An 88,210-nucleotide genomic window follows, 5' to 3' on the forward strand; every position below is an offset into this window, starting at 1 on the left:
TCAGTGTTTCCGCGCGCATGGCCTGTACCGCAATGCCAAGGCCCAGCAGGCTGGCTCCGACCAGGCCCACGCCCACCCAGGTGCGTGCGCCCAATGCCAAGCGGTGTGTGCCGCCGCCCAGCGTGTCGGACAACACCAGCCGCCTGTCGGTGCATGCCAGCAATCCCAGGCAGACGGTTAACAGAGCCCCAGTGCTTGCCAGTCGCCATGGAAACCCTGCCAGGCTTACAACAGCGAGCGCCAGCAAGCTGGTGAGCGCAATGGCACGCAAAGAGGCGTCCGGTGTGCTCAGGGGCAGGCGCCAGGTGTTGCGCGCTGCCAGCAACAGATAGGCCAACAGCACGGCGAGGACGCCACCACCCACCGGCAAGCCGTACTCGGCCAGCAGTTGCAGGTATTCGTTGTGGGCGTAGTAATCAGGCTCCTCGTTTGCAGACGGCCCTTGGTAGAGCGGGATGTAGACCTCCCATGCGCCAGCTCCCACGCCCAGCCAGGGTTCACCCATGAGCATGCGGGCGGTGCCGTTCCACATCATGCTGCGGTAGGAAAAAGACCCCTCGGCATACACCGTCTTTTCGGCCATGCTGGCTGCGCGCAACCAGCTGCGGGTCAGGGCGGTTTGCCCCAGGCTCTCCGGGTGCTGGGAGCGAAGGCTGCCCAGGGCCAGCACGCCAATCATTCCCATGATCAGCGCTGCGGCCAATGATCTTCTGCTCCATTGCCCCCATGCGAGCTGGTTGCGGTAGCGCCACAGCACCCACACGAGTGCCGGCGTGATGCACAACAAGGCAAGGAGCGCGGATCGGGTGCCTGTGGCCATCAGGGCGACCGCATTGAATGCCACGAGCAGGGCCATGGGTTGGCGCCAAGTGGGCTTGGAGGTTTGCGCCAGCGCCAACACGGAGAATGGAAGCGCGCATACCGCGTACTCGGCGAAGAAGTTCCGGTTGGCGAAGGTGGATGCGGGGGCTGCCGCCTGGGGAAACCACTCCAGATGGCCCCAAAACTGCGCGGCTGCCCAGGCGCTCGCACCCACCGCTCCCCAGTGGATGCCCCAGACCAGGCGCATCCAGTGGTCGGGGTGCGCGGCTTGCACTACCAGCCACATCAGCAAGCCCAACACGGCCCAGCGCGCAGCCTCCACGCCCGCCAGGTAGGTATGTGACCACGCCATGCTGCCCAAGGCATGGGCCATCAGGGCCAGTGGCAGCAGCAAAATACCGTGCCACTGAACCGTCAGGCAGGCCTGTTTGCGCTGCGCCCACCACCACACCCACATACCCGCCAGCGTGCCGGTGCTGACGATGGCGGATTTCAGCGTGTCTTGCAGCACCAGCTCTGTGGGCATGCCCGCTGCGGGTACCAGTGCCAGCATGATGGCCAGCACCCAGCTCACCGTGTGGGAACCCGCTGCAACGGTCTGGGTCTTACCGGAAGCCGTTGGCATGGGCAAGGAAGAATTCGGCACGAAGGTCATGGATTGGTTAAGCTGTGCGGTGGCTGCGTTGGAGCGTGCATTGTCCGCCAAAAAAGTGATTAAATAGGGCCCTTTGCGGCGTGGATATTGCGCGAGCAGCTAGTAAAAACATAGCAAAAAAATGAGATTTCAGCCTCTGCTTCATCCATTGCCCACCGCGTTGGCGGGGGGGGCGAGCGGCCCGCGCCAGAAGGGCTTCACCCTGATCGAGCTGGTCATGGTGATGGTGATGCTGGGGGTGCTGGCGGTGTTCGCGGCGCCACGCGTGTTCAATCGCAATGACTTTGAGGCACGGGGCTTCCACGACCAAGTTTTGTCTACCTTGCGCTTTGCGCAGAAAACGGCCATTGCCCAGCGCCGTACCGTCTGTGTGGCGTTCGCGGCCACCACGGTGACCCTGACGCGCGCTTCTGCAGAAGCCAGCGCTGCGTGTGACACCGCGCCTCCGGTGCCAGTGCCAGGGCCGCTTGGAGAGCTGGTACTGACTGCGCCCGCGAATGTGGCGTTCACAGTGGTGCCCACCGGGTTTTCGTTCGACGGACTGGGCCAGTCGCGCCCGGCCAGCGTGCCTCCCGCCGCGCGCACCATCACGGTGGTGAACGCGGGGCGCACCATCACGGTGGAAGAGGTGACCGGCTATGTGCATGACTAGGCCCCGCCAGCGGGGCTTTACCCTGATCGAGTTGATCATCTTTATTGTGGTGGTCGGTGCAGGCGTGGCCGGCATTTTGTCGGTCATGAACCAGGTGGTGCGCAACAGCGCCGACCCCATGCTCACCAAACAGGCGGCCGCCCTGGCCGACTCGGTGTTGGAAGAGGTGCTGCAAAAGGCCTTTGCCGATCCAGACGGTACCAATGTGGGTGAGACGGGTCGTACCGATTGGGACAATGTGGACGACTTCAACGGGGCGACCCAGGCGGCCTTTGCGCTCCCCGCCAGCCTTGCCGGCTACACACTGACGGTGGCCGTCAGTGACGGCACCGCCGCTTTGGGCGTTGCGGCGCGGCGGGTGGTGGTGACTGTCACCATCACGGCCAAGGGCGAGAGTGTGGTCTTGACGGGCTACCGGGCGATTCTCTGACCATGCGCCACCCTTCCCGTACAACACCCCTGCGCCAGCGTGGCTTCACGCTGGTGGAGTTGGTTATGGTGATTGTGATCATGGGTGTGATCGGCGCGGTGGTGGCCGTGTTCATGCGCAGCCCGATTGATGCCTATTTGGACAGCAACCGCCGAGCGGCGCTGACGGACACGGCCGACACGGCGGTGCGCCGCATCTCGCGGGATGTGCGCAAAGCCTTGCCCAACAGTGTGCGCACCCCCAATCCCCAGTGCCTGGAATTTATTCCCACCCGCACTGGCGGGCGCTACCGAACCGCCGAAACGGTGGCCGGTGACAACACCAGCCTCAACTTTGCGGTAGCCGACACCACGTTCAATATGTTGGGCCAAAACAGCCTGTCCCCCGCAGACCAGCAAATTCAGATCGGGGACACCATTGCCGTCTACAACCTGGGCATTCCAGGGGCCAGCGCCTATTTGGGTAACAACACGGCTGCTGTAAGCAGCGTTACTGATGGAGCGGAGACCACCATTGGTATTGCTGCCAGGCAGTTTCCCCTGGAGTCGGGTGCCCGGCGCTTCCATGTGATTCCTGTGGAAGAACAGGTGGTGGCCTATGTGTGCACGGGCGGCAACCTGCACCGCACGGTAACCACTGGCAGCTTCAACAGTACCTGTCCAGTATCAGGGCCTGTGTTGGCTGCCAATGTGGGGAGCTGCACGTTTGTGTACAACGGCAGTGATTTGCAGCGCAATGGACTCGTGCAGATCCAGCTCGACCTCAACTCCAACAACGAACCCGTGCGTCTGTACCACGAGGTGCATGTGAACAACTCGCCATGACACGCCTTCGTACATTCCAACAAGGGTTTGCCGCTGTGGCCGCCGTGTTTTTGGTGGTCGGGTTGGCGGCTTTGGGCGCTTTTATGCTGTCGTTTTCCAATGCCCAGCAGCTCACCTCGGCACAAGATGTGCAGGGTTCCCGTGCCTACTGGGCGGCGCGTGCAGGGCTGGGGTGGGGGCTTTCCAGCCTGACGGTCAACACTGCTGCTTGTCCATCGCCCAATCCGAGGAGTTTTGTGCTCGATGGCTTTGCCGTCGAGGTCAATTGCACGCTCTCTGTGTACTCGGATGCGGGTGTGAACAACGTGCTTATCTACCGCCTGGTCTCGCGTGCCAGCCTGGGTAATGGTGTTGCCGCAGTAGAGCGCAGTGTGTCGGCGTCTGTGGAGTTTTCACCATGAACATGATGTATTCAATTGCGCGAGCTCTGGTGGTGGGGCTGTTGGCGGCCGCTCCCCAGCTGCATGCGGCCAACTATGTGTTCCCGGGCACCCTGCCCGCAGGGTGCAGCGGTTCTGGCCCTACGTACAGCTGCAGTGCCTTGACGCTGGGCAACAACGACACCATCACCATCAACACGCCCCGCCCAGCAACCATCACCATCAACGGCAATTTTTCCACCAACAACGCCAAGATCAATGCTGCCGGATCGACCGGTAACCTGAGCATCGTGGTCAATGGAACCCTCACGACCGGATACCGTGCGGAAGTGAACGCCAATGTCACGGCAGGGGTGGTCAACGACAGCGGCGGGGAAGTGAAGTTTGGCGGCGACGTGACTGCCAACGCGGGCAACATCCTGCTTGGTTTCAAGACCACGGTGGCAGGCACAGTCACTTCAGGTAGCGGCTCCATCACCATGGGCAACGAAGCGCAAATTGGTGGCTCGGTGGCCAGCACCAGTGGTGCGGTGGTGGTGAAATACCGCTCGGCGGTCACGGGGTCGGTGTCGACCAATGGCACGGTTACCTTGGAAAACGAGACCACGGTGGGGGGCTCGGTGGTGGGGGGCGCGGGCGCCATCAACGTGCAATTCAAGGCAGCCGTGACGGGGTCGGTGGTGAGCACATCGGGCAGCATCACGATGGACAACCAGACCGTAGCCGGTGCCTGCGTGAAGTCATCGGGTTCCGCCTCCATCACGCTCAATTTCCAAGCCAATGTCAACAGTGTGTGCTGTGGTGCCACCTGTGGCAACAGCTGTGTCACCAACAACAGCAGCTTTGCCATGCCGCCGGCCTGCACCTCCCAGATCATCGCGGAATACCGGATGGACGAAGCCTCCTGGAACGGGACTGCTGGTGAGGTCAAAGACAGCAGCGGCAACGGTGCCCATGGCACCGCCAAGATTTCCAATGGTGCTACACCGGTGGCCAGCACCGTGGGGGGGAGTCCGGCCTACATCAACGCCAGCCAGTCCACCTGTCGCTATGGTGAGTTCGACACCACGGCAGGAACGGTGCGAACCTACACCTATGTGGAGCTGCCCTCCATGCCGGTGCTGACCAATGGGTTCAGTGTGACGGCCTGGATACGCTCCACCGATGTGACCGCCAGTGGCCAGCGCATTTTTGTGCGTGACGATAACCAGAATGGCTGGGCGATCAGCCTGGGCGACGGTGGGGCGGGCAAGTTGCGCTTTTTCAACCGCAGCACAGCCAACGCAGGCGCCGTGACCGGTGGTACCAACCCCAGTGCAGGCGCCTTCGCCATCGACACGCCTGCCGTCATCAATGCCAACACCTGGTATTTTGTGGCGGCCACTGTGAATACCGTGAGCAAGACCATCACGGTGTACGTCTACAGCAATACGGGGGCCCAGCTGGCCAAGGCCAGCTCCCTGTATTCGGGCACCTGGTCTGATGGCACGGGCATGGCAGCCATCGGGGGCGAAACGGCAGCATCCAGTGAAGGGCAGACCGCAGCCTTCCACTTCAGGGGCAATGTGGATGAAGTGGCATTTTTTACGGGTGTGCAGACCCAAAGCCAGATTGAAACCCGGCTGACCCAGGTGCGCACCTGCACCGCATCGCAAACTTGCATCGTGGACGATTTTGCCAGCGGGACCCTCAACGGCAGCCTCTGGAATCCGGTGACCATTGGCGGCAACTTTTTGCCGCAGGTGGTGGACGTGTCCGGGCAAAAGCGCCTGCGCCTGACCACGGCGGGAACCAACCAGGCCACGCTTGTGCAGCTCAAAAAGTGGTTTCCGGGCGCAGGCAACAAAATCGTCGTGCAGTTTGACCACTATGCCTATGGCGGTAACGGAGCCGATGGCGTGGGAGTGGTCTTCTCGGATGCCAGCGTGGCGCCTGCGCCGGGCGGCGATGGCGGGTCCTTGGGGTACGCACAGAAAAATGTGTCCAGTGGATATGCGGGTGGCTGGCTGGGCGTAGGGATTGACGAGTACGGCAACTTCCCCAACCCCACAGAAGGCCGTCTTGGCTACCCCGCCGGTTGGACGCCCCCGGCGGGTGCCGCAGTCGCCGCAGGGTTTTATCCAGACAGCGTCGCCGTGCGAGGCAGTGGCTCGGGTACTACCGGGTATCGCTTGCTGGCCAACAGTGGCGCCTTGGCGCCCGAAATTTGGACCAACTCCAACAACTCGGCATCGCTGCAGAAGTACCGCATCACGATTGACAACACCAACAACGTCAATGCCTATGTAACGGTGCAGCGGGATACCACGGGGACCGGCGGTAGTTACACCACCGTCATTCCCACCTTCGATGCGCGTGGCGCCAACAGTCTGCAAGCCGCAGTACCGGCCAACTGGTTGGTGTCATTCACCGGGGGAACGGGTGGCTCCACCAATGTTCACGAGTTGGCCAACATCAGCATTTGTGCCACCTATATGAACGACCCGGGGGGATCTTCGGATGCCAGTGCCTTTGACTGCCTGGAGACAGGAGCCAACGCCACCTGGAGCCCGACCGTCCGCAAGCCGCTCTATACGAAGCGGGCCGGAGAGAACTTCAGCATGGACATTGCTGCCCTCAAGGCCGACGGAACCCTGGAGAGCAATTACGTGGCCGCAGGCGGCAACACCAAGTACGTGCGTGTTGAGTTGTTCAACGATGCTGCGAGCCCTGCGCCCGCGTGTTCGGCGTACAGCGCTCCGGTGGCCAGCCAGACGGTGTCGTTCGCGTCGGGCACTTACTCGGGGTCGGCTGGACGCGCGTTGTCCGGCAACTTCAACCTGGCTGCCACCTATTCCAAGCTGCGCTGCCGTGTGCGCGAGTGCACCGACAGTAGCTGCGGCAGTTTCACCGCGGTGGCGCCTGCCTGTTCTTCGGACCAATTTTCAGTGCGTCCCAGTGCGGTCACCTTGGTCACCTCTGCCACCGCCGCAGCGCCCTCCACCACGGCAACTCCCGCCATCCGCGCGGGTGCGAACTTCACCTTGGCGGCAACGACAACACCGGCGACTTACACCGGAAACCTGGTGCTGGACACCGGAAAGCTCAGCGCCCAAACCACGACCCAGGCCAGCACCCAGGCCAGTGGTGGTGTGGTGGGTACCTTGTCGGCCAGCACTGTGCCGGCCAATGTGACGGCGGGCAGCGCCACGTATTCCGAAGTGGGGTATGTCTATCTGGCTGCCGGGGCTTACCGTGATGATGCTTTGACGGCAGTGGACGCCGCGCAGGGTGATTGTGTGACGGACACCACCAATGGCAAGAACCTCTCGGACTCCCTGGATGGTGGCAAGTACGGGTGTGCCGTGGGCAACACTGCAGCGGTATCGCTGGGGCGCTTTTACCCGGACCACTTCACCATCTCCGCACCCGTTGTGGCACCGTTCTGTTCTGCCACGGCCACCACATTCACCTACTTTGGCCAGGATGGCTTTGGCACCAACTTCACCATGACGGCCCAAAACGTGGGCAATGGCACCACCCAGAACTACCGGGGCGTGTTTGCCAAGTTTGTGACCACGGGGTACGGCAATTACGGGTTTACAGGCTCCACCTTGCCCGCCGGGTCGGCCCTGCAGAGCAGTGCCGCCGCACCCACCGGCACATGGACTGACGGCGTAGCCGCCATCGTGGCGCGGCACCAGGTCAGCCGCCCGACCAGCCCTGCAGCAGACACGCTGCTGACGGTGAATGCCGCCCCCAGCGATGGCGAGGTGTCCGCCAGTGCCGCCACGGCGGTAGGCACCAATGTCCGCCTGCGCTATGGCCGCCTGCGCATGCAGAACGCGTATGGGTCGGAGCTATTGGCGTTGCCGGTGCCGCTGGAGGCGCAGTACTGGAATGGCAACTTTTATGTGGTCAATGCCGATGACAGCTGCACCACCCTGCCCATGGGCAGCATCGTGATGTCAAATTTCACGGGCAATCTGCAGGCCTGTGAGACGCAAATTACACCCACAGGGACGCAGACGCTTGTCAACGGACGCATACCCGGAGGGCTGGTATTGACCCGTCCGGGCAGAGATAACGCAGGAGTCAGCAACTCCGGTAGCGTCGACCTGGCCATCAATGTCACGGCGACCGCTGCAGGCAATACCTGCGTGGGGTCCACGCCCAGCGCAGCCACGGCTGCCAACCGGCCCTGGTTTGGCCCCAATCTGGGCGGCCGTGCCACTTTCGGCATTTACCGCAGTCCGCTGATCTATCTGCGGGAGAACTATTAGGTACCAACGAGAAAACCTCCACTCCTGTGAAATACTGCCTCTAAAGGCTGTCATGATTGCGCAACCAGCTATTAAAATGAGAGCAAGCCGCTCCGCCCCGTCACCCAACATGATCGAAGCAACGCTCCATTGCACCCTGTGTGTTTCCGCCCGGAAGGCCCGCTGACCATGCGCTGGCCCTGGCAACGCAAGTCTTCGGCGGACCTGCTGGTCGTTTCATGGTCCGACCAGACCTTGGCCTATGTGCGGGCGCGCCCGGTCGGCCGTGGCTATGAAGTCACTGGCATGGGTGTGGAGCGCCAAGGGGGCGCCGGCCGCGAGGACTTGCTGCAGCGCTTGCAGGCCTTGGGCCTGAAGGGCCTGCAAGCCCACATCATGCTGCGCCCCGAGCAGTACCAGTTTTTGCAGATCGACGCTCCCGCCGTGCCACCCGAAGAGCTGCGCGCTGCCGCCCGCTACCAGGTGCGGGACTTGGTGAACTCCCATCTGGACGACATCACCCTGGACGTGATGCGGTTAGGCGATGGCCAGGAAAAAGGTCAGGCGCACCTGTTTGTGGTGGCCACCCAAAACACCGTGGTGCGCGACGCCATGGCGCTGGCCGATGCCATGCAGTGGGACGTGAGTGTGATTGACGTCCAGGAGACCGCACAGCGCAACCTGCAAAGCTTGGTGGCGCAGGGTGACGGCAGCACGGAGCGGGCCACTGCGGCGCTGGTGCTGACCGATGGCAAGCAGGCCCTGCTCACCATCAGCGCCAATGAAGAGCTGTATTACACCCGGCGCCTGGAGCTGCCCGACGGTTTCATGGCCATGGCCTGGGGGCAGGGCGGTGTGGCTGCGGCCCCGGAGAGTTACACCCCGGTGAGCGAATACGTGCCCGACTACAGCGTGGGCGGTGTCGCCTATGGCAACGACTATTCCGATGCACGTAGCTCGGCTCCCGGTTTGGGGGTTGGTAACGCGGCCCAGGCCGACCATGAACGGGCCCAGCGCCTGGTGGTGGAAGTGCAGCGTTCGCTGGACTTGTGGGAGCGCTCCTGGACCCAGTTGCACCTGGCTGGGGTCCGTGTGTTTGCAGGCGCCCGCTCCCAAGAATTGGCCGATTGGCTGGGGCGCGAAATCGGGCAAACCGTGGGCGTGCTGGACATTGCCACGCAGTGGACGGGTTTGCCGCCCATGGACACGGAAGATGCCGCGTACTGTCTGCCCTTGGTCGGTGTGCTGTTGCGCACCGAAGTCCGCAATCTGTAGGACCGACCATGCCGCAGCAAATCAACCTTTGTACTCCCCTGTTGTTGGCGCCCAAGCGCTATTTTTCTGCGCAGACCATGGCGCAGGCGCTGGCCGTCTTCGTGGTGTTGGGCGGCGGTCTGTGTGCGGCTTGGGTCTGGAACCTGGGCCGCAGCGCCGCAGAGATGGCGCAGCTCAAGGCGAGCCAGGCCACGGAGCTGGCGAGCCTGCAATCGGCCCTGCTGGCCAATGCCGCCAGTGCGGCTCCGCTGAGCCCGGACTTGCAAGCCCAGGTGCAAAGCCTGCGCAGCCAGGTGCAAGCCCAAGAGAAAGTGCTGCTGGCCTTGCAAGAGGGGCGTATGGTGCCTGGCGCAGCGCACTCAGACCGGTTGGCCTTGGTGTCACGCAGCATCCCCGGGCCGGTGTGGCTGACCGGGGTGGATGCTGATGCAACACGCTTGGAAGTGACGGGCTACACCCTGGAGCCTTCGGCCTTGAATGAATGGGTAAATCGGCTCGCCTTCAGCCCGCTGATGCAGGGCCTGCGCCTGGCCACGGTCAAAGTACAGAGCGCACGCTTGGCCAAGGCGACGGCCGAGGCCACGGCAGCCCCCACCGGGCGCGAGGCCTGGTCATTCACGCTGGTGAGTGCCCAACCACCGGCGCCGGTGGTGTCCGCGGCAGGAGGCACCCCATGAAACATTGGTGGCTCCAGCAAAGTGCACGTATTGATGCCCTGAGCCTGCGGGAGCGGGCGTTTGTGTTTGTGTCGGTGATTGCCTGCTGCCTGGCTCTGGCCGATGTGTTGTGGTTGTCTCCCGCAGCGGGCGCTCACCAGTTGCAAACCCAGCAATACGCTGCCCAGAATGCCGAGTTGCAGCGCCTGCGCACCGAATTGCAGAAGGCGCCCAAGCCCGTGGATGTGAACTTGCCGCTGCGCACCGAGGTGGCCGCCTTGCAGCAAAAGCTGGCGGAGTTGCAGGGTCGCATTGCGGCCGACGCTGACAGCGGCAGCCCGGCCCTGGAGCCGGTGTTGGCGGAGTTTTTGCGCCGCCGCGAGGGCCTGACCTTGTTGTCCACGGCCACGCTGGCCGCTGGCGCTGCCGCAGGCAAGGACAGCGCGGTGCCTGGCATCACCCGCCGCGGGGTCGAACTCAAAGTCTCTGGCCCCTACGGAGAATTGCTCAAATACGTCAAAAGCCTGGAGCAGGCCCTGCCGAATTTGCGATGGGGGCCCATGCAACTGCGCAGTGAAAAACAGCCGCCCGAATTGACCCTGCAGGTGTTTGTGCTGGAGGTGCAACCATGACGTACATGCGTTGCCTTGCACGTGCGGTGGCCGTGGGCACATTGGGGGGGCTGCTTGCCATGGCGGCCCATGCGCAAGAGTTCAGAGACCCGACCACGCCGCCGCCTGAGGCCAGCACCCTGCCCGGAGGCGCTGCGGGTGCTGCGCCTGCGCCCGGGATGGCGGTGGTGGTGCGGGACGGCAAGCCCCACCTGGTGGTGGGCACACGCCTGGTGGCTGTGGGCCACAAGGTGGGAAACGCCAAACTGGAACGCATCACCGAAACCGAGGTGTGGCTGCGGGATGGCAAACAATTGACCAAGGTGCCCCGCTTTGGAGGCATCCAGCGCAGTGTGTCCAAGCCTGCTGTACCTTGTGCGGCGCCGGTCGCCAAAGCCCGTAGCCGATCCCAATCTGTCGTGACCCCCGCAGCTCCCTGCGCAGGAGTGAAACCGTGAAGTCCCGCCCCATGAAAGAATTTGTCGTCCTGTCTTCCACCCCACGCCGACCGGCGCTGGCTGTCTGGTCCTTGCTGGGTGTTGGGGTGCTCAGCGGCTGCGCTGCGCTGGACCGCCCATTGCGCACCCCCGATGTGAGTGCTGCTGTGCGCGCGGAGTTGCCCGCGGCGGCGCCCAGCGCGGTGGTGCCCGCCAAGGTGTCCGATGCGCTGGCTGAACCGGCCCCGCCCCCCGTTGCCTTGCCCCCCGAGCCTCGGCTGGACCTGCTGGTCAACAATGCACAGGCGCGCGAGGTGTTTCTGGCCATCGTGGCAGATACGCGCTACAGCATGCTGATGCATCCCGATGTCGCGGGCACCTTGTCCGTCACCCTGCGGGGCGTGACCGTGGCGGAGGCACTGGAAGCCATCCGCGACGTGTATGGCTACGACTTCAAGATCGATGGCCGCCGCATCACTGTCTACGCACCAACCTTGCAGACCCGTGTGTTCACGGTCAACTACCCCACCTCGCTGCGCTCGGGCAGCAGCGAGTTGCGAGTGTCCTCCGGGGCGGGTCTGCAAAGCACCACCGCAGGCACGTCCTCGACGTCTGCCAATAGCACCGCAACGACCACCCAGCAGCCGGAAAACAGCCGCGTCTCCACCACCTCGCGTTCCGACTTCTGGGGTGAGTTGGCCGCATCGGTGCGCAGCCTGGTGGGCACGGGCGAGGGACGCAATGTGGTGTCCAGTCCGCAAGCCGGCATTTTGGCCGTGCGTGCCATGCCCGAAGAATTGCGACAAGTCGACAAGTTTTTGAAAGCCACCCAGGCCTCGGTGGAGCGCCAGGTCATGCTGGAAGCCAAAGTGGTGGAGGTGGAGCTGCGCGATGGTTACCAAAGCGGCGTCAACTGGGGCGCCATGGGGAGCGATGTGAATGGGCAGGCCGCAGTGGGCGTGATTGGCAGTGGCGTGACCAGCACCAATGCCTTCGTGCAAGGCACCACCACCATCAACGGCGCGGTAGCCTTCCCGGCGGTGGCCAGCGGCGGTGGCCTGTTTGGCTTGGCGCTGGCCACCAGCCAGTTTGGTGCTGTGCTGGGGTTTCTGGAAACCCAGGGCGATGTGCAGACCTTGTCCAGCCCGCGCCTGGCCACGCTGAACAACCAGAAAGCGGTGCTGAAGGTGGGCTCTGACGAGTTTTACGTGACGGGCGTGACCGGTGGTACCTCCACCAGCAGCTCCACCACGACCAGCAGCAACACCACGATGCCTACCGTGACCCTGACACCGTTTTTCTCGGGCATCTCGCTGGACGTGACGCCGCAGATTGACGATGGCGTGAATGTCACCTTGCATGTACACCCCTCGCTCACCACCGTGACCGAGAAGACCAAACAGGTGGACTTGGGCAGTGTGGGCAACTACCGCTTGCCACTGGCGTCCAGCAGCGTGAATGAAACCGACACGCTGGTGCGTATCCAGGACGGCAATATTGTGGCGATTGGCGGGCTGATGCAGCTGGAGTCCAGCCGCAACGCCTCGGGCATTCCGGGCACTACCGGCATGCCGGGGCTGGGGGCCTTGTTTGGCAATCGCGCCACGCAAGGCCGCAAGAAAGAAGTGATCGTGCTGATCAAGCCGACCATCATCCGCTCTGCCGCGGATTGGGAAGCCCAGGGCCGCCGCACACGCGCCGCGCTGGACGACATGGATGCCGCGCGTGCGCGCGTGATCCAGATCGACGGCAACCAAGTCAAGTGATGTACCTGGGGCACTTTTCGCTGCGGGAGGCCCCGTTTTCCATCACGCCGGATACGGATTTCTTCTTCGCCCACGAAGGCGCCCAGGCCTCGTTGAACATGCTGCTGGTGGCCTTGCGCAGTGGCGAGGGTTTTCTCAAGGTGGTGGGTGAGCTGGGCTGTGGCAAGACCGTGTTGTGCCGCCAACTGCTCAAGACCTTGCAGGGCGAGTGTGTCACTGCCTACATCCCCAATCCCGACATGGGACCGGACGATTTGCTGGTGGCCTTGTGCCGAGAGTTGGGGCAGCCTGTCCAATTGCCCGTGTTGCGCCACCAACTGATGGCTACGTTGGCCCAGTGCCTGCTGGCGCATGCCGAGCAAGGCCACCGGGTGGTGGTGTGTATCGACGAGGCGCAAGCCATTCCGGTGCGGACGGTCGAGAGCTTGCGCCTGCTTTCGAACCTGGAAACCGAAAAACGCAAGCTGCTGCAACTGGTGCTGCTGGGGCAGCCAGACCTGGATGACAAACTTGCGCGGCCAGAAATTCGCCAGCTCTTGCAGCGCATCACCTTCAGCGAATACCTGGGCCCCATGCACGCTGCGCGTGTGCAGGGCTACCTGGTGCATCGCTTGCAACGTGCGGCACAGGGGGAGGCTACCGATACCGATGTGTTCACCCCGGCCGCCGCACGCGCCATTGCGCAAGCCAGTGGTGGTGTGCCCCGCCTGATCAATATCCTGGCCCACAAATGCCTCATGCTGGCCTACGGGGAAGACCGGCACCGGGTCACCGCCGCCCATGTGCGCATGGCCGCACGGGACACGCCGGGGGTGGCGCGGCACCCCCCGTGGTGGCGCCGACTGTGGCCGGTGTCGGGCGCGCGGCACCTGCGCAGTACCCAAGGAGAGTGGGAATGAGCGTCATCAACAAAATGCTGCGCGACCTGGACCAGCGCCAATCACCCGCTGCAGGGGCCGCAGACCCGCTGCGCCGCCACACCGCCAGCGTGGCGGCGGTGCCTGCGCGGCGCCCTTCACCCGCCTTGCGCTGGGCCACAGGGCTTCTGCCCCTTGCCGCGCTGGTGGCGGGGGGCTTTGTTTGGTGGAGTTTGCAGCAAGCGCCGCTTGTCCCTGCTCCGCCGTCGCCAGTGCCACAGGTGCCATCCGTGGCAGCTCCTGTTGTGCCGGAGGCTGTGGCCGTAGCTTCCGACCCGGCGCCGGTGGCGGATACCCAGCCCACGTCGGCGCCCGCGGTGGTGGCGACGCCACTGCCCGCCCCGGTGGGGATTGCGTCTTCTGGGCCGGTCCGCTTGGGTTTGCGCATGGATGCAACCTTGTCCAGCTTGGTGGCCCCGCCACCGCCTGCAGTGGAGGCGCTGGCGGCGCCGGCCAAGGCTGTACGTGCCGCTGCCAGTGCGCCTCAGGCCGCACCGACCCCTGCGACCCAGACGCCTGCCAAGCCCCAGCCAGCGGCTGTGGACACCGCACCGGCCGGGCGCCCTCAACAAGCCGGGCGGGAAGCGCTGGCCCAAGCCCAGGCCTTATGGGCCAGCGGGGCGCGGGACACCGCCATCAGCACCCTGCAAGAGGCCGTGGCCACGGCAGAACGCAGCCCGCCGGGAGCGGTCAGCGCAAGCCTGGTGCCGATGGTGCGCGAACTCGCCCGCATGGAACTGGCCGAAGGCCGCCCTGCCGTCGTGTGGGAACTGCTGACCCGCCTGGAGCCCCAGTTGGTCAACCAGCCCGAGCTGTGGGCCTTGCGCGCCAACGCTGCACAGCGTCTGGGGCGTCACCAGGACAGTGTGCAGGCGTACACCACCGCCCTGCAATCGCGCCCCAGCGAGCAGCGCTGGCTGCTGGGGGCCGCCGTGTCTCTGGCTGCGCTGGGCCAGACCGTACCTGCGGCCGAGATGGCGGAAAAAGCCAGAAGCGTGGGACCGGTCAGTCGCGAGGTACTGGCATACTTGCGCCAACAGGGAGTACCGTTGACTGACCGACCGTGAGGTTTGTGATGCACGTTTGCCTGTCTGCCGGAGCCAGGGTGTGGGGGATTTGCAGCCTGGTCTTGGGCTTGGCGCTGTCGGCGCAGGCCCAGCCCGCCAGTGTTGAACTGGTCACGGGCGAGTACCCGCCGTTTTCCAGTGAAGATGCGCCCGCCATGGGCGTGTTGTCCGAGGTGGTGGTCGCCGCCTTCCAGGATCAGGGGGTGAGCACCCAGGTGCGTTTCATGCCTTGGCAGCGCGGTTATATGGAGACCCGCAACGGCCTGCACACGGGTACCTTTCCTTACGTCAAAAACGAAGAGCGTCAGCGCGATTTCTGGTTTTCGCAGCCGCTGTACCCGGATGTGGTGCGCATCTTTGTGCTTGCGGATGCCGACCCGACCTTGGGCTGGGCGGGCCAGTCGGTCTGTGTGCCCCAGGGCTACAACATTGCCCGGGTGGCGCCATTTATCGAAAACCAGCAGGCCCGCATGGAGCGCCCACCGGACATGCTCAATTGCTTCCAGATGCTGCAGCGCGGGCATGTGCGGGCGGTGTGGTGCAGCGAGATGGTGGCGGAGTTTGTGACGCGTGACCTGCGCCGCGAGGGCCTGCGCCTCAAGCCCTTGACGCTGGGGCTGGAGTATCCGGTAGAGCTCTACCTCATCATCTCGCGCCAGCTGCCACAGGCGCAACAGTGGATAGAGCGCTTCAACACCGGCCTGGCCCGGATCCAGAAGAACGGCACCTACGGCAAAATCCTGGTGCGCCACAAAATACAAGCCAAATAAGGCTGTAGGCCCCGTAGATATTGCGTAAGCAGCTACAAAAACAATAGCAAAAAATCAAGAGCCCGTGCGCAGCACCCGCCGGTACTGCATGGCCTCGGCCACATGGGCGAGGGCGGTGGTCTCGGCGCTGGCCAAGTCGGCAATGGTGCGGGCGATTTTCAGCGTGCGGTGGGTGCTGCGGGCCGACCAGCCCAGTTGGGCGGCGGCGGCTTGCAAAAACTTGGCGGCCGCCGCATCGAGTTGGGTGTGGGTGTCAATGGCCTGCCCACTGAGGGCTTGGTTGGGCACGCCCTGGCGCGACAGGGCGCGGCTGCGGGCCGCACTGCAGCGGTTGCGGATGCTCTCGGTTGACTCGCCTGCCGGGCTGCCCAGCAACTCGTGGGCGGGCAGGGCGGGTACCTCGATGTGCAGGTCAATGCGGTCCATCAGCGGTCCACTCAGCTTGGCCTGGTAGCGGTGTACCTGGTCGGGCGTGCAGCGGCAGCTGTGGCTGGGCGAGCCCTGGTAGCCGCAGGGGCAGGGGTTCATGGCAGCAATCAATTGGAAGCGCGCCGGGAACTCTGCCCGCCGTGCGGCCCGGGCGATGGTGATGCTGCCGGTCTCCAGTGGCTCGCGCAGGGCCTCCAGGGCGGCCCTCGGGTATTCGGGCAGTTCGTCCAGAAAAAGGACGCCGTGGTGCGCCAAGGAGATTTCGCCAGGGCGTGGCGGTGAGCCGCCTCCCACCAAAGCCACGGCGCTGGCCGTGTGGTGCGGGCTGCAGGTGGGGCGCTGGCCCCAGCGCTCCATGGCGAAGCGGCCGCACAGGCTGCCAATGGCGGCGCTTTGCAAGGCCTCGTCGGTGTCCATGTCGGGCAGCAGTCCGGCAAAACGGTGTGCCAGCATGGACTTGCCGGAGCCTGGCGGACCCACGAGCAGCAGCGAATGCCCACCTGCGGCGGCAATTTCCAGTGCGCGTTTGGCGCCAGCCTGGCCCTTGACGTCGGCCATGTCGGGGCCGCGTAGCTGCAGGCCAGGGGGCGCACCCAGCACGCGCACCCAGCCATCGGGGTCTTCCGGGGTGGGCGGTGCGTCTTGTGCAGGGGGTGGCGCAAAGTGGCGCACCACATCCAGCAGATGGCGGGCACGCACCACATGGGAGTCTGGCACCAGGGCGGCTTCTTCGGCGCTCTCGGGGGGGAGCACCAAACGGGTGCTGACCTGGGCGGTGCGCAAGGCCAGCGCCATGGCCAGGGCGCCGCGCACCGGCCGCAGCGCGCCCGACAGCGACAACTCACCGGCAAACTCGTACTGGGCCAGCGCGGCGCCATCAATCTGGCCGCTGGCCGCCAGAATACCCAGTGCGATGGGCAGGTCCAGGCGGCCCGAGTCTTTGGGCAGGTCGGCTGGCGCCAAATTGACGGTGATGCGCTTGTTGTGGGGGAATTCGAGGCCGCTGTTCTGGATGGCGCAGCGCACGCGCTCACGGGCTTCTTTCACTTCCACGTCGGCCAGACCGACCAAGCCAAAGCTGGGAAGGCCATTGGCCAGATGCACCTCGACCGTGACTTGTACCGCTTCCAGCCCCAGCAGGGCGCGTCCCTGCACCAAAGACAAGCTCATGGACCCGTACTCCCAAAATGGTGCGCTGCATCGCAGTGCATGCCCAGCGGTTGCACCAATGGCGTGCATGCTGTATTTATATACAGGCATGTTACTCCTGTTGGTGCTGCTTGGGCCGTGGCCTCGCGAAATAGAGGGTTTTTAAACTTGGCATGCCTTCTGCTTTATGGGGTGTATCTCCAGACCCATGGAGAGGCAGACCAGCCAGACCCGGTGTCTGTATTCAACTGTTATCAAGCTGAGGTGAACACATGAAACTCGTAACGGCCATCATCAAACCGTTCAAGCTCGATGAGGTGCGAGAAGCCTTGTCTGGCATTGGTGTGCAAGGCATTACCGTGACCGAAGTCAAAGGCTTTGGTCGTCAAAAAGGCCACACCGAGCTGTACCGCGGTGCAGAGTACGTGGTGGACTTTTTGCCCAAAGTGAAGATTGAAGCGGCGATTGACGACGCTTTGGTGGACCGCGTGATCGAAGCCATCGAAGGTGCAGCCCGCACCGGCAAGATCGGCGACGGCAAGATTTTTGTCTACAACCTGGAACAGGTTGTGCGCATTCGTACCGGCGAAACCGGCAAAGAAGCGCTGTAACCAGAAAGAGAGCTCGAACATGAAAAAACTGCTTGCCTCCCTGGCCTTGGGCCTGAGCCTGCTGGGTGCCGGAACCCTGGCCCTGGCCCAGGACGCCAAACCCGCCGAAGCTCCTGCCGCCGCCGCCCCCGCAACGGCTGCGCCTGCTGAAGCAGCGGCACCCGCCGCAGCCCCGGCACCCGCCGCGGCCGAAGCAGCGCCAGCTGCACCTGCTGCTGCCGCACCCGTTCCCAACAAGGGTGACACCGCCTGGATGACCACGGCCACCGCCCTGGTGATCTTCATGACACTGCCCGGTTTGGCATTGTTCTACGGCGGCCTGGTCCGCAGCAAGAACATGCTGTCCGTGCTGATGCAGGTGTTTGTTGTCAGCGCCCTGATCTATGTGTTGTGGGCCATCTACGGCTACACACTGGCCTTCGGTGGTGACGGTGCATTCATCGGTACCCTGGACAAGCTGTTCCTGAAAGGCATTACGCCCGAATCGGTGGCTGCGACCTTCAGCAAGGGTGTTGTGATCCCCGAGCTCAGCTTCGTCGCCTTCCAGGCCACGTTTGCGGCCATCACTTGTGCCCTGATCGTCGGTGCATTCGCAGAGCGCATCAAGTTCTCCGCCGTGCTGGCTTTCAGCGTGTTGTGGTTCACCTTCAGCTACCTGCCCATGGCACACATGGTCTGGTACTGGGCCGGCCCTGATGCCATCTCTGACGCAGCTTCGCTGGAAAAAGTGGTGGGTGCAGCCGGTTACCTGTGGGCCAAGGGCGCACTGGACTTCGCTGGCGGTACCGTGGTGCACATCAACGCTGCGGTTGCCGGCTTGGTCGGTGCCTACGTGGTCGGCAAGCGTATCGGTTACGGCAAGGAAGCCATGGCCCCTCACAGCCTGACTTTGACCATGGTCGGTGCTGCCATGCTGTGGTTTGGCTGGTTCGGTTTCAACGCCGGCTCCAACCTGGAAGCCAACGGCCTGACCGCCCTGGCCTTCATCAACACCCTGTTGGCCACCGCTGCTGCCACCCTGGCCTGGATTACCGGTGAAGCCCTGACCCGTGGCAAAGCCTCCATGCTGGGTGCCGCCTCCGGCGCCGTGGCTGGTTTGGTTGCCATCACGCCCGCTTGCGGTTTTGTGGGCCCCATGGGTGCCATCATCATCGGCCTGGTTGGCGGCTTCGCTTGCCTGTGGGGTGTGAACGGTCTGAAGCGCCTGCTGGGTGCCGATGACTCCCTGGACGTGTTCGGTGTGCATGGTGTGGGCGGTATCGTGGGTGCCATCTTGACTGGCGTGTTCGCTTCCCCTTCTTTGGGTGGCACCGGCGTGTACGACTACGTGACCAATGCAGTGGCTGAGGGTTATTCCATCGGCACCCAAGTCTGGATCCAGACCCAAGGCGTGCTGGTCACCATCGTGTGGTCTGCTGTGGTGTCCTTCATCGCCTTCAAGCTGGTGGACCTGGTGATTGGTCTGCGCGTCAGCGAAGAAGACGAACGCGAAGGTCTGGACATTTCCAGCCACGGCGAGACAGCCTACAACCGCTAATCCCCAGGATTCGGTTACGAACCAGTTTCAATTCTTCTTGAGACATCGGCCCGGTCGGACTTTGGTCCTGCCGGGCCTTTTTTTCGCCGGGCTGCGGTGCACAATGCCGCCATGACTTCCACACTCACCTTGCGCAACGGCGATTTGCTGTGCGACCTCAAACCTGAATTGGGCGGCAGCATTGCCGGTCTGTGGCTGGGGACCGAACCGGTGCTGAGCTCCCTGCCTGGCGCGCAGATGCAGACGGTGCGCCAGTCCGGCAGCTACCCGCTGGTACCGTTTTCCAACCGCATTGGCCAGGCCCAGCTGCAATGGGCGGGTACCAGCCATCCCCTGGTCCGCAACTTCGACCCCGAACCCCACGCCATCCACGGGGTGGGTTGGCAGCGTCCTTGGGCGGTGCTGGAGTCCAGTGACCAGTTTGCGCTGCTGGCCTTGGAGCACAAGGCCGATGCGTCCTGGCCCTTTGACTTCGATTGTTCGCAGGCCTTCAAGCTGGAGGCCGGTGCGCTGGAGATGTCGCTGTCCATCACCAACCAGTCGCCCGTGGCCGCGCCGGTGGGCTTGGGTTGGCACCCTTTCTTCCCCAAACGCCCGGGCACCGAGGTGCAGTTCACAGCCACCGGCCGCTGGGAGATGGGCACTGACAAACTGCCCACGCACCGGGTGGCGCATCCCGGGCTGAACCAAAGCGTGGAATCGCTCACCGTGGACCATTGTTTTGATGGTTGGGGGGGCGTGCTCACCCTGCGGGATGCCGTGATGCGTGTGCGCGTCTCGTCCGCACTGAGCCGCCTGGTGGTCTATACCCATCCGGAGCGCGACAACATCGCCGTGGAGCCGGTGAGCCATGTGAACAATGCACTCAACCTCATGGCACAGACCGGCGCACGCGCCGAGGACCTGGGCGTGGTCATCCTGCAGGCGGGACAGACGTACTCCTGCGAGATGCGTATTGAGGTGGAGCGTGTGGCATGAGCTGGCAAACCCTGAGCCCAGACCTTTTTGAACTCGGCGAGTCGCCGTTCTGGCACCCGCAAGAGCAGCAGCTGTATTGGGTGGACATCCCGGGCAAAGCCCTGTTGCGTGCCAATGTCTACATGGGCACGGTGCAGCGCTGGGACATGCCCACCGAGCCCGGCTGCATCGCACCCGCTGCGTCGGGTGGCCTGGTGGTGGCGTTGCGCCATGGGGTGTTCCGCGCCCGCGCGTGGGGTGGGGCGCTGGAGCCCGTCACTACCTTGCCGTATGACACGGCCACCGTCCGCGCCAACGATGGCAAGTGTGATGCCCTGGGCCGCTTCTGGGTTGGCACCATCGACGAACCCAAGGCCAACCGTGCGGCGGCCTTGTTCAGCATCGACTGCCGCCGAGGCACCCCTGAGGTGCTGCAGCATGCCGGTGGCGCGTTGACCGGCAATGGCCTCGCCTGGAGCCCGGACAACCGCACCCTCTATTGGTCCGACACCCCCAACCATGTGGTCCACGCCTGGGACTACGACCTGCAGACCAACACCCTGGATGGACAGCGCAGCTTCCAGCAGTGCGCGCCCAAGCCCGCGGGCTGGACCTTTGAGACCACCAGTTACGCCGGTCGCCCCGATGGCGCGGCGGTGGACGTGGAGGGCAACTACTACGCCGCCATGTTCGAAGGCCGGCGCATCTGCAAGTTCGCCCCCGACGGCACACTGCTGGCCGAGATCCCGGTGCCGGCCCAGTGCCCCACCATGCCCTGCTTTGGGGGAGAAGACCTCAAGACTTTGTACGTCACCACGGCCCGCCATGGCCGCAGTGCGGCCGAGCTGGCGCAGATGCCGCTGTCGGGCGCGGTGTTCTCCATGCGGGTGGACGTGCCGGGACTGCCGGTGAACTTCTTCATCGACTGAACGTCCACACCCGCCCCGGTTCCGCGCCGCCAATTTTTTGGTGGCGCGGACGCCAAAAAATTCACGCCTCGCTGGCAGTGGCCGCCTTACCATCGGCGCCATGCATGCCAGCCCCCCTCTCCAACGCCTGCTGGACCAAGTCCGCACCGCCGTAGCCGAACGCACCCCACTGCAGATCCGCGGCGGTGGCAGCAAGGATTTTGTCGGCACCATCCAACCCGCGCAGTTGCTCGACACACGCAGCCATACGGGCATTCTGGACTACGCGCCCAGTGAACTCGTGGTCACCGTGGCGGCGGGCACGCCGCTGGCCGCGTTGGAAGCCGCGTTGGCAGAGAAGGGCCAGTGCCTGCCCTTTGAGCCGCCCCATTTCGCCTGGTCTGCCGGGGCGGGCGCACCCTCGGTTGCCACGGTCGGGGGCATGGTCGCCAGCGGTCTGGCGGGGCCGGCCCGGGCCACGGTGGGTAGCGTGCGCGACTATGTGTTGGGCTTGGAATTGATCAACGGCCAGGGGGAACACCTGACCTTTGGTGGCCAAGTCATGAAAAACGTGGCCGGGTATGACGTCTCGCGCCTCATGGCGGGTGCCATGGGCACGCTGGGCGTCATCACCCAGGTGTCACTCAAGGTCTTGCCCGTGGCCCCGGCTGAAGCCACGCTGGTGTTTGCCCTGGACCAGGCCACCGCGCTGGAGCACCTGCACCGCTGGGGGGGCGAACCACTGCCATTGAACGCCAGCTGCTGGGTGCACGACGACACGGCTCCTGGCGGCGGGCGCGACCTGCTGTTTGTACGCCTGCGCGGTGCTGTGGCGGCAGTAGAAGCCGCCTGCCGCAAGATGCTGACCGAACTGCCCGGCGAGCGCATGGACAACGCCCAGGCGGGGCCGGACTGGGCGCTATGCCGCGACCAGCGCCTGCCCTTTTTTGCCGATGCACGCGCGCCCGAACTGGCGCTGTGGCGCCTGTCGGTGGCGCCCACCGCGCCGGCGTTGGACCTGCCCTGGCCGCAGCTGGTGGAGTGGCAAGGCGGCCTGCGTTGGTGTTGGGCGCCTCAGCAAGCCGGTGCGCAGTTGCAGACGGCCGCCCGTGCTGCGGGCGGAAATGCTACTGTTTTTGTAGCTGCTCGCGCAGATTCCATAAGGGCTGGATGCCAATTTGATGCCAAAAATGCAGCCAAGGATGCCATCAGCCAGCGGCTCAAAGTGGCGTTCGACCCCTTGGGCCTCTTCAACCCGGGGCGCCTGTGCGCCGACCTCTGAGCGCTGACCATGCAAACCCAACTCGCCCCTGAATACCAGAACACGGCCGACGGCCAGGCCGCCGAGGCCATCCTGCGCAAGTGCGTGCACTGCGGCTTCTGCACCGCCACCTGCCCTACCTACCAGCTGCTGGGCGACGAGCTGGACGGCCCGCGCGGCCGCATCTACCTGATGAAACAGGTGCTGGAAGGCCAGACGCCGACCCGCGCCACCCAGATGCACCTGGACCGCTGCCTGACCTGCCGTAACTGCGAAAGCACTTGCCCCAGCGGGGTGGACTACGGCCACCTGGTGGACATTGGCCGCAAGCTGGTGGACGCCAAGGTGCCCCGCCCCCTGGGCGAGCGGGCCGTGCGCTGGGCACTGAAAGAAGGCTTGCCTTCGCCGCTGTTTGCGCCGGCCATGAAGCTGGGGCAATGGGTGCGCCCGTTGCTGCCGCCAAGTCTGCAAAACAAGGTGCCCGCCCCGCAGGACGCCGGTGCCTGGCCCACGCGCCAGCATGCGCGCAAGGTGCTGATGCTGGAAGGCTGTGTGCAGCCCGCCATGGCGCCCAACATCAACAGCGCCACCGCCCGCGTGCTGGACGCTGCGGGTGTGCAGGTCCAGGTGGCCCGCAAGGCCGGCTGTTGTGGCGCCGTCAAGTTCCACCTCAATGACCAGGAGGGCGGCAAGGCGGAGATGCGCGCCAACATCGACGCCTGGTGGCCCTATGTCGAGCAGGGCGCCGACGCGCTGGTGATGAACGCTTCGGGCTGCGGGGTGACTGTGAAGGAATACGGCCACATCCTGCGCGACGACCCGCAGTACGCGGCCAAGGCGGCGCACATCAGCGGACTCACGCGTGACCTCAGCGAGTTGTTGCCGGAATTGCTCCCCGCCTTGAAAGCCCGGTTGGGTGAGGGCACCCATCGACAAGCCGCGCTGGTGTTCCACCCGCCCTGTACCCTGCAACACGGCCAAAAACTCAAAGGCGGCGTGGAGACGCATCTGGCGGCGCTGGGCTTTGTGGTGCGCCTGGCCAGCAACGAATCCCATCTGTGCTGTGGCTCGGCCGGTACCTACTCCGTGTTGAACCCGGAGATCTCTTACCAGTTGCGGGATCGCAAGCTGGGGGGCTTGGCGCCCGTGGAGAACGAAGTCATCATCAGCGCCAACATCGGGTGCATCACCCATTTGCAAAGTGGCACCGCAACACCGGTGCGGCATTGGGTGGAGGTGCTGGACACGGCTTTGACTGCCACACCGCCCGCGTTCGCCGCATAATCTTGGCAGGTGCCCGTCCATGCAGGGCGCTGGTTCCATATGTTTGATCCAGGGGGCCCCATGAACCCGTCCGACCACATCGATGACCCGCGCCGCCAGTGGCTGGTCCAGGCGCTGGCCGCCGGACTGTTTGGCCCGGCCATGGGCCTGGCGCAGGCGCAAAGCCTGTTCGGCAACCGCCCCAGCAAATTGCCGCCCGGCCAGTCCATCTACAGCCTGAGCGGCAATGTGCGCGTCAACGACCAGCCCGCCACCCTCAATACCCCCATCAAGCCTGGCGACACGCTGCAGACCGCCAAGGACAGCCAGGTCATCTTTGTGGTCAACACCCACTCCATGATTCTGCGGGGCGACAGCAAGCTGGTGATTGAAGCACCCGCGAACTCACCGGCCGATATGTCGATCACCGGCCTCCTCATTGGCGGGCTGCGCATGGTCACCGGCAAGCTCTTGTCGGTGTCACGCAATTCGCCCATGCGCGTCACCACGGCCACCTCCACCATCGGCATCCGGGGCACGGGGTTCTATGTGGAGTCCGACCCCGAGCAGACTTACTTCTGCACTTGTTATGGTGCCACGGAGGTGCAGGCCAATAACGACCCGGACAGCCGGGAGCAGGTGGTGGCCTCCCACCACGACCGGCCGCTCTACATCGTCAAGGACGGTGGCAAGGGCAAGAACATCCGCAATGCCCCGTTCTTGAATCACACCGACCAGGAGCTGGCGCTGATTGAAACCCTGGTGGGACGCAAGACACCGTTTGTGTTTTCGACCGACGCCTACAGCGGCCCCAGGCGCGGGTACTGAAACGCAGGGTGCCTGCCCTATTCAGGCGCGCCGTTCAAAATCCAGTTCAGGAAGGTGTCGTAGTGGACGCGGTTAACGTGGCCGGGCGCAGCACTGGTGTCAAAGCCCGTCAGCAGGCCGCCGTTGTGGTGGTTGCCTGAAGGTTTGCGCAGCAGGGGGCTGGCCACAATATCCGTGAAGTTGATGCGCCCGCGCAGCTCGGTATAGAACCAATGGTTGTCGGTCGCGTCGGTGTCGTTATCGGCATCCCGGTCAAAGTCGTTGTACCAAATGGGTGGCACTCCAGCGGTTCCCGCACTGGTGGTGTGGCATCCGGTGCAGGTGCCAGCACCCTGCAGAATGGTTTTGATGTCACTGAACCGCAGCGCAGACGGCGTATAGGCAAGTCCGGTATCCACCACGATCACGAGTTTGACTTCGGCACTTTGGGTGCTTCCTTTGCTGGTGCGCAACATCACCCAGTAGGTGCCGTTGCCCAGTGCGGTGAAGGTGGGGGTGGCGGTGTTGGCGTTGGACAAGCTGGCACCCACGGTGGGCGAGCTGGGCGAAATGCTCCACTGGTAGCTGTCGGAGTACAGGCTCATGGCTGCCGAGAGGGTGGTGCTCAAGGCCTTGACCACCCGGTCTGGCCCCGGATCGGCCACCGGCGCACCGGCTTGGGTGGTGGTGTTGGCGTAGCCTTTGCCCGCCAGGTAGGTACCCATGGGGCTGTAGGTGCTGCTGCTGGCCCAGTAGTTGTCGTAAATCAGCTTGGCCAGTGGCATGTTGCCACGGTCCAGCACATGGGCCTTGATGCGCGCCGAGTAGCCGTCAAACTTGGCGAAGCTGGCAAAGTCGATATCCGACTGGTTGCCATTGCCCCGCAGGAGGTGGCAGACCCGGCAGGCCTGGGCCTGGGTGTTGAGGTACAGCGCCGACTGCCCGGCCCAGCCAGCGGGCACATAGGTGTCGGTGGCCGCGGTGTTGGCCTGGGGCAGGCCGACGCCGCCGTACAGGTCTTTCAGATGTTCGGCCACGGTGCCCTGGTACTCATTGCCAATGGCGGTGCGGCGGCAGGCATCCTCACCCCCGGCCGCAACCGGAATAGGCAGGGAGCACAGCACCATCTTGTTGATGGTCTTGATCTTGGCCTCCTGCATCAGGCGTGTGAAGCCGGGCAGGCTGGAAAAGTCGAAGGAGGCGGGTTCCATCGGGTGCAACTGGGCTGCAATGTCCCCCCGCACACCGCCCTGGTTGGGGGCGACTGCATCCACCGCCGATTTCACGTTCATCAGCCGCGGGAACAGGGGCTTGCCCGCTACCGCCGGTGTCAAGGGGTCGCCCCGTCCGCCATGGCAGGAGGCGCAAACCGTGGGCATGGCCTTGGCACCACGACCGTCCAGATTGCCCATCATCAGGCGCGCACCGGTGATCGGGTCGTAGGTATAGAACTTGACGAAGCTGATGGTGCCGCCCGGACCGGGACTGAACTCAATCGCATTGGTGCCCAGATGCCATTTGGCCTCCGGCATGATGGCCGCCTCCAGATTCAGTGAGCTGTAGGCGCCATAGGCGCCCACCATGTAGTTCTCCACCACAAAGGCCAGGGTGCCGTCAGGATTTTGGCGCGCCGTCATCTTGCGGCCATAGCCCAGGTCGCGCTGGTCGCCCACGATCACGGTTTCTTCGCCCAGCGTACCGGCCGCGGTGCCAAACAGATTTTTGGCTTTGAACTTGGCCAGGGTGTCGCGTTCGTTGCTGGGGTCTATGGCTTCGTAATAGGCCGTGGCGTAGGCCAGCGACGCCACCTGCAGCGTGCCATCGTCCTGCTTTTGCGGATTCGGGAACAGGAGAAAACTGTCTGGGCCACTGGTGGGGCTGGTGGTGCGCGGGGCGTTGGGGTCCACGTCGTTCCCACCGCCGGTGCCTCCGCATGCCGCCAGCATCCAGGGCAGCATCAGGCACAGGGCGCGAGAGATACCTGCATGCGTGAACATGTGCGCCTCCACTCAGAAGCGGAACAGGTAACTCGCCAGCAGCTGGTTGCTGATGTAGCTGCGCGGTGAGGTGGCCCAGGTGGGCCGCAATTCTGGCGTGGATTCCACCCGCCGCCAGGCAATGTCAATGGCACCGCCAGACCCCAGCGAGTGGTTGTAGCCCACGGTGGTCAGCCAGGTGCTGCCATTGATCTTGTAACTGAAGAACTGCCCGCCGCTGAAGGCGTTGTCCAGCACGAACACCTTGGAGATGGTGACATTCTCCAGCGAGGCGCGGCCGGTGGACACCACGTCCCCCACGCGGTATTCGGTGCTCAGGTACAGGGCCTTGCGGGCGCTCAGTGCGTAGTCCAGGCTCATGCGCGCGGAAGTGTCCAGGGTCGTGAACACTTTGCTGGAGCTGTAACGCTGGTTGCTGGCCAGAGCGGCAAACAGGCTGATGCGGTCTGTCATCGGCTGGGTGTACGACAAGCCCAGGCTGTAGCGGTAGCCGTCACGCACATCCGACTCGTAGTCTTCGACCTTGAGTTTGGCAAACACCCCCAGTGTGGGCGCGGAAAATTCGGAGGATTCGCGGTACTGCAGTTCGGCTTCCAGCGCTGCATCGAGGTGGCTCAGGCCGGGGTAGGTCTGGAAGCGCTCGCCCCCCAGCACGCCGGCCAGCACCAACCGGCTCTGGGTCCCAAGTGGCTGCGTTTTGCTTTTGCTGATGTTGATGCTGTAGGCGGTGTCGCTGAGGCGGTCGTTGCCTTCCTTGGCCCGCGTGACGTTGTCGTCCAACGTGAGCCCGGCATCCAGCAGCAGGCCAAAGCCGTTGTTATCGTCCGCCAGCGCGGGCAGCGAAGTGCCCAGGCACAGGACCAGCGCCATGCACGAAGACCGCCAGATCGCAGGGGTGTCGCAATGCAACGCCGATGTACAAGCCATGCTGGCCATCCCTCGCAAGAGCCACGATGGTCACGAGTCTAAAGCAAGCCAAGCCGCTTGGATACTGCGCCGCTCAGGCGGCCAGCGCGGCCTCAATGTCCTGTGCCAGGCTGGCCGGCGTGTCGGTCGGGGCGTAGCGCTTGAGCACCTGACCGTCCTTGCCAATCAGGAATTTGGTGAAATTCCACTTGATGGCCTTGGTGCCCAGAAAACCCGGCGCCTCTTTCACCAGCCAGTGGTAGAGCGGGTGGGCGTCGGCGCCGTTGACATCGATCTTGGCCATCATGGGGAAGCTCACACCGTAGTTGAGCTGGCAGAACTCGGAGATTTCGTCGTTGCTGCCCTTGTCCTGGGCGCCAAACTGGTTGCAGGGGAAGCCCAGCACCACCAGGCCCTTGCCGCCATAGGCCTTGTGCAGTTCCTCCAAACCCGCAAACTGCGGCGTGAAGCCACAGGCGCTGGCGGTGTTGACGATCAAGAGGGGCTTGCCCTGGTACTGTTTCAAGGGCACCGGCTGGCCGTTGATCTGCAGGGCGTCAAAATCGTACACAGAGGACATGATTCAGGGCTTTCTGGAGTGGGGAATAATCCACGATAGCAGTTTGTGAAAACACTTGTCCCTGCTGGATTTTGCTGAGAAGATTCTGGGCATCAAGGAGATGCGGTGAACAAAGCCCCCTGGTACCAGCCCTACGCGGACTGGTTGCGGCTGACCAAACAAAAATACGACCTGGTGCAGGGCGAGGGCACCATGGAGTCGCTGCGCCGCTTTCGCTGGGTGGCCTGCCTCATGGTGCCGCTGCACATTGCCATGGCCTTCTTGCTGGATGCGTACCAGGCGCCCACCGACCACCCCGGGCTGCAGGACTGGGCCGACATTGTGGAGCGGGCCCACTGGGTGGCGGCGGCCTTGGTGACACTGGGGGGCGTGGCCGCCCACTACTTTCTGCGCCAGGCGCGCGCGTCGGCTGCCGCCATCTCGCTGCAAATCCTGGTGGCCATTGGCTATTTCTACCTGGGCGCTTACCTCAGCATCGCCGATCTGGTGGCCAACGCGGGGGCGGGCCTGTCCAGCTTCATGCTGACTTGCATCATGTTCGGCGTGCTGTCGCTGATGCGGCCCGCCATCTCGGTGCCCTTGTTTCTGGGGACCTACCTGGTGTTTGCCTACCTGCTGCGCCAGGCACCCATTGCGCCTGCGTACAACAACAGCCTGAGCATCGTCGCCTTCTTCTGTCCTCTGTTGGCCCTGGTGGCCTCGCTGATGGTCTGGAACCAGTTTGCCAAGGCGGTGATGCTGCGCCGCCAGCTCAGCCGCAGCAACCAGGCCCTGGTGGCCCAGCAGCGCGAGCTGGCCTTTCTGGCCGACCATGACACCCTGACCGGTTTGTTCAACCGACGGGAATTCATGCGCCAGGCACAGCAGGCGCTCAACCGGGCGGTGCGTGCAGGCGTGCCCACGCATTGCGTGATGGTGGACCTGGACTACTTCAAGAAGGTCAATGATGTGCACGGCCACCCGGTGGGCGATGCCATGCTGCAGCATGTGGCGGCCGTGTTGCGGCGCGGCGTGCGCAGCACCGACATGGTGGCGCGGTTGGGAGGCGAGGAGTTCATCGTTTTGTTGCCCGATACCGACCGCCAGGGGGCCAATGACGTGGCCGAAAAACTGCGCCTGCTGGTGCGCTCCTCCCCGCTGGTCTACCTGGGGGTGGAGCTGCCGGTCACGGCCAGCTTTGGTGTGAGTGGCACCGGGCGGGGGCAAAAAGCGGTGGTTGAGAGCATCTATGCCGCGGCGGACCGGGCGCTGTATGTGGCCAAGCAGTTGGGGCGTGACCGGGTGCAATACGCGGCGCCCGAGCCCTCGGAGCTGGCAGCGCCGCCCGTTTAACCGTGCAGGTTGTCGTTGCGGGCGATGTCCAGCAGGTGCTGGACCACGGCTGCATGTTCGCGGCAGTTGCGCGCATGCCAGCGTTTGATCAGCCACATGCAGCCCGCCACCACCACGCCAAACACGCTGATGGCGCCAAAGGCAGACAGGCCCATGCCGGTGGACAGGCTGTAGAACGCGCCCAGACCCAGGATGCAGGCCTGTTCGTTGAAGTTCTGCACGGCAATGGAGCGCCCTGCACCCATCAGGTTGTGGCCCCGGTGCTGCAGCAGCGCATTCATGGGCACCACCAAAAAGCCGCCCAGGCCACCCAGCAAAATCAGGAAGGGTGCCGCTACCCAGACATTGGTGATGAAGTTCAGCAAGATCACCAGCAGGCCCATGGCAATGCCCAGCGGGATGACGTTGACCGCGTGCTCCAGCCGCATGCGCAGCGAGGCCGCCACCGCGCCCACCGCTGTACCAATGGCCACCACCCCCACTAGGGCCGAGGCTTGCGTCACGCTGTAGCCCAGCGCCGCCGAGGCCCAGGCCAGCACGATGTAGCGCAGGTTGCCGCTCACGCCCCAAAACAGGGTGGTGGTGCTCAGGGAAATCTGGCCCAGGCGGTCTTTCCACAGCTTGGTGTTGCAGTTCCAGAAGTCGGGCAGCAAACTCAGCAGGTTTTTGGGCATGGCGCGCATGGAGACGCCGGTGTCCGGTATGCGGGTGTTGAACCAGGCCGCCGCCAGGTAGACAAAGATCAGGATGCCAATCGCGGCTTCGGGGGCCGTGTCGATGCTGGTGGTGATCAAGGGAAAGTCAAACGCCAGCAGGGCCTGCGAGATCATGGGGCTGACCAACTGGCCGCCCAGCAGCACGCCCAGGATGATGGAGGCAATCGTCAAGCCCTCGATCCAGCCATTGGCCTTGACCAACTGGCTGGCCGGCAGCAGCTCGGTCAGGATGCCGTATTTGGCCGGCGAGTAGGCCGCCGCACCCAGGCCCACAATGGCATACGACATCAAGGGATGGGTGCCAAACAGCATCAGCAGGCAGCCCACGATCTTGATGCCATTGCTGATCAGCATGACCCGGCCCTTGGGCATGGCGTCGGCAAAAGCGCCTACAAACGGGGCCAACACCACATAAAACAGCGCAAACATGGGTACTAGCGCAGCTTGTTGCCATTCGGGGGCACCGCTGCTCCGCAGCAACTGCACGGCGCCCACAAACAAGGCATTGTCGGCCAGCGAGCTGAAAAACTGCGCTGACATGATGGTGTAAAAACCGCGTTTCATGGGTGGGGGATAAGGCACATTAGCGTGACTAATGCGCTAGGTATTGTTGTAGGTCTCCAAACGTGCTGCGGTTATAGCATGCCGCTGAATGTCAAAATCTTTGTAGAACCACGCCCCATTCGACCCCATGCCCCGTCCCATCCAAGCCACCATCCACCCCCAAGCCCTGCGCCACAACCTGGAGGTGGCGCGTCGCGCGGCACCCGATGCGCGGGTCTGGGCGGTCGTCAAGGCCAACGCCTACGGCCACGGTATCGAGCGCGCGTTTGACGGCCTGCGCGGCGCTGACGGCATTGCCCTGCTGGACCTGGACGAGGCCCAGCGCGTGCGTAGCCTGGGCTGGCGTGGCCCCATCCTCCTGTTGGAGGGCGTGTTCGAGCAGCGCGATCTGGAGTTGTGTTCGCGCTTGGGCCTGTGGCACACGGTGCACTGCGAAGAGCAGATCAATATGCTGGCCATCCACAAAACCAACGAGCCGCACCGCGTTTTCCTCAAGGTCAACTCCGGCATGAACCGCCTGGGCTTCCAGCCGGAGCAGGTGCGCTCGGCCTGGACGCGGCTCAACGCGTTGCCGCAGGTGGACGAGATTTCGCTGATGACCCACTTCAGCGACGCCGATGGTGCCAAGGGCATTGACGCGCAAATGGCCGCCTTCAAGGCCGCCACCGACGACCTGCCCGGTGAACGCACGGTCAGCAACAGCGCGGCCACGTTGCGCCATTCGGGTCCCGGCCTGGTGTCGGACTGGGTGCGCCCAGGCATTGCCGTGTATGGCAGCGCGCCCGACTACCCCGAACACACCGCCGCCCACTGGGGGCTGCAGCCGACCATGACGCTTGCTGCAAAAATCATAGCTGTCCGCGAACTATCCACGGGCGATACAGTCGGTTATGGCTCTACATTTGTGGCCGACCGGCCAATGCGCATTGGTGTGGTGGCCTGTGGGTATGCCGACGGCTACCCGCGCCTGTGCCCCACCGGCACCCCGGTGCTGGTGGACGGCGTGCGCACGCGCACCGTGGGCCGCGTGAGCATGGACATGGTGACCGTGGACCTGGAGCCGGTGCCCCAGGCCGCCATGGGCAGCGAAGTGACGCTGTGGGGCCGGGCTGCCAATGGTGCGGTGTTGCCCATTGACGAGGTGGCCGCCAGCGCCGGCACCGTGGGCTACGAGCTGATGTGTGCGCTGGCCCTGCGCGTGCCCGTGGTCGTGGCCGACTGAAGCGCCGGCCTTGAGGTACGTGCCCATTCCGGTGGCCCTGCTCGCAGTGGGGCGGCCCATCCCGGTCAATATCTGGAGCGAAGCGGGCCAGCTGTTGCTGCGCAAGGGCCAGCCGGTGCTATCCGAGCAGCACCGCGACAAGCTCCACGCCTTCAACGCCTCGGCCACGCCCGACGATGCGCTGGCCTGGCAGCGCGCCTATGAACGCATGGTGCACGAGATGCTGCGCGACGGCGTGGACCTGATGACGATCGCCCAGGCCGGCATGCCCAGCGAAATCCGGATGGCCGATTACGTGGTGGGCGCCCAGCTCAGTGGCGGCTGGCTGGACCTGCAAGAGGTCTTGCGCGGCATCCTGTACCAGGGCGGCTTGGCCATCAACCCCCTGGGCCGACTCGACGGCATTGCGCGCAAGTTGCTCAAGCTGCTGGAGGAGGATGCCGACGACAGCCTGTTTTGCCTGTTCCAGGCGCTGGCCGATGACAGCCTGGGCTACTGCGCCACCCACGCCTTGTTGTGTGGGGTGGTCAGTGCGCTCACCGCACAAAAATTGGGGCTGGACCCGCATGCCCGGCGCTGCCTGGTGGACGCCGCCCTGACCATGAACATTGCCATGGCGCGTGACCAGGACAGCCTGGCGCGCCAAACGGAACCCCTGACCGAATGGCAGCGCACCCTGATCCGCGAACACCCGGAGCGCAGCGCCGCCATCCTGCAGGCCTTTGGGATGGACGACCCAGACACCCTGGACCTGGTGCGCTGGCACCATGCGCCCGACACCACCGGGGCCTTGCCGCGCAATCTGCGTTCGCGCAAGATCCTGAGCACCGCTGACGCCTTTGTGGCCAAGATGGCGGCGCGCAAGACCCGCTCGCCGCTCTCTCCGCTGGGCGCGGCCAAGTCCATCTATGTAGGCGCTGAAGGCGACGCGGCTGCCGTGGGTGCCGCCATGGCCACCGCGGTGGGCTTTTACCCGCCCGGCACCTACCTGTTGTTGGCCAACGGCGACACCGCAGTGGCGGTGCAGCGCGGTGCCAAGGCGACGACGCCGTGGGTGGTCGGTGTGATGGACAAAAACAGCATGCCCATCACCCGCTACCAGCCGATAGAAGCCGCAGGCACAGAGGCCACCATCGTGGCGCCGGTGAATTTTGAAACCGTCAAAATTGCCATCAGTGGGGAGCGGGTGCGCCGCGCCCGCGACCGCATCCCCAAGCCCTGAGCCTCAGGCCGCCAAGGGGCGGCGCTGCCAGGCCTTGAGCGCCTCAAACCACAGCACACACAGCAGGCCCAGGCCCCCCGCGAGCGCCAGCCCGGCGCCAGGCAACGGCGCAAACGCAAACAAGCGCTGCAACCAAGGCAGGTACACCGCTGCCAGGGTGAGCAGCAGCGCCAGGCCGCACACCACCCACAGCGTGCGGTTGGGGGTGCCCACCGAGCGCCACAGCGGCAGGTGGCTGCGGTTGCAAAAAATCAGGCCCAGATTGCCCAGCACCAGCGTGACGAATGCCAAGGCCCTCCCGCCGTCTTCTCCCCATTGGCCCATGGCCCACCCCTGCGCCGCCATCACCACCGCCAGTGCACCCGCGCCCTGCAGCAGGGCCATGCCCAGGGTGCGCCGGCCCAGCAAGGGTGCTTGCACATCGCGCGGGGGCTGGCGCATGCCATCGGCCTCGGCCGGCTCGTTTTCAAACACCATGGAGCAGGCCGGGTCGATCACCAGCTCCAGAAACGCAATGTGCAGCGGAAACAGCACCGTGGGCCAACCCAGCAGCACCGGCAGCAGGGCCATGCCGGCAATCGGCACATGCACCGCCAGGATGTACGACATGGACTTGCGCACATTGTCAAAAATGCGCCGCCCCAGCCGGATGGCCCCCACGATGGAGGCAAAGTTGTCGTCCAGCAGCACCAGCGCGGCGGACTCGCGCGCCACATCGGTGCCGCGCCCGCCCATGGCAATGCCCACGTGGGCTGCTTTCAGCGCCGGAGCGTCGTTCACGCCGTCACCCGTCATGGCCACCACCTGGCCATCGGCCTGCAGAGCTTGCACGATGCGCAGCTTTTGCGCCGGGGCCACGCGGGCACACACGGCCACCTCGCGCATGCGGCTGCGCAGCGCGGCATCGTCCAGCGTGGCAATCTCGTCACCGCTCAGCACCCCGGCCGTATCGCTCTGGGCCAGCCCGGCGGTGCGGGCAATGGCGTGGGCGGTGGCGGGGTAGTCGCCGGTGATCATCACCACCCGAATGCCGGCCGTGCGGCACTGGGCCACCGCCTCGGGAATGCCGGGGCGCAGCGGATCTTGCAAACCCAGCAGCCCGACAAACTGGAAGGTGAAGTCGTGTTCCTGCGCCGGCCAGTTGGTGCCCTCAAACTGGCCTTGCGCCACGCCCAGCACGCGCAGGCCCTGTCCGGCCATGGCATCCACGGCGGCGGCAATGCGCAGGCGTTCGGCCTCGGGCAGATGGCACAGGTCCACCACGGCTTCGGGCGCGCCTTTGGCCGCCACGATGCGGGTGTGGTCCTGGGTGAGCGTCGTCCACACATGGGACATGGCGCGCAGCTGTGGCGTCAGGCCGTACTCGCGCACCAGCGTCCAGTCGCGGTGCAGGTGTTCGGTGCCCTGCAAAAAGTGTGCGCCCAGCCGGTGAAAGGCCAGCTCCATCGGGTCGTACGGGTCTTGCACGCTGGCCAGAATGGCGAATTCGGCCACGGTGTGGAAGGCCTCTGGCAGGTCGGATTGCGCGCTGTAGTCCACCACCAGCGTGGCATCGGCCTGCGCGCCGCCATAGGCGTAGAGCTGGGCCACGGTCATGCGGTTTTCGGTCAATGTGCCAGTTTTGTCCACACACAGCACCGAGGTCGCGCCCAGCGTCTCGATGGCGGCGATGCGCCGGGTCAGCACCTGCAGTTGGGACAGGCGCCACGCGCCCAAGGCTGGCAGCACGGTCAGCACCACGGTGAACTCTTGCGGCAGCAGCGCCATGGCCAGGGCAATGCCGGCCAGCACGGCACCCATCCAGTCGCCGCGCATCAGGCCGTAGGCCAGCACCAGGCACACGCTGGCGGTGAGCGCCACCACGGCCAGTGTGCGCACCAGCCGCGCCGTCTGCGCGCGCAGCGGCGAGGCCTCGGCCTGCAGGCCTTGCAAGGCGCTGCCAATGCGGCCCATGGCGGTGCGCTCGCCGGTGGCCAGCACACGCGCCATGCCATGCCCTTTGACCACCAGCGTGCCGCAGTACAAAAACGGCGTCTGGTTGCCGCCAGCCTGGGGCGGCAGTTCGGTGAGCGCATCGCTGTCAGTCGGGGCGGCTACTTTGTCCACCGGGGTGGATTCCCCGGTCAGCAGGGATTCATCGGCCATCAGCTCGCTGCCGTCCAGCAGCACGGCGTCGGCGGCAATGCGGTCGCCCTCGGCCACCACCAGGATGTCGCCCACCACCACGTCCTGCCCGGCTATGCGCCGCGGCTGGCCGTCGCGCAGCACCAGCGCGCGCGGGCTGGAGAGTTGGCGCAGGGCCTGCATGGCGCGTTCGGTCTTGCCCTCCTGGTACAGCGTGAGCCCCAACACGACGGTCACCAGCCCCATCAAAATGCCGCCCTCCTGCCAGTCGCCCAACACGCCGTACAACACGGCGGCGGCCAGCAGCAGCATGAACATGGGCTCCTTCAGTGTGTCCTGCACGATGGCCGCCAGCCGGCGTGGCTGCTCACCGGGCAGCACGTTGGGGCCATCGGCCTGCAGGCGCTGCGCCGCCTCGGCCTGGCGCAGGCCCGTCGTCGGGGTTTGGGGTGAAATTGGCATCTGGCCCTTATGGAGTATGCGCAAGCAGCTCCTGAAACCATAGCAAATTGAGCGCTGGGAGGCAACTGCACGGCCCGCGGTGGATGGTGCGCCCACCGGCCGTGGCCGTGGGTGCGCCAGCGTACGGTCTGCCGCGGGGGCGGCACCTGATGTGGCGCAAACCGGGTGAAAAGTCGCCCGGCCACTGGGTGCGGTGGCTTGGTATCTGTAAATACGTACAGTATTATTCGGCCATGGCCAAAGACAAAACCGTTTACACCTGCAACGAATGCGGCGGCACCAGCCCCAAATGGCTGGGCAAATGCCCGCACTGCCAGGCCTGGAACACGCTGATCGAATCCGTGGCCAGCAGCGACGGCCCGGCCAAAAACCGCTTTGCCTCGCTGGCCAAGACCGCCGAGGTGGCGGTGCTGTCCGACATTGAAGCCTCGGATGTGGAGCGCACGCCCACCGGCCACGAGGAGCTGGACCGCGTGTTGGGCGGCGGCATGGTGGAGGGCGGTGTGGTGCTGATTGGCGGCGACCCTGGTATTGGCAAATCCACGCTGTTGCTGCAGGCGCTGGATTCGTTGCAGCGCTCGGGCAAAAACACGCTCTACGTGACCGGTGAAGAGAGTGGGGCGCAAGTGGCTTTGCGCTCGCGCCGCTTGGGGCTGGACCACAGCCAGGTGAAGGTGCTGGCCGAAATCCAGCTGGAAAAAATCCTCGCCACCCTGGAGGCCAACCGCCCGGACGTGGCGGTGATCGACTCCATCCAGACGGTGTATTCCGAACAGCTCACCAGCGCGCCGGGCTCGGTGGCCCAGGTGCGCGAATGCGCGGCCCACCTGACCCGCGCGGCCAAGGCCAGCGGCACGGCCATTGTGCTGGTCGGCCACGTCACCAAAGAGGGCGCCTTGGCCGGGCCGCGTGTGCTGGAGCACATGGTGGACACGGTGCTGTACTTCGAAGGCGACACGCACAGCCAATTCCGCTTGGTGCGCGCCATCAAGAACCGCTTTGGCGCGGTCAACGAGATTGGCGTCTTCGCCATGACCGAAAAAGGCCTCAAGGGCGTGAGCAACCCCAGCGCCATCTTTTTGAGCCAGCACGCCGAGCCCGTGCCCGGCAGTTGCGTGATGGTGACGCTGGAAGGCACGCGCCCGCTGCTGGTCGAAATTCAGGCGCTGGTGGACAGCGGAGGGCCGTCGCCGCGCCGCCTCAGCGTGGGCCTGGACAAAGATCGCCTGGCCATGTTGCTGGCCGTGTTGCACCGCCACGCCGGCGTGGCGTGCATGGACCAGGATGTGTTCATCAACGCCGTGGGCGGTGTGCGTATTGGCGAACCGGCGGCTGACCTGGCGGTGATGCTCTCCATCACCTCGTCCTTGCGCGGCAAGCCGCTGCCCAAGGGCTTCATCGCGTTTGGTGAAGTGGGCTTGGCCGGTGAGGTGCGCCCCGCACCACGCGGGCAGGAGCGACTGAAGGAAGCCGCCAAGCTGGGCTTCACCATGGCCGTGGTGCCCAAGGCCAATGCGCCCAAAAAGCCCATCGACGGCATGACCATCCATGCCGTGGACCGGGTGGAAGAAGCCATGAACGTCGTGCGCGGTTTGGGTTAGCGCAAACACCGCATCAACCGCGCGACCTACACTGCGGGCATGCGCTGGCTCACCAAACTTCCTGGGTCCATCCGCTCTGCCAGCGGGCTGGAGTGGGCCTTGTGGCGCAAGCTGCCCGCCATCTGGGCGGTCGGCACCGTTCTGCCACTGGGGGCGCTGGGCGCTTACCACTGGCTGGCCGATACCTCCACCCCCGCGGCCGAGCGTGCCGTGTTGCTGGCGGACTATGTGGTGGTGGGGCTGGTGGTGTTCCACTGGACGGCCATCCTCACCATCGCCATTGGCTGTGTGGTGGTCATGCTGATGAAAGGCCCCGCCTATGTGGCCGATGGTCTGGCGGTGAGCCACAGCGACCAGCCCCGCGCTGACGCTGAAGTCTGACTGCGGCGGTCCACTGCTGCGTATCCCGTTTCGCCTGTTGGCGCCCCTGCGTTGCCTTAAGACCCCGTTAATGTGTGCTTCCTATCATGCAAGGCATGGAGGTTTTGATGCACCGTTTTCGCCGTACCTTGCTGCCCGTCTGGGCAGCCGCCTTGTGCTCCACCGCGCTGTGGGCCGGCACCCCTGCTGAACAATTGAACGCCCTGGCCGCCCAGGCGGGGCGCAGTCCCAACCCGGCCCAAGGCCAACAGTTTTTCAACGCCACCCACGGCCGCGAGTGGAGCTGCGCGTCCTGCCACAACGCCTTGCCCACCGGCGACGGCAAACACGCCAGTACGGGCAAAGCCATCACGGCGCTGGCGCCGGCGTTCAACCCCGAGCGGTTTACCGACCCCGCCAAGAGCGAGAAGTGGTTCCGTCGCAACTGCAAAGACGTGCTGGCCCGCGAGTGCACTGCCGCCGAGAAGGCCGATGTGCTGGCCTGGCTGGTCAGCCTCAAGCGCTGATGGCCCACGGCATGCCAATCCAAAGGAAATTTATGCAAAACAGGCCTCTAGCCCCCGTGCAATATGCGCGAACAGCTCCTAAATGGATAGCAATTTTGGCCTTGGCAGGCCTGTCGGTGGGCTGCGCGTGGGCCGACTCCAAAGGCCCCATGGTGCCGCCCCTGCCCAAGTACCAGGCCGAATGTGCGGCCTGCCACATCGCCTACCCGGCGGGCATGCTGCCTGCTGCATCCTGGAAACGGGTCATGGGTTCGCTGGACACACACTACGGCACCGACGCGTCGCTGGACGAAGCCAGCGTGCGCGAGATCAGCCAGTGGCTGCAGGTGAATGCCGGTACCTACAAGCGGGTGCGCGAAGAGCCGCCGCAGGACCGCATCAGCACCTCGGCCTGGTTTGTGCGCAAGCACGACGAGCTGGACCCCGCCATCTGGAAACAGGCCGCGGTCAAGAGCGCGGCCAACTGCATCGCCTGCCACACGCGGGCTGACAAAGGCAGCTTCAGTGAACGCGAAATCACCTTCCCCAAAGGCCTGGATGCGCGCTTTCGCCGCAACTGGTCTGACTGACCTTCCACCCCCTTGCCCTGTTTGACGAGGCCCACCATGACCACCACGACCTTCCCCTCCACCGCCGCACCCGCAAAACCTGCGCGTCGCCGTGTGGTGGACGCGCCCACCCGCGTCTTTCACTGGCTGTTTGCCCTGAGCTTTCTGGGCGCTTACCTCACCGCCGACGGCGAGCGCTTTCGCCTGCTGCACGTCACGCTGGGCTACACCATGGCGGGCCTGCTGGTCTTTCGCGTGCTCTACGGCCTGCTGGGGCCACGCCAAGCGGGCCTGGCCTTGCTGTGGCGCAAACTCGGCGGGCTCTGGCCCTGGGCGCAATCGCTCAAGGCCGCCGTGAACACCACTGCGGAAATGGACGCAAGCCCGGCGGTGAACTGGCGCCAGGGGCAAAACCTGTTCATGGCACTGGCCATCGTGGCCTTGCTGCTGCTGGTGCTGCCGCTCACGCTGTCGGGTTACGCCACCTACCACGAGTGGGGCGACTTCTTGGGCGGCGACTGGATCGAAGAAGTCCATGAGTTCTTTGGCAACACCGTGCTGGCCGTGGTGCTGGCGCATATCGCGGCCATCGTGGGCCTGAGTGTGTTGCGCCGCAAAAATCTCGCGGCACAGATGGTGACCGGCCGTGCCGATGGACCGGGCCCGGACCTGGCCAAGCGCAACCACGGCGGTTTGGCGGCCTTGCTGCTGTGTGCCGTGTTGGCCTACTGGACCTGGGAGTGGCAGCAGTCGCCCCAAGGATTGATCTCGGCGCAGGCCATCAGTGCCGTGCTGAGTGGGCAAGGGGATGACGAGGACGACTGAGCAGTCGCTGCACAATAGTCTGACCAGTACCCACGGAGTCCATTGAATGCGCGTGTTGCTTGCCGAAGACGATGCCATGCTGGGCGACGGCCTGCGGGCCGGCCTGCGCCAGCTGGGTTTTCAGGTGGACTGGGTGCGCGATGGCCTGGCGGCCGAGCGTGAGTTGTCGGGCGGTGAATACACCGCCGCCGTGCTGGACCTGGGGTTGCCGGGCAAGGACGGTCTGGATGTGCTGCAGGCGTTGCGCGGCGCTGGTGTGGCCACCCCGGTGCTGGTGCTCACGGCACGTGATGCCGTGCCCGACCGCATCCGCGGGCTGGACCTGGGGGCCGATGACTATGTGCTCAAGCCGGTGGATTTGCATGAACTGGCGGCGCGCCTGCGCTCGCTGGTGCGGCGCTCCCACGGTGCCGCGCAAGAGGTGTTGCAGATGGGTGCCCTGGCACTGGAGCCCGGCACCCGCCGGGTGCTCTGGCAAGGTGCCGAGGTGAGCCTGTCCACCCGCGAGTTTGACCTCTTGCATGCCCTCATGCGCAGTGCCGGGCGGGTGCTCTCGCGCGAGCAGCTGGAGCAGCAGATGTACAGCTGGGGCCACGAGGTGGAGAGCAATGCCATTGAGGTGCACATCCACCACCTGCGGCGCAAGCTGCAGGCCGATGCCATTCAGACCGTGCGGGGCGTGGGCTACCGCGTGAATCCGCAGCCGGGCGCCTGACCATGGGTGCCGGCCGCTCCTTGCAACTGCGCCTGCTGGTGCTGTTGTCGGTTTCCCTGACGCTGGTGTGGTTGGCCGTGGCCGTGTGGACCTGGGTGGACGCCCGCCACGAGGTGGACGAGCTCATGGACAGCCACCTGGTCCAGGCTGCCGCCCTCTTGGCGGTGCAGCCGCTGGACCTGGAGGACGACGCCGTGGCCGATGTCCCGGCCTTGCACAAGTACAGCGCGCGCGTGGCATTTCAGGTCTTCCACGAAGGCAGCTTGGTCATGCGCTCGGCCAATGTGGGGGCCGAGCCCCTGAGCGATGAACGCCACGGTTTCGACACCGTGCGCTACGGCGGTGAAAAGTGGCGTGTGTTTGCCACGCGTGGCACCGAGGGTGATGTGCAGGTCTACGTGGGCGAGCAAGTGGACTCGCGCAACGACATTGGCTGGGCCATGCTGCGCGGCATGCTGCTGCCCATGGCGCTGGCCTTGCCCGTGCTGGCGGCCTTGTTGTGGGGGGCGGTGTACCGGGCGCTGGTGCCGCTGCGCACGCTGGGCCACACCTTGGGCCAGCGTGCGCCCGATGCCCTCAACCCGGTGGTGGTGCCCGATGTGCCTTCTGAGATGCAACCGCTGGTGGCCGAACTCAATGGCCTGCTGGCCCGCATTGAGCGCATGGTGCAAAGCGAACGGCGCTTTACTGCCGACGCCGCGCACGAGCTGCGCACCCCCATTGCCGCTATCCGGGCCCAGGCCCAGGTGGCCTTGGGTGCCGGGGACGATGTGGCCCAGCGCGACCAGGCCCTGCAGACCACCCTAGCGGGGTGTGACCGGGCCGCGCATTTGGTGGACCAGCTGCTCGCGCTGGCCCGGCTGGAGGCTGGCGCGACGGCACCGACCCAAGAATCTTGTGATTTGGGCGCCTTGGCCCAGCGGGTGGCCGCAGACCTGGCCCCTGCGGCCTTGGCCCGGGGGCAGGACCTGGAGCTCGAGGCGCAGGGAGCGGAGGCCAGTGTCTGCGCCCCGGCGGCCTGGCTGACCATGCTGCTGCGCAATTTGGTCGACAACGCCCTGCGCTACAGCCCGGATGGTGCGCGCGTGCTGCTGCGCGTGGCCGGCACTTCCGAGGGGCAGGTGGTGCTGGAGGTGCATGACAGCGGCCCCGGCATGGCCAGCGCCGACCTGCAGCGCCTGGGCGAGCGGTTTTTCCGGGTGCTGGGGCACACGCAGTCTGGCAGCGGCCTGGGCTGGTCCATCGTGCGGCGGATTGCGGACGTCACCGGGGCACAGGTGACGGTGCAGTCCTCGGCGCTGCTGGGTGGGCTGCTCGTCCAGGTGGCATGGCCCGGCCTGCGAAAATAGGCGGATGCAATTACAAAAAATCGTGGTGCCCGTTGCGGCATTGGTGGTCGCGGTAGCCGGTTACCGGGCGTATGGTTGGGCGGGTCTGGCCTTGGTGGCGGGTGGTTTGGTGATGTGGCAGCTGCTGCACTTCACGCGCATGTTGCAAATCCTCAAGCGCGCGGCCAACCGCCCGATCGGCCATGTGGACAGTGCGGTCATGCTGCACGCCAAGCTGGCTGCGGGCCAGCCGCTGCTGCACGTGGTGGCGCTGACGCGTTCGCTGGGTTTGCTGGAGTCGCCCAAGGACACCCAGCCCGAGCGTTTTCGCTGGACCGACGCGTCGCAGTCCAGCGTGTTGTGTGTGTTTCTGGGTGGCAAGCTGCAGAGCTGGGAGCTGACGCGACCAGCCCCTGAAGCCACCGCTGCGCAGGCCGACGGCCCGGCGCCAGCCCCGTAAAATCAGTGTTTCGCATTCTTTGCAGCCACCCCTTACAAGGACACCCTGATGAGCGTACTTCCTCCCTCCATGTCTGACCGCGACGGAAAAATCTGGATGGATGGCCAGATGGTGGACTGGCGCGACGCCAAGATCCATGTGCTGAGCCACACGCTGCACTACGGCTGCGGCGCCTTTGAAGGCGTGCGCGCCTACAACACCGTCAACGGCCCCGCCATCTTCCGCCTGCAGGAGCACACCGAACGCCTGTTCAACAGCGCCAAGATCCTGCGCATGAAGATCCCCTTCACGCAGGAGCAGGTCAACGACGCCCAGTGCGCCGTGATCCGCGAAAACAAGTTGGAGTCGGGCTACCTGCGCCCGCTGACCTGGATCGGTGACAAGAAGCTGGGCGTCTCGCCCAAGGGCAACACCATCCACCTGATGGTGGCTGCATGGCCCTGGGGCGCATATCTGGGCGAAGAAGGCATGAAGCGCGGCATCCGCGTCAAGACCAGCAGCTACACCCGCCACCACGTCAACATCACCATGACGCAGGCCAAGGCGGTGAGCAACTACACCAACTCCATCCTCGCCAATATGGAAGCCACCGACGACGGCTACGACGAAGCCCTGCTGCTGGACAGCTCCGGTTTTGTCTCCGAAGGTGCGGGCGAGAACATCTTTGTGGTCAAGAACGGCGTGATCTACACGCCCGACCTGTCGGCGGGTGCCCTGAACGGCATCACCCGCAACACCGTGTTCCACATTGCCAAGGACCTGGGCCTGGAGATTGTGCAAAAGCGCATCACGCGTGACGAGGTCTACATCGCCGATGAAGCCTTCTTCACCGGCACGGCGGCCGAAGTGACCCCCATCCGCGAACTCGATCGCATTGAACTGGGCAAGGCGGACTATGTAGGCTCGCGTGGCCCGATCACCGAAAAAATCCAATCCGCGTTCTTTGACATCGTCAATGGCCGCAACCCGAAATACGCCCACTGGCTCACGAAAGTCTGAGACTTTGCGGGTCAGACCACCCGCGCCTGCGGTGTGCGCTGACCCCAACTAGATAGGAAAACCATGACTACGATCGAACTCCTGGCAAAAGACCTGAACCACCAAGGCGGCGTGTTTTGCCCCAGCCCGGTGGCGGGCATGCAAACCTGGAACACCCACCCCAAGGTGTACCTGGATGTGGGCCGCACCGGTGAAGCCAAGTGCCCCTATTGCGGCACCGTCTACAAACTGAAAGACGGCGAGCACTTCGCGGGTGGACATTAAGTCCCTGGTTATTGCGCCCCAATGGATTGGGGACGCGGTGATGACCGAGCCGCTGATGCGCCGCTTGGCGGCGCGGGGGGAGCGCTTGACGGTCGGGGCCTTGCCCTGGGTGGCGCCGGTGTACCGCGCCATGCCCCAGGTGGCCGAGGTGGTTGACTTTCCGTTTGCGCATGGCGGCCTGCAATGGGCGGCGCGCCGTGCCATGGCCAAGACGCTGCGCGGGCGCTTCGATACCGCCTATGTCTGCCCCAACTCCCTCAAAAGTGCCTTGGTTCCCTGGTGGGCCGGCATTGCCACACGCGTGGGGTATGTGGGTGAGAGCCGCTGGGGCCTGCTGAACCAGCGCCTGCCCAACCCGCCCGAGGGCGAGCGCCCGCCCATGGTGGCGTTTTACTCCGCACTCAGCGGTGAAAGCGGGCTGGATACCGACCGGCCCCAGTTGCAACTGGCCGCTGGCGCCGCCGAGCACGCGCTGGCCGCACAGGGGCTGCCTGCCCAAGGCTTTTATGTGCTGGCGCCCGGCGCCGAGTACGGCCCGGCCAAACGCTGGCCGGCGGCCCACTTTGCCGCACTCGCCCGCCAACTGGCGCTGCCGGTGTTGCTCTTGGGGTCGGGCAAAGACGCCGCGGTGTGCGCCGAGATTGCCAGTGCGGTGAACGCCAATCAGCCCGGCCACTGCGTGGACCTGGCCGGCAAAACCTCGCTGGACCAGGCGATTGCGCTGATCGCCTCGGCCAAGGCCATGGTCAGCAACGATTCCGGGCTCATGCATGTGGCCGCCGCCTTTGGCGTGCCGCAGGTGGCGGTGTTTGGCTCGTCCAGCCCGCTGCACACACCGCCGCTGAGTGATCGGGCCACGGTGCTCTGGCTCAAGAACGACCCGAGCTACCAGCCGCCGCTGGACTGCGCCCCCTGCTTCGCCCGTGTGTGCCCGCTGGGCCACACGCGCTGCCTGAACGACATTGCACCGGCCAGAGTGCTATCGGTTTTGTAGCTATTTGCGCAATATTTACGGGCGCTAGATGCCAATTTGATTTATAAATTGGGCAGAAAAAAAAGCCACCCGAAGGTGGCTTTGTAAAGTCCCCGAAGGGACGTCGTTGGAACCTGTTGAAGGAAACCTATTGGCTGGTTTCGCTTCGATCCTTGTGAACTGTGACAGCAGCTGGGATGAATTTTCTGCCTTGCCCGGCAAAAGCGGTATCCCCCATTCGGGTGAATTTGCAGTCTTTTTTGCAAAAAAATCGCAGTTTTTGACCTGTGCCGACGGTTTTGGGCCACCAAGTCACCGCCGTCGGTCCTGTCACCCCCTGATAGTCCCGTCCGCCCGGTGCCGGCTGGCTTCAATGCGCCGTGCATTGGGTTCATCGGTCTGGGCCATCCACTGCAGCGCCTGTTCGCGCGTACGGCCAAACTGCATGTGGCGCGCCAGCAGGCGTTCTTGGCGCACAAGCGGGTCTATGTCCAGGTACCACACCTCATCCAGCAGCGCACGCACGCCAGCCCAGCCATCGTCCTCGAGCAGCAGGTAGTTGCCCTCGGTAATGACCAGGGGAGCGTCGTGCGCAATGGGAATGGCGCCCGCAATCGGCTCTTCCAGGGCGCGGTTGAAGTCGGGCGCGTACACCGTTTCACCGGCCGTTTGTTGACGAATACGCTGCAAGAGGGCGATGAAGCCCGCGCTGTCAAAGGTGTCGGGCGCCCCTTTGCGCTGGGCACGGCCCAGGCGTTCCAGCTCGGCCTGGGCCAGATGAAAACCGTCCATGGGCAGGTACTGGCTCTGGCCAGCGTACTGCGCCTGCAGCGCCTGGGCCAAGGTGGACTTGCCGGCCCCCGGCGGCGCCACGATCCCCAGCACCTTGCGCTGCCCAGTGGCGAGCAGGGCGGCTATGCGCTGCTGCGTATCGGAGGGGGATAAAAAAAGTACCGATGGCTTAGGGTTTTCCATAATTAAAGTAACTTGATTTAAATAAATGAATGGAACTATAGTCCAGCCACGCCGTGAGAGAGCGTAATTCCCGGGGGCCTGTTCCCCTGACCATCCGCCAAAAAAAGGTCGCACAGACCGAGGAGATCCCTGATGAAGAAGTCCACCCCCCTGATCCTGTCCGCACTGGCCTTGGCCGCTTCCAGCGCATTCGCTGCCGGTGAGCCTGTGATCGGCCTGATCACCAAAACCGAAACCAACCCCTTCTTCGTGAAGATGAAGGAAGGCGCCGAAGCCGAAGCCAAGAAACTGGGCGCCAAGCTGATGAGCGCCTCGGGCAAGAAGGATGGCGACACCGCCTCCCAAATCGCCGCGATTGAAAACATGACCGCCCGCGGTGCGAAGACCATCCTGATCACCTCGTCTGGCGACGCGATCCTGCCCGCCGTGAAGAAGGCGCAGGAAAAAGGCGTGCAAGTGATTGCGCTGGACAGCCCGTTTGAAGGTGCTGACGCGCTGTTTGCCACCGACAACTACAAGGCCGGTGAGTTGATTGGCCAGTACGCCAAGTCCGCCCTGGGTGGCAAGCCCGCCAAGATCGCCATGCTGGACCTGTTTCCCGGCCACCCTGTGGGCGCGCAACGCCACAACGGTTTCATGAAGGGTTTCGGCCTGCAGGCCAATGACGCCAAGTCCAACGAACTGTCCAAGACCGCCGAGACCGTCTGTGCGGCCGACACCGATGGCAACCAGGCCAAGGGCCAGACCGCCATGGAAAACTGCCTGCAGAAGGACCCCGCCATCAATGTGGTCTACACCATCAACGAACCCGCAGCGGCCGGTGCGTACAACGCCCTCAAGAAAGCCGGTAAAGAGAAGGGCGTGCTGATCGTGTCCGTGGACGGCGGCTGCGCCGGTGTGGCCGACGTGGGCAAGGGCGTGATTGCCGCCACGTCCCAGCAATACCCCCTGAAGATGGCCGCCATGGGCGTGGCCGCTGGTGTGGACTACGCCAAGGGCGGCAAAAAAGCGTCGGGCTACGTGGACACGGGTGTGACCCTGATTGCCGGCAAAGCCGTTGCGGGTGTCGACAGCAAAGACGTCAAGACCGGCACCGACCTGTGCTGGGGCAAGAAGTAAGCTGACACGGGCTCGCGCCCTGTGAGTGCCCAGGGCTCGGCGGCTGTTCCCCACAGTGCCGGGCCCTTGTTCCCTCTCTTCATTGCGCCGATGCGCGCCAACTGGTAAGCCCCTATGGCAACGAATTCTTCCAAACCCATTCCTTGGGCCCTGCTGGGGCCCTGGCTGGCCCTGCTGGCGGCCTGCGTGTTTTTCGCCACGCAATCCGACCGCTTTCTGACGGGCGAAAACCTCTCGCTGGTGCTGCAGCAGGTCATGGTGGTGGGCCTGCTGGCCATCGGCCAGACCCTGATCATCCTGACCGCCGGTATCGACCTGTCGTGTGGCATGGTGATGGCGCTGGGCGGCATCGTGATGACCAAGTTCACCATGGACCTTGGCATGCATCCCGCCCTGGCGGTGTTGTGCGGTATTGGTGTGACGGCGGCCTTCGGACTGCTCAACGGCCTGCTGGTCACACGCGTCAAGCTGCCATCTTTCATCGTGACGCTGGGCACCATGAACATTGCGTTTGCAATCACCCAGATTTACTCCGAAGCCCAAACGGTGGGCAACTTGCCCGACAGCATGACGGTGCTGGGCAACACCTTCTCCCTGGGCGGCACCTCGGTGGCCTGGGGTACCGTGGTCATGCTGGGCATGTACCTGCTGGCCTGGCATCTGCTGCGTGACACCGCAGCCGGGCGCCATGTCTACGCCGTGGGCAACAACCCTGAAGCCGTGCGCCTGAGTGGCATTTCGGTCGAGCGTGTGCTCTTGGGCGTGTATGTGCTGGCCGGGGTGCTCTACGGCATCGCTGCCTTGTTGTCGGTGGCGCGCACGGGTGTGGGCGACCCCCAGGCCGGGCAAACCGAAAACCTGGACGCCATCACGGCGGTGGTGTTGGGCGGCACCTCGCTGTTCGGCGGGCGCGGCATCATTCTGGGTTCGCTGGTCGGCGCGGTCATTGTGGGGGTGTTCCGCAACGGCCTCACGCTGATGGATGTGGCCTCGGTCTACCAGACCCTGATCACTGGCATTCTGGTCATCCTGGCGGTGGCCGCAGACCAACTCTCGCGCAAGGGAGCCCGCTGATGTCTACGCCCCCAATTGTTCTCAAGGCCTCGGGCCTGGTCAAACGTTATGGCGGTGTGACCGCTCTGGATGGTGTCGATTTCGAATTGCGCGCCGGTGAAATCCTGGCGGTGATTGGCGACAACGGTGCTGGCAAGTCCAGCCTGATCAAGGCCCTGTCGGGTGCCGTGGTGCCCGACGAAGGCACGATGGAGCTGGATGGTCAGACGGTGCACTTCCGTTCGCCGATCGATGCCCGCCGCCACGGCATCGAAACCGTGTACCAGGACCTGGCCGTGGCGCCCGCCATGTCGATTGCCGAGAACCTGTTTCTGGGTCGCGAGCTGCGACGCTCGGGTCTTCTGGGCAGCGTGTTCCGTTCGCTCGACAAAAAACGCATGCTGGATGAAGCCATCTCGCGCATGAACGACCTCAAGGTCGGCATCCGTTCCATGACGCAGGCGGTGGAGACGCTGTCGGGCGGCCAGCGCCAGTGTGTGGCGGTGGCGCGGGCGGCCGCCTTTGCGCAACACGTGGTCATCATGGATGAACCCACCGCTGCGCTGGGCGTGAAGGAAGGCAATATGGTGCTGGAACTGATCCGCCGCGTGCGCGACAAGGGCCTGCCGGTGATCCTCATCAGCCACAACATGCCGCATGTGTTTGAGATTGCGGACCGCATCCACATCCAGCGTCTGGGCAAGCGGGCCTGCGTGGTCAACCCCAAGGCGATCAGCATGAGCGACACCGTGGCGGTGATGACAGGGGCCAAAGCGGTGGAAGACCTGCCGGCATCGGCACTGGCCTGAGCCGGCGCGGCGCGCCAAAAAGTTTTGGCGGGTGGGGCGCTTCATGGGTCAAAATCGCCTCACCATGAACTTTGCTGACAATGCACCTGTCTCACGCCCCGACACGGCGGGGGCCGCCTCGCCACCGGTCTTGCGGCCCCGCGGTTCCAACCATGTGGGCATGCGCCAGTTCAACGAGCGGGTGGTCTTGCACGCCATCCGCCTCAATGGCAGCCTGCCCAAGGCCGACTTGGCGCGCCTCACCGGCCTGACCGCCCAGACCATCGGCCTGATCACCACGCGCCTGGAAGACGATGGCCTGCTGATCAAGCAGGAGCGCGTGCGCGGCCGGATTGGCCAGCCCTCGGTGCCCATGGCGCTGAACCCGGATGGGGCCTTTGCCCTGGGCATCAAGATTGGCCGGCGCAGCGCGGACTGGTTGCTGGTGGACTTTACGGGGGCGGTGCGGGTGCGTGAAACCCTGGCCTATGACTTTCCCGATGCCGAGACCTTGTTGCCGGTGGTGCAAAGCCGCATGCGCGCCATCCAGGACGGCCTGGGTGCTCTGGCCCCGCGTTTGGTGGGAGTCGGTGTTGCGGCACCGTTTAATCTGGGCGGCTGGCACAAGATGCTGGGCCTGTCCGAGGCGGTGTCGGACCAATGGAACCATATCGACTTGTGCGCACAGGTGCAGGCCATGACAGAGGCCCCCGTGAGTTTTGCCAAGGACACGTCGGCTGCCTGTGTGGCCGAACTGGTGGCGGGCCGCGGGCGCGATCTCAAGAGTTTTTTGTATTTGTTTGTGGACACCTTTGTGGGCGGGGGGCTGGTACTCAACTCCCACTTGCATGGCGGGATCCATGGCAACGCGGGCGCCGTGGCCTCGCTGCCGCTGCAGGTGGCCACGCCCGGCAGCATGCCCGAACAGCTGATTGCCCATGCCTCGCTGTGGGAGCTGGAGCAGCATTACCAGGCCGCGGGCCTGGATCCCAGTGCAGCCTATGACGACCGCGCCATGTTCGCGCCCTTTGTGGTTCACACCGATGCCTGGATTCGCAGTGCTGCCTTGGGCTTGGCCCAGTGTGTGGTGAGTGGCACCGCATTTCTGGACATTGATGCGGTGGTGATCGACGGCTCGTTTTCGCGCAGCATGCTGCAACGCCTGATCGAGGAAACCGGCCAGGCCCTGCGCCGCTACAACTGGGAAGGCCTGTGGCCTGCCACCGTGATCGCGGGCAGCATGGGCTCGGACGCACGGGCTTTGGGCGGCGCCCTGTTGCCGCTGCACGAGAACTTTGCCCCGGATCGCGACCTGTTCCTGAAAGCCGCGTCCTGAGTCGCTGCGATTAGCGGTCGCCGGTAGCTGCCTGCAGCGGCAGACGAATCTCAAAACAAGCACCACCATCGGGCCGGTTGCGGCAGGTGACCGTGCCGCCATGGCGCTGGGTGATGGACTTGACCAGCGCCAGGCCCAAGCCCACGCCGCCCTCACGCTCGGAGGCACCGGGCAGGCGGTAAAACGGTTCAAAAATCCGGTCTTGCAAAGCCTCGGGCACGCCGGGGCCGCGGTCACACACTTGCAGGGTGGCGTGGGTGCTGTCTTGGGCCAGCACCAGCGTGACATCGCCCGCGCCATAACGGCGTGCGTTTTCCAGCAGGTTGCGCACGGCGCGGCGCAGCAGCTTGGTGATGCCAGGCACCGCCAGGGTGGCGGTGGCGGTGTCCAGCAGCGCCTGCGTGCGTGCACACTCCTCGGCTGCCAGGCCGACCAGGTCCACCGATTCGATGGTGCCCATGTCTGCCTCTTTGGCGTCCAGCCGGCTGGCCAACAAAATCTCTTCAATCAACTGGTCCAGCTCGCTGATGTTGCGTGCGATCTCGGCCTTGAATGTGGGGCTGGGGTTGCTGCCCATCAGCTCCATGCCCATGCGGATGCGCGCCAATGGCGAACGCAGCTCGTGTGAGGCGTTGGCCAGCAGGGACTTTTGGGATGCCAGCAAGGCCTCGTGCGACTGCACCAGGCTTTGCACCTGTTGGGCTGCATGGTTGAAGCGGGTGGCCAAGAAGCCAACCTCGTCATCACCCCCCAACGGAACGCGGGCGCTCAGGTCGCCGTCACCCCAGCGCTCCACGCCTTGGCGCAGGGTTTCCAGTCGCCGTGTCAGGCGGCGAACAATCGGGTACGTGCCCAGCGCCACGGCAATCCCCACCAAGCCCAGCGTCCAGAAGAAGCCAAACGGGGCTCGCAGGCTGGATGCCGGGGGGCGTGGCAGGTGCATGTGGACGGTTTGGCCATCCTGCATGCGCACCAGGAATTCGGGGCCGCGGCCGAAGCGGCCGGGCAGGTCGTCATCAGGCGGTGCGTCCAGCTCGGGCGGTGGTGGCGGTGGGCCCCCCGCGCTGCCAAGGGCTTCCTTGTCCAGTGGCTCACCGCGTTGCAGGGGGCGGCGCAGGCGTGCGTGGCCGCTGCCAATCACCTCGCCGGCTTCGTTGCGCACCACCACTTCGCGCAATGGCGGCTCGGTCGTCAGGCGCCAGGCCCAACCCACCAGCAGGGTGAGCACGGCCACGGCCAGTACCACGGCCAGCCAGATACGCACATACAGTTGCTTGAAAAACATGGAAGGGAAAACCAAGCTTAGTCTTGCTGCCGCGCAAACACATAACCCACGCCACGCACCGTGAGGATACGTTTGGGGTCTTTGGCGTCGGCTTCGATGGCGGCACGGATGCGGCCCATGTGCACGTCGATGGAGCGGTCAAAGGCTTCGAGTTCGCGGCCGCGCACGGCTTCCATGATCTGGTCGCGCGTGAGCACGCGCCCGGCGCGCTCGGCCAGTGCCACCAGCAGGTCAAACTGGTAGGACGTGAGCTCGCATGGTGCGCCCGAGACGGTCACGGTGCGTGCGTCGCGGTCAATTTCCAGGCTACCAAAGCGCAGCGACTTGCCGCTGGGGGCGGTGGTTTCTGTCTTGCGGCGCAGGATGGCCCGGATGCGGGCAAGCAGTTCGCGCGGCTCAAAGGGTTTGGGCAGGTAGTCGTCAGCGCCCAGCTCCAGGCCGATGATGCGGTCCATCGCGTCGCCTTTGGCCGTGAGCATGAGGACCGGCACGCTGGAGGCCGGGGCAGGCAGCGCGCGGATGCGGCGGCACACCTCCAGGCCGTCGATGTCGGGCAGCATCAGGTCCAGGATGACCAGCTCCGGCACCGCCCCGGCGGGGGGCTGGGTCAGGTGGCCCAGGCCGCTGAGGCCGTCGCCGCAGTGGCTGACAGCAAATCCCGATTGCTCCAGGTACTCGGCCACCATGGTGGCGAGGCGGGCGTCGTCTTCGATCATGAGCAGGTGTTGGCGCATGGCCGCAGTCTATCGCCAGGCCCCCCTTGCCGTATACCGGCGGTTTGTCGGGTGGGTAAAGTTAGGTAAATGACGCTATCAAATTGATAGCTATCCGCGTACTATCAATGGGGGCTAGGAGGTGTTTTGATGCGTGAAGCCAACCATACCAACAGCAAGACCGGTGCACCCAGGCACGCAGTGGCCGTGAAGAAGCTGGGGTAGCCGAAGGAGTCGACAAACTGCCCCGAGAAGCCCGCCAGAAACTTGGGCAGCAAGAGCATCATCGAGCTGAACAGCGCGTACTGGGTGGCCGAGTACTGGACATTGGTGAGTGACGACAGGTAGGCGATGAAGGCCGCGCTGGCAATGCCGCTGGAGAGGTTGTCGGCCGAAATGACCAGCACCAGCGCGCTCAGGTCGTGGCCGCGTGTGCCCAGCCAAGCAAACAGCAGGTTGCTGGCCGCACTGAGCACGGCACCCAGCATCAGCACCCGCATCACCCCCAGTCGCAGGGCCAGCACGCCGCCCACGAAGGCGCCCAGCAGTGTCATTGCCACCCCAAACCCCTTGCTGATGGCGGCGACTTCGTCCTTGCTAAAGCCCATGTCCACATAGAAGGGATTGGCCATGATGCCCATCACCACGTCGCTGATGCGGTAAGTGGCAATCAGCCCCAGGATGAGCGCTGCGTGCCAGCGGTAGCGGCCCACGAAGTCGGCAAAAGGCGCAATGAGCGCACCGTGCAGCCATTCGGCGGCATTGCGGGCCGGGGGCAGCGCCTGGCGTGCGGGTTCCCGCGAGAGCAGCACGGTCAGTACGCCGGGCAGCATGCTGGCGGCCATCACCAGGTAGGCGGTGCGCCAGGCGCCATATTGGTACAAGGCTGCGTTGGGCACTTCGGCGCGTGCGGCAATCCACAAGGCCCCAGCTCCGGCCCAGATCATGGCCAGGCGGTAGCCCGCCTGGTAGGTGGCGGCCAATGCGGCCTGGTGTTCGGTGTCAGCGGACTCGATGCGGAAGGCGTCCAGTGCAATGTCTTGCGTGGCAGAACCAAAGGCCACCGCTACTGCGCACCAGACCATGGGTGCAAGCGCCAGCGTGGGGTCGGTCAGCGCCATCATCACCAGCGCGGCCATGATCACCGCTTGCGACAGCAGCAGCCAGCTGCGCCGCCGGCCCAGCAAGCGGGTGAGCACGGGGATTGGCAGGCGGTCCACCAGCGGCGACCAGACCCATTTGAAACCATAGGCCAGGCCCACCCAGCTCAGAAACCCGATGGTGGTGCGGTCCACCCCGGCCTCGCGCAGCCAGAAGCTCAGTGTGCCAAATACCAGCAGCAGCGGCAGCCCCGCCGAGAAGCCCAGCGCCAGCATGCGCAGCGAGGCGGGTTCGGCATAGACCTTGAGCGTGGCAAGCCAGCCCATCGGTGCGGGGGGAGGTGGGGAGGAGTGGGGCGCTGTCATGCGGGGAATAATAGCGGCCATGACCTTGCGCATTTCTCACCATCTCTCCGGGCCTGTGCTGGGCCTGGTCCTGTCATTGGGCGTCCTCTGTACCGCGGGGGCACAGACGCGCGAAGGTGTGAATGTGGGTGGCAATTCAGCCTTCAGCAAACTGGTACCTGCCGAACAGGTGGAACAAGCCGCCGCCCAGCAGTACGGGCAGATGCTGGCCAAGGCACAGGACCAGAACGCCCTGGCGGGGCCGAATGACCCGCAGGTACGGCGCCTGCGCGCGATAGCCCACAAGATCATTCCGTTTGCCAACGACTGGAATGACCGCGCCAAGAGCTGGAAGTGGGAGGTCAACCTGATGGGTGCCAACCAGATCAATGCCTTCTGCATGCCCGGCGGAAAAATTGCGTTTTATACCGGCATCCTCGACACCCTCAAGCTCACGGACGACGAGGTGGCCATGGTCATGGGGCACGAAATTGCCCACGCCTTGCGTGAGCATGCGCGTGAGCGCATGGGCAAAAACGCCGCGACCGGCCTTGGCGCCAACCTCTTGAGCCAGGTGCTCGGCCTGGGCGATATTGGCCAGACAGTGACCCAGTACGGTGCCCAGCTATTGACCCTGAAGTTTGGCCGGGAGGACGAGTCCGAGGCCGATCTGGTCGGCATGGAGCTGGCCGCCCGTGCGGGTTACAACCCACGCGCAGCGGTCAGCCTGTGGCAAAAAATGGGCACCGCCAACAAGGGCGCACCGCCCGAATGGTTGTCCACCCATCCATCGGGCAATGCCCGCATTGCGCAGATTGAGGCCAATTTGCCCCAGGTGATGCCGTTGTACGTGCGGACCCGCAAGGCCAAGCCCTAAACGCCAGCGCGGCCCTGGCCCCGTTTTACAGCGTGAGGTCGTAGTCCAGGGTGATGGGCGCGTGGTCCGAAAACTTCTCGGCCTTGTAGATCTGGTGGCCCCGGGCCAACGCGGCCAGCGCGGGCGTCGCCAGGTGGTAGTCCAGGCGCCAGCCCACGTTCTTGGCATAGGCCTGGCCTCGGTTGCTCCACCAGGTGTAGCAATCGTCGGTGGCGGTAGGCTCCAACTGGCGGTACACGTCCACCAGGCCGCCGTCGGTGAGCAGGGTGCTCATCCAGGCCCGCTCTTCCGGCAGGAAGCCGGAGTTCTTTTTGTTGCCTTTCCAGTTCTTCAGATCGATCTCCTGGTGCGCGATGTTGATGTCGCCGCAGAGGATGAATTCGCGCTCCTGGCGCAGGGCCTGCAGGTGGGGGTAAAACTCGGCCAAGAAACGGAACTTGGCCTGCTGCCGGTCTTCGCCGGAAGACCCGCTGGGGAAGTAGGCACTGATGAGCGAGAACTTGCGCTGGGGGGTGTCAAAGCGCAGTTCCACATAGCGGCCCTCGGCATCAAATTCGGGGGAGCCGTAGCCGATACGCACATCGCTGGGGGCATGACGGGTGTAGACCGCTACGCCCGAGTAGCCCTTTTTCTCGGCAAAGTGGAAGTGCCCCTGCAGGCCACTGAGTTGCTCGAATTTGCCCGCTACATCGGCCGCCTGGGCCTTGACTTCTTGTACACAAATACAATCGGGCCGCGTTGTGGCAAGCCAGGCCTCCAGCCCTTTGCTGGTCGCGGAGCGAATGCCGTTGAGATTGAGACTGCTTAATTTGAACAAGGAAACCCCCATGTCGGACCGTGACCCATTGGCCCTGGAATTCGTGCAATTTGCTGTGGAGTGTGGGGTGCTGCGCTTTGGCGAGTTCAAAACCAAAGCCGGGCGCATGAGCCCCTACTTTTTCAACGCGGGCCTGTTTGACGACGGGGCCAAGCTGGGGCGTTTGGCCGAATTCTATGCCCAGCGCCTGCTGGCCAGCGGCATCGAATTCGACATGGTGTTTGGTCCCGCCTACAAGGGCATTCCCTTGGGGGCGGCGGTGGCCATTGAGCTGGCGCGCCGGGGACGCAACGTGCCTTTTGCCTACAACCGCAAGGAGGCCAAAGACCATGGCGAAGGTGGCACCCTGGTGGGGGCGCCCCTGAAAGGCCGGGTGCTGGTGATTGACGATGTGATGTCGGCCGGCACGGCGGCGCGTGAGTCGATTGCCATCATCCAGGCTGCAGGCGCCACGCCGCATGCGGTGTGTATTGCCCTGGACCGCCAGGAAAAAGCCACCGAGAACGGCCAGGATGTGCCTTACAGCGCCGTGCAATACGTACGTAACCAGTTGGGGTTGCAGGTCTGTGCAATTGCGAAGCTGGGCGATTTGATGCAGTATCTGGCGGCGCGCCAGGCATCCGGTTCGGATGCCGACCACCAACGCGTGTTGGCTTACCGCCAGCGATACGGTGTGGATGAAGGAGACGCATGAGGATTTATTGCCGTTTGGCCCTTGGGGCCATCACCGTCGCTGCCAGCGGGATGGTGTGGGCCCAGGCCCAGCCTTTGCCAGGGGGGGTGTACACCTGCGTCGATGCCAAAGGCCGCAAGCTCACGGCGGACCGCCCGATTGTGGATTGCATAGACCGCGAACAGAAGGTCTTGAATCCCAGTGGCACGGTGCGCGCCAAAGTGGGCCCTTCGCTCACAGCCCAGGAGAAGCTGGACCTGGAGCAAAAGGAAAAACGCGAGGCGGAGGAGCGTGGCCGGCTCGCCGAAGAAAAACGCCGCGACCGTGCGCTGCTGACCCGCTATCCGAGCAAGGGGGTGCATGACCAGGAGCGTACAGAGGCGCTGGCCCAGATCGAGGCAGTTGCCAAAGCCGCCACCACGCGCCTGAACGAACTCGTGCGCCAGCGGGTGGCGATTGACGAAGAAATGGAGTTCTACAAAAAGGACCCGAACAAAGCGCCTGCCTATGTGCGCCGCCAACAGGAAGAAAACGCCCAGAGCCAGAGCGTACAAAAACGGTTTATTGCCGAACAGGATGCAGAGGCTCGCCGCCTGAATGCACGGTTTGATGACGAGCTGGTGCGATTGCGCCAGCTCTGGGCGCTGACGGCACCCGCCAGCAAGTAAAAAAGGCCTCGCAAGAGGCCTTTTTTGTGGGTGGTGCGGTTTACGCCAGCTTGCTGCGCAGCAGCTCGTTGACCTGCTGGGGGTTGGCCTTGCCCTGGCTGGCCTTCATGATCTGACCGACCAGCGCATTCAGCGCCTTGTCGTTGCCGGCCTTGAACTCGGCCACGTTTTTGGCGTTCTTGTCGATCACCTGCAACACGATGGCTTCCAGCGCGCCGGTATCGTTCATCTGCTTCAGTCCCTTGGACTCGATGACGGCATCCACCTCGGTTGCACCGTCCCACAGTGCGTCGAACACCTGTTTGGCGGCACTGTTGGAGATGGTGCTGTCGCTGATGCGCGTGATCAGTTGGCCCAGCGTCTGAGCGGATACGGGGGACTGTTCAATGGACAGGTCTTGGGCATTGAGGCGGCGTGCCAACTCGCCTGTGACCCAGTTGCTGGCCAGCTTGGCCTGGCCGCTGGCTTTGGCGGCAGCTTCAAAGTAGCCGGCGAGCGCCAAGCTTTGCGTGAGCTGGGTCGCATCGTACTCGCTCAAACCATAGCTGGCCTGGAAGCGCGCCGCCATATTGCGTGGCAATTCGGCCATTTTGCCGCGTACTTCCTGCACCCACTGCTCCGAAATACAGAGCGGTGGCAAGTCTGGGTCAGGGAAATAACGGTAATCGGCCGCGTCTTCCTTGGTGCGCATGGCACGGGTTTCGCCGGTGTCGGGGTTGAACAGCACGGTGGCCTGCTGGATCGCGTGGCCGTCTTCAATCTGCTCGATCTGCCAGCGCACCTCGTAGTCGATGGCCTGCTGCATGAACTTGAAGCTGTTGAGGTTCTTGATCTCGCGGCGCGTGCCCAGGGGGCTGCCGGGCTTGCGCACCGACACGTTGGCATCGCAGCGGAACGAGCCTTCCTGCATGTTGCCGTCGCAGATGCCGATCCAGGTCACGATCTTGTGCAGCTCCTTGGCGTAGGCCACGGCCTCGGCACTCGATCGCATGTCGGGTTCGGTCACGATCTCCAGCAGCGGCGTACCGGCACGGTTCAGGTCAATGCCGCTTTGGCCAATGAAGTCTTCGTGCAACGATTTGCCCGCGTCTTCTTCCAGGTGGGCACGCACCAGGCGCACCGACTTCTTCTCATCGCCGAGGAAAAAATCGACCGCTCCCCCTTGCACCACCGGGATCTCGAACTGGCTGATCTGGTAGCCCTTGGGCAGGTCGGGGTAGAAGTAGTTCTTGCGCGCAAAGATGCTGCGCGGTGCAATGTGCGCGCCAATTGCCAGACCGAACTGGATGGCGCGTTCAACCGCGCCCTTGTTCATCACGGGCAGTGTGCCGGGCAGGGCCAGGTCCACCGCGCAGGCCTGGGTGTTGGGTTCGGCGCCAAAGGCGGTGCTGGCGCGCGAAAAAATCTTCGATGCGGTGGAGAGCTGGGCGTGGGTTTCAAAGCCGATGATGACTTCGTAGCCATGCACCAGCGGGCCAGTCGGGCGGCCCTGTTGTTGTGCTTCAAATGTGTTCACGGTCTCGCTCATGGTCAGAATCCTGCGGGCTTGGCCAGGTGGTAATCGGTGGCTTGCTGGAAGCGGTGGGCGGCGTTGAGCAGGCGTGCTTCCTGGCAGTAGTTACCCAGCAGCTGCATGCCAATCGGCATGCCCTTGTCGGCCTCGGCCTCGGCAAAACCCACGGGGATGCTCATGCCCGGCAAGCCAGCGAGCGAGCCCGACAGGGTGAAGATGTCGGCGAGGTAGTTGGCCACGGGGTCGTCGGATTTTTCGCCAATTTTCCACGCCACCGTGGGGGCGACGGGGCCGGCAATCACATCGCAGTCCTTGAAGGCGTTCTGGAAGTCGTCGGCAATCATGCGGCGGATCTTTTGCGCCTGCAGGTAGTAGGCGTCGTAGTAGCCGTGGGACAGCACATAGGTGCCGATCATGATGCGGCGCTTCACCTCGTCGCCAAAACCTTGGGCGCGGGTCTTCTTGTACATGTCGGCCAGGTCACCATGGTCCTTCGCGCGGTGGCCGAACTTGACACCATCAAAGCGGCTCAGGTTGCTCGACGCTTCGGCTGGCGCAATGATGTAGTACACCGGAATCGACAGCTCGGTACGCGGCAGCGTGATGGGCACCAGCTTGGCGCCCAGGGCTTCGTATTGCTTGAGTGCGGCGTCCACGCTGGCACGCACATCGGCGCTCAGGCCATCGCCAAAAAACTCTTGCGGGATACCAATGCGCAGGCCTTCAATCGAGTCGTTGAGCTGGCGTGCAAAGTCTTCGCCCGGCACGTCCAGTGAGGTGGAGTCGCGATCGGGGTCCGGGCCGCACATGGCCGAGAGCAGCAGCGCGCAGTCTTCGGCGCTGCGGGCCATTGGGCCGGCCTGGTCCAGGCTGGAGGCAAACGCCACCATGCCGTAGCGCGAAGCGCGGCCATACGTGGGCTTGATGCCGGTGATGCCGCAAAACGCGGCGGGCTGGCGGATGGAGCCGCCCGTGTCAGTGCCGGTGGCGGCGGGGGCCAGGCGCGCGGCCACGGCGGCCGCACTGCCACCCGAGGAGCCGCCGGGAATGCGTGCGGTGTTCCAGGGGTTGCGCACCGGCTGCACGGTGTCGCTGCCCACTGGGGCGATGGCAGAGTTTTCATTGCTGGAGCCCATGGCGAACTCGTCGCAGTTGAGCTTGCCCAAGGTCACTGCACCGGCCTGGGCCAGCTTGTCGACCACGGTGGCGTCAAATGGCGAGCGGTAACCCTTGAGCATGCGCGAACCTGCCGTGGTGGCGAAGTCGCGCGTCACAAAAATATCCTTGTGTGCGATCGGCACACCTTCGAGTGCGCCTGCCGTGCCTGTGGCAATGCGGGCGTCGGCCGAACGGGCTTGGGCCAGCGTGGCGGCCGTGTCGGTGGCTACAAAGGCGCCAAGTTCTGCATGGGCGGTGCCGCGCTGCAGAAAATATTCGGCAGCTTCGACTGCGCTGAGTTGCTTGTCGCGCAGGGCCTGGGCCAGCGAACGCACGCTCAGGTCGTGCAAGGCGGTTTGGGAAAATGAAGTCGACATACGGGGATCTGCTTATTCGATGACTTTGGGAACCAAGAACAGGCCGCGCTCTACCGCGGGAGCGCTTTTCTGATTGGCTTCCCGTTGGTTGGGCTCGCTCACGGCGTCCTCGCGCAGGCGCAGCACGATGTCCTGGATGGCGGCCACGGGGTGGGACAGGGGCTCCAGTCCGGTGGTGTCCACAGCGCGCATGGTTTCCACAATGCTGAAAAAGTCGTTCATTTGGGTCTGCAGGCGCGCGGTTTCGGCCGGGGCCAGTTCCAGGCGTGCCAAATTGGCAATGCGGGCGATGTCGGAAGATGTCAGGGACATGGGTGTAGAAGAGTTGAAACCAAGGGTAAATCGTGTCAGGCCAGCGGCTTTTGCACGAGTTATTCACAGGCGATGGGGTATTATCCTGCCTTTGGTAAAAGTGCCGCGGATACGCGGACTTTGACGCCAAACTTACACATTTAAACCGCAAAAAACATGGCGATGGACGGCCGAAGTGCCCTCCGTGCCTGAGAGGAACCGTAATGCTTGGAGCTTTTCGTCGGTACTTTTCTACCGACCTGGCGATTGACTTGGGTACCGCCAATACGCTGATTGTGGCGCGTGGACAGGGTATCGTTTTGAACGAACCGTCAGTGGTTGCGATTCGCCACGAGGGCGGTCCCCAGGGCAAAAAAACCATCCAGGCGGTGGGCAAGGAAGCCAAGGCCATGCTGGGCAAGGTGCCCGGCAACATCGAAGCCATCCGCCCCATGAAAGACGGCGTGATCGCCGACTTCACCGTCACTGAGCAGATGCTCAAGCAGTTCATCAAGATGGTGCTGCCTCGTGGTGTCTTGAAGCCGAGCCCCCGCATCATCATTTGTGTGCCCTGTGGCTCCACCCAAGTCGAGCGCCGCGCCATCCGTGAGTCCGCTTTGGGCGCCGGTGCCAGCGATGTGTACCTGATTGAAGAGCCCATGGCTGCCGCCATCGGTGCCGGCCTGCCGGTATCTGAAGCGTCCGGCTCCATGGTGGTGGACATTGGTGGCGGTACCACCGAAGTCGGTGTCATCTCGCTGGGTGGCATGGTCTACAAGGGCTCGGTGCGTGTCGGTGGCGACAAGTTCGATGAAGCCATCATCAACTACATCCGCCGCAACTACGGCATGCTGATTGGTGAGCCCACCGCAGAAGCCATCAAGAAACAAATCGGCTCGGCCTTCCCCGGTTCCGAAGTCAAGGAAATGGAAGTGCGCGGACGCAACCTGTCCGAGGGCGTGCCCCGCAGCTTCACCATCTCGTCCAACGAAATCCTGGAAGCGCTGACGGACCCGTTGAACAACATCGTGTCGGCCGTCAAAAATGCCTTGGAGCAAACCCCGCCTGAGCTGGGGGCCGATATTGCCGACCGCGGCATGATGCTCACCGGCGGTGGTGCCCTGTTGCGTGACCTGGACCGCCTGCTGGCCGAAGAAACCGGTTTGCCGGTGCTGGTGGCTGAAGATCCTCTGACCTGTGTGGTGCGCGGTTGCGGCATTGCGCTGGAGCAGATGGAGCGCCTGGGTTCCATTTTCACGAGCGAATAACGGCCGGACACAGCGATGCCGCTCGGTACGCTGGACAGAGATCCTCCTCCCTTCTTCCGACAGGGCCCTTCGGCCCTGTCCAAGTTGGCCGTCTGCAGCGCCTTGGCGCTGTTTCTCATGGTGGCTGATGCGCGCTTCAAAGTGATGCAGCCCCTGCGCGTGGTGCTGGCCACCGCGCTCTACCCGGTGCAGTGGCTGGCCCTGCAACCCGTGGTGCTGGTGCAGTCTGCGGCGACCTACTTCACCACCGTGGCGTCTGCCGAGTCGGCCCAGGAAGAGGCCCGCAGAAAACTCAGCCTGCAGTCCCTGCGGGCCAACCAGGTAGAGCAGCTGGAGCTGGAAAACCAGCGCTTGCGCAAGTTGCTGGACCTGTCGCCGCGCCTGAGTGCACCGGCCAAAGCCGCCCAGGTGCTGTACGACGCGGCGGATCCCTTCACACGCAAAGTGGTGATCAACAAGGGGCTGATGCACCAGTTGACCTTGGGCTCGCCGGTGCTGGACGAGATGGGCGTCATCGGGCAGGTCACGCGTGTGTACCCGGCCATGAGCGAAGTCACCCTGATCACCGACCGGGACCATGCGATTCCGGTGCTCAACGCGCGCACCGGTGCACGTGGGGTGGCATTTGGTGACACCTCCACCCACGCGGATGCGCTGGAGTTGCGCTACATGGCGGCCAACGCGGACGTGGCCGTGGGCGACCTCCTGACCACCAGCGGGGTGGACGGCGTGTACCCGCCGGGCCTGCCGGTGGCGCGCGTGGAAAAGGTCGAGCGCCAGGTGGACGCCGTGTTTGCCCGCATTTACTGCGTGCCGCTGGCCATGGTGTCTGGTACCACCCATGTGCTGGTGTTGGACCCGCTGTCAGACCAGTTGCCCGCCCGCCCCGTTGCGGATGCGTTGGCGGCGTCGCCCAAAGGAGCAGGCTTGCGATGATCATGCGTCCGGGTCAGCAGCTCTTGCTGCCTGCCAACCCCCTGTTTATTTGGGGCAGCGTGGTGGGCGCGCTGCTTCTCAATATGGTCAACAACATGGGCCTGTGGGGGCGTGTGGCCTGGGCGCCCGATTTGTTGGCCGTGGTGTTGGTGTTCTGGACTGTGCACCAGCCGCTGCGCGTTAGCATCGGCGCCGCCTTTGTGTTCGGCCTGCTGATGGATGTGCACCAAGGCGGCCTGCTGGGCCAGCATGCCATGGCCTATACCGTGCTGAGTTTCTTGGCCATCACGGTGCATCGCCGCTTGTTGTGGTTTACCGTGCCTTCGCAAGCGGCCCAAGTGTTCCCTTTGTTCTTGGCGGCCCATGCCCTGGAGCTGATGCTGCGCCTGATGGGGGGGGGCACATTTCCGGGCTGGTGGCTGCTTTTGGCGCCAGTATTGGAGGCGGCGTTGTGGCCCGTGGCCAGCGTGCTGCTGCTGGCTCCACAACGCCGTGCGCCGGATCCCGATGCCAACCGTCCGTTGTGATGTGGCCCCCACGCTTGCCACTGCGTGTGCTGCGCTGCCCCCCGAGGGGGCTGGTTCGCCTTGGGGCGGCCCAGCGGCGAACCGGTTTGACCATCGCGGCTAAACCATGACCGAGTTGCGCAACGTCCAGGCCGACCTGGCCCGCTTTCGCACCCGTGTCTTCGTGGTCAGTGTGGTGGTGCTGTGTTGCTTTTTCTTGCTGGCCCTGCGTGTGGCGTATTTGCAGGTGGTGCGTCACGACGACTTGCGGGCGCAGGCGGAGAGCAACCGCACGTCCATCGTGCCCATCGTGCCCAACCGTGGCCTGATTGAAGACCGCAATGGGGTGGTGCTGGCGACCAACTACTCGGCCTACACGCTGGAGGTCACGCCCTCCAAGACCGGTGGCGTGGAAAAAACCATCGACGAACTGGCCAGCGTGATCGACATCACGCCGCGCGACCGGCGCCGTTTCAAGAAGCTCATGGAGGAATCCAAGAACTTCGAGTCCCTGCCGATTCGCACCCGCCTGACCGATGCCGAGGTCGCCCGTTTTGCGGCGCAACGCTTTCGCTTCCCCGGTGTCGAGATCAAGGCCCGCTTGTTCCGCAGCTACCCCTACGGCGAGCTGGCCAGCCACGTGATTGGGTATATCGGGCGTATCAACCAGTCCGAAAAAGAGAAGATCGAGGACAGTGACGACCAGGCCAACTACCGCGGGACCGAATACATCGGCAAACTGGGGGTGGAGCAGAGTTTCGAGTCCACGCTGCACGGCCTGACCGGGGTGGAGCGGATTGAAACCTCGGCCGGCGGGCGCGCCGTGCGCAAACTGGCCAGCAACCCGTCCACCCCCGGCAATGTGGTGGTGCTGTCCATTGACATCAAGCTGCAGAAACTGATTGAGGACATGTTTGGCAGTCGCCGGGGGGCGTTGGTGGCGCTGGACCCCAAGACCGGTGAAGTGTTGGCTTTTGTCAGCAAACCGACGTTTGACTCCAACCTGTTCGTCGAAGGCATTGACCAGGAAAACTGGCAGATGCTCAACGAGTCCATCGACAAGCCACTGCTCAACCGCGCACTGCGCGGCACCTACCCACCGGGCTCCACGTACAAGCCTTTCATGGCCCTGGCCGCGCTGGAGACCGGCACACGCACGCCGCAAACCCTGGTCAATGACCCCGGCTTCTACATGTTTGGCGGCAACCGCTTTGGTAGCCCCGAGAACGAGAAGGGCGGCATCATGGACATGCGCCGCGCCATTGTGGAGTCCAGCAACGTCTACTTCTATTCCTTGGCCAATGAGCTTGGCGTGGACACCATGCATGACTTCATGAAGCCCTTGGGCTTTGGCCAGCACACGGGCATCGACATCCACGGTGAAGTGCGCGGCGTCTTGCCCAGCCAGGAATGGAAGCGCAAGTACTACAAGCGCCCCGAGCAGCAAAAGTGGTATGCCGGAGAAACCATCTCATTGGGCATCGGGCAGGGCTACAACAGCTTCACCATGTTGCAACTGGCGCAGGCCGTGGCCATCGTGGCCAACAACGGGGTGAAACACAAACCCCAGTTGGTGATCGCCACCCAGGATGCCAGCACCCGTGTGCGGGTGCCAGTGCCCCCTGAACCGCCGGTGGACCTGGGCTACAAGCCCGAGAACGTGGCGGTGATCCGCGATGCCATGGTGGGGGTCACGCAGGGCGGAACCGGCACCCGCGTGTTTGCGGGCGCCGGGTATGTGAGTGGTGGAAAAACCGGTACAGCGCAAGCCGTGAGCCTGGGGAAAAACCAGAAGTACAACGCGTCAGCGATGGAGGAGCACCAGCGCGACCACTCGCTGTATGTGGCCTTTGCCCCGGCAGCAGACCCCAAGATTGCGTTGGCGGTGATTGTGGAGAACGCAGGCTTTGGCTCTGCCTCGGCCGCGCCCATTGCACGCCGCGCCTTCGACTACTGGCTGTTGGGCCAGTACCCCAGCGAAGAAGACCTGGTGGCGGTGAGCAAAGGGCAGGCTGGCGCCCCGCTAGGCAAGCCCCGCGTGGCGGCCGACTTGCCCTGGCCACCCGCCCGTTAAGTCGCGAGCCTAGAGGCTACGCAGAAATGCGTCGTAGCCGGTTTTGAGGATCAGTGCCGACACCACCACGATGAACATGCTGCGCACAAAACCCGTGCCGTGTTTGAGCGCCAGATGGGTGCCGGCCAGGCTGCCCAGCACATTGGCGACGGCCATCACCACCACAAAGTGCCACCACACATGGCCCTTGAGCGTGAACAGAATGAGGGCGGCGAGGTTGGATGCGGTGTTGAGCAGTTTGGCGCTGGCTGACGCGTTCAAGAAGTCATACCCCAGCACACGGACCAACAGGAACACAAAAAAACTGCCCGTGCCGGGACCAAAAAATCCGTCGTAGAAACCAATGACGGCGCCAATCGCGCAGGCCACCAGCGCCTCGTGTTGCCCGGCAAATCGGGGGGTGTGGTGGCGTCCCAGGTCTTTTTTGACCAGGGTGTAGGCCAGCACCAGCACCAGCACCAGGGGCAGGGCCTTGCGCAGGTGCTCGGGTGACACCACGGTGACCAGCCAGGCCCCCCCCAGCGAGGCCAGAAAACACACGGCCGCTGCCGGGGCGATGGCATGCCACTGCATCTGCACCCGGCGTTGGTACTGCACCGTGGCAAAGGCCGTGCCCCAGACCGAGGCGCCCTTGTTGGTGCCAAACAGCGTGGCGGGGTGGGCGTTGGGGAAGGTGGCAAACAGGGCGGGGGTCAGAATCAGGCCACCGCCGCCCACAATTGCATCGACAAAACCGGCCAGCAGCGAGGCCAGCGTCACAACAATCAATTCCATGGAGAGATTGTCGCATCCGGTTTGGTTGCGGATTCTGCTATCAAATAGGGAGCTGGTTGCGCATATTCCATGCGAGCTGCAGGCCAAAATGGCATAAAAAAAGCACCGGGGTTGCCGGTGCTTTTGTAAATCTGCATCGTGGTGTGCAGGGTTTGTTGTTGGTTTTAGCCGTCTCCTCGGCGTCGTTTCAAGCTTGGTCTGGGTAGACCTCGCAGTTGCTGTCAGGTCTGCGTTGACATGCAATGTAGCCGCCCTGTGGGGGCCGCGGCATCGGGACAAACCCTCTACTGTTTCAGCGCGTCGCATCCTCCGCAATCCATTGCGCGGCCTTCTCCGCAATCATCAGCGTGGGGGAGTTGGTGTTGCCGCTGGTGATGAGGGGCATGACACCCGCATCCACCACGCGCAGGCCCGCTACACCCCGTACCTTGAGGCGGCTGTCCACTACCGCCATCGGATCGTCTTCACGGCCCATCTTGGTGGTGCCCACGGGGTGAAAAATGGTGGTGGCAATGTCCCCGGCCAGCTGGGCCAATTCCGTGTCGCTCTGGAACTGCACGCCGGGCTTGTACTCCTCGGGCTGGTACTTGGCCAGTGCGGGCTGCGCCACGATCGTGCGCGTCACGCGCAGCGAGTCGGCGGCAATCTTGCGGTCAGCCTCGGTGCTCAGGTAGTTGGGCGCAATCGCCGGGGCGTCTTTGAAGTCAGCCGTCTTGATCTGCACGGTGCCACGGCTGGTGGGGTTGAGGTTGCACACACTCGCAGTGAAGGCGTTGAAGGTGTGCAGCGGTTGGCCAAATGCGTCCAGGCTCAGCGGTTGCACGTGGTACTCGAGGTTGGGGTGGGCTTGGTTGGCGTCGCTGCGTGTGAAGGCGCCGAGCTGGCTGGGCGCCATGCTCATGGGGCCACTGCGCTTGAGGGCGTACTCCAAGCCGATTTTGGCTTTGCCCCACAGGCTGTGGGCCTGGGTGTTGAGCGTGGGGGTGTTCTTCACCCTGAAGACCGCGCGGATCTGCAAATGGTCTTGCAGGTTGGCGCCCACACCGGGCGTGTCTTGCACCACGCTCACGCCCCGTGCCTGCAGCAGGTCGGCCGGGCCCAGACCCGAGAGTTGCAGGATTTGCGGGCTGGCCACGGCACCTGCGCACAGCAGCACCTCGGCGCGGGCCGTGGCGGTGACCATCTCGCGACCATCCCACACCTGCACACCGGTGCAACGCAGGCCCGCGCCTTCGGCTTGCGGTTCCACCACCAGCTTGGCCACCTGGGCACTGGTCCACAGCTCGAAGTTGGGGCGCGCGTAACACATGGGGCGCAAAAAGGCCTTGGCCGTGTTCCAGCGCCAGCCGGCCTTCTGGTTCACTTCAAAGTAACCCACGCCCTCGTTGCTGCCGCGGTTGAAATCGTCGGTGGCAGGAATGCCGGCTTGGGTGGCGGCTTGGGCGAACGCGTCCAGCACATCCCAGCGCAGGCGCTGTTTCTCGACCCGCCATTCGCCACCGGCCTGGTGGTGGCGCAGCACGCGGCGGTAGTCGGTGCCGCTGTCGTGCAGCAGCGCGGAGGGGGTGCCCTTGGCCCCGTGCAGGGCATCGGCACCCTTGTGGTGGTCTTCGTGCAGCTTGAAGTAGGGCAGGCTGTTCTCCCAGGTCCAGTTGGCGTCGCCGGTCAGTTGGGCCCATTGGTCGTAGTCGCGGGCCTGGCCGCGCATGTAAATCATGCCGTTGATGCTGGAGCAGCCGCCCAGCGTCTTGCCGCGCGGGTAACGCAGGCTGCGGCCGTTCAGGCCTGCCTCGGCCTCGGTGTTGAACAACCAGTCGGTGCGCGGATTGCCAATGCAGTAGAGGTAACCGACGGGGATGTGGATCCAGTGGTAATCGTCCTTGCGGCCGGCCTCGATCAACAGCACGCGTTTGGAGGCGTTGGCGCTCAGGCGGTTGGCCAGCAGGCAGCCGGCTGTGCCCGCGCCGATGATGATGTAGTCGAAGGTGGTGTCGTTGGTCATAGCAGCAGGAAAAAGGCGGCAGTCACCGCGGTAGGAAGCAGGGCGCCCAGCAGCAAGCCGCCGGCACCGATGGACTGGTCTTGAAAGCCCGCGCGCAACAGCGCCACGCCGGCCGGGTTGGGGGCATTGGCAATCACGGTCAGGCCACCGCCCGCCACAGCACCGGCCACCAGCATGTACTTGGCCGGGTCCGAGATACCGACGATCAGCGAGCCTAGGTAGGTCAGCGCTGCGTTGTCGGTCACCGCGGTAAGGCCCAGGGCGCCAAAAAACAAGGCGGTCGGTGCCAGGCTCTCCACAATCGGTTGCAGCCACCACTGCTGCATGCCGCCCAGCACCACCAGCCCGGCCAGAAAGAAGCCGACCAGCAGCCCCTCTTTCAGGATCAGCGGGTTTTGGAAATGGGCATAGGCTTGGGTGTAGCCCAGAAAAAACAGGAACAGTCCCAGAAACAGCACCGGATGGTGGGCCAGCACCACCACGCCCGCCAGAAAGGCCAGGTGCACCGCGCTGACCACCCAGGGAATGGACACCTCCGCGGTGCGGGGCGCGGGTAGCGCTGCGCGCAGGGGCTTGCGCAGTAGCAGCACCATCACCGTGGCGTTGAGCAGCACCGCCAGCGCGGCCTTCCACCCAAACGTGCTGGCCATGAACGCCGTGTCCCACTGCCAGGTGGCGGCGACCATCAGCACCGGGGGGGCGGCATAGGCCGTGAGCGTGCCACCGATGGAGATGTTGACGAACAGCACACCCAGCGCGGCGTATTTCAGACGCTCGGGCATGGCCGGGGTGAAAAGCAGGGGGGCCAGCATCAGCGCGGCCAGCGTCATGGCGGCCGGCTCGGTCACTAGCGAGCCCAGCAGGGGCACCACGGCCAGGCCGAGCCAGGCCAGTGCCAACGGCCGGGGGAGTGGCAGCAGGCGGGCCAGCAGGTTCATGCTGCGGGCCACCACGTCCAGCACCGGGCGTGAGGCCGCCACCACCATCACCACACACACAAACAGCGGCTCGGTGAACTGGCGCGACTCGGCATACGCAATCGCCGGGCCGCTGCCCGCCACCAGGGCCATGCAGGCAATCAGCACAAAGGCCCAAAAGCCAAACACCACCTCTACCTCGCCCAGCAAATGGAACAGGCCTGCGTGCTTCGGGTGTCGGTGCGCCAGCCCCTCGAAGAACTTGGCGCCAAAGGTGTGCAAGAGTGCCGCGCCAAAAAGCACGGCAGCGATTTGGTGCATCAGGTCGCTGTGGATCAATTCGGTGCCCATGGTTCAGGTGCCCGCAGGGAGGCCACCGGGCGTTTGTTTTTGTGGGCGTCTCTGGATGGGCATGGCGTCTCCTGTGGTCCTATTTTGCTTGCATTTCCTTGCGGGTACGATGCGCACCTTAACCACTCGCCGAATGCCCCTTTTGGTGGACACCGAACCTCGTCTCGAAATTCGCACTGAGTCCTCCGCCTCCGTGATGCTTTTGCACGGGCGTTGGACGGCTGACGAACTGGCCGTACCCTCGGTGTGGCAGGGCTTGCCAGTGCGGCTGCAACGGGCGTTGAAGGATGGCCATGGATGGGACCTGTGCAGCCTGCAGCGCCTGGACCACACGGGAGCCCAGCTGCTGTGGAATGCCTGGGGGCGGCAGTGGCCCGCGCAGCTGCAACTTTTGCCCGAACAACGCACGATGCTGGAGCGGGTCGCGCAGTTCACCGCGCCCGCGCCGGTCCCCGTTCCTTACTCTTGGCATGCGGTGTACCTGGGCCTGGGCAGGCGGGTCATGGGGGTGGTCAACCACCTGGGTGCGGCTGTTCGCCTATTGGGCCAATTGCTGCTGGACTTGCTGCGCCTGCTGCGCCACCCGCTGCATGCGCCGTGGCGCGACATCTCGGGTCACCTCTACCGCATTGGTGCCACGGCCATGCCCATCACCGCCCTGGTGGGGTTCTTGATCGGGGTGGTGTTGGCGTACCTGATGTCGCAGCAGCTGCGCCAGTTTGGCGCCGATGCGTTCATCGTCAACATCCTGGGCCTGTCGCTGATCCGGGAGTTGGGGCCGGTATTGGCCGCCATCCTGATTGCCGGGCGCTCGGGTTCGGCCATTACGGCCCAAATTGGCGTGATGCGCGTGACCGAGGAGCTGGACGCCATGCGCGTGTTGGGCATTGCCAAGGGCTTTCGCCTGGTGATGCCGCGCACTGTCGCCATGGCCGTGGCCATGCCGCTGCTGTCGGTCTGGACCACACTGGCTGCGCTCTTGGGCGGCATGCTGGCGGCCGATCTCGCCATGGGGCTCACCCCTGCGTACTTCATCACGGCGCTGCCCAAGACGGTGCAGATTGCCAACCTCTGGCTGGCGCTGGCCAAAAGCGCGGTATTCGGGGTGCTGATCGCCCTGATTGCCTGCCACTACGGCCTGCGCGTCAAGCCCAACACCCAGAGCCTGGGCGAGGGCACCACCGCCTCGGTGGTCACCTCCATCACGGTGGTGATTCTGGTGGACGCCCTGTTTGCCGTGCTGTTCAAGGGAGTCGGCCTGTGAGCGCGCCGCGGGTGGTCGAGATCAACAAGTTGTGGTCGGTGTTCCGCACCGAGGGTGTGCCCACGGTCATCCACCAGGACCTGGACCTGCAAATCGCGCAGGGCGAGTTGTTGTCCATCGTGGGCGGTTCGGGCAGCGGCAAGACCGTGCTTCTGCGGCAAATGCTGGGGCTGGAAACCCCGGCGCGCGGCAGCGTGACGGTGCTGGGCCACCCGGCCGCCGAGCTGGGGCGCGCTGGTGCGGCCAGCCGCGTGGGCATGTTGTTCCAGCATGGCGCACTGTTCTCGGCTTTCACGGTGCTGGAAAACATTGCCTTTCCGCTGCGCGAGCTGGGCACCCTGCCTGCCGACCTGGTGCGCGACGTGGCCATGGTCAAACTGCAGATGGTGGGGCTGGACGCCCGCCACGCCCACAAAATGCCGGCCGATTTGTCGGGCGGCATGGTCAAGCGCGTGGCGCTGGCCCGTGCGCTGGTGATGGACCCGCCGCTCTTGCTGCTGGACGAGCCCACCGCCGGGCTGGACCCCGACAGTGCCGATGGGTTTTGTGCGCTGCTGCAAAGCCTGCACCGGGAGCTGGGCCTGACGGTGGTGATGGTCACGCACGACCTGGATACGATTTTTGAGCTCAGCACCCGGGTGGCCGTGGTGGCCGACAAACATGTGGTGGTGGATGCGCCACCGCGCGAGGTGGTGGCCTTTGAACACCCCTTCGTGAACGACTTTTTCCGCGGTGGACGCGGGCACCGGGCGCAGGCCTTGTTGCACCCCACCCCGGATGCCGTGTAGAAAGACTGTCTTATGGAAAACAAATCCCACGCCTTTGCTGCCGGTGCCTTTGTGCTGGTGGTGGCGGCCCTGCTCACGGCGCTGGCCGCCTGGCTCACGCGCGACACTGCGGAGCAGCGGGTCTTCGAGATTTCCAGCCCCGAGGGCGTGACCGGCCTGCAGCCCCAGGCCGGTGTGCGCTTCAAGGGCGTGCTGGTGGGGCGCGTCACCGACATTTCACTGGATACGGTGCAGCGCGGCAATGTGCTTTTGCGTATCGCGGTCAACGAGCAGGCGCCCATCACCCAGTCCACCTTTGCCACGCTGGGGTTTCAGGGCGTCACCGGCCTGGCCTTTGTGCAGCTTGATGACAAGGGCGAGCAGCCTGCCGCGTTGGTGGCCAGCGGCAGCGCGCCGGCCCGCATTCCCATGCACCCCAGCATGGTTTCGCGCTTCACCGAGCAAGGGGGCAACCTGCTCACGCAGATGGAGCAGGCCAGCGGGCGCGTGAACACCCTGCTGGACGTAGAGAACCAGAAAGCCTTGATGGGCGCGATCCAGCAAATGGGCCAGGCGGCCGCCAACGTCAGCACCCTGGCCCGCCGCGCTGAGCAAGTGCTGGGCACCCAGACCGATGCCACACTCAAGAGCATGCAGGCCACCTCCGAGCGCCTGGGCGCCAGCGCCGACTCGGTGCGTACCTCGGCTGCCGAGTTCCAGCGCATGTCGCGCCGCATGAACGAGCCCGGTGGCACACTGGACAAGATTGCCCAAAGCACCGAGTCGCTGGCGCACACCAGCCGCCAGGTCAACGCCCAGCTGCTGCCGCGCCTGAACCGCGCCACCGATGACACGGCCCGCACCTTGCGCCAGGTGGGCCGCGCCGCCGACGCCGTGGGCGACAACCCGCAGTCCCTGCTGTGGGGCAAGGGCCAGGCCACGCCGGGCCCGGGCGAGCGCGGTTTTGTGGCACCGGCCACCGCGCAAATGGCTCCCTGATATTTGGAAGAATTTATTTGCTATGAAAATGCTAGCTGTTTGCGCATATTCCACGGGGGCTAGAGCCCTATTTGGCTTGATTTTGACGGCGGTGCTGGCTGGTTGCAGTGCCTTGCCCACGGGCGACTCCGCGGTGGCGGTGTATGACTTTGGCCCCGGTGCGGTGCAGGCCCAGCCCAGCAACCGCATGGCCCCGCTGCCCACGCTGGCGCTGGGCGAGGTGCTGGCCCCCAGTGCGCTGGACACCCTGCCCATCATCTACCGTCTGGGCTACAGCGACGCGCAACAACTGCGCCCCTACGCCCAGGCGCGCTGGAGCATGCCCCCGGCCCAGCTGCTGCGCCAGCGTGTGCGCGAGACCCTGGGCCAACGCCGTGCGGTGCTCAATCTGGCCGATGGTGTGTTGGCCCCGCCCGGCACCCTCACGCTGCGCCTGGAGCTCGAAGAATTCAGCCAGCTGTTTGACGCCGCCAACCGCAGCACAGGCGTGTTGCGCCTGCGGGCGACGCTGACCCACCCCGCCCACGGTGGCGATGCCTTGCTGGCCCAGCGCAGCTTTGTACTGCGTGAGCCGGCGGCCAGCGCCGATGCGGCCGGGGGCGTGCGCGCCTTGACCGCCGCGGTGGACAGCGCCGTGCAGCAGCTCGACCAGTGGGTGCAGCAAACCCAGGCCAGCCTGCCGCCGCGTTAGGGGCTGTTACGCCACCATGCCCGAGTTGCTTGCACTCCACCAGTTGCCGCTGTTCCCGCTGAACACGGTGCTCTACCCCGGGGGCAGCCTGCAGTTGCAGATTTTTGAGGTGCGTTATCTGGACCTGATGGGCAAGTGCCACAAGACCGGTGCGCCCTTTGGCGTGGTGGCGCTCACCCAGGGCAGCGAGGTGCGCCGCGCCGACCCGCAGGCCCCCAGCGGTGACGGCTTTGCGCATGAGGCCTTTGTGGACATTGGCACGCTGGCCACCATCACCGAGTTTTCCAGCCCGCAACCGGGCTTGATGGTGCTGCGTTGCACCGCCGGCGAGCGTTTTCGCATCACCCAGCGCAGCCGCATGAAGCACGGGCTGTGGGTAGCCGATGTGCAGGCCCTGCCTGCCGATGTGCCCACGCCGGTGCCGCCCGATCTGCAACTGGTTTCGCAGGCACTGCAGAACGTGGTGGCGCAGCTGCAGGCACGGGGCGGCGAATTGCCCGCGTCGCTACGGCCGCCCCACCGGCTGGACGACTGCGGCTGGGTGGCCAACCGCTGGTGCGAGCTGCTGCAGCTGCCGCCCGATCTCAAACAAAGCCTGATGCAGCTCGACAACCCGCTCTTGCGGCTGGAGCTGGTGGGCGACTTTCTGAGCCGCGCGGGTATCAGCGGCTAAGTCGCCGCTTGGCTCAACCGGCCAGTACCGGGAACAGCTTGGTCAGTCCGTCAGTCATCACCTCGACCGCCAGCGCCGCCAGAATCAGGCCCATGAGCCGGGTCATCACGTTGATGCCGGTCTTGCCCAGAAAACGCGCAATCGGTTCGGCCAGCGAGAAGCACAGCGCGGTGGCCAGCGCCACCACCACGCCATAGCCCACCAGGGTGGAGAGTTGCCAAAAGGTTTTGGCTTTGTCGGCGTAAATCACCACGGTGGACATGGTGGCCGGGCCGGTCAGCAGCGGAATGGTGAGTGGCACCACGGCAATGCTGGCGCCCATGGCGGCTTTTTCGGCGCCATCCTCCAGCTCGTGGGTGCTGGTTTTGGCCTCGGCCGGTTGGGCGTTCAGCATGTTGAGTGCGCTGGTCAGCAGCAGCATGCCGCCGCCCACCTGAAAGCTGGCCAGCGAGATGCCAAAGAATTCCAGGATGTGCAGGCCCGCCACGGCGCTGATGGCAATCACCACAAAGGCGCTGAACGACGACACCCAGACGGTGTGGCGCCGCTGGGCCAGATCAAACCCTTGGGTGTAGTGGATGAAAAAGGGCACGATGGCCAGCGGGTTCACGATGGCCAGCAAGGTCACCAGCGGTTTGAGGTCCATACGGCGTGTCCTGGGGAGGGAAGGGTGGCGGCATGGTACTGCACCCATGCGCGGCAAGGAACGGGAAAACCCGCTACAAACCCGTACAGCACCCCTTGAACATTGTCCCGGCCGGAGACCTCCCATGCAGACATCCCACCGTTTTTTCTGGCGCGCATGCCTTGCGGCCCTGTGCCTGCATGGGGGCGTTGGCCTGCAGGCCCAGGCCGCCGACTACACCGGCCCGCTGTTGGACGCCCACCTGCACTACAACGTGGAGGCGCAGCAGCTCCACCCGATCCCCGATGTGTTGGCGCGCATGCAGCGTAGCGGGGTGCGCGCCATCGTGGCCAATTCCCGCCCCAACGACGGCACACGCGCGCTCACCGAGGCCCGTGCCCAGACGCAGGCCGCTGGCGTGGCCGTGGTGCCGCTGGTGCGCCTGTACCGCAACCGCGACGACTACAGCCACTGGTTCCAGGAACCGACGATTTTTGACATGGTGCAGGCCGAACTGGCGCGCGGCACCGCCGCCGGCCCCTACCGCGGCATTGGCGAATTCCACCTCTACGACAGCGCCAACGCGCGTGGCAAGGTGGCGCAGCAGCTCATGGCACTGGCCGACCAGCGTGGTCTGGTGGTGCTGGCGCATGTGGACGATGCCGCCATCGATTTGCTGATGGCCGCCACGCCCTCGGCGGGGCAGGCGACCCGCCTCATCTGGGCGCACACCGGCATCGGCGGTGCGTCGGTGGCGCGGGTTCGGGGCTTGTTGGCCCAATACCCGGCGCTGATGGGGGAGCTGTCGTACCGCCCGGGCCTCACCTGTGCCGGTGCGCAAGGCGGTACGGTGGTGTGCCCGGAGTGGCGTGCCCTGTTGCTGGAGTACCCCGACCGGTTTCTGGTGGGCTCGGACACCTGGATCAACCCACGCTGGCAGTACTACGAGGCGCAGATGCAGGAGTACCGCAGCTGGCTGGGGGACTTGCCGCCCGCCGTGGCACGCAAAGTGGCCTGGGAGAATGGCGCGCGATTGTTTGGTTTGCCCCTGGCGCCCTGAGCCGTGACGGGCTGGAGGGTTTAGCGCCCGCCGCCCACGTCCAGAATCGCACCCGTGGTGTAGCTGGCGGCATCGCTGAGCAGCCAGGCAATGGCGTTGGCAATCTCTTGCGCGGTGCCAGGGCGCTGCAGGGGCACTTGGTGCGCCAGGCGCTGCGCGCGGTCGGGTTGGCCGCCACTGGCGTGGATCTCGGTGTCAATGATGCCCGGGCGCACGGCGTTGACGCGGATGCCCTCGGCCGCGACCTCGCGTGCCAGGCCCACGGTGAAGGTGTCAATCGCGCCTTTGCTGGCGGCGTAGTCCACATACTGGCCCGGTGAGCCCAGCGTCGCCGCCACGCTGGAGACATTCACGATGGCGCCCCCGCTGCCGCCATGGCGCGTGCTCATGCGCAGCACCGCTTCGCGCGCGCAGACCATGCTGCCCAGCACGTTGGTATTGAGCATGCGCTGCATGCGGGCCACTGACATGGCGTCCACCCGGCTGGCTACGTCCACCACGCCGGCGTTGTTGACCAAGGCCGTGAGCGTGCCCAGCTTGGCGTCCACCTTGGCAAACATGGCCAGCACCTCGGCCTCCACGGCCACATCGGCCTTCACGGTGATGGCGTTGCCGCCCTGCGCGCGAATCTGGCGCACCACCTCGTCGGCAGGGAGCGAGTTGTCACGGTAGTTGACGGCCACGGCGTAGCCGGCCTGGGCCAGGGTGAGGGCGGTGGCGGCGCCAATGCCGCGTGAGGCGCCGGTAATGAGTGCGATGGCATGCATGGCGCCATGGTAGCGCGCGGGCTTTTGGGGTATGTTTGCACCCATGCTTACTGCCCAAACCTTTGCCGCCTATTGGTCTGCTCCCGTGGTGGAGGCCAACGTCTTTGTGCTGCTGCACCTGCTGGGGGCGTTGGCGCTGGGGCTCATGGTCGGTTATGAGCGCTCCTACCACGGGCGTGCGGCGGGCATGCGCACCTACGGGCTGGTCTGCATGGCCTCGGCCGCATTGGCCGTCATGGGGGGCTATTCCCACTTCTGGTACGGCGGCATGAGCACTACGCTGTTCAGCAACGGCGACCTTTCACGTGTGATGCAGGGCATCCTGACCGGCATTGGCTTCTTGTGCGCCGGCGTCATCATGAAAGAGGGCTTCAATATCAGCGGCCTGACCACGGCGGCGTCCCTGTGGGCCTCGTCGGTGATCGGCATTCTGGTGGGCGTGGGGCTGTATACGGCGGCCATGTCGCTGGCGCTGCTCTGCACGTTTTGCATGGTGTGGGTGTCCAGACTGGAGAGCTGGCTGCCTTCGCGCCAGGCGGTGGCCATCCGCCTGACTTTTGATCCGGGTTATCGACCGGTGGAGGCGGCCCTGCGTGCCATGGCGCATGAGCGTGGCTACGACATTGCCGGTGGCACCATCGTGATTTCGATGGACGAGGGGTCTTTCACCTGGAACTTTGTGGCGGTGGCGCGCAGCCGCAAGAAGATGGCACCGATTTCTGATCTGGCCTCGGAAATGGGCCAGTTCCCCGGTGTGCAGCGTTTCCATGTGGCCTACGCGCGCAACTGACGGCGTACCGTTTTTCGCTTTTCGGGTTTTCGTTTTTGCATATTTTTTTCAGGAGTTTCAAGATGGGTTTCTCATTGCAAGGGTGGAGTAGCGCGTTGCGCCGCGCAGGCGTGTTGGCCGTGTCGGTATCGGCCTTGTTGGCCGCAGGCCTGGTGCAGGCCCAAACGGGCCCGGTGCGGCTGATGGTGGGGTTCCCACCCGGCGGGGGGACCGACGCCATTGCACGCACGCTGGCCGACAAGCTCAAGGACCAGTTGGGCATGCCGGTGGTGGTGGAGAACAAGGCCGGTGCCGGTGGTCAACTGGCTGCGCAGGCGCTCAAGGCCGCAGCCCCTGATGGCCAGACGTTTTTTCTCTCGCACGACCACACGATCTCTATCCTGCCCCTGGTGGTCAAAAACCCGGGCTACGACAGTGCCAAGGACTTTGTGCCGGTGGCCGGTTTCGCCACCTTTGTGAATGCGCTGGCGGTGTCGGGCGGCACTCCGGCCAAGTCGGTCAACGAATATGTCGCGTGGGTCAAGGCGCAGGGCGCTGGCAAAGGCACGGTAGGGGTGCCCGCACCGGCCTCCACCCCCGAGTTTTTGGTGGGCGTGATTGGCAAGAAGTACGGGCTGGACCTGCAGTCTGCGCCTTACCGCGGCAGCGCCCCCATGATGGCCGACATGCTGGGCAACCAGATTGCCGCCGGCACCGGTTCGGTGCCCGATTTCATTGAAAACCACAAGGCCGGCAAGATCCGCGTGGTGGCGGTGTTGGGTGGTGCGCGCCAGGCCATCCTGCCCGATGTGCCCACCTTCTCCGAGCTGGGGCTGGCGGGGTTTGAAGACCTGCCCTACTACGGCATCTTTGCCCCGACCGGTACGCCCAAAGCAGCCATCGACAAGTTCTCCGACGCGCTGGCCAAGGTGCTGGCCCTGCCCGAGGTGAAAGAGCGCCTGACGGCCATGGGCCTGAGCGTGGGCTTTATGGACCAGGCCACACTGGCCAAGCGCGAGCAGGCCTATACCAAGGTCTGGGCCAAGCTGATCAAAGACAGCGGGTTTGTGGCGCAATGATGGCTGACAGCCTGCACCTCACGGCCGCCGATGGGATGGTCTTCCCAGCCTATGTTGCCCGTCCTGACGGTCCGCCCCGCGGGGGCATCGTGGTGCTGCAGGAAATCTTTGGCGTGAATGCGCACATCCGCGCGGTGGCCGATGGGTATGCGGCCCAGGGTTACCTGGCCATTGCGCCGTCCACCTTCCACCGTGTGCAAACCGGGGTGGAGCTGGGCTACACGCCCGAGGATGTGGCGGCAGGGGTCAAACTGAAAGCCGCTGTGGAGGGCTTGCCCGCACCTGGTGTGCTGCAGGATGTGCAAGCCGCCGTGAACGCGGCCGCCGAGGCCGGTGCTGTGGGGGTGGTGGGCTACTGCTGGGGGGGCTTGCTCGCCTGGCGTGCAGCATGCCTGCTCTCGGGTATCCGCGCGGCCGTGCCATATTACGGTGGCGGTATGACCACCCCCGCCGAGGTGGCGCGCCAGCCGCTGTGTCCGGTGCTGGCCCATTTTGGCGACCAGGACCATGCGATTCCGCTGGACGGTGTGCAAGCCTTTCAGGCTGCGCACGCCGGTGTGCGGGTCGAGATGTACAGCGCCCAGCACGGCTTCAACTGCGACCACCGGGCGGCCTTCAACGCCACGGCCGCCGCGTTGGCGCGTGAGCGCACGCTGGCGTTTTTCGCACAGCACTTGCAGGCTTAGTCGACAGGCTTGTTACTGCGGCAATCCGTAGCGGGCCAGGGTGCGGCGCACCACACCGTCCCGCACCAGCTGTTTCATGGCGTTTTGCCAGAGCAGGGCTTCGGATTCGGGAATGTCCAGCGATCCGCCCAGCCAAATCTCGCCATAGTCCAGCGGCTTGCTGACCTGCAGCTGGGCACGCGTCATGCCGTAGTCCGCCAGTACGGCGAGGTTGATGGCCTCCCCGCCGTAAATCGCGTCGGCCATGCCGCGCTCCAGCATGCGGGCCATGTCGAGTACCGAATTTGCCGGGAGTACTTGTTGGAAGTTGCGGTTGAGCAGATGGCTTTCGTTGGGGGACCCGCGCAACACGGCGATGCGCAATCCGCGCAGCGTGTCCATGGCGTTCAAATTGATGGAGGCGCCGCGCAGAGCCATAAAAACGAACTGCTGGCGGTACAGCTTGACGATCCAGCGGTAGTTGTTTTCCCGCTCGGGCGTGCGGGTCAGCGGCAAAATCAGGGTGCGAGGCTGCGCGCCCACGATGCTCAGGGCGCGTGTCCAAGGGTAAAACTGGATGGCGGGCGCAGTGCCTAGCCGCAGAGCCATGTCGTGTACCAGGCTTGCCAAGGCGCCGGGGTGATCCGGGCCGCTCTCGACGGCGAAGGGCGGCAGGTTGCCGCTGACGATCTGGTAGGGCGCAAGGGTGTCCGCACGCGCCTGCAGGGCGAGTACCAGGAGCACCAGAGTGAAGAGGGCGCGCAGTCGCAAAACCATCGGGGGCATTAGCGTTCGGAGCGCGCCAAATACCGCTTGCGCCAGAAGAACACTGCCAGCACCACCGCGGTCAGCACCATGCTGGCAAGCGCCCACCAGAAGCCGCTTTGCTGGTGTAACAGCGGGATGAAGTCGAAGTTCATGCCGAAGATGCCGGCAATCAGGTTCAAGGGCAGAAAGATGGCGGTGAGTACGGTGAGCGTGCGCATGATGTCGTTGGTGCGGCTGCCCTGCACGCTGAAGTGCATTTGCACCGCCGTCTCCACGCTTTGCTCCAGCCGGCGCACATGGTGCACCACGCGTTCGATGTGCTCCAGCACATCGCGGCTGCGCACCTGCAGCAATTCGCGCTCGCGGGCTTCACTGGGCGTGGCGGGTTCGGGCCAGGTTTTGATGGCCTCGATCCAGTCTTGCACGCTGGAGCGCTGCTCCTCGCACACGTCATCGAGCTGGTGCAGCGCCATGCGTGCGTCCAGCAGCGAACCCCAGTTGCTGAAGCGGGTGCGTGGGCTCAGCAGCTCGGTTTGCCAATGGTCCAGCTGCTGGGTCAGTTCTTTGCGCAGCGCCAGGTAGCCGTCCACCATGTGGTTGACGATGCGCAGCATCAGATCGGCGGGGCTGGTGGGCAGGCGGGCACCGGCGCTGCGCGACTCGTTGCTGGCGGCCTGCAGCAGCTTGGCGGCGTAAGCGTCGCGCACAGCGCAGTCGGTCGGGTGCACGGTGAGCAGCACGCGGTCGAACACGGCAAAGCCGACCGGGCTGGTGTCGATGCGCCGCAGAATGGGCGGGCCGCCGCGCTTGGGCGCCACATTCAGGGGTTGGCCGGGCTGCTCCAGGTCGGTCGGGCGGCTGCCTGCGGCCAGGCGTCGGAACACCAGCAGGTCGTACTGCGAGGTGTAGTCGTAGTGCGAGGGCAGCTGGTTGTTGATCAGGTCCGAGATGTGCAGGTCTACCAGTTGCACACCACACAGCGCTTGCAGCGTGGCTTGCACCTCCGCTTGCGCCACCTCAAATTCGCGCCGCGCACACGCCACCCAGACATAACTCTCGGGTGGGAGGCCTTGGGCCGCAAGCTCGGCAAGACTCTGGCCCTCGGTCACGCTGTTGGGCTGGATGTGGAAGGTGCGCATGGATGTCCGAAATATGGGTAAAAAGAGCCACTAGCCCCCGTGGGGTATGCGCAAGCAGCTCCTGTTTTGATAGCGTCAGTCGCGCAGGGCTTTGGCCGCGGCTATGGCAAAGTAGGTCAACACACCATCGGCTCCCGCGCGTTTGAAGGCCAGCAAGCTCTCCAGCATCACGGCGTCATGGTCCAGCCAGCCATTTTGCGCTGCGGCCTTGAGCATGGCGTATTCACCGCTCACCTGGTAGGCAAAGGTGGGCACCTTGAATTCGTCCTTGACGCGACGCACCACATCCAGATACGGCATGCCGGGCTTGACCATCACCATGTCCGCACCTTCGGCAATGTCCATGGCCACTTCGCGTAGCGCTTCGTCGCTGTTGCCGGGGTCCATCTGGTAGACCTTTTTGTTGCCCTTGCCCAGGTTGCCGGCCGATCCCACGGCGTCGCGGAAGGGGCCGTAAAAGGCACTGGCGTACTTGGCGCTGTAGGCCATGATGCGGGTGTGCACCAAGTTCTCCGCCTCCAGGGCCGCCCGGATGGCGCCAATGCGGCCGTCCATCATGTCGCTGGGCGCCACGATGTCTACCCCGGCACGGGCCTGGGTCAGCGCCTGTTGCACCAACTGCGCTACGGTGGCTTCATTGAGGATGTAGCCGTTTTCCTCGGGCCGGGTGTCGGGCAGGCCGTCCTGGCCGTGGGTGGTGAAGGGGTCCAGTGCCACATCCGTCATCACGCCCAGATCGGGAAATTCCTTTTTCAGCGCCCGCACCACGCGCGGCACCAATCCGTCGGGGTTCAAGGCTTCGGCGCCATCGTACGTTTTGAGGGACTGGTCCACCACCGGAAACAGCGCCATGACCGGAATGCCCAGCTTCACGCACTCCTCGGCCACGGGCAGCAGCAGGTCCAGGCTCAGGCGTTCGACGCCGGGCATGGAGGCAATCGGCACGCGCTGTTGCTGGCCGTCCACCACAAACACGGGATAGATCAGGTCGTGGGCGGTGAGTGCGTTTTCACGGACCAGGTTGCGGGTGAAACTGTCGCGGCGCAGGCGGCGCGGGCGGCCAAGGGGAAAGGGGGCATAGGACGTCATGGGGAAAATTGTGCCTGATTCCCACAACAACTCCGTGCACTGACTGGAAGGCCCGGTTTGCGCAATACCGTAGTGCTGGGGGAGGATTTACAAAAAAATACTTGTCACACGGCCGCAACATTGTTAAATTCCGCTCCGGATAGCTTGCTATCCCCCGCTTTTCCTCCCTGAGCGGGGCCTTGATGTGTGACAGCAAATAGGCTTACCACCCCAGCCCACGTGCTGGGGTTTTTTTGCCTGTACTTTTGTTGGCGTTTCTGGCGCTAGGGCGGGATGGCTGGGCATTTTGCTTCGTGTCCCCCGCCCTTTGGGCTCCTCCTTTACCTACGCAAAACGCCCAGCCATCCCGCCCCCGGTTTGTAGAGGGCGTCAAGCCGACTCCAACGACTACACTTTCCCCATGCTCTGGGTCAAAGCCTTCCACATCGTCTTCGTTGCCAGCTGGTTTGCTGGCTTGTTCTACCTGCCTCGCATCTTTGTGAACCTGGCCCTGGTGCCACCGGGTTCCGAGGCCGAGCGGGCGCGCCTGCTGCTCATGGCGCGCAAACTCCTGCGCTTCACCACTTTGTTGGCTGTGCCTGCCATCGGCCTGGGCACTTGGCTCTGGCTGGGTTATGGCATTGGGCGCGGCCCCGGCAATGGCTGGATGCACGCCAAACTTTTCATCGTCGTCTTGGTTGTGGGCTACCACCATGGCTGTGGCGTGCTACTGCGCAAACTGGAGGCCGGCACCCTGCAGCGCAGCCACGTCTGGTTTCGCTGGTTCAACGAAATTCCGGTGCTGATGCTCACCGCCGCGGTAGTGCTGGTGGTCGTCAAACCCTTTTAAGCCACGGCATGCACAAATCCGCCGCATGGCCCCTGGCTTGGCTGTACGCCGGTTTGGTGGTGTATGCGAGCTGCTACCCCTTTGTGGATTGGCGCGACCAGGGCATCGCGCCGTGGGAGTTTTTGTTCGCGCCCATGGCGCGCTACTGGACCGGGTTTGATGTCGGCGTGAATGTGGTGGGCTATGTGCCCTTGGGGGCGCTGCTGGCCCTGGGGGCCTTGCGCACCCGGCGCAGCCGCCACCCGGTGGCCGGTGCGGTGTTGGTGGCTACGCTGCTGTCGCTGGTGATGGAGGCTTTGCAAAGCTACCTGCCGGCCCGCATTCCGTCCCGGGAGGATTTTTTGCTCAATGCCCTGGGTGGGGCGGTAGGGGCTTGCGGCGCCTTGCTGCTGGAGCGCTGGGGGGCGATTGACCGTTGGAGCCGGGTGCGGGCGCGCTGGTTTGTGCCCCACTCGCGCGGGGGGCTGGTGCTCTTGGCCCTGTGGCCGGCGGCGCTGCTGTTTCCGGCCCCCGTGCCGCTGGGGCTGGGCCAGGTGCTGGAGCGCGTGGAGCTGGCTCTGGCCGATGGGCTGAGCGACACACCCTACCTGCACTGGCTGCCTGCCCGCGATGCCGAGCTCACCGCCTTGGCGCCCGGCACTGAAATGTTGTGCGTGGCGCTGGGGCTGTTGATCCCTTGTCTGCTGGGTTTTTGCATCGTGCGTCCGTTGGGGCGGCGGCTGGCGCTGGTAGGCGCGCTGCTCCTGCTGGCGGTGGCGGTCACCGGGCTGTCGGCCGCGCTGAGTTGGGGGCCTTTGCATGCCTGGGCCTGGCTCGATTTGCCGGCCCAGTGGGGCTTGTTGGTGGGAGGCTTGCTGGCCTTGGGGCTGGCTTTTATGCCCTGGCGCGGCAGTGCGGCGCTGGCGCTGGTGGCCTTGGGGTTGTACATCAGCGTGTTGAACCAGGCGCCCGAGAGCCCGTACTTTGCGCAAACGCTGCAGCACTGGGAGCAGGGGCGTTTCATCCGTTTCCATGGCTTGGCGCAGTGGCTGGGCTGGCTCTGGCCGTACGGCGCTCTGGTGTATTTGCTGACACAACTGGGGCGGCGCAGCGAGGAAACCTAGAATCCTGCCATGACCGATGCCACCGCACCCCAGAGCTCGTATTACGAGCGACACATCTTCTTTTGTCTGAACGAACGCAGCAATGGCGAGGCCTGCTGTGCCCAATACCAGGCCCAGGCGGCGTTTGACCGCTGCAAGCAGCAGGTCAAGGCCGCAGGGCTGGCCGGCCCCGGCAAGGTGCGGGTCAACAAGGCCGGTTGCCTGGACCGCTGCGCTGCCGGCCCGGTGGCTGTGGTCTACCCCGAGGCCGTTTGGTACAGCTTTGTCGACCTGCAGGACATCGACGAAATTGTCGAATCCCATCTGAAAAATGGCGAGGTGGTCGAGCGGCTGGTGACACCGGCCCACCTGGGGCGTTAGTTTTAAGTCAAATAAGCCTCTAGCCCCCGTAAATGCTGCGCAAGTAGCTATCGTATTGATAGTGATTGATGAATACTTCCACCCAGAAATTTAGCCTCACCGGGCCTGCAGGCGTCTTGGAAGCCTTGCTTGACCTGCCACCAGAGGGCGTGGTGCCGCGGGGTACCGCGGTGATTGCCCACCCGCACCCGCTGTTTGGCGGCACCATGGACAACAAGGTGGTGCAAACCCTGGCGCGGGCTTTTGTGCAGTCGGGCTGGCGCTCGGTGCGCTTCAATTTTCGCGGTGTGGGCGCCAGTGCGGGCGCCTACGACGAAGGCCGTGGCGAGCTGCAAGACCTGCTGGCCGTGGTGGAACACAGTGCGCCGCTTGGCGCGTTGGCGCTTGCCGGGTTCTCGTTTGGGGCCTTTGTCACCAGCCATGCCGTGGCCGCTCTGGCTGCCCGCGAACCCGCTGCCGTGGTGCTGGTCGGTACGGCGGCCAGTCGCTTCACGGTGGCTCCCATTGCCCCTGCGCTGCACGAGCGCACGCTGGTGCTGCACGGCGAGGCCGATGACACCGTACCCCTGGCCGACGCCATGGCCTGGGCGCGTCCACAAACCTTGCCGGTGACCGTGGTTCCCGGGGGCAGCCACTTCTTTCATGGACAATTGCCGCTTCTGCGCAGTCTGGTCGCGCGCCATGTGCGCGCCGTGTGAGTTTCCTCTTCTTATCCTATCCCCCATGAAATCTTTCATTGCGGCCTTGTTGGCCTCTGTGTGCTTGGCCGTTTCTGCCCAGGTCCCCCAGCCCCCTGAAATCGCGGCCCGCGCCTACATGTTGGTGGACGTGACCGCCAACCAGATCCTGGCGTCCAAAGATATGGATATGCCCGTGGAGCCGGCCTCTTTGACCAAGCTGATGACGGCGTATTTGGTGTTTGATGCCTTGCGCAGCAAGAAAATCGACTTCAAACAGGCCTTGCCGGTCAGCGAGCGCGCCTGGAAGATGCCGGGCTCCCGCATGTTCATTGATCCCAAGATGCAGGTGCCGGTGGAGGATTTGATCAAAGGCATGATTGTGCAAAGCGGCAATGACGCCACCATGGCGCTGGCCGAGGGCGTGGGCGGTACCGCAGAGCGGTTTGTCCAGATGATGAACGAGCAGGCCAAAGTGCTGGGTATGAAAAACTCGGGTTTCAAAAACCCCGAAGGCCTGACCGAAGCGGGCCACACCACCACGGCGCGCGACCTGAGCATTCTGGCGACCCGCTTGATGTCGGATTTCCCCGAGTACGTGCATTTCTATGCCGTCAAGAAGTACCGGTACCCCGGCACTCCCGCAGCCAACGACAGCAACCGCAACCTCCTGTTGTTCCGTGATCCGACTGTGGACGGCCTGAAAACCGGCCATACCGACGCTGCTGGCTACTGCTTGGTAGCGACCGCCAAGCGCGATTTCCCCCATTTGGTCTCGGCCGGTGCGCCCGCCGGTTCGGCTGCCGCGTCGGGAAGCCGCCGCCTGTTGTCCATTGTTTTGGGCGCAGACAGCGAAAACGCCCGTGCCAACGAATCGCAAAAACTCTTGAACTGGGGTTACACGGCATTTGAGGCGGTCAAGCTGTTTGATGCCAATCAAGCCGTTGCGACCCCCAAAGTCTGGAAAGGCAGTGCTTCCGAGGTGCGGGTAGGAAAGACGCAGGCGCTGATCGTGGCGGTGCCCGCAGGTGCCGCCAACCGCCTCAAAACCGAGGTCGTGCGGAATGAGCCAGTGGTCGCCCCTGTGGCGGCAGGCCAGCAGCTGGCCACCTTGCGGGTGCTGGCGGGTGAGCAAACGGTGGCGGAAGTGCCTCTGGGGGCGCTGGACCGGGTTGAGCAAGCGGGCATTCTGGGTCGTGCCTGGGATGGCATCCGCCTCTGGATTCGCTGAGTACCGCGCGCCAATATTGCGTGTAAACCCTCAATCTGGTACATTAGAAGGCTTTTCGGAAATTCCGAAGGGATTCACGTTTTCGTAATATTCAAACGTTTAGGGACGTTTTTCAATGCCAACCATTAACCAACTCGTGCGTCAAGGCCGTGAGGTCGAGACCATCAAGTCGAAGAGCCCTGCCATGCAGAACTCTCCGCAGCGTCGCGGTGTGTGCACTCGTGTGTACACCACAACGCCTAAAAAACCTAACTCCGCTCTGCGTAAAGTTGCCAAAGTGCGCTTGACCAACGGTTTTGAGGTTATCTCTTACATCGGCGGTGAAGGCCACAACCTGCAGGAACACAGCGTGGTGCTGGTTCGTGGCGGTCGTGTCAAGGACTTGCCAGGTGTGCGTTACCACATCGTCCGCGGTTCGCTGGACTTGCAAGGTGTGAAAGACCGCAAGCAGTCGCGCTCCAAGTACGGTGCCAAGAAGCCCAAGGCCAAATAAATTGACCTGAGCCCAAGGCCTGAAAGCCCTGGATTCGAAAAATAAAAGGTGTTTGTTTACTGCGTGGCGCAGTGAATGAACGAAGTGACCCGCTGTTTGGGTCGAGTAAGTGAGAGTCTTATTGAATAACTCTCGCGGTGTCCGCAAGGGCGCCAACTGAAGCAAAGAGGTGAAAAAATGCCACGTCGTCGCGAAGTCCCTAAACGTGAAATCCTGCCGGATCCCAAGTTCGGCAACGTCGAGCTGTCCAAATTCATGAACGTGATCATGGAAGGCGGCAAAAAAGCGGTAGCTGAGCGCATCATTTATGGTGCTCTGGAGCTGATCGCCAAGAAGCACCCTGACAAAGACCCGGTGGAAGCCTTCACTGTGGCCATCAACAATGTCAAGCCCATGGTGGAAGTGAAGTCCCGCCGCGTGGGTGGTGCCAACTACCAAGTGCCTGTGGAAGTGCGTCCCGTCCGTCGCCTGGCTCTGTCCATGCGTTGGATCAAGGAAGCGGCCCGCAAGCGTGGCGAGAAGTCCATGGCCCAGCGCCTGGCCAACGAAATGTTGGAAGCCACTGAAGGCCGTGGCGGCGCCATGAAAAAGCGTGACGAAGTGCACCGCATGGCTGAAGCCAACAAGGCCTTCTCCCACTTCCGCTTCTAAAAGCGGATTCCGCGGCTTTCAAGTGGCGGGGTGGCCCTGGCGGCGCAATGGCGCTGTCATCTGGGCCGCCCACACTTTGAGGGCCGCACGCCAGGCTGCACTGTGCAGCTGGCGGTTTACAGAATTTGATCAACCAAGGATCCATCATGGCTCGCACTACCCCCATTGAGCGCTACCGCAATATCGGTATTTCTGCGCACATTGACGCCGGCAAAACCACCACGACCGAGCGTATTCTTTTCTATACCGGCGTGAACCACAAAATCGGCGAAGTGCACGATGGCGCGGCCACGATGGACTGGATGGAGCAAGAGCAAGAGCGTGGTATCACCATTACCTCTGCTGCAACAACCTGCTTCTGGAAGGGTATGGACACGTCCTTCCCCGAGCACCGCATCAACATCATCGACACCCCTGGACACGTGGACTTCACGATTGAAGTGGAGCGTTCCATGCGTGTGCTGGACGGCGCTTGCATGGTCTACTGCGCTGTGGGTGGCGTGCAACCCCAGTCTGAAACCGTGTGGCGTCAGGCGAACAAGTACAAAGTGCCACGTTTGGCTTTTGTGAACAAGATGGACCGTACCGGTGCCAACTTTTTCAAGGTTGTGGACCAGATGAAGCTGCGCCTGAAGGCCAGCCCTGTGCCCATCGTGATCCCCATCGGCGCTGAAGAAAACTTCACCGGTGTGGTGGATCTGCGCAAGATGAAGGCCATCATCTGGGACGAGGCGTCTCAGGGCATGAAGTTCACCTTCGAAGAAATCCCCGCCGACCTGGTCGCGACTGCCAAAGAGTGGCGCGAAAAAATGGTGGAAGCCGCGGCTGAAGCCTCTGAAGAGTTGATGAACAAGTACCTCGAAGAGGGCGAGTTGACCGAAGAGGAGATCACGGCCGGTCTGCGCGCACGCACCATCGCTGGCGAAATCCAGCCCATGCTGTGCGGTACTGCGTTCAAGAACAAGGGCGTGCAGCGCATGCTGGACGCCGTCATCGAATTGATGCCTTCTCCTCTGGACGTGAAGGCCATCAAGGGCTTCGACGAAGAAGAAAAGGAAATCACCCGCAAGGCTGACGACAACGAGAAGTTTGCCGCCTTGGCGTTCAAGTTGATGACCGACCCGTTTGTGGGTCAGTTGACCTTCGTGCGTGTGTACTCCGGCGTTCTGAAGAAGGGCGACACCGTTTACAACGCGGTGCGCGGCAAGAAGGAGCGTATCGGTCGTATCGTGCAAATGCACGCCAACAACCGGGAAGAAGTGGACGAAATCCGCGCTGGCGACATTGCCGCATGTGTGGGTCTGAAAGACGTGACCACCGGTGAAACCCTGTGTGATCCCGCTGCCGTGATCACACTGGAGCGTATGGTGTTCCCGGATTCCGTGATTCGCCAAGCTGTTGAGCCCAAGACCAAGGCTGACCAGGAAAAGATGGGCATTGCCCTGAACCGTCTGGCCGCAGAAGATCCATCGTTCCGCGTGCAAACCGACGAAGAATCTGGCCAAACCATCATTGGTGGCCAGGGCGAGTTGCACTTGGAAATTATTGTCGACCGCATGAAGCGCGAGTTTGGTGTGGAAGCCAACGTGGGCAAACCCCAAGTGGCTTACCGTGAAACCATCCGCAAGCAAGTCACTGACGTCGAAGGCAAGTTCGTGCGCCAGTCCGGTGGTAAGGGTCAGTACGGCCACGTGGTGCTGACCGTGGAGCCTAACGAAGCTGGTAAGGGCTTTGAGTTCGTTGACGCTATCAAGGGTGGTGTGGTTCCTCGCGAATACATCCCTGCTGTGGAAAAGGGCGTGATCGAAGCCCTGAACCAAGGCGTGTTGGCTGGCTACCCTGTGGTGGACGTCAAAGTGACGCTGACTTTCGGTTCGTACCACGATGTGGACTCGAACGAAAACGCGTTCAAGATGGCTGCCATCTTCGGTTTCAAGGAAGGTTGCCGCAAGGCCAACCCCGTGATTCTGGAGCCCATGATGGCTGTGGAAGTGGAAACACCTGAAGACTACGCCGGTAACGTGATGGGCGATCTGTCCTCCCGCCGCGGCATGGTGCAAGGTATGGACGACATGGTGGGTGGCGGCAAGGCCATCAAGGCCGAAGTGCCGCTGTCCGAAATGTTTGGTTACTCCACCACCCTGCGCTCCATGTCGCAAGGCCGCGCTACGTACACGATGGAGTTCAAGCACTACGCGGAAGCCCCACGTAACGTGTCTGAAGCCATCATGGCTGCACGCGCCAAGTAATTTTTGTTGTCTGCGACGGTGTGCCGCCCTGTTCCCGTGCGGGGCGAATCAGCAACACCGTGCAGACGTAAAACCAACACACGGGATTAGCTCTTTTGGAGATTTGAAAAATGGGTAAAGAAAAATTCACACGTACCAAGCCGCACGTCAACGTAGGCACGATTGGCCACGTGGACCACGGCAAGACCACGCTGAC

At 64.2% G+C, this 88,210-nt stretch carries 86 protein-coding genes (1 of these 86 cut by a window edge); 63 read left to right on the forward strand and 23 right to left on the reverse strand.

The window, feature by feature from the left end:
* Positions 1-1,447, reverse strand: the 5' portion of a protein-coding gene (locus AC3WS7_RS16390; protein WP_492657118.1) for an O-antigen ligase family protein. The gene continues 701 nt to the left of window position 1, outside the view; 1,447 of the gene's 2,148 nt are visible here — the first part of the coding sequence; the start codon lies at positions 1,445-1,447; the stop codon falls past the left edge of the window.
* A 151-nt stretch (positions 1,448-1,598) separates the two neighbouring features.
* On the opposite strand from AC3WS7_RS16390, the gene AC3WS7_RS16395 reads away from it, so the two are divergent.
* The 13 genes from AC3WS7_RS16395 to AC3WS7_RS16455 all read left to right on the forward strand — a co-directional run bounded on the left by AC3WS7_RS16395 (position 1,599) and on the right by AC3WS7_RS16455 (position 15,503).
* Positions 1,599-2,129: a pilus assembly FimT family protein gene (locus tag AC3WS7_RS16395; protein WP_492657119.1), complete on the forward strand. Its 531-nt coding sequence runs from the start codon at positions 1,599-1,601 to the stop codon at positions 2,127-2,129.
* Positions 2,122-2,559, forward strand: a complete 438-nt coding sequence (locus AC3WS7_RS16400; protein ID WP_492657120.1) for a type IV pilus modification PilV family protein — start codon at positions 2,122-2,124, stop codon at positions 2,557-2,559. Before AC3WS7_RS16395 ends, AC3WS7_RS16400 begins: the two co-directional genes overlap by 8 nt.
* Before the next feature lie 2 nt (positions 2,560-2,561).
* A complete protein-coding gene (locus AC3WS7_RS16405) occupies positions 2,562-3,383 on the forward strand; it encodes a prepilin-type N-terminal cleavage/methylation domain-containing protein (RefSeq protein ID WP_492657121.1) in 822 nt (273 codons plus the stop codon).
* Positions 3,380-3,784 carry a hypothetical protein gene (locus AC3WS7_RS16410; RefSeq protein ID WP_492657122.1) on the forward strand — a complete coding sequence of 135 codons (405 nt, stop codon included), beginning with the start codon at positions 3,380-3,382 and terminating at the stop codon, positions 3,782-3,784. Before AC3WS7_RS16405 ends, AC3WS7_RS16410 begins: the two co-directional genes overlap by 4 nt.
* Positions 3,781-8,025, forward strand: a complete 4,245-nt coding sequence (locus AC3WS7_RS16415; RefSeq protein ID WP_492657123.1) for a LamG-like jellyroll fold domain-containing protein — start codon at positions 3,781-3,783, stop codon at positions 8,023-8,025. The genes AC3WS7_RS16410 and AC3WS7_RS16415 overlap by 4 nt, the downstream gene beginning before the upstream one ends.
* A gap of 168 nt (positions 8,026-8,193) precedes the next feature.
* Positions 8,194-9,279, forward strand: a complete 1,086-nt coding sequence (locus tag AC3WS7_RS16420; RefSeq protein ID WP_492657124.1) for a hypothetical protein — start codon at positions 8,194-8,196, stop codon at positions 9,277-9,279.
* Positions 9,280-9,287: 8 nt separating this feature from the next.
* Positions 9,288-9,956 carry a PilN domain-containing protein gene (locus AC3WS7_RS16425; RefSeq protein ID WP_296469372.1) on the forward strand — a complete coding sequence of 223 codons (669 nt, stop codon included), beginning with the start codon at positions 9,288-9,290 and terminating at the stop codon, positions 9,954-9,956.
* Positions 9,953-10,567 carry a hypothetical protein gene (locus AC3WS7_RS16430; RefSeq protein WP_492657125.1) on the forward strand — a complete coding sequence of 205 codons (615 nt, stop codon included), beginning with the start codon at positions 9,953-9,955 and terminating at the stop codon, positions 10,565-10,567. Before AC3WS7_RS16425 ends, AC3WS7_RS16430 begins: the two co-directional genes overlap by 4 nt.
* Positions 10,564-11,004 carry a hypothetical protein gene (locus AC3WS7_RS16435; RefSeq protein WP_492657126.1) on the forward strand — a complete coding sequence of 147 codons (441 nt, stop codon included), beginning with the start codon at positions 10,564-10,566 and terminating at the stop codon, positions 11,002-11,004. The genes AC3WS7_RS16430 and AC3WS7_RS16435 overlap by 4 nt, the downstream gene beginning before the upstream one ends.
* Positions 11,001-12,749, forward strand: coding sequence for a secretin GspD/PilQ domain-containing protein (locus tag AC3WS7_RS16440; RefSeq protein WP_492657127.1), 1,749 nt, complete (start codon positions 11,001-11,003; stop codon positions 12,747-12,749). Before AC3WS7_RS16435 ends, AC3WS7_RS16440 begins: the two co-directional genes overlap by 4 nt.
* Positions 12,749-13,648 (forward strand): ExeA family protein, encoded by a 900-nt coding sequence (locus AC3WS7_RS16445; protein ID WP_492657128.1) that lies wholly within the window; start codon positions 12,749-12,751, stop codon positions 13,646-13,648. The genes AC3WS7_RS16440 and AC3WS7_RS16445 overlap by 1 nt, the downstream gene beginning before the upstream one ends.
* Complete coding sequence (locus tag AC3WS7_RS16450; protein ID WP_492657129.1) at positions 13,645-14,733, forward strand: tetratricopeptide repeat protein; 1,089 nt, start codon at positions 13,645-13,647, stop codon at positions 14,731-14,733. Before AC3WS7_RS16445 ends, AC3WS7_RS16450 begins: the two co-directional genes overlap by 4 nt.
* 8 nt (positions 14,734-14,741) lie before the next feature.
* The gene (locus AC3WS7_RS16455; RefSeq protein ID WP_492657130.1) at positions 14,742-15,503 is read left to right on the forward strand and encodes a substrate-binding periplasmic protein; all 762 of its coding nucleotides are present in this window, start codon (positions 14,742-14,744) and stop codon (positions 15,501-15,503) included.
* 54 nt (positions 15,504-15,557) lie between these two features.
* Here the strand turns inward: AC3WS7_RS16455 and AC3WS7_RS16460 are convergent, their stop codons facing one another.
* Complete coding sequence (locus tag AC3WS7_RS16460; protein WP_492657131.1) at positions 15,558-17,102, reverse strand: YifB family Mg chelatase-like AAA ATPase; 1,545 nt, start codon at positions 17,100-17,102, stop codon at positions 15,558-15,560.
* A 251-nt stretch (positions 17,103-17,353) separates the two neighbouring features.
* On the opposite strand from AC3WS7_RS16460, the gene glnK reads away from it, so the two are divergent.
* The 7 genes from glnK (at position 17,354) to AC3WS7_RS16495 (ending at position 24,446) form a co-directional block, all read left to right on the forward strand.
* On the forward strand, positions 17,354-17,692 hold the full coding sequence (gene glnK / locus AC3WS7_RS16465) for a P-II family nitrogen regulator (RefSeq protein ID WP_094476942.1): 339 nt from the start codon (positions 17,354-17,356) through the stop codon (positions 17,690-17,692).
* 19 nt (positions 17,693-17,711) lie between these two features.
* Positions 17,712-19,229 carry an ammonium transporter gene (locus tag AC3WS7_RS16470; RefSeq protein WP_296469380.1) on the forward strand — a complete coding sequence of 506 codons (1,518 nt, stop codon included), beginning with the start codon at positions 17,712-17,714 and terminating at the stop codon, positions 19,227-19,229.
* A 111-nt stretch (positions 19,230-19,340) separates the two neighbouring features.
* The gene (locus AC3WS7_RS16475) at positions 19,341-20,207 is read left to right on the forward strand and encodes an aldose 1-epimerase (protein ID WP_296469381.1); all 867 of its coding nucleotides are present in this window, start codon (positions 19,341-19,343) and stop codon (positions 20,205-20,207) included.
* Positions 20,204-21,115 carry an SMP-30/gluconolactonase/LRE family protein gene (locus AC3WS7_RS16480; RefSeq protein WP_296469382.1) on the forward strand — a complete coding sequence of 304 codons (912 nt, stop codon included), beginning with the start codon at positions 20,204-20,206 and terminating at the stop codon, positions 21,113-21,115. The genes AC3WS7_RS16475 and AC3WS7_RS16480 overlap by 4 nt, the downstream gene beginning before the upstream one ends.
* 100 nt (positions 21,116-21,215) lie before the next feature.
* Complete coding sequence (gene glcE / locus AC3WS7_RS16485) at positions 21,216-22,376, forward strand: glycolate oxidase subunit GlcE (protein ID WP_492657132.1); 1,161 nt, start codon at positions 21,216-21,218, stop codon at positions 22,374-22,376.
* Positions 22,377-22,385: 9 nt separating this feature from the next.
* On the forward strand, positions 22,386-23,639 hold the full coding sequence (gene glcF / locus AC3WS7_RS16490; RefSeq protein WP_492657133.1) for a glycolate oxidase subunit GlcF: 1,254 nt from the start codon (positions 22,386-22,388) through the stop codon (positions 23,637-23,639).
* A 60-nt stretch (positions 23,640-23,699) separates the two neighbouring features.
* Positions 23,700-24,446, forward strand: coding sequence for a FecR family protein (locus AC3WS7_RS16495; protein WP_492657134.1), 747 nt, complete (start codon positions 23,700-23,702; stop codon positions 24,444-24,446).
* A 17-nt stretch (positions 24,447-24,463) separates the two neighbouring features.
* Here the strand turns inward: AC3WS7_RS16495 and AC3WS7_RS16500 are convergent, their stop codons facing one another.
* The 3 genes from AC3WS7_RS16500 to AC3WS7_RS16510 form a co-directional block, all read right to left on the reverse strand.
* Positions 24,464-26,422, reverse strand: a complete 1,959-nt coding sequence (locus AC3WS7_RS16500) for a hypothetical protein (protein WP_492657135.1) — start codon at positions 26,420-26,422, stop codon at positions 24,464-24,466.
* Positions 26,423-26,434: 12 nt separating this feature from the next.
* Positions 26,435-27,349, reverse strand: a complete 915-nt coding sequence (locus AC3WS7_RS16505) for a hypothetical protein (RefSeq protein ID WP_492657136.1) — start codon at positions 27,347-27,349, stop codon at positions 26,435-26,437.
* Between the two features lie 73 nt (positions 27,350-27,422).
* Positions 27,423-27,908 carry a glutathione peroxidase gene (locus tag AC3WS7_RS16510; protein ID WP_296469390.1) on the reverse strand — a complete coding sequence of 162 codons (486 nt, stop codon included), beginning with the start codon at positions 27,906-27,908 and terminating at the stop codon, positions 27,423-27,425.
* Between the two features lie 105 nt (positions 27,909-28,013).
* Between AC3WS7_RS16510 and AC3WS7_RS16515 the strand changes: the two genes are divergently transcribed.
* Positions 28,014-29,240, forward strand: a complete 1,227-nt coding sequence (locus AC3WS7_RS16515) for a GGDEF domain-containing protein (protein WP_492657137.1) — start codon at positions 28,014-28,016, stop codon at positions 29,238-29,240.
* Here AC3WS7_RS16515 and lplT read toward each other — a convergent pair.
* The gene (gene lplT, locus AC3WS7_RS16520; protein ID WP_296469395.1) at positions 29,237-30,520 is read right to left on the reverse strand and encodes a lysophospholipid transporter LplT; all 1,284 of its coding nucleotides are present in this window, start codon (positions 30,518-30,520) and stop codon (positions 29,237-29,239) included. The genes AC3WS7_RS16515 and lplT overlap by 4 nt on opposite strands.
* Before the next feature lie 127 nt (positions 30,521-30,647).
* On the opposite strand from lplT, the gene alr reads away from it, so the two are divergent.
* Both alr and AC3WS7_RS16530 read left to right on the forward strand, forming a co-directional pair.
* Positions 30,648-31,742 (forward strand): alanine racemase, encoded by a 1,095-nt coding sequence (gene alr / locus AC3WS7_RS16525; RefSeq protein WP_492657138.1) that lies wholly within the window; start codon positions 30,648-30,650, stop codon positions 31,740-31,742.
* A gap of 10 nt (positions 31,743-31,752) precedes the next feature.
* The gene (locus AC3WS7_RS16530; RefSeq protein ID WP_492657139.1) at positions 31,753-32,964 is read left to right on the forward strand and encodes an HD-GYP domain-containing protein; all 1,212 of its coding nucleotides are present in this window, start codon (positions 31,753-31,755) and stop codon (positions 32,962-32,964) included.
* A 3-nt stretch (positions 32,965-32,967) separates the two neighbouring features.
* On the opposite strand, the gene AC3WS7_RS16535 is transcribed toward AC3WS7_RS16530, so the two are convergent.
* Positions 32,968-35,550: a cation-translocating P-type ATPase gene (locus AC3WS7_RS16535; RefSeq protein ID WP_492657140.1), complete on the reverse strand. Its 2,583-nt coding sequence runs from the start codon at positions 35,548-35,550 to the stop codon at positions 32,968-32,970.
* Between the two features lie 233 nt (positions 35,551-35,783).
* On the opposite strand from AC3WS7_RS16535, the gene radA reads away from it, so the two are divergent.
* The 11 genes from radA (at position 35,784) to waaF (ending at position 44,171) form a co-directional block, all read left to right on the forward strand.
* Entirely contained in the window at positions 35,784-37,151 is a 1,368-nt protein-coding gene (gene radA, locus AC3WS7_RS16540; protein WP_296469403.1) for a DNA repair protein RadA, read from the forward strand.
* Positions 37,152-37,190: 39 nt separating this feature from the next.
* Positions 37,191-37,532, forward strand: coding sequence for a hypothetical protein (locus AC3WS7_RS16545; RefSeq protein ID WP_492657141.1), 342 nt, complete (start codon positions 37,191-37,193; stop codon positions 37,530-37,532).
* A gap of 107 nt (positions 37,533-37,639) precedes the next feature.
* On the forward strand, positions 37,640-38,038 hold the full coding sequence (locus AC3WS7_RS16550) for a DUF1924 domain-containing protein (protein ID WP_296469407.1): 399 nt from the start codon (positions 37,640-37,642) through the stop codon (positions 38,036-38,038).
* A gap of 32 nt (positions 38,039-38,070) precedes the next feature.
* On the forward strand, positions 38,071-38,607 hold the full coding sequence (locus AC3WS7_RS16555; RefSeq protein ID WP_492657142.1) for a diheme cytochrome c: 537 nt from the start codon (positions 38,071-38,073) through the stop codon (positions 38,605-38,607).
* Between the two features lie 36 nt (positions 38,608-38,643).
* The gene (locus tag AC3WS7_RS16560) at positions 38,644-39,411 is read left to right on the forward strand and encodes a cytochrome b/b6 domain-containing protein (protein ID WP_492657143.1); all 768 of its coding nucleotides are present in this window, start codon (positions 38,644-38,646) and stop codon (positions 39,409-39,411) included.
* A 46-nt stretch (positions 39,412-39,457) separates the two neighbouring features.
* Positions 39,458-40,126 carry a response regulator transcription factor gene (locus AC3WS7_RS16565; RefSeq protein WP_296469412.1) on the forward strand — a complete coding sequence of 223 codons (669 nt, stop codon included), beginning with the start codon at positions 39,458-39,460 and terminating at the stop codon, positions 40,124-40,126.
* Positions 40,127-40,128: 2 nt separating this feature from the next.
* On the forward strand, positions 40,129-41,475 hold the full coding sequence (locus AC3WS7_RS16570; RefSeq protein ID WP_492657144.1) for an ATP-binding protein: 1,347 nt from the start codon (positions 40,129-40,131) through the stop codon (positions 41,473-41,475).
* A 4-nt stretch (positions 41,476-41,479) separates the two neighbouring features.
* On the forward strand, positions 41,480-41,914 hold the full coding sequence (locus AC3WS7_RS16575) for a glycerate kinase (RefSeq protein WP_492657145.1): 435 nt from the start codon (positions 41,480-41,482) through the stop codon (positions 41,912-41,914).
* 48 nt (positions 41,915-41,962) lie between these two features.
* Positions 41,963-42,913, forward strand: a complete 951-nt coding sequence (locus tag AC3WS7_RS16580; RefSeq protein WP_296469418.1) for a branched-chain amino acid transaminase — start codon at positions 41,963-41,965, stop codon at positions 42,911-42,913.
* A gap of 63 nt (positions 42,914-42,976) precedes the next feature.
* Positions 42,977-43,177, forward strand: coding sequence for a zinc-finger domain-containing protein (locus AC3WS7_RS16585; protein WP_296469420.1), 201 nt, complete (start codon positions 42,977-42,979; stop codon positions 43,175-43,177).
* Positions 43,167-44,171: a lipopolysaccharide heptosyltransferase II gene (waaF, locus tag AC3WS7_RS16590; RefSeq protein WP_492657146.1), complete on the forward strand. Its 1,005-nt coding sequence runs from the start codon at positions 43,167-43,169 to the stop codon at positions 44,169-44,171. Before AC3WS7_RS16585 ends, waaF begins: the two co-directional genes overlap by 11 nt.
* A gap of 309 nt (positions 44,172-44,480) precedes the next feature.
* Here waaF and AC3WS7_RS16595 read toward each other — a convergent pair whose 3' ends face one another.
* A complete protein-coding gene (locus AC3WS7_RS16595; protein ID WP_492657147.1) occupies positions 44,481-45,125 on the reverse strand; it encodes a nucleoside/nucleotide kinase family protein in 645 nt (214 codons plus the stop codon).
* 132 nt (positions 45,126-45,257) lie between these two features.
* Between AC3WS7_RS16595 and AC3WS7_RS16600 the strand changes: the two genes are divergently transcribed.
* The 4 genes from AC3WS7_RS16600 to AC3WS7_RS16615 all read left to right on the forward strand — a co-directional run bounded on the left by AC3WS7_RS16600 (position 45,258) and on the right by AC3WS7_RS16615 (position 49,421).
* A complete protein-coding gene (locus AC3WS7_RS16600; protein ID WP_296469424.1) occupies positions 45,258-46,244 on the forward strand; it encodes a sugar ABC transporter substrate-binding protein in 987 nt (328 codons plus the stop codon).
* 114 nt (positions 46,245-46,358) lie between these two features.
* A complete protein-coding gene (locus tag AC3WS7_RS16605; RefSeq protein WP_296469426.1) occupies positions 46,359-47,318 on the forward strand; it encodes an ABC transporter permease in 960 nt (319 codons plus the stop codon).
* On the forward strand, positions 47,318-48,106 hold the full coding sequence (locus tag AC3WS7_RS16610) for an ATP-binding cassette domain-containing protein (protein WP_492657148.1): 789 nt from the start codon (positions 47,318-47,320) through the stop codon (positions 48,104-48,106). Before AC3WS7_RS16605 ends, AC3WS7_RS16610 begins: the two co-directional genes overlap by 1 nt.
* A 64-nt stretch (positions 48,107-48,170) precedes the next feature.
* Positions 48,171-49,421 carry an ROK family transcriptional regulator gene (locus AC3WS7_RS16615; RefSeq protein ID WP_492657149.1) on the forward strand — a complete coding sequence of 417 codons (1,251 nt, stop codon included), beginning with the start codon at positions 48,171-48,173 and terminating at the stop codon, positions 49,419-49,421.
* Positions 49,422-49,431: 10 nt separating this feature from the next.
* Here the strand turns inward: AC3WS7_RS16615 and AC3WS7_RS16620 are convergent, their stop codons facing one another.
* The 3 genes from AC3WS7_RS16620 to AC3WS7_RS16630 form a co-directional block, all read right to left on the reverse strand.
* A complete protein-coding gene (locus tag AC3WS7_RS16620; protein ID WP_492657150.1) occupies positions 49,432-50,706 on the reverse strand; it encodes an ATP-binding protein in 1,275 nt (424 codons plus the stop codon).
* Positions 50,707-50,723: 17 nt separating this feature from the next.
* Positions 50,724-51,440, reverse strand: a complete 717-nt coding sequence (locus AC3WS7_RS16625; protein ID WP_296469434.1) for a response regulator — start codon at positions 51,438-51,440, stop codon at positions 50,724-50,726.
* Between the two features lie 104 nt (positions 51,441-51,544).
* Positions 51,545-52,885: an AmpG family muropeptide MFS transporter gene (locus AC3WS7_RS16630; protein ID WP_492657151.1), complete on the reverse strand. Its 1,341-nt coding sequence runs from the start codon at positions 52,883-52,885 to the stop codon at positions 51,545-51,547.
* Between the two features lie 19 nt (positions 52,886-52,904).
* On the opposite strand from AC3WS7_RS16630, the gene AC3WS7_RS16635 reads away from it, so the two are divergent.
* Entirely contained in the window at positions 52,905-53,741 is an 837-nt protein-coding gene (locus AC3WS7_RS16635) for a M48 family metallopeptidase (protein WP_492657152.1), read from the forward strand.
* A 25-nt stretch (positions 53,742-53,766) separates the two neighbouring features.
* On the opposite strand, the gene AC3WS7_RS16640 is transcribed toward AC3WS7_RS16635, so the two are convergent.
* Positions 53,767-54,558, reverse strand: a complete 792-nt coding sequence (locus AC3WS7_RS16640) for an exodeoxyribonuclease III (protein WP_296469438.1) — start codon at positions 54,556-54,558, stop codon at positions 53,767-53,769.
* 10 nt (positions 54,559-54,568) lie between these two features.
* Here AC3WS7_RS16640 and pyrE point away from each other — a divergent pair, with 10 nt between their 5' ends.
* Positions 54,569-55,252: an orotate phosphoribosyltransferase gene (gene pyrE / locus AC3WS7_RS16645; protein ID WP_492657153.1), complete on the forward strand. Its 684-nt coding sequence runs from the start codon at positions 54,569-54,571 to the stop codon at positions 55,250-55,252.
* A complete protein-coding gene (locus tag AC3WS7_RS16650) occupies positions 55,249-55,899 on the forward strand; it encodes a DUF4124 domain-containing protein (protein WP_492657154.1) in 651 nt (216 codons plus the stop codon). Before pyrE ends, AC3WS7_RS16650 begins: the two co-directional genes overlap by 4 nt.
* 40 nt (positions 55,900-55,939) lie before the next feature.
* Here AC3WS7_RS16650 and gatB read toward each other — a convergent pair whose 3' ends face one another.
* From gatB to gatC, 3 genes are read right to left on the reverse strand one after another with little or no spacing between them, the layout of a single operon-like run.
* A complete protein-coding gene (gene gatB / locus AC3WS7_RS16655) occupies positions 55,940-57,427 on the reverse strand; it encodes an Asp-tRNA(Asn)/Glu-tRNA(Gln) amidotransferase subunit GatB (protein ID WP_492657155.1) in 1,488 nt (495 codons plus the stop codon).
* 2 nt (positions 57,428-57,429) lie between these two features.
* Positions 57,430-58,947 carry an Asp-tRNA(Asn)/Glu-tRNA(Gln) amidotransferase subunit GatA gene (gatA, locus tag AC3WS7_RS16660; protein ID WP_492657156.1) on the reverse strand — a complete coding sequence of 506 codons (1,518 nt, stop codon included), beginning with the start codon at positions 58,945-58,947 and terminating at the stop codon, positions 57,430-57,432.
* A gap of 12 nt (positions 58,948-58,959) precedes the next feature.
* On the reverse strand, positions 58,960-59,259 hold the full coding sequence (gene gatC, locus AC3WS7_RS16665) for an Asp-tRNA(Asn)/Glu-tRNA(Gln) amidotransferase subunit GatC (RefSeq protein ID WP_296469447.1): 300 nt from the start codon (positions 59,257-59,259) through the stop codon (positions 58,960-58,962).
* A gap of 203 nt (positions 59,260-59,462) precedes the next feature.
* Between gatC and AC3WS7_RS16670 the strand changes: the two genes are divergently transcribed.
* From AC3WS7_RS16670 to mrdA, 4 genes are all read left to right on the forward strand, one after another.
* On the forward strand, positions 59,463-60,506 hold the full coding sequence (locus AC3WS7_RS16670) for a rod shape-determining protein (protein ID WP_105261747.1): 1,044 nt from the start codon (positions 59,463-59,465) through the stop codon (positions 60,504-60,506).
* 15 nt (positions 60,507-60,521) lie between these two features.
* Entirely contained in the window at positions 60,522-61,442 is a 921-nt protein-coding gene (gene mreC, locus AC3WS7_RS16675; protein WP_492657157.1) for a rod shape-determining protein MreC, read from the forward strand.
* Positions 61,439-61,969, forward strand: a complete 531-nt coding sequence (gene mreD / locus AC3WS7_RS16680) for a rod shape-determining protein MreD (RefSeq protein WP_296469452.1) — start codon at positions 61,439-61,441, stop codon at positions 61,967-61,969. Before mreC ends, mreD begins: the two co-directional genes overlap by 4 nt.
* Positions 61,970-62,075: 106 nt before the next feature.
* Entirely contained in the window at positions 62,076-64,022 is a 1,947-nt protein-coding gene (mrdA, locus tag AC3WS7_RS16685) for a penicillin-binding protein 2 (protein WP_492657158.1), read from the forward strand.
* Between the two features lie 9 nt (positions 64,023-64,031).
* Here mrdA and AC3WS7_RS16690 read toward each other — a convergent pair whose 3' ends face one another.
* From AC3WS7_RS16690 to AC3WS7_RS16700, 3 genes are all read right to left on the reverse strand, one after another.
* Positions 64,032-64,796 (reverse strand): TSUP family transporter, encoded by a 765-nt coding sequence (locus AC3WS7_RS16690; RefSeq protein WP_296469455.1) that lies wholly within the window; start codon positions 64,794-64,796, stop codon positions 64,032-64,034.
* Between the two features lie 292 nt (positions 64,797-65,088).
* Positions 65,089-66,798 carry a GMC family oxidoreductase gene (locus AC3WS7_RS16695; RefSeq protein WP_492657159.1) on the reverse strand — a complete coding sequence of 570 codons (1,710 nt, stop codon included), beginning with the start codon at positions 66,796-66,798 and terminating at the stop codon, positions 65,089-65,091.
* Complete coding sequence (locus AC3WS7_RS16700) at positions 66,795-68,066, reverse strand: putative Na+/H+ antiporter (RefSeq protein WP_492657160.1); 1,272 nt, start codon at positions 68,064-68,066, stop codon at positions 66,795-66,797. The genes AC3WS7_RS16695 and AC3WS7_RS16700 overlap by 4 nt, the downstream gene beginning before the upstream one ends.
* A 133-nt stretch (positions 68,067-68,199) precedes the next feature.
* Between AC3WS7_RS16700 and AC3WS7_RS16705 the strand changes: the two genes are divergently transcribed.
* The 5 genes from AC3WS7_RS16705 (at position 68,200) to AC3WS7_RS16725 (ending at position 72,460) form a co-directional block, all read left to right on the forward strand.
* On the forward strand, positions 68,200-69,330 hold the full coding sequence (locus AC3WS7_RS16705; RefSeq protein ID WP_492657161.1) for an MlaE family ABC transporter permease: 1,131 nt from the start codon (positions 68,200-68,202) through the stop codon (positions 69,328-69,330).
* Positions 69,327-70,118, forward strand: a complete 792-nt coding sequence (locus AC3WS7_RS16710) for an ABC transporter ATP-binding protein (RefSeq protein WP_296469461.1) — start codon at positions 69,327-69,329, stop codon at positions 70,116-70,118. Before AC3WS7_RS16705 ends, AC3WS7_RS16710 begins: the two co-directional genes overlap by 4 nt.
* Before the next feature lie 12 nt (positions 70,119-70,130).
* Positions 70,131-71,096: an MlaD family protein gene (locus AC3WS7_RS16715; protein WP_492657162.1), complete on the forward strand. Its 966-nt coding sequence runs from the start codon at positions 70,131-70,133 to the stop codon at positions 71,094-71,096.
* A 76-nt stretch (positions 71,097-71,172) separates the two neighbouring features.
* Entirely contained in the window at positions 71,173-71,787 is a 615-nt protein-coding gene (locus AC3WS7_RS16720) for an ABC-type transport auxiliary lipoprotein family protein (protein ID WP_296469465.1), read from the forward strand.
* Positions 71,788-71,803: 16 nt separating this feature from the next.
* Positions 71,804-72,460: an LON peptidase substrate-binding domain-containing protein gene (locus tag AC3WS7_RS16725; RefSeq protein WP_296469467.1), complete on the forward strand. Its 657-nt coding sequence runs from the start codon at positions 71,804-71,806 to the stop codon at positions 72,458-72,460.
* A gap of 13 nt (positions 72,461-72,473) precedes the next feature.
* On the opposite strand, the gene AC3WS7_RS16730 is transcribed toward AC3WS7_RS16725, so the two are convergent.
* Positions 72,474-73,106: a MarC family protein gene (locus tag AC3WS7_RS16730; protein ID WP_296469469.1), complete on the reverse strand. Its 633-nt coding sequence runs from the start codon at positions 73,104-73,106 to the stop codon at positions 72,474-72,476.
* 124 nt (positions 73,107-73,230) lie between these two features.
* Between AC3WS7_RS16730 and AC3WS7_RS16735 the strand changes: the two genes are divergently transcribed.
* Complete coding sequence (locus AC3WS7_RS16735; RefSeq protein WP_492657163.1) at positions 73,231-74,145, forward strand: amidohydrolase family protein; 915 nt, start codon at positions 73,231-73,233, stop codon at positions 74,143-74,145.
* Positions 74,146-74,165: 20 nt separating this feature from the next.
* On the opposite strand, the gene AC3WS7_RS16740 is transcribed toward AC3WS7_RS16735, so the two are convergent.
* Positions 74,166-74,912 (reverse strand): SDR family oxidoreductase, encoded by a 747-nt coding sequence (locus tag AC3WS7_RS16740; RefSeq protein ID WP_492657164.1) that lies wholly within the window; start codon positions 74,910-74,912, stop codon positions 74,166-74,168.
* Positions 74,913-74,955: 43 nt separating this feature from the next.
* Here AC3WS7_RS16740 and AC3WS7_RS16745 point away from each other — a divergent pair, with 43 nt between their 5' ends.
* From AC3WS7_RS16745 to AC3WS7_RS16755, 3 genes are all read left to right on the forward strand, one after another.
* Positions 74,956-75,702 carry an MgtC/SapB family protein gene (locus AC3WS7_RS16745; protein ID WP_296469475.1) on the forward strand — a complete coding sequence of 249 codons (747 nt, stop codon included), beginning with the start codon at positions 74,956-74,958 and terminating at the stop codon, positions 75,700-75,702.
* A 62-nt stretch (positions 75,703-75,764) separates the two neighbouring features.
* Positions 75,765-76,760 (forward strand): Bug family tripartite tricarboxylate transporter substrate binding protein, encoded by a 996-nt coding sequence (locus AC3WS7_RS16750; RefSeq protein WP_492657165.1) that lies wholly within the window; start codon positions 75,765-75,767, stop codon positions 76,758-76,760.
* Positions 76,760-77,446, forward strand: coding sequence for a dienelactone hydrolase family protein (locus tag AC3WS7_RS16755; protein ID WP_296469478.1), 687 nt, complete (start codon positions 76,760-76,762; stop codon positions 77,444-77,446). Before AC3WS7_RS16750 ends, AC3WS7_RS16755 begins: the two co-directional genes overlap by 1 nt.
* Before the next feature lie 12 nt (positions 77,447-77,458).
* Here the strand turns inward: AC3WS7_RS16755 and AC3WS7_RS16760 are convergent, their stop codons facing one another.
* The 3 genes from AC3WS7_RS16760 to hemB form a co-directional block, all read right to left on the reverse strand.
* Positions 77,459-78,202, reverse strand: coding sequence for a substrate-binding periplasmic protein (locus AC3WS7_RS16760; RefSeq protein ID WP_296469480.1), 744 nt, complete (start codon positions 78,200-78,202; stop codon positions 77,459-77,461).
* 8 nt (positions 78,203-78,210) lie between these two features.
* The gene (locus AC3WS7_RS16765; protein WP_296469482.1) at positions 78,211-79,332 is read right to left on the reverse strand and encodes a magnesium transporter CorA family protein; all 1,122 of its coding nucleotides are present in this window, start codon (positions 79,330-79,332) and stop codon (positions 78,211-78,213) included.
* A 75-nt stretch (positions 79,333-79,407) separates the two neighbouring features.
* Entirely contained in the window at positions 79,408-80,421 is a 1,014-nt protein-coding gene (hemB, locus tag AC3WS7_RS16770) for a porphobilinogen synthase (RefSeq protein ID WP_296469484.1), read from the reverse strand.
* 400 nt (positions 80,422-80,821) lie between these two features.
* Between hemB and AC3WS7_RS16775 the strand changes: the two genes are divergently transcribed.
* From AC3WS7_RS16775 to AC3WS7_RS16815, 9 genes are all read left to right on the forward strand, one after another.
* Positions 80,822-81,250, forward strand: a complete 429-nt coding sequence (locus tag AC3WS7_RS16775) for a CopD family protein (protein ID WP_296469486.1) — start codon at positions 80,822-80,824, stop codon at positions 81,248-81,250.
* Positions 81,251-81,258: 8 nt separating this feature from the next.
* Complete coding sequence (locus tag AC3WS7_RS16780) at positions 81,259-82,353, forward strand: VanZ family protein (protein ID WP_296469488.1); 1,095 nt, start codon at positions 81,259-81,261, stop codon at positions 82,351-82,353.
* Positions 82,354-82,362: 9 nt separating this feature from the next.
* Positions 82,363-82,713, forward strand: a complete 351-nt coding sequence (locus AC3WS7_RS16785; protein ID WP_296469490.1) for a (2Fe-2S) ferredoxin domain-containing protein — start codon at positions 82,363-82,365, stop codon at positions 82,711-82,713.
* 68 nt (positions 82,714-82,781) lie between these two features.
* On the forward strand, positions 82,782-83,411 hold the full coding sequence (locus AC3WS7_RS16790; protein WP_492657166.1) for an alpha/beta hydrolase: 630 nt from the start codon (positions 82,782-82,784) through the stop codon (positions 83,409-83,411).
* Between the two features lie 25 nt (positions 83,412-83,436).
* On the forward strand, positions 83,437-84,621 hold the full coding sequence (locus AC3WS7_RS16795) for a D-alanyl-D-alanine carboxypeptidase family protein (RefSeq protein WP_492657167.1): 1,185 nt from the start codon (positions 83,437-83,439) through the stop codon (positions 84,619-84,621).
* 115 nt (positions 84,622-84,736) lie between these two features.
* The gene (gene rpsL, locus AC3WS7_RS16800; protein WP_011466063.1) at positions 84,737-85,114 is read left to right on the forward strand and encodes a 30S ribosomal protein S12; all 378 of its coding nucleotides are present in this window, start codon (positions 84,737-84,739) and stop codon (positions 85,112-85,114) included.
* 177 nt (positions 85,115-85,291) lie between these two features.
* Positions 85,292-85,765, forward strand: a complete 474-nt coding sequence (rpsG, locus tag AC3WS7_RS16805) for a 30S ribosomal protein S7 (RefSeq protein WP_105261723.1) — start codon at positions 85,292-85,294, stop codon at positions 85,763-85,765.
* A 146-nt stretch (positions 85,766-85,911) separates the two neighbouring features.
* Positions 85,912-88,014: an elongation factor G gene (fusA, locus tag AC3WS7_RS16810; protein ID WP_296469497.1), complete on the forward strand. Its 2,103-nt coding sequence runs from the start codon at positions 85,912-85,914 to the stop codon at positions 88,012-88,014.
* Positions 88,015-88,124: 110 nt separating this feature from the next.
* A partial coding sequence (locus AC3WS7_RS16815) for a GTP-binding protein (protein ID WP_492657168.1) occupies positions 88,125-88,210 on the forward strand: 86 nt, incomplete at its 3' end.

The sequence above is a fragment of the Rhodoferax sp. EU05-FHT12H12 genome, from assembly GCF_058791215.1.

Excerpts from the sequence above, each read along its gene's own strand:
- AC3WS7_RS16395 (WP_492657119.1), top strand. The coding sequence starts at position 1,599 with ATGAGATTTCAGCCTCTGCTTCATCCATTGCCCACCGCGTTGGCGGGG.
- AC3WS7_RS16400 (WP_492657120.1), top strand. The coding sequence starts at position 2,122 with ATGACTAGGCCCCGCCAGCGGGGCTTTACCCTGATCGAGTTGATCATC.
- AC3WS7_RS16405 (WP_492657121.1), top strand. The coding sequence starts at position 2,562 with ATGCGCCACCCTTCCCGTACAACACCCCTGCGCCAGCGTGGCTTCACG.
- AC3WS7_RS16410 (WP_492657122.1), top strand. The coding sequence starts at position 3,380 with ATGACACGCCTTCGTACATTCCAACAAGGGTTTGCCGCTGTGGCCGCC.
- AC3WS7_RS16415 (WP_492657123.1), top strand. The coding sequence starts at position 3,781 with ATGAACATGATGTATTCAATTGCGCGAGCTCTGGTGGTGGGGCTGTTG.
- AC3WS7_RS16420 (WP_492657124.1), top strand. The coding sequence starts at position 8,194 with ATGCGCTGGCCCTGGCAACGCAAGTCTTCGGCGGACCTGCTGGTCGTT.
- AC3WS7_RS16425 (WP_296469372.1), top strand. The coding sequence starts at position 9,288 with ATGCCGCAGCAAATCAACCTTTGTACTCCCCTGTTGTTGGCGCCCAAG.
- AC3WS7_RS16430 (WP_492657125.1), top strand. The coding sequence starts at position 9,953 with ATGAAACATTGGTGGCTCCAGCAAAGTGCACGTATTGATGCCCTGAGC.
- AC3WS7_RS16435 (WP_492657126.1), top strand. The coding sequence starts at position 10,564 with ATGACGTACATGCGTTGCCTTGCACGTGCGGTGGCCGTGGGCACATTG.
- AC3WS7_RS16445 (WP_492657128.1), top strand. The coding sequence starts at position 12,749 with ATGTACCTGGGGCACTTTTCGCTGCGGGAGGCCCCGTTTTCCATCACG.
- AC3WS7_RS16450 (WP_492657129.1), top strand. The coding sequence starts at position 13,645 with ATGAGCGTCATCAACAAAATGCTGCGCGACCTGGACCAGCGCCAATCA.
- AC3WS7_RS16455 (WP_492657130.1), top strand. The coding sequence starts at position 14,742 with ATGCACGTTTGCCTGTCTGCCGGAGCCAGGGTGTGGGGGATTTGCAGC.
- AC3WS7_RS16460 (WP_492657131.1), bottom strand. The coding sequence starts at position 17,102 with ATGAGCTTGTCTTTGGTGCAGGGACGCGCCCTGCTGGGGCTGGAAGCG.
- glnK (WP_094476942.1), top strand. The coding sequence starts at position 17,354 with ATGAAACTCGTAACGGCCATCATCAAACCGTTCAAGCTCGATGAGGTG.
- AC3WS7_RS16470 (WP_296469380.1), top strand. The coding sequence starts at position 17,712 with ATGAAAAAACTGCTTGCCTCCCTGGCCTTGGGCCTGAGCCTGCTGGGT.
- AC3WS7_RS16475 (WP_296469381.1), top strand. The coding sequence starts at position 19,341 with ATGACTTCCACACTCACCTTGCGCAACGGCGATTTGCTGTGCGACCTC.
- AC3WS7_RS16480 (WP_296469382.1), top strand. The coding sequence starts at position 20,204 with ATGAGCTGGCAAACCCTGAGCCCAGACCTTTTTGAACTCGGCGAGTCG.
- glcE (WP_492657132.1), top strand. The coding sequence starts at position 21,216 with ATGCATGCCAGCCCCCCTCTCCAACGCCTGCTGGACCAAGTCCGCACC.
- glcF (WP_492657133.1), top strand. The coding sequence starts at position 22,386 with ATGCAAACCCAACTCGCCCCTGAATACCAGAACACGGCCGACGGCCAG.
- AC3WS7_RS16495 (WP_492657134.1), top strand. The coding sequence starts at position 23,700 with ATGAACCCGTCCGACCACATCGATGACCCGCGCCGCCAGTGGCTGGTC.
- AC3WS7_RS16500 (WP_492657135.1), bottom strand. The coding sequence starts at position 26,422 with ATGTTCACGCATGCAGGTATCTCTCGCGCCCTGTGCCTGATGCTGCCC.
- AC3WS7_RS16505 (WP_492657136.1), bottom strand. The coding sequence starts at position 27,349 with ATGGCTTGTACATCGGCGTTGCATTGCGACACCCCTGCGATCTGGCGG.
- AC3WS7_RS16510 (WP_296469390.1), bottom strand. The coding sequence starts at position 27,908 with ATGTCCTCTGTGTACGATTTTGACGCCCTGCAGATCAACGGCCAGCCG.
- lplT (WP_296469395.1), bottom strand. The coding sequence starts at position 30,520 with ATGAAACGCGGTTTTTACACCATCATGTCAGCGCAGTTTTTCAGCTCG.
- alr (WP_492657138.1), top strand. The coding sequence starts at position 30,648 with ATGCCCCGTCCCATCCAAGCCACCATCCACCCCCAAGCCCTGCGCCAC.
- AC3WS7_RS16535 (WP_492657140.1), bottom strand. The coding sequence starts at position 35,550 with ATGCCAATTTCACCCCAAACCCCGACGACGGGCCTGCGCCAGGCCGAG.
- radA (WP_296469403.1), top strand. The coding sequence starts at position 35,784 with ATGGCCAAAGACAAAACCGTTTACACCTGCAACGAATGCGGCGGCACC.
- AC3WS7_RS16545 (WP_492657141.1), top strand. The coding sequence starts at position 37,191 with ATGCGCTGGCTCACCAAACTTCCTGGGTCCATCCGCTCTGCCAGCGGG.
- AC3WS7_RS16550 (WP_296469407.1), top strand. The coding sequence starts at position 37,640 with ATGCACCGTTTTCGCCGTACCTTGCTGCCCGTCTGGGCAGCCGCCTTG.
- AC3WS7_RS16555 (WP_492657142.1), top strand. The coding sequence starts at position 38,071 with ATGCAAAACAGGCCTCTAGCCCCCGTGCAATATGCGCGAACAGCTCCT.
- AC3WS7_RS16560 (WP_492657143.1), top strand. The coding sequence starts at position 38,644 with ATGACCACCACGACCTTCCCCTCCACCGCCGCACCCGCAAAACCTGCG.
- AC3WS7_RS16565 (WP_296469412.1), top strand. The coding sequence starts at position 39,458 with ATGCGCGTGTTGCTTGCCGAAGACGATGCCATGCTGGGCGACGGCCTG.
- AC3WS7_RS16570 (WP_492657144.1), top strand. The coding sequence starts at position 40,129 with ATGGGTGCCGGCCGCTCCTTGCAACTGCGCCTGCTGGTGCTGTTGTCG.
- AC3WS7_RS16575 (WP_492657145.1), top strand. The coding sequence starts at position 41,480 with ATGCAATTACAAAAAATCGTGGTGCCCGTTGCGGCATTGGTGGTCGCG.
- AC3WS7_RS16580 (WP_296469418.1), top strand. The coding sequence starts at position 41,963 with ATGAGCGTACTTCCTCCCTCCATGTCTGACCGCGACGGAAAAATCTGG.
- AC3WS7_RS16585 (WP_296469420.1), top strand. The coding sequence starts at position 42,977 with ATGACTACGATCGAACTCCTGGCAAAAGACCTGAACCACCAAGGCGGC.
- AC3WS7_RS16595 (WP_492657147.1), bottom strand. The coding sequence starts at position 45,125 with ATGGAAAACCCTAAGCCATCGGTACTTTTTTTATCCCCCTCCGATACG.
- AC3WS7_RS16600 (WP_296469424.1), top strand. The coding sequence starts at position 45,258 with ATGAAGAAGTCCACCCCCCTGATCCTGTCCGCACTGGCCTTGGCCGCT.
- AC3WS7_RS16605 (WP_296469426.1), top strand. The coding sequence starts at position 46,359 with ATGGCAACGAATTCTTCCAAACCCATTCCTTGGGCCCTGCTGGGGCCC.
- AC3WS7_RS16610 (WP_492657148.1), top strand. The coding sequence starts at position 47,318 with ATGTCTACGCCCCCAATTGTTCTCAAGGCCTCGGGCCTGGTCAAACGT.
- AC3WS7_RS16615 (WP_492657149.1), top strand. The coding sequence starts at position 48,171 with ATGAACTTTGCTGACAATGCACCTGTCTCACGCCCCGACACGGCGGGG.
- AC3WS7_RS16620 (WP_492657150.1), bottom strand. The coding sequence starts at position 50,706 with ATGTTTTTCAAGCAACTGTATGTGCGTATCTGGCTGGCCGTGGTACTG.
- AC3WS7_RS16625 (WP_296469434.1), bottom strand. The coding sequence starts at position 51,440 with ATGCGCCAACACCTGCTCATGATCGAAGACGACGCCCGCCTCGCCACC.
- AC3WS7_RS16630 (WP_492657151.1), bottom strand. The coding sequence starts at position 52,885 with ATGACAGCGCCCCACTCCTCCCCACCTCCCCCCGCACCGATGGGCTGG.
- AC3WS7_RS16635 (WP_492657152.1), top strand. The coding sequence starts at position 52,905 with ATGACCTTGCGCATTTCTCACCATCTCTCCGGGCCTGTGCTGGGCCTG.
- pyrE (WP_492657153.1), top strand. The coding sequence starts at position 54,569 with ATGTCGGACCGTGACCCATTGGCCCTGGAATTCGTGCAATTTGCTGTG.
- AC3WS7_RS16650 (WP_492657154.1), top strand. The coding sequence starts at position 55,249 with ATGAGGATTTATTGCCGTTTGGCCCTTGGGGCCATCACCGTCGCTGCC.
- gatB (WP_492657155.1), bottom strand. The coding sequence starts at position 57,427 with ATGAGCGAGACCGTGAACACATTTGAAGCACAACAACAGGGCCGCCCG.
- gatA (WP_492657156.1), bottom strand. The coding sequence starts at position 58,947 with ATGTCGACTTCATTTTCCCAAACCGCCTTGCACGACCTGAGCGTGCGT.
- gatC (WP_296469447.1), bottom strand. The coding sequence starts at position 59,259 with ATGTCCCTGACATCTTCCGACATCGCCCGCATTGCCAATTTGGCACGC.
- AC3WS7_RS16670 (WP_105261747.1), top strand. The coding sequence starts at position 59,463 with ATGCTTGGAGCTTTTCGTCGGTACTTTTCTACCGACCTGGCGATTGAC.
- mreC (WP_492657157.1), top strand. The coding sequence starts at position 60,522 with ATGCCGCTCGGTACGCTGGACAGAGATCCTCCTCCCTTCTTCCGACAG.
- mreD (WP_296469452.1), top strand. The coding sequence starts at position 61,439 with ATGATCATGCGTCCGGGTCAGCAGCTCTTGCTGCCTGCCAACCCCCTG.
- mrdA (WP_492657158.1), top strand. The coding sequence starts at position 62,076 with ATGACCGAGTTGCGCAACGTCCAGGCCGACCTGGCCCGCTTTCGCACC.
- AC3WS7_RS16690 (WP_296469455.1), bottom strand. The coding sequence starts at position 64,796 with ATGGAATTGATTGTTGTGACGCTGGCCTCGCTGCTGGCCGGTTTTGTC.
- AC3WS7_RS16695 (WP_492657159.1), bottom strand. The coding sequence starts at position 66,798 with ATGACCAACGACACCACCTTCGACTACATCATCATCGGCGCGGGCACA.
- AC3WS7_RS16700 (WP_492657160.1), bottom strand. The coding sequence starts at position 68,066 with ATGGGCACCGAATTGATCCACAGCGACCTGATGCACCAAATCGCTGCC.
- AC3WS7_RS16705 (WP_492657161.1), top strand. The coding sequence starts at position 68,200 with ATGCCCCTTTTGGTGGACACCGAACCTCGTCTCGAAATTCGCACTGAG.
- AC3WS7_RS16715 (WP_492657162.1), top strand. The coding sequence starts at position 70,131 with ATGGAAAACAAATCCCACGCCTTTGCTGCCGGTGCCTTTGTGCTGGTG.
- AC3WS7_RS16725 (WP_296469467.1), top strand. The coding sequence starts at position 71,804 with ATGCCCGAGTTGCTTGCACTCCACCAGTTGCCGCTGTTCCCGCTGAAC.
- AC3WS7_RS16730 (WP_296469469.1), bottom strand. The coding sequence starts at position 73,106 with ATGGACCTCAAACCGCTGGTGACCTTGCTGGCCATCGTGAACCCGCTG.
- AC3WS7_RS16735 (WP_492657163.1), top strand. The coding sequence starts at position 73,231 with ATGCAGACATCCCACCGTTTTTTCTGGCGCGCATGCCTTGCGGCCCTG.
- AC3WS7_RS16740 (WP_492657164.1), bottom strand. The coding sequence starts at position 74,912 with ATGCATGCCATCGCACTCATTACCGGCGCCTCACGCGGCATTGGCGCC.
- AC3WS7_RS16745 (WP_296469475.1), top strand. The coding sequence starts at position 74,956 with ATGCTTACTGCCCAAACCTTTGCCGCCTATTGGTCTGCTCCCGTGGTG.
- AC3WS7_RS16750 (WP_492657165.1), top strand. The coding sequence starts at position 75,765 with ATGGGTTTCTCATTGCAAGGGTGGAGTAGCGCGTTGCGCCGCGCAGGC.
- AC3WS7_RS16755 (WP_296469478.1), top strand. The coding sequence starts at position 76,760 with ATGGCTGACAGCCTGCACCTCACGGCCGCCGATGGGATGGTCTTCCCA.
- AC3WS7_RS16760 (WP_296469480.1), bottom strand. The coding sequence starts at position 78,202 with ATGGTTTTGCGACTGCGCGCCCTCTTCACTCTGGTGCTCCTGGTACTC.
- AC3WS7_RS16765 (WP_296469482.1), bottom strand. The coding sequence starts at position 79,332 with ATGCGCACCTTCCACATCCAGCCCAACAGCGTGACCGAGGGCCAGAGT.
- hemB (WP_296469484.1), bottom strand. The coding sequence starts at position 80,421 with ATGACGTCCTATGCCCCCTTTCCCCTTGGCCGCCCGCGCCGCCTGCGC.
- AC3WS7_RS16775 (WP_296469486.1), top strand. The coding sequence starts at position 80,822 with ATGCTCTGGGTCAAAGCCTTCCACATCGTCTTCGTTGCCAGCTGGTTT.
- AC3WS7_RS16780 (WP_296469488.1), top strand. The coding sequence starts at position 81,259 with ATGCACAAATCCGCCGCATGGCCCCTGGCTTGGCTGTACGCCGGTTTG.
- AC3WS7_RS16785 (WP_296469490.1), top strand. The coding sequence starts at position 82,363 with ATGACCGATGCCACCGCACCCCAGAGCTCGTATTACGAGCGACACATC.
- AC3WS7_RS16790 (WP_492657166.1), top strand. The coding sequence starts at position 82,782 with ATGAATACTTCCACCCAGAAATTTAGCCTCACCGGGCCTGCAGGCGTC.
- AC3WS7_RS16795 (WP_492657167.1), top strand. The coding sequence starts at position 83,437 with ATGAAATCTTTCATTGCGGCCTTGTTGGCCTCTGTGTGCTTGGCCGTT.
- rpsL (WP_011466063.1), top strand. The coding sequence starts at position 84,737 with ATGCCAACCATTAACCAACTCGTGCGTCAAGGCCGTGAGGTCGAGACC.
- rpsG (WP_105261723.1), top strand. The coding sequence starts at position 85,292 with ATGCCACGTCGTCGCGAAGTCCCTAAACGTGAAATCCTGCCGGATCCC.
- fusA (WP_296469497.1), top strand. The coding sequence starts at position 85,912 with ATGGCTCGCACTACCCCCATTGAGCGCTACCGCAATATCGGTATTTCT.